Raw genomic sequence first — 110,165 nt, forward strand, 5'->3', positions numbered from 1 at the left:
GGAACAGGCGGTCGTTGCGCGCGTCCTTGACGTCGCGCGCGGCGGGCGCGGTCGGGGCGGCGGGTAGGGCGGTCGCGTTCATTGGCGGGTGTCGGTCCGGCGGGGCCACGCGTGGGATTGGGGTTGCTGGCGGGTGTTGCGGTGAAGCGTTGTGCCGTCATCCCCGCGAAGGCGGGGATCCAAAGCCTTCAGCGTTTTGCTTCCTGCCTGGAAGCCGTATCGCGATATAGCCCTGGATCCCCGCTTTCGCGGGGATGACGCACCGGCCCGCGCTCGCCTTGCGCGCGCGGGCCGGCGCGTCACTTGAACTCCGCGCCCCAGTACGCCTCGATCTGCTTGACCAGTTCCGCCGGCAGCGGCACGTAGTCCAGCGACTGCGCCTGGGCCTGGCCGTTCTCGAACGCCCACTTGAAGAAGGCGCGGGTGTCGGCGCTGCGCTTGGCGTCCTTGGGCTGCTTGTGCATCAGGATGAAATTGGTCGCGGTGATCGGCCAGGACTTCTCGCCGGCGGCGTTGGTGATCACCAGGTTGAAGTCCTTGGCGTTGGCCCAGTCCGCGGTCGCGGCGGCGGCCTGGAAGGCCTCGGCGCTGGGCTGGACGAACTGGCCGGCCGCGTTCTGCAGCTGGGTGTGGGCCATCTTGTTCTGCAGCGCGTAGGCCAGCTCGACATAGCCGATCGAACCCTTGATCTGCTTCACGTACGAGGCCACGCCCTCGTTGCCCTTGCCGCCGACGCCGCCCGGCCACTGCACCGAGGTGCCTTCCCCGACCTTGGTCTTCCACTCCGGGCTGACCTTGGACAGGTAGTTGGAGAAGTTGAAGGTGGTGCCCGAGCCGTCGGAGCGGTGGACGATGTTGATCTTCAGGTCGGGCAGGGCCACGCCCGGGTTGGCCGCGGCGATCTTGGCGTCGTTCCACTTCGCCACCGTGCCGAGGAAGATCTCGGCCAGCAGCGGACCGGTCAGGCGCAGCTGGCCCGGGGCGATGCCGTCGACGTTGACCACCGGCACCACGCCGCCGATCGCCGAGGGGAACTGGCCCAGGCCGGCCGCGGCGAGCTCGTCGCTGGCCAGCGGCTTGTCCGAGGAGCCGAAATCGACCGTGCCGGCCTTGATCTGGGCGATGCCGCCGCCGGAGCCGATCGACTGGTAGTTGACCTTGGCGCCGGTGGCCTTGTGGTAGTCGTCGGACCACTTGGACAGCAGCGGGTAGATGAAGGTGGCGCCGGCGCCGGTGATCTGGGCGGCGACCGGGTCGCCGGCCGGGGCGGCCGCCTCGGTCTTGGCGTCGCCGGCCGGGGCCGGGGACTGGTTGCCCGAGCACGCCGCGGCGGCGAGCGCGATGGCGAGGGAGAGGACGGCGATACGGGCCGGCGATTTCATGGCTGCTCCAGGAGGGGGCCGGCGTGGGCGCCGGCTGGGTGGCGCCATTTGATGATCTTTTTGTTACACCGCTATGACATGGATCGGTAACGAATCTGTAGCGAAGCGCCGTTCCGGGTGCCGCAGGTCGCGGTTTGGCGGGGTTGGGCTGCTGTCTGGCGGTCACAAAGCGCCCGGTTGGGGCTTTGGGGCGTGATCCGGTGCCGGCCGGGATGCGACCTGCGGCGGTGCGCAGGCGCCCGGGCCGAACCGCTTGGCCCGGCGGTCCGCGCGGCCCGGCTTCCGTGCTGGGACCGAGGGGACCGAGCGCGCTTGACTGCCTGCGCCCCCTGGCACCGCGGCTCTGCGGCTCCAATCGCAGCCTCGGCCCCGGCTCGGGCCCCGGCTCGGGCCTTGGCCCCGGGCCCAAGTCCCGACCCCCGCCCCCCGAATCCCGAGTCCCGAGGCCCGAGGCCCGAGTCCCGAATCGAAAACAACAACGGGCCCGAAGGCCCGTCGCGCGATCTGTTTCCCCTGGCGGCGACCGATAACCCCCGGTCCGGTCGCCTGCGGACCGATCAGTAGTTCATGTTCGCCGACCAGTAGGTCTCGATCTGCTTGACCAGCGCGTCCGGCAGCGGCACGTAGTCCAGCGACTTGGCCTGGGCGTCGCCGTTGGCGTAGACCCAGCGGAAGAACTCCTTGGCGTTCTTGGCGCCGGCGGCGTTCTTGGGCTGCTTGTACATCAGGATGAAGTTGGTCGCGGTGATCGGCCAGGAGTTCTCGCCCGGCGCGTTGGTCATGACCAGGTAGAAGTCCTTGGCGTCGGCCCACTTGGCGCTGGCCGCGGCGGCGGAGAAGGTCTCGTCGGTCGGCAGCACGTACTTGCCGTCGGCGTTCTTCAGGCGCGAATAGGCCATCTTGTTCTGCAGCGCGTAGGACAGCTCGACGTAGCCGATGCCGCCCTGGATCTGCTTGACGTAGGCGGCCACGCCTTCGTTGCCCTTGCCGCCGATGCCGGTCGGCCACTTCACCGCGGTGCCTTCGCCGACCGAGCTCTTCCACTCGCCGCTGACCTTGGACAGGTAGTTGACGAAGTTGAAGGTGGTGCCCGAGCCGTCGGAGCGGTGGACGACGGTGATCTTCTTCGCCGGCAGCTTGAGGCCGCCGTTGAGGGCGACGATCGCCGGGTCGTTCCACATCGTGACCTTGCCGAGGAAGATGTTGGCCAGGGTCTCGCCGTCGAGCTTCATCGCGCCGGAGGCCACGCCCGGGACGTTGACCACCGGCACCACGCCGCCGATCACCGACGGGAACTGGGCCAGGCCGAACTTGGCCAGTTCCTCGGGCTTGAGCGGGGCGTCGGAAGAGCCGAAATCGACCGTCGCGGCCTTGATCTGGGCGATGCCGCCGCCGGAGCCGATCGACTGGTAGTTGACCTTCTTGCCGGTGGTCTTGGCGTAGTCGGCCGACCACTTCGACATCACGGGATAGACGAAGGAAGCGCCGGCGCCGGTGACGTCGGCGGCCTGCGCGGTGACGGCGAGCGCGCTGGCCATGGCGATGGCGCTCAGGCGGAAGGACAGGGACTTGAACACGGAGGGCTCCTGAAAAGAGACGGCTGGCACGTAACCGTTGCCGCGCATTTCATAACGGTCCGATGACCGCTGCGAGGCAATTATGTGACAGCCGGATGACACGGCACGGGCCGTGCGCGGGAAAAATAAGGGCGCGGCAGCGCCGCGCCCGTAACGACCGTCGCCGATCGGAGGGGGAGAGATGATCGGAACCGCTTACCAGTAGAACTGGACGCGCGCGGTGATGATGTTCGGGCTGTCGTCGACCACGCGGTTGAAGGTGCGGTTGTTGTTGCGCGGGTCTTGCGAATAGGTCGCGCTGGTGCGGCCGATGTACTTGGAGCTGTCGACCATCGAGTAGTCGAGCATGAACTTGAAGTTCGAGCGCCAGTACCAGTTCACGCCGACGGTCCAGGCGTCCATCTCGCCGCCGAGCACGCCGGCGACGATCGGCGCAGCGGTCGGGGTCGCGCCGGGGCGCAGCGAGCCGTCGTTGAGGTCGATCTTGTCGTAGCGCACGCCGACCTGCCACATGCCGCTGGCGGGTTCGTCGGGCAGCGGGGTGGTCGGCACGCCGGCCTTGTAGCCCCAGGTTTCGCCGGTGATGTTCCACACGCCGCTGACGTACCAGCTGTCGCCGGTGAACTTCTTGCCCGGCTGGGTGCTGGCGCGGGTCGCGTAGCGGTCGAATTCCGAACGCATGTACTCGGCCTGCAGCTTGAACGGACCGCGCACCCACATCGCCTCGGCGCCGATGGTGTTCTGGCGGTCGACGTTGAGCAGGTTGCCGGTGTCGACCAGGCGGCCGGCGGCCAGGTCGGCCTGCGGACGGGTGCGGATGCGGGCGGTGTCGGCGTCGGTGTCGAGGTCGACGTAGGACAGGCCGAAGTGCAGCAGGTTGCCCTTCTCGTTGATCGGGGCGAAGGTGCCGCGCAGGCCGAAGCCGGCGCCGTGCGCCAGGTTGCGGGTCAGCTCGCGGCCGAAGTAGCTGGCGGTGATGCTCCAGTCGTTGCTGCCGTAGCTGTAGGCGGCGCCGAGGCGGCGGGCGACGCCGAAGGTGTTGGTGACCATCGCCTTGGAGACGAAGTCGTTGTTCTTGGTCGAGGACAGCTCTTCCAGGCTGTTGGGCTGCTTGAACTGGCCGACCTGGATGTAGTGGTTGCTGTCGCCGCCGAGCTTGTACTTGAGGTTGACGTCGAGGAACTTGTCGGCCTTGGCGTCGTAGCCGGCGACCCACTCGATGTTGCCCGGACCCTTGCCCTTCAGGACCAGCTCGGCGCGGCGCAGCTCGTTGTCGCTGTCCTTGCCGTCCGGCAGGTCGGCGTTGAGGTTCAGGACGTCGCTGTTGAAATCGTTGTAATCCGCCTGCAGCAGGCCTTCGAAGGAGACTTCGGAGTCGCCGATGACGTCCAGCGCGACTTCGGCATGCGCGGCGGGAGCGGCCAGCGCGGCGAGCAACGCTACGGCGAGGGTGTTACGCGAGAGTTTCATGGTCTAGCCCTGAGGCGTGGAGTGATGGCGCGCAGGCTAGGGTGTGAAAGTTGCGTAAATGTGACAGATCTGACTTATTTCTCCGGGATGACCGCGCGATGACGCCGGCGCAACCGTCCGGCGTCGAACCGGATTTCCTTGCGAATCAGACGGCTACGGGCTCCGGCTCGCCCGGCGTCTTGTCGGTAAAGCGGCACAGATCGCGGATCGCGCAATGCGGGCAATCGGGCTTGCGCGCCTTGCAGACGTAACGTCCGTGCAAGATCAGCCAGTGGTGGGCGTCCTGCAGGTAGGCCGGCGGCACCGCCTGCAGCAGCGCGTCCTCGACCGCGCGCACGTCCTTGCCCGGGGCCAGGCCGGTGCGGTTGGCGACCCGGAAGATATGCGTGTCGACCGCCATGGTCGGCTCGCCGAACGCGGTGTTGAGGACCACGTTGGCGGTCTTGCGGCCGACGCCGGGCAGGGCCTCGAGCGCGGCGCGGTCGCGCGGCACTTCGCCGCCATGACGCTCCAGCAACTGTTGCGACAGCGCCACCACGTTCGCCGCCTTGGTGTTGAACAGGCCGATGGTGGCGATGTACGGCTTGAGCCCCTCGACGCCCAGCGCGGCGATCGCCTGCGCGGTGTTGGCGACCGGGAACAGCTTGCGCGTGGCCTTGTTGACGCCGACGTCGGTGGCCTGCGCGGACAGCGCGACCGCGACCAGCAATTCGAACGGCGTGGCGTATTCCAGTTCGGTGGTCGGGTGCGGATTGAGCGCGCGCAGGCGCGAGAACATCTCCTCGGCTTCGGCCGGGCTCAAGCGCGGCGCGCGCTTGCCGGAGCGCGGCTTGGACGCGGGCGAGGACGACGCGGGCCGATGCGGCTTGGCCGCTGCGCGCGGCGTCGACGCAGTCTCTGTCGACGCCTTGGATCGCGACGGACGCGGTTTCGACGGCACCGGCTGGGCCGTGCCGGCTTTGGACTTCGCCTTTTTGGACGGTGGCGCTTTGGACGGCTCCGCTGTGGACGTCGCGGCCTTGGGCGCGGCGGTTGCGGCGGAGCGGGCGGCCTTCGGTCCGGAGGCGGCGGAGGGGCGTGCGGGGCGCTGGCGCGAGGCGGGCTTGGGCATGCGGACGATGCGGAGGCAGTAGGGCGGGTGAACGGTTCAGTCCGGCGGCCGGCCGGCGGCTTTCGCCTTGGCCCGGGCCAAGGCCGCGGCGGCGGCGGCGGGCAGCGCGGGACGCGGCGGCGCGGTCGCTGCGGCCGCAGGCGTCTGCGCCGCCGATGCCTGCGCGACTGCGACGGCCGTCGCCGCCACGCCGGCGCGTTGCGCCGCGCGCTCGGCGGCGCGGCGTTGCAGGCGCGCTTCGCGCGCCCGGTAGCGCTCGCGCGCGGCCAGCGCGCGCAGGCGCGCCTCGCGCGCCGCGCTCAGGCGCTCGCGGCAGTCCGGCGCGCAATGCGCGCAATCGGGCGCGACCGCGTCGGCCAGGCCCAGGTCCAGCGCGCGGTCGAGATCGTCCTCGGCCAGGGCCAGCACGATCGCGTGCGCGACGGCCGCATCGGCGGTGCAGCCGCAGCGGCAGGGCAGGGGCGCGGACGAGGCCATGGCGCGGTTCAGCGGCCGGCGAAAGCCGGCTTGCGCCGTTCCAGGAAGGCGCCGGTGCCTTCGCGCATGTCCTGGGTCGAGAACATCAGGCCGAACTGCGCGGTTTCGTATTCCAGGCCTTCTTCGATCCCGCATTCGCCGCCGACCGCGACGCAGTCGAGCACGCCGCGCAGGGCCAGCGGCGCCGAGGCGGCGAGCTGATCGGCCAGCTTGTAGGTTTCGCTCTCCAGCTCCGCCGCCGGCACCACCCGGTTGACGATGCCCAGTTGCTGGGCGCGGGCGGCGTCGATCGGCGCGCCGAGCAGGCACAGCTCCAGGGTCGCCGCGCGCCCGGCCAGGCGCAGCAGGCGCTGGGTGCCGCCGAAGCCGGGAATCAGGCCGAGGTTCACTTCCGGCTGGCCGATCTTGGCGTTGTCGCCGGCGATGCGCAGGTGGCAGCCCATCGCCAGTTCCAGGCCGCCGCCGAGGGCGAAGCCGTTGATCATGCCGATGACCGGCTTGGGCATTTTCTCGATCCGGCGCATCAGCTTCTGCCCGCGCAGGGAGAAATCGCGGCCCTGGACCGGGGTCAGACCGTTCATTTCGGCGATGTCGGCGCCGGCGACGAAGGCCTTGGGGCCGGCGCCGGTCAGGATCACCGCGCGCACCGCCGGGTCGGCCGCGGCGGCCTCGAAGGCGGCCAGCAGGGCGTCCAGGGTCGCGGCGTTGAGCGCGTTCAGCTTGTCGGGGCGATTGACGGTGATCTGGCGCACGGCGCCGCGATCGGCGATCAGCAGGGGCGATTCGGTCATGTGATGGCCGTTGGGTTTCGGGAAAGGGAGGCGGACGCGTCCGCCGCGGAACTCTGCGCCCGCGGCGCGGTCGTAGCGGGACGGCGTCAGTGGCGGTTAAGCGCTGCCGCCGGTATCCTAACCCGTCCTGTCGGCCGCTTACGACCGAGCCAGGGCTTTCAAATCGGGACAGGTTGACGATGTCCCCAGCCGATCGGGGCGGCGCAGGTCGCCCCGTGCCATTAGCGGAGATTCCACCGAATGAAGTTGCGTCTGATTGCTGCCGCCGTTGCGGCCCTGGCTCTGACCGCCGGCAACGCCGTCGCGCAGGACACTTCTACCGAGAAGGGCAAGCTGAGCTATGCGCTCGGTTACGACCTCGGCCGCAATGCCGTGGAAAGCGGCGAACAGGTCGACGTGAACACCATCGTCAAGGGCTTGCAGGACGGTTACTCCAAGAAGCAGCCGTCGGTGCCGGTCGACCAACTGCGCACTGCGGTGCAGAACATGCAGAAGCGCCAGCAGGACAAGGCCAAGGCCGAGTGGGACAAGGCCGCGTCCGAGAACAAGACCAAGAGCGACGCCTTCATCAACGCCAACAAGTCCAAGGCGGGCGTAAAGGCGCTGCCGAGCGGCGTGCAGTACCGGGTGATCGAGAACGGCACCGGCGCCAAGCCGACCCAGGCCAGCACCGTGGCCCTGGAAGTGGCCGGCCCGTACCCGTTCGGCGAGCGTCCGGCGCAGGCGCGTCCGGCCAACTCGATCCCGGCGATCAAGGTCAGCGAGATCGAAATGGCGGCGATGCGCGAAGTGCTGCTGCAGATGCCGACCGGCTCGAAGTGGGAAGTGACCCTGCCGTCGGACAAGGCCTACGGCGCCGACCCGCGCACCCCGTTCCCGCCGAACGTCGCGGTGCAGTTCGAGATCAAGCTGGTCAGCGTCAAGTAAGACCCGCTTCGCAACACCCACTTGCGCCGGCTCGTCCGGCGCAAGTCGTTTCTGCGGCCGGCGCCGTCCGGCCGCCGCATTCGCCGTGCGCGCGCCGGCTGCGGTCGGCCGCCGCGCGAGGCACAATGGCCGCATGGCCAGGTTGGACGACATGACGACTTTCCGCGCGGTGCTGAGCCCCTGCATCGGCATCTGCCAACTCGGCGACGACGGCCTGTGCCAGGGCTGCTTGCGCACCACGGCCGAGATCGCGCGCTGGTCGCAGATGAACGACGACGAGCGCCTGCGGCTGATGGAACAGGTGCTGCCGCTGCGCGAAACGGGCCGATGAGCCGGGCCGCGTTCGCCGAGGGCTTCGGCGCCGAATTCCTCGCCGCCGATTCGCCCGCGCGGATCCGCCTGCTGGCCGCGCTGCATCCGCTGGACGCCGCGCCGGAGAGCGACGGCTGGAACCTCGACGACCTCAGCGGCCTGCTGCCCGACGACGCTCTGCGCGCGCAGGCGGCGGTGCTGGTCGGGCTGGTGCCGCGCGCCGAGGGCGTGCAGGTGCTGCTGACCCGGCGCACCGACGGGCTGCGCCAGCACGGCGGCCAGGTCAGTTTTCCGGGCGGCCGGATCGAGCCCGACGACGTCGACGCGGTCGCCGCGGCGCTGCGCGAAACCCAGGAGGAAGTCGGCGTGCCGGGCGCGCTGATCGCGCCGCTGGGCTTCCTCGACCCCTTGGTCACCATCACCGGCTTCCGGGTGTTGCCGCTGGTGGCGACGATCGACCCGGGCTATGTCGCCCGGCCGGATCCGAACGAAGTGGCCGAAGTGTTCGAAGTGCCGCTGGCGTTCCTGCTCGACCCCGACAATCTCACCACCCGCGCGCTCGACTACAAGGGGCGGGCGCGCCACGTGCTCGAGTACCGCTGGCCGGACCAGCGCATCTGGGGCGCGACCGCTTCGATGCTGTTGAACCTGCGGCAACGACTGGAGACGATCCGATGATGCAGTGGACCACCCTGGTGTCGGCCGAAGACCTGGCCGCGGCGCTCGGCCGGCCGGACCTGATCGTGATCGACACGCGCACCTCGCTGACCGACCGCGCCGCCAGCGAGCGGGCCTACCGCGAGGCGCACATCCCCGGCGCGCGCTATGCCGACCTGGACCGCGACCTGTCCGACCATCGCAAGCGCGGCGGCGGACGCCATCCCTGGCCGGACGCGGCCGATTTCACCGCGCGCCTGGGCGAGTGGGGCGTCACCCCGCAGCACCAGGTCGTCGCCTACGACAGCGCCGACGGCGCGCTGGCTGCGGCGCGGTTGTGGTTCCTGCTGCGCGTGCTCGGCCACCGCCGCATAGCCGTGCTCGACGGCGGCTGGCAGCGCTGGAGCGCGCTCGGCCTGCCGACCGACGCCGAGCTGCCGGCGCCGCAGCCGGCGCGCTACGAGGCCGACTACGACCGTCGCCGGCTGCTCGACGCGCAGGACGTGCGGGCGCTGCTGGATTCCGGCGGCCTGTTGATCGACGCCCGCGCCGGCGAGCGTTTCCGCGGCGAAGTCGAGCCGCTGGACCGCGTCGCCGGACACGTGCCGGGCGCGCGCAACCGCGCCTTCGCCAGCAATCTGGCCGACGGCCGGTTCAAGTCGGGCGAGGCCTTGGCGCAGGAGTTCGCGCCCTTGCTCGGCGATCGCGCGCCGGGCGAAGTCGCGGCGATGTGCGGTTCCGGCGTCACCGCCTGCCATCACCTGTTGGCGATGGCGCACGCCGGTTTCGACGGCGCGGCGCTGTACACCGGTTCGTGGAGCGGCTGGATCGAAGACCCGCAGCGTCCGGTGGCGACCGGGCCGGAATGAGGATGTTGCGGTAGCGCGGCCGCGTACGCCGTACCGGTTGCTGTAGCAGCGGCGCCCCAAAGGGATTTCCTTCGGTCGCAAGCCGCGACGCCGTCCTGCCCGTCCGCCGTGTCTTGTCCTGGCCCCCTGTAGGAGCGGCGTCCCACAGGGATTTCCTCCGGTCATGAGCCGCGACCACGGGACGCGCAGAGAACCCAAGACCGTCGTCAGTGATCGAAGCTCGAAGCTATCGTCTGTAGGAGCGGCGTAAGCCGCGACCGCGTTGTTGCGGTCTCGCGCCGTTCGCCGTTCGAAGGCTACAAAAGCTTCAAAGCTTCAAAGCAAAGCTTCCGTCCGCAAGCGGCCGGGTCGCAACCGCAACGCATCGCAACGGTGGTCGTGGCCCCAGGGGAGGAGCGGCGCGAGCCGCGACCGCCATGTACGGTCTCGCTGCGTTCGCTTTGTGTGGCGATGTTGCACGCAGCGATTTGTTGCAGCCTGGCGAAATAAAGATATTCCGCTTCGTCATTAATGTGCTTCGCGTCGCGTAATCGCCGCGTCACAGGCCGTGCCCATTCTTGCGCGCACTCTTACAGGGGGAGTGCGCATCATGTTGCGCCCGGTTCTGAATTTCTTCGTCTCGATCCTGTTCTCGCTCGCGCTGTGCGCACAGGCGCACGCTCAGGACGCCGAGCGCGTGCGCATCCACGGCTCGCACACGCTGGCCTACGCGCTGACGCCGGCGCTGGCCGAGTCCTGGCTGCGGGATATCGGTTATGCCGGCATCCGCCACGTTCGTCCGCGCGCCGGGCTCACCGAAATCCATGCGCTGCGCGACGGGCTGCCGCTGGTGGTGGAGATCGAATCCAGCGATTCGGCGCGCGGCTTCGCCGATCTGGTCGAGGGCAATGCGCAGATCGCGATGATGACCCGGCGCCCGAACGCGGCCGAGCTCGATGCCGGCTGGCAGCTCGGCGATCTGGCTTCGCAGGATCAGGAATTCGCGGTCGCGCTGGACGGGGTCGCGGTGGTGGTCGCGCGCGGGCATCCATTGGTGCGCCTCGATATCGCGCAGCTGCGACGGCTGTTCTCGGGCCAGGCGCGCGACTGGCGCGAGTTCGGCGCGGCGGCGGGCGAAGTGCATCTGCATCTGATGCCGGGCGCAGGCGCGGTGCGCGACCTGATGGACGAGCGGGTCATGCGCGGCGCCGCGTTCGGCGAAGCGCAACTGCATGCCGATGCCGAGCAGTTGGTCGCCGCGGTCGCCGCCGACCGGCATGCGATCGGACTGATTCCGATCGGCGCGCACTACGGCGCCGGCACGCGCCCGCTGGCGATCGCCGACGGCGGCCGGGCGGTGGCGCCGACCCATACCGAGGTGCTGTCGGAGGACTATCCGCTGAGCCGGCGCTTGTACTTCTACGGCGGCCAGATGATGGGCGCCCTCAGCCGCAGCTTCGCCCTGTACGCGATGGCCCGCGCCGGCCAGCGCGCGGTCGCGCGCAGCGGCCACCTGGCGATGACCTTGATTCCGGGCCGGGCCCGCCGCGTCGTCCAGGGCCCCAGCGAGTACCGGCGACTGGTCGCCGATGCGGTGCGGCTGCCGCTGAGCCTGCGCTTCAATTTCGCCGGCGGCGGCGAAAGCGGGGTGGCGGCCAGCGTCTACGACAGCCGCACGGTGCGCGACCTCGACCGCCTGCGCCGTTTCATGCAATTGCCGCCGAATCGCGGCCGGCGTTTGCTGGTGATCGGTTTCGCCGACATCAGCGCCGGTTCGAGCATGGCGGCGATGATGATGAGCAACGACCGCGCCGACCTGGTCGCGCAGGAACTGATGGCGCGCGGCCTGCGGGTGGAGCAGGCGCGCGGCATGGGCACCGCGCTGGCGCTGGCCGCCGCCGGCGCTGCGGGCGCCCGCTATCGGAACGAGCGGGTGGAGATTTGGATGCTGTAACGCCAGTAGCGAGCGTAGAGGAAGCAGAAGCCAATGACAGCGCCGACGGAGCGACCCGCAAACGGCGCCATGGCCTTTGCGGGCTGTCCGCTCCTATTCGCTAACTGTTGGCCTGGTCACTTCCTCAACTTCGCCACCAGCGACTTCAACGCCGTTTGCGTATCGACCCCGTACCAGGCTTCGATGAAACGATCTAGTTCGATGTGCTCGGGGCGCAGCGCATCGACCAGGTCGGCGCGGGCGAGGGCGCGGGTGTGCAGCATCGCGCTGCGCGGCAGGCTCAACAGATGCTCCAGCCAGACCTTGCCGCGGGTGGCGACGTGTTCGATCTCGACCAACTCGTCGACCAGGCCGATGCGCAGCGCGGTTTCGGCGTCGACCAGTTCGCCGGCGACCAGCAGGCGCTCGGCGCGGTAGGTGCCGACCACGCGCCGCATCAGGCGCTGGATGCCTTCCGGCGCGACTAGGCCGACCTCGGTCTCGTTGAGGCCGATGCGGAACGGTCCGGATGCCATGATCCGGTAGTCGCAGCACAGCGCCAGCACGCAGCCGCCGGCCGGAGCGTGGCCGCCGATCGCCGCGACCACCGGCACCGGCGAGGAGGCCAGGCTGCGCGCCAGGCCGAAAAAGGCCTGCCAGGCCAGCAGCAGTTGATCCTTGCGCTCGCCCAGCGAGAGCAGGTACGGCACGTCGAGACCGGCCGAGAACACCTTCGGCCCGCCGCTGAGGACGATGCCGTGGGCGCCGTGGCTGACGGCGCTTTCCAGCGCCTCGCGGGTGGCGTTGCACAGTTGCGGATCGAGCGCGTTGACCGGCGCGCGGCTCAGGCGGATCTCGACGATGTCGCCGTGGGATTGGGTTTCTACGAAGCTCATGAGTTGAGGTCCTGGGGCCAGCGATAACGCACGGTGTGGGTCGGCCAGGCATGGCCTGCGGCGGCGATCGCCGGATCGACGCCGGCGTGGCGCGGGTCCGGGCGTTCGCCGGCCGATCGGACGACACGATCCCCCAATCGCTGCGGCGCGGCAAGGGTCGGGCGATGCGAACCGTGGCGGAGTGCGGTTTCGCGCTGCGGCGATGGCTGCGTAACTATTCGGTGGCGGCTTACCCGGTACGGTTGTCGGGAGCGGAGCGGAGAGCGAGAGAGCGGGGGCGCTCGCCACTCGTTCCTCTTCACTCGTTCCTCTCAACTCCCCTTCACCGCCCTCGGCGCTATCATGGGGTCATGAACGCATCTCGCATCGCAATGGGACTCCTGCTGGCGCTGGCGATCGCGGCGCCGTCCGCGGCGCTGGCCGCATCGGCGGCGCCGGCCAAGCGCTGCGCAGCGCAGGTCCGCGAAGGCTGGTTGCGCTTGCCGCCGATGCAGATGCCGATGATGGCCGGCTTCGGCCGGATCGAGAATCGTTGCGCGGCGCCGGTGGTCATCGTCGGCGCCAAGAGCGCGGCCTTCGGCGAGGTCAGCCTGCACGAGACCCGGGTGGTCGACGGGGTCAGCAAGATGCGGCCGGTGCCGGAGCTGCGGATCGCGCCCGACGGCGCGGCGGTGCTCAAGCCGGGCGGCCTGCACCTGATGCTGATGCAGCCGCACAAGCCGCTGAAGGCGGGCAGCCGGATCGCGGTGGAGTTCGCGCTGAAGGACGGCGGCACCCTGCTGGGCGAATTCGAAGTACGCAAGCCGACGCCCTGAGCGCGGCTGCCGATCTTCGCCCGGCGAATCCGCGTTTCCCCTGGAGGAGCGGCGTAAGCCGCGACTGCAAGGTGCGCAGAAGATGCGAGCGTCTCCGCGCCATTGGCAATCGCTTTGCCGCATCCTCGCGGCCGCCTGCATGCGGGTCAGCGCGGTTTGGTGCGGCGCTGCGAGATGGCGAAAGGCTAGAAGCTAGAAGCTAGAAGCTAGAAGCTAGAAGCTAGAAGCTAGAAGCAAATCCCCCCTGGCCCCCCTTTTTCAAAGGGGGGAATGGCAGTCGAGGGGGGAGGCTGCATTCAACGGGACGGCGAAGGCCCCGCGCAGGGCGCAAGCGCCGCGCAGGACGGTCGGTCGGATCAGGCCGGGCTGCAGGCCGTGCGCACGGCTTGCGGGAGGGCGGCGGCCTGGCCGGTTTCGCGATGGATCCAGACCACCACGACGTTGCCGTCGCAATACAGCGCGGAAGGATCGTTGGCGCCGACGATGCGGTGGCCGACGGTGACGCTGGTGGTGCCCAGGCGCTCGACGAACAGCTCGACGTCGATCTCGTTCGGCCACTCGATCGGGCGGCGGTAGTTGAGGTGGGCGGCGGCGACCACCGGCGCGACGTGGTCGTCCATGCCATGGCCGGGCAGGGTCACCATCCAGCGCAAACGCGCTTCCTCGAGGTAGCTGAGGTACTTTGAGTTGTTGACGTGATTGAAGGCGTCGAGGTCGCGCCAGCGCACCGACAGCGGCACCTTGATCAGCGCGATCGGCGCGGGCGCGACGGCGGGCGCGGGCGCGCTCGCCGGCGCAGCGGAGACCGCGGCGGTAGCGGCAAGCGCTGCCGGAACGACCGCGGCTTCGGCCGCCACCGCGGCAGGCGTCGCGGCTTCGACGGCGACGGCGGCCTCGGGTTTCTTGCGCGCGCGCGGGGCGCGCTTGCGCGGCGCCGGCTTTTTCTTGCCGGCGGCCGGCGTGGACGGGGTATCGGTCATGCAGCGGACTTCTTCTTGGCGCGCGTGGCGCTGGTGGCGGATTTGGCAGGTTTGGCCGCCGGCTTCTTGTGCGTATCGGCCGCGGGCAGGCCGAGCAGGGGGGCGAGGAAGCGGCCGGTATGCGAATGCGGCAGCGCGGCGATCTGCTCCGGCGTGCCGGTGGCGAGAATGGTGCCGCCGCGGTGGCCGCCTTCCGGGCCCAGGTCGACGACCCAGTCGGCGGTCTTGATCACGTCGAGGTTGTGCTCGATCACGACCACGGTGTTGCCATCGTCGCGCAGGCGGTGCAGCACCGCCAGCAGGTGCTCGATGTCGTGGAAATGCAGGCCGGTGGTCGGTTCGTCGAGGATGTACAGGGTGCGGCCGGTGTCGCGGCGCGACAGTTCCTTGGACAGCTTGACCCGTTGCGCCTCGCCGCCGGACAGGGTGGTCGCGCTCTGGCCCAGCTTGATGTAGCTCAGGCCCACGTCCATCAGCGTTTCCAGCTTGCGGGCGATGCTCGGCACGGCCTCGAACAGGCTCAGCGCGGCTTCGACCGTCATCTCCAGCACGTCGTTGATGTTGAAGCCCTTGTACAGGACTTCCAGGGTCTCGCGGTTGTAGCGCTTGCCGTGGCAGACGTCGCAGGGCACGTAGACGTCGGGCAGGAAGTGCATCTCGACCTTGATCAGGCCGTCGCCCTGGCAGGCCTCGCAGCGGCCGCCGCGCACGTTGAAGCTGAAGCGGCCCGGCGAGTAGCCGCGCGCGCGCGCTTCCGGCACCTGCGCGAACAGTTCGCGCAGCGGGGTGAACAGGCCGGTGTAGGTGGCCGGGTTCGAACGCGGCGTGCGCCCGATCGGCGACTGGTCGATATCGACCACCTTGTCGAACAGCTCGATGTTCTCCACCGACTTGTACGGCGCCGCGGTCTGCGAGGCGCCGTTGAGCTCGTTGGCGGCGATCACGTACAGGGTGTCGTTGATCAGGGTCGACTTGCCCGAGCCGGACACGCCGGTGACGCAGGTCAGCAGTCCTGCCGGGATGTCGAGGTCGACGTCCTTGAGGTTGTTGCCGGTCGCGCCGCGCAGGTGCAGCATCGACTTCGGGTTCGGCTTGTGGCGCTGCTTGGGGATGTCGATCTTGCGCTTGCCGCTGAGGTACTGGCCGGTCAGCGAGCGCGGCGCCTTGAGCACGTCCTGGAACGAACCGTGGGCGACCACTTCGCCCCCGTGCACGCCGGCGCCGGGGCCGATGTCGACGATGTGGTCGGCCAAGCGGATGGCGTCCTCGTCGTGCTCGACCACGATCACCGTGTTGCCCAGGTCGCGCAGCCGGGTCAGGGTGCCGAGCAGACGCTCGTTGTCGCGCTGGTGCAGGCCGATCGAGGGTTCGTCGAGCACGTACATGACGCCGACCAGGCCGGCGCCGATCTGGCTGGCCAGGCGGATGCGCTGGGCCTCGCCGCCGGACAGCGAGTCGGCCTTGCGTTCCAGGGTCAGGTAGTCCAGGCCGACGTCGACCAGGAAGCGCAGGCGGTCGACGATCTCCTTGACGATCTTGACCGCGATCTCGCCGCGCCAGCCCGGCAGTTCCAGGGCCTTGAAGAACGACAGCGCCTCATCGACCGGCAGCACCACCAGTTCCGGCAGCGGCCGCTCGGCGACGAACACGTTGCGCGCCGAACGGTTCAGGCGCGCGCCGGCGCACTCGGGGCAGGGGCGCTGGCTGATGTACTTGGCCAGTTCCTCGCGCACCGCCGCCGACTCGGTCTCGCGGTAGCGCCGCTCCAGGTTGGGCACGATGCCTTCGAAGCGATGCTTGCGCTGGCTGCGGCCGCCGTTTTCGGTGAGGTAGGTGAAGGTGATGGTCTCGTCGCCGCTGCCGTACAGCACCGCCTTCTGCACCGGCGCCGGCAGCGACTGCCAGGGCGCGTCGACGCTGAAGCGGTAGTGCTTGGCCAGCGACTGGATCAACTGGAAGTAGTAGGCGTTGCGGCGGTCCCAGCCGCGCACCGCGCCGGCGGCCAGCGACAGCTCGGGATGGGTGACCACCCGGCCGGGATCGAAGAACTCGGCCACGCCCAGGCCGTCGCAGGTCGGGCAGGCGCCGACCGGCGAGTTGAACGAGAACAGGCGCGGTTCCAGCTCCGGCAGCGAGTAGTCGCAGACCGGGCAGCTGTACTTGGACGAGAACAGCAGCGGCGCCGCGTCGGCCTTGTCCAGCGAGACGACCTGGGCCATGCCGTCGCCGAGCTTGAGCGCGGTTTCGAAGGACTCGGCCAGGCGCTGCTTGATGTCCTCGCGCGGGCGGAAGCGGTCGACCACCGCCTCGATGGTGTGCTTGACCCGCAGCGCCAGCGGCGGCACCGCGTCGATCTCGTACAGCTCGCCGTCCACGCGCACGCGCACGAAGCCCTGCGCGCGCAGCTGTTCGAACACTTGCGCGTGCTCGCCTTTGCGCTCGCGGATCACCGGCGCCAGCAGCATGTAGCGCTGCTCCGGGTCCAGGGCCAGGACCTGGTCGACCATCTGGCTGACGGTCTGCGCTTCCAGCGGGTAGTGGTGGTCGGGGCAGCGCGGCGAGCCGACCCGCGCGTACAGCAGGCGCAGGTAGTCGTAGACCTCGGTGATCGTGCCCACGGTCGAGCGCGGGTTGTGCGAGGTCGATTTCTGCTCGATCGAGATCGCCGGCGACAGGCCTTCGATGTGGTCGACGTCGGGCTTTTCCATCACCGACAGGAATTGCCGCGCATAGGCCGAGAGGGATTCGACGTAGCGGCGCTGGCCTTCGGCGTAGATCGTGTCGAAGGCCAGCGACGACTTGCCCGAACCGGACAAGCCGGTGATCACGATCAGCTTGTCGCGCGGCAGATCGAGATCGATGTTCTTGAGGTTGTGCGTCCGCGCGCCGCGGATGCGGATGTAGTCCAGCGCCATCGGGTGCCTGCAAGGGGAGGGTCGCCGGCGCAAAGGGCGACGGCGAACAGAAGAGCGTATCGAGTGGGGAAGATGGGGGCAAATCCGCGTAACGGAAGGTCCGCGGGCGTCGCCTTCGTTGTCATGCAGGGCCCGTGGCGGCGGGCTTTGCGCCGGCGCGGCGGCGCCGGGCAGGGGCTGCGGGGCCGTCGCGGCCGGGCGCGAATGCGCGAACGGGCAGGTCCGCGAGGGGCCTGCCCGCCGGTTTCGTTCAGTTTGAAGCCTGGCTCAGGGCACGGCCTGGAAGCGCAGCGGGGTGGCGGCGGCGCCGGGCTCGCCGCGGGTCTCCAGCGCGCCCGGGTTGGCGCCGGCGACGATCAACTGGACCTTGACCGCTTCGGCGCGTTGGCGCGACAGGCTCTCGTTGTCGGCCGGCTGGCCGGCGCCGCCGCCCGGGCCGACGATCCGGAAGCGGGCGTCCTTGGGTGCGGCCTGCAGGGCTTTGCCGGCGCGGCTGAGGATGTCGAGGCTGGACGCCTGGATCCGCGCGCTGCCTTCGTCGAAGCGCACCGACATTTGGTTGAGCGCCCGGGCCACCGCCGCGCCGTCGGCCTGGCCCGGTTGCAGCGCGGCCAGCGCCTGGGCGGCCGCGTCGGCGGACGCGGCGGCATCGCCGACGCCTTCGAACAGGCCGGCGTAGCGGTAATCGGGGAACAGCTTCCTGGCCTGCTCGAGCAGGCTCGCGCGGTCGGCGTCGGAGGCTTGGCCGCTGAGTTCGACGGTCTTGCCTTCGAAGCGCACCGCGGCGCCCGGCATGGTCAGGGCGGCGGCGAATTGCGGCAGCTTGTCCTGCCACGGCGCGGGCTTGGCGGCCTTGTCGACCTGCAGGTCGCCGCCGATCTGGCCGGCGTAGGCCTGGGCCAGGGCGATGCCGAGCGCCTTGCGGGTGGCCTCGCTGTCGACCACGCCGTCGTAGCGGATCGCGCCGTTGTTGTTGACCAGGCTGAGCTTGGCGTCGAAGCGGACCACCGGCGCGGCGACCGCCGGCCGGTCGGCGGCCGGTGCGGCGTCGCCGGCGCCCGGGGCGCGGCTGCAGCCGGAGAGCGCGGCGCCGAGCGCGACCAGCAACAGGCCGGCGCGGGCCGCGGAAATGGGGGCGAAAAGGGAGGCGGAACGGAAGGCGGGCGGGGTGGTGCGCATGAAGTCTCCGCGGGTTGTTGCGCGATTCGTCAGGACGGCGCGGGGCCGCAAAAACGAAGGACCCGGCGATCCGGGTCCTTCGCCTCGCCTAGGCGGCGATCACTTGCTGGAGTTGTACTGGATCTCGACCGGATCCGCGCATTCCTGGGTCTGGTTGTTGCAGATCTTGTAGCTCATGGTGCCGCTGCCGATGATCCGGAAGGTATCGGTGTTGGCGCCGGTGTTGCGCACGGTCTTGAGGATCGCGCCGTTGCGATAGATGTCGATGTTCTTCTTGCCCTTCTCCCACGACAGGTTGACCGAGGTGCGGTGGTTCGGCAGCGCGCTGGCCTTGGCGTCGAGCCGGCGCGGCCAATTCGCGTCGACGAAGCTGGGGTACAGCGAGATGCCGGCCGAGGCGCGGTAGCCCTTGACGTTGACGTACCAGATCCCGCCCTTCGGGGTCGGGAAGAAGCAGGTCTCGTTGTTGGAGGCGGTGAACGGACGGCAGTCGTAGGAGGTGCTGGTCGGCTCGGCGCCGTACTTGACGTAGATGTCCGAGTCGCCGGTGCCGCCGTACATCGCGAACAGCAGGTTCGACGCGCCGTTCGGCACCAGCAACTGGTACTTGACCGTACCGTTGGCCGCGACCTCGATGTTGGTCACGGTGATGCCGTTCTCCAGCTCGATCGGCGGCTCGGGTTCCGGCGCCTGCGGATCCGGCGGCAGCGGCTCGCTGCCGGCGGCGACGGCGACGGCGTGACGCGCGTCGACGATGCCCGAACCGCAGTACTTGTCCCAGCTGCAGGCGCCCGGCAGGCCGCCGACATGGGCGGTGTTGACCAGGATCTTCTCGATCTCGGCCGGGGTCTTCGGCGACGGCGCCGCCGACTGCATCAGTGCGACCACGCCGGCGACGTGCGGCGCCGCCATCGAGGTGCCGGCCATCCAGGCATAGCCTTCGCCGGCCTGGCCCTGGGTGCCCAGGTTGAGGGTGGACAGGATGTTGTCGGCGGCCGGAGTGGCGCCGGTACCGCCCGGAGCGGCCACGTCGACCTTGACGCCGAAGTTGGAGTAGCTGGCCAGCGCGCCGGTCGGGCCGACCGCGGACACGGCGACGATGTTGTTGCAGTTGGCCGGCGAGAAGCCGTCGACATCCGCGCCGGAGTTGCCGGCCGCGACCACCACGGTGGTGCCGCGCGCGCGCGCGCCGTCGAAGGCGGTCTGCCAGGCCACGCTGCAGGCGCCGCTGCCGCCGAGGCTGAGGTTGATCACCTCGGCCGGGGTCGGGTTGGCCGGCACGCCGTCGACGGTGCCGCCGGACGCCCAGGCCACGGCGTCGATGATGTCCGACGACCAGCCGCCGCACTTGCCGAGCACGCGCACCGGCTGGACCTTGGCGCCGTGCGCCACGCCGGCCACGCCGAGGCTGTTGTTGCTGACCGCGGCGATGGTGCCGGCGACGTGGGTGCCGTGCCAGCTGCTGTCTTCGGGGATGTTGAAAATGTTGCACTCGCCGTCGTGCCAGTCGCCCGGATCGTTCGGATCCGCGTCGCGGCCGTCGCCGTCGACCGCGGTGGCGTCGGTGCCGTCCGGGTCCAGGTCGATGAAGTCGTAGCCCGGCACGATGTTGGCGTTCAGATCGCTATGCGGGGTGATGCCGGTGTCGAGCACCGCGACCACGATGCCGTCGCCGTCGCTGAGGTCCCAGGCCGGCTCCAGGTTGAGGCCGCCGGGGCCGTTCTTGTAGTGCCATTGCTGGGCGTAGCCGGGGTCGTTGGGCACCGACAGGCGCTGCACGCGCACATCGGGTTCGACCGCGATCACGCTGGGGTCCTTCATCAGCTCGATCGCCAGGTCCTTGACCTGGGCGGTGCTGAGCTTGCTGTCGGTGCGGATCAGGCTGGCGCCGGTGGCCAGGGTGCGCAGCGGGCGGATCGCGATGCCGAGCTTGGTCGCGGCGTCGGCGTACTGCTGGTTCACCGCGGCGGCGCTGAGCTTGGCGTTCGCGCCGGGCGCGCGGGTGACGATGAAGCGGTTGTAGGTCTCGGCGGCGGCCTTCTTCACCGCCTTCTTCGAGGTCGTCGCGGCCGGGCCGTGGACCTTGTTGAAGGCCTGCAGCTTGCCGCCGGAATAGGCCACCGGTGCGATCACGACCGCGGTGGCGATGGCCAACGCAGTCCATTTCAACGAACGAGCTTTGCGAGTCATGACAAACATCCTTGATCTTCGTTGTGCATGATCCCCTTCGCATCCCCATCAGCGTCGGGCCTTGGACCGCGGCGGCGCTACCGACCCGCCGCCGCGGGCTTGCGTTGCGCAGCCGGCATCGCGGCTGCGAGGCATCGAGCGGCGCACGCGTACGTCGCCGCGCATCGCTGCGCGGAATCGTCACGTCGATTGCGTCGTCATGCGCGAAAACGTCGATTTCGCGGGCAGTTCGGGTTGGCGGTATGGCTGCCCGGCCACGTGCAGGAAGTCCCCGAGACAACGCGACCGCCGCACCGCCGCCCGGTCGTGCGGGCGCCACCGATGCCGCTGTTCCTTGTCGCGCGACCCCTTGCAAGTCGCTCGCGACCGAAGCTAAAGGAGCTTCTCGGTCGCATGCAAGTGTCATGCAAATCGTGTAACGCGCATGAATGCGACTGAGCGCACATCGCGACGTATCGCAGGCGCAACGGCGGGCTTTGCGCGCATCGATTGAACGGGAAAAAACAAGGGGTTTTCGTCTGCCCGCCGGGACGCTGCGCAGGCGCGAAGATTTTTCCGTAACGACCAAATTTCTTTCGGATCTGTGAACTGCGTCGTGCCATGTCGGTGCCGCCGGACGCGCTCGCTTCGGGCGATGCGCAATGGCGCCGACGAAGCGCGCCGATGACGCATGCGCGCGACCTGGGGAAAACCCTAGTGCGCGCCGCGCACCGTGCGTCGCGAGCGCGCGGCCGCAACAGATCGCATTGCGGATGCGCGCGCGGCCTCGGCGGCGCGCGCAGCCGCGCGGCGCGGCGATCGCCGCACGCGCGCTGCGCGAGTGCGCGGTGCGAACGAAACAGGGCGCCTTGCGGCGCCCTGTGGGTGTCGTCGATCGCGCCGCGGCATGGCGCCGAGCGCTCCGGTCCGGACGCGGTGGCGCGGATCAATCCAGCACGGTGAACTCCATCCGGCGATTGCGCGCCTTGCCGGCTTCGCTGGCGTTGTCGGCGATCGGACGATCCTGGCCATAGCCCTTGCCGACCAATTGCTCGCCGCTCACGCCCAGTTCGACCAACCTGGCGGCGACTGCGTTGGCGCGATCCAGCGACAGTTGCAGATTGGCCGCGGCGTCGCCGCTGGCGTCGGTGTGCCCGCCGACCTCGATGCGGGTGCCGGCCGGCGCTGCCTTGATCGCTTCGGCCGCCTTGCGCAGGGTCTCGTAGCTGTCGCGGGTGATCGTCGCCGAGCCGGTGTCGAAATGGATCGCCGACAAGTTCAGCGCCTTGACCAGGTCGTCGGCGCTGAAACCGGACTTGAGCGAAGCCAGCGCGGCCAGCGCCTGGTCCCACAAGCCGCTGATCTCGAACCCGCCGAAACCCTGGCGCAGTTTCTGCGACAGAGCGAAGCGCTCGGCCTCCGGCAGCGTCGAGGTGTCGATGTCGATCTTGTCGCCGTCGAAGCCGAGCTTGATTCCGCGCGCCTTCAACTCCGGCAGCAGGGCGATCAGGCGCTCGAGCCAGCCCGCCGGAGCGGTGCTGGCGTCGACCACCAGGTCGCCTTCGACGTTGCCGGCGCCGAAGACGGCCTTGATCGCGTCGAGCAGCTTGGTCTTCTCGGCTTCGCTGGCGACCTGGCCGGCGATGCGCGCCTTGCCTTCGGCGTTCTCGAAGCTGAAACGTGCATTGGCCTGCGCGGCTGGCTCGATCGCGGCCGGCGCGGTCGCCGCCGGCTCGGTGCCGAGCGGGGCAGGGGTGGAGACCGCTGCGTCGGCCGGCTCGCGTTGGCGCTGGCAGCCCTTGAACCAGGCCAGGGCGGCGAGCAGGGCCAGCAACAGGATCAGCCAGGGCAGCAACGCGGCCAGGCCGCGGCCGGTCTTGCGCGCCGCATCGGTCGCCGCATCGACGGTGGCGTCGGCGGCGTGGCCGACCGCGCGCGCGCCGCCGGCGACCGCGCCGCCGATCGCCGCAGCGCCGGCGGCCAGGGCGCCCCAGCCGAAGCGGCCGAGGTCGCCGAGCCAGTCGGCGATGCTGGCCACCCAGTAGCGCAGGGTTTCGGGGATGCCGGCCGGGGCCTGGCCGTCCTCGGTGAGCTCGTTGATCAGGCCGGGCAGCAGGGCGCCGATCGCGCCGGCGGTGGTCGGTACCGGGGCGCCGAGCTTGCCGGCGATGGCGCCGATCAGCGGCGCGCCGAAAGCCTGTTCGACCTGGGGCACGCTGATCGGCTGGTTCGGCCCGGTGCCGATCCAGGACTGCACCAGGCGGCCCAGGCCCTTGCTTTCGAACAGGTGGACGAAGCCGGTGAAGCCGCCGCGCTTTTCGTCGAAGACCAGGGCGATGAGGACGCCGGCGAGCTGGCGGGCCTGGTCGGTGCTCAGACCGAAGCGGTAGGCGACGTCGCCGATGAGGGAGTTCAGGAAGTCGATGCGCATAGTGCTTTCCATGGAATGGGATGCGCATCACGAAATCCCGATGCGCGCCGCCGATGTAGCACGGGGCCGGGGGCGCGCAGGGGGGCGTCGGGGGGTTTTTACCAAACGGTGGCGTAGGGCGGACGAACGGTCGAAAAAACGACGTAACTGTGCTTTTTTATTGGGGTTTTCCCCCGTCCAGTGTGTCGCGAAGGTCATCCGGTTTGACCCGGTGCGCGGATTTCCTCTAGAATTCCGCTTCTGTCCGCCCCGTTCGGGTCGGCAGGACCAAAATAACTACAGAGGAATCTGGTCATGTACGCAGTACTGGTCACCGGCGGTAAGCAATACCGCGTGATGAAAGGCGAGACGCTTCGCGTCGAGCTGCTGGACGTCGAAGCCGGCAGCGAAATCAAGTTCGACAGCGTCCTGATGCTGGGCGACGGCGAAGGCATCAAGATCGGCGACGCGCTCAAGGGCGCCAGCGTCACCGCCAAGGTCGTCGGCCACGGCCGCGCCGACAAGGTGCGCATCGTCAAGTTCCGTCGCCGCAAGCACCATCGCAAGCAGATGGGCCATCGTCAGCACTACACCGAAATCGAGATCACCGGCATCGCCGGTGGCGACAACAAGTAAGGAGCAGCAGCCATGGCACATAAAAAGGGCGTAGGTTCCACCCGCAACGGCCGCGACTCCAACCCGAAGTACCTGGGCGTGAAGATCTACGGCGGCCAGGCCATCGAAGCCGGCAACATCATCGTGCGCCAGCGCGGCACCCAGTTCCACGCCGGCACCGGCGTCGGCCTGGGCCGCGACCACACGCTGTTCGCGCTGATCGACGGCAAGGTCGAGTTCTCGACCAAGGGCCCGAAGAAGCGCCGCACCGTCAGCATCGTCGCTGCCGAGTAATTCCGGCGCGACGCGACGCGAGGAGCCCCGCTTCGGCGGGGTTTTTCGTTTCGGGACTCGGGACTCGGGACTCGCAAAAGCGGGTGCCGGTTTGCCGGGCTCGGCCTGAAGTCTTTCGCGTCTTTACAATGCCGCGGGCTTGTTATTTCCTCGAGTCCCGAGTCCCGAGTCCCGAGTCCCGAGTCCCGAGTCCCGAATCCAGAGTCCCCAATGAAACTCGTAGACGAAGCAGAAATCCAGGTCATCGCCGGCAACGGCGGCAACGGCTGCGTCGGCTTCCGTCGCGAGAAGTTCATCCCGCTCGGCGGGCCGGACGGCGGCGACGGCGGCGACGGCGGCAGCGTGTATCTGGTCGCCGACGAAAACCTCAATACCCTGGTCGATTTCCGCCACCAGAAGCAGTTCCGCGCCAAGCGCGGCGAGAACGGCATGGGCCGGCAGATGTACGGCAAGGGCGGCGACGATCTGGTCATCACCGTGCCGGTCGGCACCGTGGTCACCAACGTCGAAACCGACGAAGTGATCGGCGACCTGACCGCGCACGGCGACCGTCTGCTGGTGGCCCAGGGCGGCAAGGGCGGCCTGGGCAACATGCACTTCAAGAGTTCGGTCAACCGCACCCCGCGCAAGGCGCTGCCGGGCCTGCCGGGCGAGGAGCGGATGCTCAAGCTCGAGCTGAAGCTGCTGGCCGACGTCGGCCTGCTCGGCTTCCCGAACGCCGGCAAGAGCACCCTGATCCGCGCGGTCTCGGCGGCGACGCCGAAGGTCGCCGACTATCCGTTCACCACCTTGTATCCGAACCTGGGCGTGGTCAGCGTCGAGGCGCACCGCAGTTTCGTGATCGCCGACATTCCGGGCCTGATCGAGGGTGCGGCCGACGGCGCCGGCCTGGGCGCGCAGTTCCTGCGCCATCTGCAGCGCACTCGCTTGCTGCTGCACCTGGTCGACATCGCGCCGATGGAGGGCGGGGTCGAGGGCGTGTCGCCGGCCGAGCAGGTGCGGGCGATCGAGCGCGAGCTGCGCAAGCACGACCCCGAGCTGCTGGCCAAGCCGCGCTGGCTGGTCCTGAACAAGGCCGACCTGTTGCTGGAGGAGGAGCGGCAGGCGGCGGCGCAGGCGGTGATCGACGAACTCGGCTGGAAGGACAGCTGGTACCTGGTCTCGGCGATCGGCCGCGAAGGCACCTGGCCGATCATGAAGGACGTGATGGCGTTCTTCGACCGCCAGCGCGAAGAGGCTCTGGAAGCCGCGAACGCCGCCGGCGACCATGTGCCCTGAGCCCGGCGCGGCTCGGCATTCTTCTTCGCAATCTTCGCCGCGGCGCATCGCGCGTCGCGGCCTGGCCGCGCCCGCCGCCTCGCGGCGCGCCGTGGCCGGCTTCAATCCCGCTTCGCTCGGCGCGCCGATGCTGTGCGCGATGCGGGTGTCGGTGTCCCTTGGCGGCTGCTCTGCGGCTGGCGCGCTCGCGCCGGCGGCGACGGCTGTCGCCCGCGTGGTGGGCGAGGGTTCGCTCGCCGAGGCGCGGGCCGCGGCCGAATCGCGGGCAAACAAAAACCCGGCCATGGCCGGGTTTTTGCGTCGCGCTGCCCGGGTGGGCGGCGGATCAGGCGGCGGTGGCCAGCGCCTTGATGCGCGCGGCCAGGCGGCTCTTGTGGCGGGCGGCCTTGTTCTTGTGGATCAGGCCACGGGAGCTGAAACGGTCGAGGATCGGCTGGGCGACGTCGAACGCGGACTTGGCACCCGCGGCGTCGTTCTCGCCGAGGGCCTTCAGCACCTTCTTGACGGCGGTACGCAGCATCGAACGCTGGCTGGCGTTGCGGGCGTTACGCACGACAGTCTGCTTGGCGCGCTTCTTGGCGGACTTGATGTTTGCCACGGGTGGATTCCTGGAATTATTTGGTTGAAAGCAGTGATGAAACTGGACGAGGAACTACGGTTGAATTCGCAGTTGCGGAAAATCAGACCCAAAAGTATGGCCGATTCAGTGGGTTGCGTCAACTCCGCCGGAGGCCGCCGATGAGCCGGGGCGGGGGGCTGCTGCGCTCGTCGATCGTGTTCAGCGCGATGACCTTCATTTCCCGGGTTTCCGGCCTGGTCCGCGACCAGGTCTACGCCTGGCAGTTCGGCGCCAGCCCGGCGATGGACGCGTTCTTCGTCGCGTTCAGGATCCCGAACTTCATGCGCCGGCTGTCGGCCGAGGGCTCGTTCTCGATGGCCTTCGTGCCGGTCCTGGCCGAGTACAGGCAGCAGCACGACCAGGCCGCGGTCAAGGAACTGGTCGACCGGGTTACCGGCACCCTGGCGGCGGCCCTGCTGGTGCTGACCGCGGTGGTGATCCTGGCCGCGCCCTGGGTCATGGCGGTGTTCGCGCCCGGCTTCGAGCCCGGCGGCGAGCAGTACCGCCTGGCCACCCGGATGTTGCAGATCACCTTTCCCTACGCCTTGTTCATCTCCCTGGCCTCGCTGGTCGGCGGGGTGCTGAACAGTTACGAGAAGTTCGCCATCCCGGCCCTGTCGCCGGTGCTGCTGAACCTGTCGATGATCGCCGCCGCGGTCTGCGCCAGCACGGTCATGCCGCCGCTGGGGATCGAGCCGGTGCTGGCCCTGGCCTGGGGCGTGTTCGTCGCCGGCGTGCTGCAACTGGGCTTCCAGTTGCCCGCGCTGGCCAAGCTGGGGCTGCTGCCGCGGCCGCGCTGGGGCGGGGCGCATGCCGGGGTGCGCAAGATCATGCGGCTGATGGTGCCGACCCTGTTCGGCTCGTCGGTGGCCCAGCTCAACCTGCTGCTGAACACCGCGATGGCTTCGTTCCTGATCGCCGGCAGCGTGACCTGGCTGTACCTGACCGACCGCCTGCTGGAATTCCCGCTGGGCATGTTCGGGGTCGCGATCGGCACGGTGATCCTGCCGCATCTGTCCAAGCGCCATGCCGCGACCGACAGCGACGGCTATTCCAAGGGCCTGGACTGGGGTTTCCGCCTGTGCCTGCTGATCGGCGTGCCGGCCTGCCTGGGCCTGGTGCTGTGCGCGGAGGCGCTGATCGCGGCCTTGTTCCAGTACGGCCGGCTCAACGCCGACGACACCGCGATGATCCGGCTCAGCCTGATGGCGCAGTCGCTGGCGGTGCCGGCGTTCCTGCTGGTCAAGGTGCTGGCGCCGGCGTTCTATTCGCGCCAGGACACCAAGACCCCGGTCAAGGCCGCGGTGGTGTCGGTGGCGGTGAACCTGCTGAGCACGGTCGGCCTGCTGCTGGCGGCGGTGTATTGCACCGACGCCGGCCGCGCCGCGTTGGCGTCCGGGGCGAGCCTGACCCAGGCGCTGGGCCGGGTGCCCGGCGCGCACGCCGGCCTGGCCGCGGCGATCGCGATCGCCGGCTGGGTCAACGCGCTGCAGCTGGCCTGGTATCTGCGCCGCGCCCGGGTCTACCGGCGCCAGCCCGGCTGGGGCCGGTTCCTGCGCCAGATCGCGGTGGCCAGCCTGGCGCTGAGCGCGGTGGTGCTGGCCCTGCTGTGGGTGTGGACCGGCTGGACCGGTTGGCCGTGGTGGGAGCGGGCCTGGAAGCTGGCGGTGGTGGTCGGCGCCGGCGGCGCGGCCTACGCCGCCGCGCTGTGGCTGCAGGGCATCCGGCCGCGCGATCTGCGCGGGCATTGAGCCCGCGCGTGCCGCCGCAGTCCGTACCGTTGAGAGTCGCGGCCGGCGGCTATACTTCAGGGTTCATCCTTCGAGCTGAACCCGGCCGGTCCGGGTCCCCACGCCAGATCCAATGAGCAGGCTGTTTCGTGACGTCGAAGGCGGGCTGCGTTGCCCGCACGGCAGTGTGGTCTGCATCGGCGCCTTCGATGGCCTGCATCTCGGGCATCGCGCGCTGGTGCGCCACACGATCGCGCGCGCGCAGGCGCTGGGCCTGGAAGCGGTCGCGCTGAGCTTCGAGCCGCTGCCGCGCGAGTACTTCGCCCCGGCCGCGCCGCCGCCGCGGCTGTTGTTGCCGCGCGCCAAGGCCGAAGGGCTGTTGCGGCTCGGCGTCGACCAGGCCGGCCTGCTGCGCTTCGGCCGCGCGCTCAGCGGCCTGAGCGCCGAGGATTTCGTGCGCCGGGTGCTGGTCCAGCGCCTGGGCGCGCGCGAAGTCTGGGTCGGCCCGGAGTTCCGTTTCGGCAAGGCCCGCGGCGGCGACATCGCTTTGCTGCGGCGGATGGGCGAGGCGGGCGGTTTTGGCGCGCACGAGATCGAGCCGGTGCTGCTCGACGGCGAGCGCGTGTCCAGCACCCGCATCCGCGAAGCGCTGCTGGCCGGCGATTTCGCCGCCGCGGCGCGCTGGCTGGGCCGCCCGTACGCGATCGGCGGCAGGGTGGTGCGCGGCCAGCAGCTCGGCCGCACCCTGGGCTTTCCCACCGCCAACCTGCGCTTCGCCGGCAAGACGCCGGCCCTGTCGGGCATCTACGCGACCTGGGTGCACGGCGTCGGCGAGCGTCCGCGGGCCTCGGTGGCTAGCCTGGGCACCCGCCCGACCGTGGCCGGGGTCGAACCTTTGCTGGAAGCGCATCTGTTCGATTTCGACGGCGACCTGTACGGTCGCAGGATCGAGGTCGAATTCGTCGCCCATCTGCGGCCCGAACTGAAGTTCCCCGATCTGTCGTCCCTGACCGAGCAAATGCACCGCGACGCCGAACAGGCCCGCGCGCTGTTGCGACTGGACGCTCCGCGCGTCGGCGCGTCCGCGCCGGCCGCGCGCGCGGCCGCGACCCCTACTGCCTGAGACCCGCTGTGACCAACGATCCGAACCAATCCGCCCCCGCCAATGCGTACAAGGCGACCCTGCTGCTGCCGGCGACCGAGTTCCCGATGCGCGGCGACCTGCCCAAGCGCGAGCCGGAGACCCTGGCGCGCTGGGAGAGCGAGGGCCTGTACCAGCGGATTCGCGAGCAGGTCAAGGATCGCGAGCGCAGCTTCGTCCTGCACGACGGCCCGCCGTACGCCAACGGCGAGATCCACATCGGCCACGCAGTCAACAAGGTGCTCAAGGACATCGTGGTCAAGTCCAAGCTGCTGGCCGGCTTCGACGCGCCCTACGTGCCGGGCTGGGACTGCCACGGCCTGCCGATCGAGACCAAGGTCGAGAAGGAGTTCGGCAAGGTCGGCGACAAGCTCGACGCGGCCCAGTTCCGGGCCAAGTGCCGCGAGTACGCCGCCAGCCAGATCGAGCTGCAGCGCCGCGACTTCAAGCGCCTGGGCGTGATCGGCGACTGGGACAACCCCTACCGGACCATGGATTTCCGCTACGAGGCGGACATCGTGCGTTCGCTGGCCAAGATCGTCGAACGCGGCCACCTGGTGCGCGGCTCCAAGCCGGTGCACTGGTGCTTCGACTGCGGCTCGGCCCTGGCCGAGGCCGAGATCGAGTACCAGGACAAGGAATCGACCCAGATCTACGTGCGCTATCCGGTGCTCGACCGCAAGCGCGTGTTCGAGGTGTTCGGGCTGCAGGACGACGGCGCGCCGCTGTCGGTGCCGATCTGGACCACCACGCCGTGGACCCTGCCGGCCAGCCTGGCGGTGTCGATGGGGCCGCAGGTCGAGTACTCGCTGGTCCGGATCGAGCCCAGCGAAGCGGGCTTGTTCAAGGAGCCGGCGCAGCGTCCGGAGTACCTGCTGATCGCCAGCGAGCTGATCGGCGGCGTGCTCGCCGCGATCACCGCGCCGGAAGCGCTCAAGCAGGGCCACAGCGTCGAGACCCGCGACTGGTCCTCGCACAAGGGCGAGGCCTTCGACGGCCTGCGCCTGCAGCATCCGTTCTATGCCGATCGCGAGATCCCGGTGCTGCTCGGCGACCACGTCACCACCGACGCCGGCACCGGCGCGGTGCACACCGCGCCCGGCCACGGCCAGGAAGACTATGCGGTGTCGCTGAAGTACGGCCTGATCGAGCGCTACAGCGCGGCCCAGATCAATCCGGTCGACGGCCGCGGCAAGTACCTGCCGTCGACGCCGGGCGTCGGCGAGCACGTCCTCGCCGGCCAGCACATCTTCAAGAGCGATGCGCTGTTGCTGGAGATCCTGCGCGAGCGCGGCGCCCTGCTCGCCACCGGCCGGCTCAAGCACAGCTATCCGCATTGCTGGCGGCACAAGACGCCGGTCGTGTTCCGCGCCACCCCGCAATGGTTCATCTCGATGGAGCAGGCCGGCCTGCGCGGCGACGCGCTGGCGGCGATCCCGGGGGTGACCTGGATCCCGGGCTGGGGCGAGGCGCGCATCTACAACATGATCGAGGGCCGGCCGGACTGGACCATCTCGCGCCAGCGCTACTGGGGCGTGCCGATCGCGCTGTTCTTCCATCGCGAGAGCGGCCAGCCGCATCCGCGCACGGTCGAGATCATGCGCCAGGTCGCCGACGCGGTGGAGCGCGAAGGCGTCGACGCCTGGTATGCGATGACCGCCGAACAACTGCTCGGCGACGAGGCCGGCGACTACGAGAAGGTCACCGACATCCTCGACGTCTGGTTCGATTCGGGCACCAGCCACGAATGCGTGCTGGCGCAGCGGCCGCAGGACGGCCTGCGCAAGCCGGCCGACCTGTACCTGGAAGGCTCCGACCAGCACCGCGGCTGGTTCCACAGCGCGCTGCTCAGCGGCGTGGCGATGGACGGCGCGGCGCCGTACCGGCAGGTGCTGACCCACGGCTTCGCCGTCGACGAGCACGGCAAGAAGATGTCCAAGTCGCTGGGCAACGTGGTCGTGCCGCAGAAGGTGATCGACGCGATGGGCGCCGACGTGCTGCGCCTGTGGGTCGCGGCGACCGACTTCAGCGGCGAGATGTCGGTGTCGGACAAGATCCTCAAGCAGAACGGCGACGTCTACCGCCGGATCCGCAACACCGCGCGCTTCCTGCTCGGCAATCTCAACGGCTTCGACCCGGCGCGGGATCTGGTCGCGCTGGAGGACATGGTCGCGCTGGACCGCTACATCGTCCATCGCGCCGCCGAGCTGCAGGACCGCATCGCCTCGGCCTACGAGCGCTACGACTTCGCCGAGATCGTGCAGCTGCTGTCGAATTTCTGCAGCGTCGACCTGGGCTCGCTGTACCTGGACGTGACCAAGGACCGGCTGTACACGATGCGCGAGGACTCGCGCGGCCGACGCTCGGCGCAGAGCGCGATGTACCGCATCGCCGAGGCCTTCGTGCGCTGGATCGCGCCGATCCTGGCCTTCACCGCCGACGAGATGTGGCGCCACCTGCCGGCGACCACCGAGCGCGGCGCGCGCGCCGGCAACGTGCTGTTCGCGACCTGGTACGACGGCCTGGCCCTGCTGCCGGCCGACGCGCCCTTGTCGGCCGAGGATTTCGAGCGCCTGCTGGCGCTGCGCGAAGGCGTGGCCAAGGTGCTGGAGCCGATGCGCGCCGCCGGCGAGATCGGCGCCGCGCTCGAGGCCGAGATCTCGCTGCGTTGCGGCGTCGCCGACCAGAACTGGCTGGCGCCGCTGGCCGAGGAACTGCGCTTCCTGTTCATCAGCGGCGACGTCGAAGTGGTCGCCGACGACGGCATCAAGGACATCGCCGTGCTCGCCGCGCCGACCGCCAAGAGCAAGTGCGTGCGCTGCTGGCATTACCGCGCCGACGTCGGCGCCGACGCGGCGCATCCGGAGCTGTGCGGCCGCTGCGTCAGCAACGTGGCGGGCGAGGGCGAGGACCGTCGCTGGTTCTGACCCCGGCCCGCGCGCGCCCGGCGACGGGCGCCGCTGCCGTCGCCGCCGCCGCAGCAGCAGCAGCAGCAGCTTTTCACGCTCGCTTGCGAGTTCCACCCTTTCATTAGTTTTTTGCGGATTCCCGAACCGATGACCGACACCGCCCACCGACCCGACAAGAGCGCGCTGCCGTGGCTGATCGTCTCGATCGTGGTCATCGCCCTCGACCAGTGGAGCAAGGCCTGGGTGCTGGCTTCGCTGCCCGAGTACACCGCGGTGCCGGTGATCGACGGTTTCTGGAACTGGTACCGCAGCTACAACACCGGCGCGGCCTTCAGCTTCCTCAGCGACGCCGGCGGCTGGCAGAAGTACTTCTTCCTGGTCCTGGCGGTGGCGATCAGCGGCCTGCTCGGGTTCTGGCTGTCGCGCACCCGCCGCGGCGACTGGAAGACCGCGCTGCCGTACGCCCTGGTGATCGGCGGCGCGATCGGCAACGTGATCGACCGGCTGATGCACGGCCACGTGGTCGACTTCATCCAGTGGTACTGGCGCGACTACCACTGGCCCTCGTTCAACATCGCCGACTCGGCCATCGTCGCCGGCGCGATCGGGATCGCGGCTTACGGGTTGTTCAGCAAACCCACAAAGGCGAGTAACGAGTAAGCAGTAGCGAGGAACGAGTTTTTCCTCGTTTCTCATCGCCGATCCGCCCGCAGCCGCCAGTCCGGGACAGGAGTACAATCGCCCCCATGGACGTCATCCTCGCCAACCCCCGCGGCTTCTGCGCCGGCGTCGATCGCGCGATCGAAATCGTCAAGCGCGCCATCGAGACCCTGGGCGCGCCGATCTACGTGCGCCACGAAGTGGTGCACAACCGCTTCGTGGTCGACGATCTCAAGCACCGTGGCGCGATCTTCGTCGAAGAGCTCGACGAAGTGCCCGACGGCGCGACGGTGATCTTCAGCGCCCACGGCGTGTCCAAGGCGGTGCGCGCCGAGGCCGACCGGCGCGGGCTGAAGGTGTTCGACGCGACCTGCCCGCTGGTGACCAAGGTCCATCTGGAAGTCTCGCGCCATTGCCGCGCCGGCCGCGACGTGGTCCTGATCGGCCACGAAGGCCATCCGGAAGTCGAAGGCACGATGGGGCAGTGGCGGCGCGAGGCCGGCTCGGGCCGGATCTATCTGGTCGAGGACGCCGACGACGTCGCCCGGCTGGTGGTCGACCAGCCGGAGAACCTGGCCTACACCACCCAGACCACGCTGTCGGTCGACGACACCCGTAGCGTGATCGAGGCCCTGCGCGCCAAGTTCCCGGCGCTGCAGGGACCGAAGAAGGACGACATCTGCTACGCCACCCAGAACCGCCAGGACGCGGTGCGCGAGCTGGCCCAGCGCTGCGACCTGGTGCTGGTGGTCGGTTCGCCGAACAGCTCCAACTCCAACCGCCTGCGCGAGCTGGCCGAGCGCGACGGGGTCGAAGCGCATCTGATCGACGGCGCGATCGAGATCGATCCCAAGTGGGTCGAAGGCCGCCAGCGGATCGGCATCACCGCCGGCGCCTCGGCGCCGGAAGTGCTGGTGCGCGGAGTGATCGAGCGCCTGCACGAACTCGGCGCGGACCGGGTGACCGAGCTCGACGGCGAGCCGGAGAACATGGTGTTCGCCCTGCCCAAGGAATTGCGCCTGCAGTTGGTGGACTGAGGGCGGGGATCGGGGATTGGGGATCGGCAAAAGCCAGAGCCAAACGATCGCTTCCCCAGTCCCTATCGCCGGGCGGGTTTCCCCACGCAGCGGCTAGGCGGCAGAATGCCGCGATCGGCGCCGCACCGGCGGCGCGACCACGATGGCCCAGGGAGAGGACCGATGTTCGACGCGATGCGCCGGCCGATGGCGGCATTGTTGGCTGCGGCCGTGCCGTTGCTGCACGCCGCCGAGCGCCCCGCCGGCGCGGCGATTTCGCCGGTCTACGCCCTGGCCGAGAACACCCTGGTCGAAGCCGCCGGCGCGCAAGCGCATACGGCCAGCTTTTTCGCCTACGACGGCAGCGGCTGGAGCGCGTCGCGCGACGGCGATCGGATCGGGCCGTCGCGACCGCTGAAGTGGTATTCGCGCTCGGACGGCCGGTTCTGTACCCACGCCCCCGAGCGTTCGTACCGCGAGGCCGATTGCCGCGTCGTCGCGGTCGACGGCGACCGGGCGAACTGGACCGGCGAAGACGGGCGCGCCGGTACCGGGCAGGTGCTGGCCGGCGATGCCTGGCGCCTGGAACAGCGCTGGCTGCAGCGTCCGGTGCGCGCGCTCGCCGGCCGGGATGCGGTCGAAGCCCTGATCGATCGCACCTTCGTCGTAGCGGTGCTCGGCGACGACAGACCAAGCGGTACCGAATCCGGCGCCTACCGTTTCGAACCGCGCGGCCGCGGACAGATGCTGGTGCCGGACCCCGGCAATAGCACCGACCGCATCGCCGGCGCTTCGGTGCGCCCGTTCCGATGGACGTTCGACTCCGAGCGCGGCCTGTGCATCGGGGTGGAAGAACGCTCGCCCGAGCAGGGCGATTGCCGCAGCGTCCGGCTCGCCGGCGACCGCATGAGCTGGCGCATGAACGACGGCGGCGGCGTCTACGGCCGCGTGCTGGCCGACGACCCGCGGCGATTGTCGGCTCCGGCCCGCGAGGCCGCCCGGCGGCTGCGGGCGCGGCTGGTCGGCCACACCCTGGTCGTCCGACACCGTGACCGGCCGGAGCAGGAGCGCGGGATCCGCCTGTTGCCCGACGGCGACGGCCGCATCGCGCTGCGCGGCGCCGGCGCGGCCGGCACCGTGCGTCCGCTGCAGTGGCTGCTGCGCGACGACCGCGCGCTGCTGTGCCTGACCGATGTGCCCGCCAGCGTGCGGCGCCGGGAATTCACCGCGCACGAGTGCTTCGGCGTCGCCGTGGAGGGCGAGGCCCTGCGTCTGCAGCCGCCTTCCGGCAACGCCTTGGTCGGGCGCATCCTGACCGGGAACGCCTGGGATCTGTAGCGCGGACCGGCGACGGGCGAGGGTGGCCCGCAGATTCGCGACGCGGCGCCGCCGCCCACGACGCTCCGCCGTACGGGCGGTGCGCTGCAGCGCCGGCCCCGCCGGGTCCGCCGTAATGTCCGCTTCCCGGCCATTTGGCGCCTCTATTTGACAACGTTGTCTTTTGTGCGGGAGATTGCTTCGCTCGACCCAGCGCAACCGACCGGTCACCAACCAAAGGACGACACCATGGGGCTGCACCGCACTTTTCTCGCCAGCATCGTCGCGGCGTCGATCGCCGTCGCCGGTTGCGATTCGAACACCGGCGCTCCGGCCGAGCCGGCCTCCAAGCCGGCGGACACGGCCGCGGCCGCGCCCGCTGCGGCGCCGGCGGAAGCGGTGTTCTTCGACGATTTCAGCTACCCCGACCTCGCCGCGTTCCACGCCAACGGCTGGAAGGTGCGGACCGAAACCGGCCACCCGGGGATCAAGGGCGCGACCTGGTCGGCGCAGGGCCTGTCGTTCCACGCCGACATTCCCGATACCCAATCGGGCGCGGTCAGGATGAGCTCGGTCACCGACGGCAGCGGCGAGAAGACTCGCCACACCCAGTTCTGCCACGCGCGCAAATACCGCGAAGGCACCTACGCCGCGCGGATCTTCTTCCGCGATGCGCCGAGCTTCGGCCCGGACGGCGACGAAGTGATCCAGACCTTCTACGCCATCAGCCCGCTCAAGGCGCCGATGGACAAGGACTACAGCGAGACCGACTTCGAGTACCTGCCCAACGGCGGCTGGGGCGAAAACGCCATGCCGGCGATGTGGACCACGACCTGGGAAACCTTCCAGCTCGAGCCGTGGACCAAGGTGAACGAATTCACCCGCAAGCAGGGCAGCTACGCCGGCTGGCGCACCCTGGTGCTGACGATCGCCGGCGACAAGGTCCGCTATTTCGTCGACGGCCAGTTGTTCTCCGAGCACAGCAGCGCCGTGTACCCGGAAGACTTCATGTCGATCAACTTCAACCTGTGGTTCATGCCCAAGGGCGCGGACGGCTCGCTGGGGCCGGTCGATTCGCCGGAACTGCGCGAGTACCAGCAGGACATCGACTGGGTGTTCTTCCAGCAGGACGCGGCCCTGGCCAGCGCCGAGGTGGAGGCGAAAGTCGCCGCGCTGCGGGCCAGGAACGTGGCGCATATCGACGGGGTGAAAGAGCGCAGCCCGGCGCTGCCGTCGCCTTGCGGGTTGTGACCGTGGCGTAACGCGGGGCGTTCGTCCCCGACATCGACCGCTGCGTCCGAACGGGGCTACAGTGCCGGCAACGCGCGGGCCGCCCGCCCGCGCAGGATACCGATGCCATGGACGCCGCCAGCCACCGCCTGCTTTCCCGGTCGCGCCCTCGCGCGGCGTTTCGCCGCGTTCCTGCGATCGCGCTCGGCGCCGGCCTGCTGCTGGCCAGCTTGTCGGCCCTGGGCAGCGGCTGGATGCCGGGCCCGCCGATGGAGCCCCGACGCTTTCCCAGCTACGCCGCCTGCAAGGCCCATCTGCAGCAGCGAAACCGGGAGGATCGCGCGCAGGCCGACGCGCGACCGCGCCCGGTCGCGGCCGGCGGCACCGTGCAGACCGTGGTGACTACCGACGGAGTGGTCGAACCGGGCCGCCGCCATGCCCGCTACCAGGTCCAGATCGGCTGGGCCGGGCGCGGCAGCGAGCGCGACGCCATCGACGGCATGATCCAGACCCAGTACTCCTATGAAAACACCTTGCTGGAGTGCAAAGGCCGCACCCTGACCGGCGAGACCGCCCGCGGTTACCACTCGCCGGGGTTTGAGAGGATCGAACCGAAGGCCCCGCCGGCGCACCCGCAGCCGCCCGCCGAGCGTCCCGCAGGCGCTACCCCGGTGAACGGCGGCGCCCGGAGGTGAAGCGACCGGCCCGGCCCGCCAGGCGCGCATGCGCCCGGTTCCGCCGTCGCTCGAATTGACCGCCCAAGCCCCAGCCGCCTAGAATTACCGACTCCGCCGGAATAGCTCAGTTGGTAGAGCGGCGCATTCGTAATGCGTAGGTCGCAGGTTCGATTCCTGTTTCCGGCACCAGTGACACCGAGGGCTTGCAGAATCCGCCAGGACTGCAGGCCCTTTTTGTTTGGCCAGCACGAGGCCGGCGCCGATACGGCGGCGGACGCATGCCGATGCGGCCGACTCCGGCGCGCCTGCGACCGCACCGCTTGCAGCGGGGTTTTCTGCCGGGTCGGCGTGCGATGGCGATACGGCGCAGACGGCCGGCGCCGAACTCGGCAGCCCGGTCGAGTGCGACTTCACCGAGTACCCGTCCGATACCGGTACCGGCCAAGCGTCCGGCACGAATCCGACCTGCTGCCCAAGTCCGGCCGCTTGCGGGGCGCCGTTTGGCTGCATTGCATGAACATCGTTCGCTCGGGCGCGCAACGAGCGGGAAAGGCCGGGAGTTGCGGCGTCGGCCGCGATGCGGCGACCGCTCGCGATTCACGCCAGCGCTGCCGGAACGTTTGCGAGAGGAGATCTCGCGGATCGAAGTTTCGCGCCCGACGGTCCGGGTACGAATCCGAGTTCGCGTTCCGGCGTGCAGGAGCGTTGCGATGAACGGTTACGGCCGCGAACAGAATTACCGTGTCGGAAAATTCGAGCTGCAGCTGCATCCCTACGTCGCCGCACCCGAAAACGTGTTCGCGACCGGGGCCGCGGTCGAGTACGGCATCGACGGCAAGGTGGCGTACGCGCGTGCGGCGCTGCATTCCAGTGCGGTCGGTTTGATCCAGTTGGTCCAGTCGCCGCTGGCGCTGTTCGCGCATGCCCAGGCCGGGCGCTGGAGCGTGCACAAGCGCGAGCCGGAGCCCAGTGCCTCGTTGCTCGGCCGTTGCCTGTACGGCGAGGCGAATCTGTTCGTCGGCGAGCATTCGCCGCATTACGCCGGTCAGCCGGTGCGGCGCTTGGCGGCGACCGAGTGCTGGCTGATCGACACGGCGCGCGAGGTCGCCGACGCTCTGGCCGGCGGCGTGCTCGACAGTCCGGCCGCCACCCGCTTCGCCGAGTACGCGCTCGATACCGGCACCGGCAAGGTGGCCGGCGTGGGTATTACCTGGGGCTACAAGCTGGCGCAGAACCCCACCTATCTCAACCGCTTCGAACTGGTGGTGATCGCGCCGCGCGAAACCCGCTTGCGCGACCACCCGGAGCACCTGGACGCGCTCGCGGAGTTCCTCGACGTCGGCCGCGCCCGGGTCGAGAGCTGCATCGATTGAGGGGGCGGGCGCACGCCGCCGCGATGCGCTGCGGCGGCGTGCGCACCGTTAGGCATGCGGCGTCGGGCGGAGCGGGCCGCCCGGCGCGCTGCGCGCACGACCGGTCCGGCGGACGCGGCCGCTTGGCCGACGATTCGCCTGGCACCGGTTCATCGTCCGTTGCAGGTGCGAGACCGCGTTCGCGCGGCCTGCGCCGTCTCGGCCGGTGAGAGCCGCGCCGGTCACACTACGCTTCCGCCGGGCTTGTCACATGTCTGCATTGAATCGGAATCCATCATTCAGGCGGCTGCCTGGATTCACCAATTGGCCATTCCTTCTTCACTCCTTTTTATCGGGCGGATCGACACCATGCGCCGGCTTGCAACGCATACAGCAAAGGCACCGACAAAAATGCGCGTAGACGTATTCGTAGTGGGCGACGACGAAGGCTATGTGGTCGCACCGTCCGACAGCTGGCTGCCCCTGGACGAAATGAAGGCGCTCGGCGCGCTGCGTTTCGGCTGGACCATCGACACCCGCATGGCCATGCCCAAGCTGGACTGGCATGCGATCGCCAACGACATCGACGCGCGCGGCTACAGCATCGTCGCCTCCAACGACGTCAGCGGCCTGCTGGCGATGCCGCAGCAGCACCTGCAGGCGATCTATCCCGAGCAGCACCGGCCGAACCAGCCGATGGCGGCCTGACCCGCGCCGGTCCGCTCCCGGCGTGCGGCGTCGCCGGCGGCGGGTAGGACTTCGCCGCGTCCGCGGGTCCCGGTCTCGCACGCTGCGACCGGCAGCGGCTAAAGTGCGGCTTCGTCCGTATCTTCGCCGTCCGCCATGTCCAAGACCCCGCTCAAATCCGCCGCCGCCAAGGCCCGCACCGCCTATGTTTGCGGCGAATGCGGCGCCGACTACAGCAAGTGGCAGGGCCAATGCGGAGAGTGCGGGGCCTGGAACACGCTCAGCGAGTTCGTGGTCGAGCCGGCGGCCAAGGCCGGCGCCGCCGCCAGCGTCGCCGCCTCGCGCCGCGCCGGCTGGGCCGGCCGCGCCGACGCGCCGGCGGTGACCGCGCTGAAGGACGTGCGCCACAGCGAAGAGGAACGGGTCGGCACCGGCATCGGCGAGTTCGACCGGGTGCTCGGCGGCGGCCTGGTTCCCGGCGCGGTGGTGCTGGTCGGCGGCGACCCGGGCATCGGCAAGTCGACCCTGCTGCTGCAGGCGATCGTGCGCATGGCCCAGAGCATGCCCGGCCTGTACGTGACCGGCGAGGAATCGTTGTCGCAGGTGGCCGGGCGCGGCGCGCGCCTGGGCCTGCCGTTGGACGGCGTGCACGCGCTGGCCGAAACCTGCGTCGAGCGCATCCTCGAACACGCCGCGAGCATGAAGCCGGCGCTGATCGTCGCCGACTCGGTGCAGACCCTGTGGACCGAACAGCTCGGCGCCGCGCCGGGCTCGGTCAGCCAGGTGCGCGAGAGCGCGGCGCGGCTGGTGCGCTACGCCAAGGAAACCGGCACCTCGGTGTTCCTGGTCGGCCACGTGACCAAGGAAGGCGGCATCGCCGGCCCGCGCGTGCTCGAGCACATGGTCGACGCGGTGCTGTACTTCGAAGGCGAAAGCGGCAGCCGCTTCCGGGTGCTGCGTGCGTTCAAGAACCGCTTCGGCGCGGTCAACGAGCTGGGCGTGTTCGCTATGAGCGACAAGGGCCTGCGCGAAGTGCCCAACCCGTCGGCGATCTTCCTTTCCGGCAGCCGCGGGCCGCAGCCCGGCAGTTGCGTGATGGTGACCCGCGAAGGCACCCGGCCGTTGCTGGTCGAAGTGCAGGCGCTGGTCGATTCCTCGCCCTTGTCCAATCCGCGCCGGGTCGCGGTCGGCATGGAGCAGAACCGGCTGGCGATGTTGCTGGCGGTGCTGCACCGCCACGGCGGCATCGCGGTCGGCGACCAGGACGTGTTCGTCAACGTGGTCGGCGGCATCCGCGTGCAGGAGACCGCGGCCGACCTGCCGGTGCTGCTGGCGGTGCTGTCCTCGCTGCGCGACCAGCCGCTGGCCGAGCAGACCGTGGCCTTCGGCGAGGTCGGGCTGTCCGGCGAGATCCGGCCGGTGCCCAACGGCGAGGACCGGCTCAAGGAAGCGGCGACCCACGGCTTCAAGCGCGCGATCGTGCCCAAGGGCAACGCGCCGCGCGGCGGCCGCATCGGCGAGATGGAAGTGATCGCGGTCGAGCGGCTGTCCGAGGCCTTGGACGCGGCGTGAGCCCGGTGCCGGGTCCGCGCGAGGGCGACCGCGGGGAGACCGACGCCGGTGCGGCGTTCGCGCTGGCGCGTGCGGTGTCGGTGGCGTTGCACCCATTCGCGGTGTTCCTGACCCTGACCGTGCTGGGCGTGCGGGCGCTGGCGCCGCAGGCGTTCGCCGCGGCGATGGCCGGGGTCGGCGCGGCGGTGGCGGTGGTGTGGCTGTTCGTCTGGCAGCGCCATCGCAGCGGCCGCTGGAGCACGGTCGACGCTTCGCATCCGAGCGAGCGGCCGCTGCTGTATCTGATCCTGCTACCGGTGCTGGCGCTGGTCTGGTGGTGGATGCGCGAACGTGCGGCGCCGTTGGGGCAGGGGATACTCGCCGTCGCGGCGATGCTGGTCGCTGCCGCCCTGTTCAATCGCTGGATCAAGTTGTCGCTGCACATGGCAAGCCTGAGCTTCGCGGCGGTGGCGCTGTGGCCGCTGGCGCCGACGGCGGCGGCGATCGGGATGGCGCTGTTGCCGCTGCTGGGCTGGGCGCGGCTGCGCATGCGCCGGCACGGCGTGGCCGAGGTGATCGGCGGCGCGGTGCTGGGGGCGGGCTTCGCGATGGGCTTGCGCTGGTTGGCGTAAGCGGCGCGCCGGGCGCTACGCGCTCCGGTCCGGAATCCGTGCATCAGGGCAGCGGCGGCGACGATCGCATTGCGCCGACGCGCTGCGGGCCGCCTGGGATCCGCGGCGGCCCGCAGGGATGCGCCGGCTCAGGCCGCCGGCTTGGCGCCCTTGGCGTGTGCGGCCAGGATCTCGGCCAGCTTGGCCTCGTCGTAGCCGTGCAGGCTCTGGTTGCCGACGTAGATCACCGGCACGCTCTTGATCTTCAGCCCGTCGGCTTCCTTGCGCGCGGCCTCGTCCTTGTCGATCACCCGTTCGACGAAGCGGATGTTCTGCTTTTGCAGCAGTTCCTTGGCCTTGTGGCAGAACGGGCAGGTCGACAGCGAGTACAGCACCACCTCGCCGCCGGCCTGGGCATAGACCTGCGAGTAGTCGCCTTGTTCGACCATCGCGCCGCCGCCCTTGCCGCCGTCGCCGATCAGGCCGGTGCGTTTGACCAGGGTGCCGGCGCCCACGCCGAGCGCGAGCGCCACGACCACGATCGCGATGGTGCCGAGTATCGACTTGAAGCTCATTCCTTGTCCTCAAGAGTCGCCGGCGCAGCGCGCGGCGGTGGATGGAGTCAGGGGGCGGGAGCGCGGCGCCGTTGCGGGCGTCGCGGGGTCGGCATGCGGGACGGTGGATTCGAGATTGCGCGCACGATCCGTGGCGTCGGCGATCCATCCTGGCTCGAACATCGCTCCTGCTCCCTGTGCCCGTCGTCGGGCTTTGCGTTTATAGCATCGCCGTACCGAATCGCGACCGCTGCCAGGACGATCCGCGACGCAGTCGGCGATTGTCCGCGCCGCGGCGTCGGCGGCGCTCGCGCGAGGCCGTCGCCGAGCGCGGATTCGTTGCGCCGCAGCACGGCGCTGCGCGGCGGTGGGGAGGCGCGCGGCCTCCCGCACCGGGTCGGGCTCAGGGGATGTCGCAGCCGCAGGACAGGCCGCAATGGCGCCAGTTGGTCTGGCAGACGTAGGCCGGGCTGCCGGAGTCCATGCACTGGTCGAACTGGACCTGGCAATTGTCCCAGCAGGACTGGCAGCCGCCGGCGCCGAACGCGCTCATCGAAAACGCCGCGCCGAAACAGAATGCGCAGATGCCCAACAGCTTGCTTGCACGCTTCAACATCGCTGCTCTCCTTGATTGCCCGTCATGGGCGATGGGGCCGTGTGGCGGCCGGTTCCCGGACGCGGTCCGAACCATCGCGGCGCCGCGTCCCGGGCGCCGCGACGATGAAGCGGTGTCGGCCCGGCGAGCATCGGCCGGAGAAACCGGACTTGGCTACTGTCAGTTTCGATAGGTGCGGCGGCTCGGCAAACGAAGTATGGCGGCGCGCACGGTCAGGCTGCGCACTGCGCCGCAGGCGCGATCGCGTTCGTCGACCGGAACGATCCGATCATCGCGTCCGATCCGCCAGGGCGCGCGATTTGTGATCGGCGCTCAGGATCGTGAACGAGAGTTGGCGGACATTCGAGCCTTCGTCGTGACAAGGAGCGTGCGATGTCGTTGCGTATCCTGTTCCTGTGCACCGCGTACAACGGCCTGGCGCAACGCGCCTGGGCCGAGCTTGGCGATCTCGGCCATCAGGTCGTCGTGCAGGTCGCCGCCGATGCGGCGACGATGCGCGCGGCGGTGGCGCGGGAGCGGCCGCAGCTGATCGTCGCGCCGATGCTCAAGTCGGCGATTCCCGAAGACATCTGGCGTCGGCACGTGTGCTTGATCGTCCATCCCGGCATCGTCGGCGACCGCGGTCCGTCGTCGCTGGACTGGGCCATCCTCGAGCGCGAACCGGACTGGGGCGTGACGGTGCTGCAGGCGGCCGAGGATATGGACGCCGGCGACATCTGGGCCAGCGCCGGCTTCGCCATGCGCGCGGCGCCCAAGAGCCAGTTGTACCGGCACGAAGTCGCCGACGCGGCGATGCGCGCGCTGCTGCAGGCGGTGGAGCGGTTCGAGAACGGCGAGTTCCGCCCGCAACCGCTCGACTACGCCCGCGCCGACGTGCGCGGCCGGCTGCGTCCGGCGATCCGCGCCAGCGATCGCGAGATCGACTGGCATGGCGATACCGCGAGCCTGCACGACCGGATCCGCAGCGCCGACAGCGCGCCCGGCGCGCGGGTGGAGCTGGCCGGGATGCGTTGCCATGCTTACGGCGCGCACATCGAACCGAGCTTGCGCGGCCGCCCCGGCGAGTTGCTCGGCCGGCGCGAAGGCGCGGTCTGCGTCGGCACCGCAGACGGCGCGCTGTGGCTGAGCCATCTGCGCGCGAAGGACGGGATCAAGCTGCCGGCGACCCAGGTGCTCGGCGAACGCCGCCTGGCCGGCGTCGCCCAGCGCCCGCCGCGGCCGGCGACCTCGGTCGCCGCGCGCCGCGACCGCGCCTACCGCCAGATCCGCTATCGAGAGATCGGCGCGGTCGGCTACCTGCATTTCGATTTCTACAACGGCGCCATGTCGACCGGGCAATGCGACCGTCTGCGCACGGCGTTCCTGCAGGCGCGACAGCGGCCGACCCGGGCGATCGTGCTGATGGGGGGGCAGGACATCTGGTCCAACGGCATCCACCTCAACGCGATCGAGGCCGCGGCCGACCCGGCGCTGGAGTCCTGGCGCAACATCCTGGCGATGAACGCCCTGGTGCGCGAGATCGTGCTGACCGAATCGCACCTGGTGATCTCGGCGATGCAGGGCAACGCCGGCGCCGGCGGGGTGATCCTGGCCTTGGCCGCCGACCAGGTCTGGGCGCGCCGCGGCGCGGTGATGAACCCGCACTACAAAGGCATGGGCGGGCTGTACGGTTCGGAGTACTGGACTTACCTGCTGCCGCGTCGGGTCGGCCAGGCGATGGCCCAGGAGCTCACCGAGGAGTTGCGTCCGCTCGGCAGCGCCAAGGCCGAACGCATCGGCCTGATCGACGCCGCGTTCGGCGCCGGCGTCGCCGACTTCGCCGCGCATGTCGAGCAGCGCGCCGAACGCGCGGCCGACCCGGTCGCGTGGCGCAAGGCGGTGGCGCTCAAGCGCCGCCACCGCGCCGCCGACGAGCGCCGCAAGCCGCTGGAAAGCTACGGCGCCGAGGAACTGGCGCACATGTACCGCAACTTCTTCGGCCCCGACCGCAGCTATCACGAAGCGCGCCGCCGCTTCGTGCGCAAGCACGCGGCGGTGTGCGAGGCACCGGCGCCGGCGGCGGAGGCGATGGCTTGATGCGGGAGTCGGGAGTCGGGAGTAGGTTAGCGGGAATCGGGAATCGGCGCTGCAGGCGCCAGGGCGTCGGTTTCGGCGTGGCTTATGAGCCGTTGCCGCACTCGATCGGGACGGGACGAAAACGCAACCGGCCGGGCGATGCCCGGCCGGTTGCGGCGTTTGGGGAGAAAGGCGAGCCGATCAGTGGCCGCCCGCGGCTGCGCCGCCGCCGGCCTTGGCGGTGAACGGCGGTTTGGCGAACCAGACGAACGCGATCACCACCAGGAACAGGATGCCGAGCAGGTGGAAGATCTCGTTGAAGCCGATCTGCGCCGCCTGCTGCGAAATCATCTGGTTCAAGGACACCGCGCCGCGCTGCAGGTCGCCGCGGCCGAGCAGGTCCACGGTCTGGCGGATCGCCGGGTCGTAGGCGCCGATGTGCTCGGTCAGTTCGGCATGGTGGATGGTGCTGCGCTGGTTCCAGCCCCAGGTGGTCAGCGAGGCGGCGAAGCTGCCGCCCAGGGTGCGGACGAAGGTCGCCAGGCCGGAGCCGGCGGCGATCTCGTGCGGTTCCAGGTCCGACAGCAGGATGGTCAGCACCGGCATGAAGAACAGCGCCACGCCCAGGCCCTGCCACAGCTGCACCATCGCCACGTGCTGGAAGTCGACGTCTAGGTTGAAGCCCGAGCGCACGAAGCTGGTGAAGGCCATCGCCACGAAGGCCAGGCTGGCGACGATGCGCAGGTCGAAGCGGGTCGCGTACAGGCCGACGAAGGGCGTCAGCAGCACCGGCAGGATGCCGATCGGCGCGGTCGCCAGGCCGGCCCAGATCGGCGTGTAGCCCAGGTTGCGCTGCAGCCACAGCGGCACCAGCAGGCCGACCGCGAAGAACGCCGAGTAGGCCAGCACCATCGCCGCGGTGCCGCTGGCGAAGTTGCGGTGCCGGAACAGGCGCAGGTTGACGATCGGATCGCGCTCGGTCAGTTCCCAGATCACGAACACCGCCAGGGCGATGGCGGCGACGATGGCCAGGACCACGATCTTGCTCGAATTGAACCAGTCCTCGTCGTTGCCCAGGTCGAGCAGCACCTGCAGCGCGCCGACGCCGACCACCAGGGTGACCAGCCCCATGTAGTCCATCTTCGGGTTCTCCAGCTTCTCCGGCCGGCCGCGCAACTGATTGCCGACCACCAGGCTGGCGAAGATGCCGATCGGGACGTTGATGAAGAAGATCCATTCCCAACTGTAGTTGTCGGTGATCCAGCCGCCGAGAATGGGGCCGGCGATCGGCGCGACCACGGTCACCATCGCCAGCAGGGCGATGGCCTGGCCGCGTTTGTGCGGCGGGTAGATCGAGATCAGCAGCGCCTGGGTGACCGGGTACATCGGCCCGGCGACGAAGCCCTGCAGCGCGCGCGCGGCGACCAGCAGGCCCATGCTGTTGGCCAGGCCGCACAGCAGCGAGGCGATCACGAACAGCATGGTCGCCCACATGAACAATTTGCGTTCGCCGAACTTGCGGGTGAAGAAGCCGGTCAGCGGCAGGGCGATGGCGTTGCTGACCGCGAACGAGGTGATGACCCAGGTCGCCTGGCTGCTGCTGCCGCCGAGGTTGCCGGCGATGGTCGGCAGGGAGACGTTGGCGATGGTGATGTCGAGCACCTGCATGAACGAGGCCAGGGCCAGGCCCAGCGTGGTCAGCGCGATGTTCGGCGGCCGGAAGCCGGCTTGCGGCGCCGGTGCGGCGGCGGGTCCGGCGTTGGCGGTGGTGGCGGACATGGATCGGCCTGTGCAGTCGGTGGGGACGCGGACGGCTGCGCTAGCGCGGCGCCGCGGTCCTTAGTCCGCCGTTCCGGCGCGGGGCCGGAACGGCGGCTTCGGAGTTCGCGCCCGGTCGCGGGGGGAGGCGAGGCCGGCGGGGGAGGAGGCCGGATCGCCGGACGACGGCGCGAACAGCGGACGAGGCACGACGAGGGGGGAGGGGCGTCGTCCGCGGGGGAGGGGTCAGCCGTGCTGGGCGCCGTTGGGCAGGTTCTCGCGCACGATCTTGTCGATCATCGAATCGGCGTCGTGCAGTTGCCTGGCGTAGGCATCGGTGGCCAGCACCGGCTTGGCCGGCGGCGCGCTGGCGAGCACCGCGCCGGCCTGGTCGCGGATGCTGACGTCGACGTGCATGCTCAGGCCCAGGCGCAGCGGATGCTCGGCCAGTTGCTTGGGATCCAGTTCGATCCGCACCGGCACGCGCTGGATGATCTTGATCCAGTTGCCGCTGGCGTTCTGCGCCGGCAGCAGCGAGAACGCGCTGCCGGTGCCCAGGCCGAGGCTGGTCAGCTTGCCCTGGTAGACCACGTCGCTGCCGTACAGGTCGGCATGCACTTCCACCGGCTGGCCGATGCGCATGTCGGCGAGCTGGGTTTCCTTGAAGTTGGCTTCGACCCAGACCTGCTCCAGCGGAATCACCGTCATCAACGCGGTGCCGGGCTGGACCCGCTGGCCCAGCTGCACGCTGCGCTTGGCGACGTAGCCGTCGACCGGGGCGACGATCGCCGAACGCTGCAGGTTCAGATAGGCCTGACGCAGTTGCGCGGCGGCGGCGGCGACCTGCGGCTGCTTGGCGACCGTGGTCGCATCGACCAGGGCGCGGTTGCGCGCCAGGGTGCCGCGCGAGGACGACAGCGCCGCTTCGGCCGCGGCCAGTTCGTCGCGGGCGTGGGCCAGCTCTTCGGCCGAGACCGCGCCGCCGGCGACCAGGCCTTCGCGGCGCTTGACGTCGGCGCGGGCCTTCTGCACCGCGACCTGGCGCGCCGACAGATCGGCCTGGCCGGCATCGACCGCGCTGTACAGGCCGCGCACCTGGCGCACGGTATTGGCCAAGTTGGCCACCGCCTGGTCGTAGGCGACCTGGGCGTCGTTGGGGTCGAGCTGCACCAGCACCTGGCCGGCGCGCACCTTCATGCCGTCGTCGGCGCCGATGCTGACCACCGTGCCCAGGGTCTGCGGGGTGATGTTGACCACGTTGCCCTGGACGTAGGCGTCGTCGGTGTCCTGGTGCCAGCGCAGCACCAGCAGGTAGTACGCGGTCCAGGCGACAGCGGCGATCACCACCACGGTGAGCAGGATCAGCAGCGCCTTGCGACGCTTGCCGTTGGCCGGCGCGGCGGCGGCCGCGGTCGCGGCTTGCGGGTTGATTTCGGAGGTCATGGCGTGGGGGCCTTGGCGATGGCGTGGATCGAAGAAGGAGCGGCGCGTTCGGACAAAGGCGCGACCGGGTCGGGCGCCTGCAGCGGCAGGCCGCCGCCGAGCGCGCGGTCGAGCTCGATGCTCGCCGCCAGGCGCTGCGCGCGCAGGCCGGCGAGCTGTTGGTCGAGCTGCAGCAGGGGACGCTGCGCGGCGAGCACGTCGAGCTGGGTGCCCAGGCCGGCGCGGTAGCGGGTGCTGGCGATCTGCCAGGCCTGCTGCGCGGCGTCGCGCGCCTGCTGCGCGGAAGCCAACTGGCCGTCGAGCGAACGCGCCGCCTGCAGCGCGTCGGCGACTTCGCGCAGCGCGCCGACCAGGCTCTGGTTGTAGTTGGCGACGGCGAGGTCGTAGTCGGCGTCGCGCCCGGCCAACTGGTTGCGCAGCCGGCCGCCGTCGAAGATCGGCAGGCTGATCGCCGGGCCGCCCTGGACCAGCAGCGCGTCGCGGCTGAACAGGTCGGACAGCCCACCCGAGGCCAGGCCGACGAGCGCACTGAGATTGACGCTCGGATAGAACTCGGCCTTGGCCGCTTCGATGCCGTGCGAGGCGGCTTCGACTCGCCAGCGCGCGGCGACCACGTCGGGACGATGGCCGAGCAATTGGCTCGGCAACACTGCCGGCACGGCCGGGGCCTGCGCGGCCAGCGCGGCGGGACGGGCGATGGCCAGGCCACGGTCCGGGCCCTGGCCGAGCAGGGCGGCCAGGGCATTGCGCAGCGCGTCGATCTGCTGCTGGGCGGACTGGATCTGCTGGTCGGCGGCGGCGCTGGCGCTTTCGGCGTTGCGGATCTGCAGTTGGTTGTCTAGGCCGGCCTTGACCCGCTGGCGACCGAGCGCGAGCAGGTTCTGCGCGCGTTGCCGCTCGGCCTTGGCCACGTCCTGGGCCTGGAAGGCCTGGGCCAGCGCGACATAGTTGCGGGCGAGGTTGGACGACAGGGTCAGGCGCGCGGCCTGGGCCTCGACTTCGGCGGCGCGGGCCTGGCCCAGCGCGGCCTGCCAGCGCGCGCGCTGGCCGCCCCACAGGTCGGGGCTGTACTTGAAGCTCAGCGACAGCACTTCCACGCCGCTGTACTTGCCGCCGAGCGGTTCGGGGGCGACGGTCTCGGGCAGTTGCAGGCCCGAGTACTGGGCGCTGGCGCCGAGGGTCGGCTTGCGCGCCGCGTCGGCGAGGCCGGCCTGGGCGACCGCCTGGCGCACGCGCGCGTCGGCGGCGTCCAGGCTCGGGTTGCCGGCCAGGGCCTCCTCGATCAGCGCGTTCAATTGCGCATCGCCGAACCCGGTCCACCAGTCGGCGCGCGGGAACGCGGCGTCGGACAAGGCGGCGTCGGCGAAGCTGCGCTGCGCGACCAGCGTGTCGGCGTCGAGCGCGCGGCCTTCCGGAGCGAGGCCGCGGCTGCTCGCGCAACCGGCCAGGATCAGCGCCGCGACGAGCGGCGCCAGCACGAATGGCAGCCCGCGGCGCGGGCGAGGGGCGTGGCGGGTCATGGGCTCAGGAACCGGTAAGGGTGAGGTTGTCGCGCACCTGTTCGAGCAAGCGGTGCAACTGGTCGCGGTCGGCGTCGCTGAGGCCGGTCATGGCGCGCTCGCGCACGCGCCGGCCGCAGGCGTCGATGTCGGCCCAGATCGCGGCGCCGGTTTCGGTCAGGTGGATGTTGAGCGCGCGGCGGTCGTCGGGATCGGCGACGCGAGCGACCAGGCCGCGGGTTTCCAGCTTGTCGAGCAGGCGGGTCATGGCGCCGGGGTTGAGCTGGGCGGCGCGCGCCAGCTCGGTGACCCCGGCGGTGCCGATGGCCAGTTCCTTGAGGGTGATGAACTGGCTGAAGGTCAGGTCGTGGCCGGCCTGGGCCAGCTCGCGTTCCATTTGCGCCCACATCGCATCGCGGACCTGGCGGAACAGCAGGCCGAGGTTGGAAGTCGAGCAGACGGGGTTCGGGGGCAGGGTGGTCATGGCGCGGGATGATCTGCGCCTGCGCAATAGTTGTCAATGCAAATATTGTTCTTGCAAAAGACATGTTCAGCAAACATCGAACGAGCGTGCGGAAACGCCGTCGCTTTGCGACTTCGCGATAAATATTTGATTTATGGATTTAAATTCTGGCTTTGCCGGGGGCGGGCGGCCCCCGGGTCTGAGCCGGGGGATGCGGACTTTCCCGTGCTACTCGCCAAAACAGGCAAGGCGCCGAAGGGCGAAGGGCAGGCGATCCGGTCCGCCGGGCTCAGGCGGCGCCCAGGGCCCAGGCGTCGAGCACCACATGCGCCAGCACCAGCGGCCATAGCCGGCCGGTGACTGCATACAGCCAGGCATAGCCCAGGCCCATCGGCACGATCGCGATCACGCCGACCTCGCCCTGGTAAAGGTGATAGGCCAGGCGGATCGCCGTGCTCAGGTGGATCGCGGTCCACATCCCGCGCTTGCCGCGCATCGCCGAGATCAGATAGCCGCAAACCAGGGCCTCTTCGTAGAAGCCGTTCACGACCGAGGCCGTCAGCACCAGCGGCCAATTCATCCCGGTCTGGACCGGCACGGCTTCTTCGACCGCGCGGGTCGCCAGGCCGACGCTCGCCGCCACCGTCTGCATCAGCCAGAACACCAGGGCGGTGGCCAGGGCCAACGACAAGCCGGGCAGGACGTCGCGCCACGACGGCGGCGGCCCCAGCCGCGCCCAGGTCCAGCCGCGTTCGCGCAGGAACAGCCCGATCATCGCCAGGATCGGCAGTTCCATCCACAGCACGCCGATCAGCCAGTTGGGGTCGATCGGCTGCGGCGCTTGCGGCGGGGCGAGCAGCAGGCTCAGATTGGCGTAGATCGTCCAGCCGAACGCCAGCGTCAGCACGCCGACGAACTCGCTGCGGTCCGGCAGCGCCCTGATCCATCCCCCCATGCGACGCCATCCTTAGGTCGGGCCTCGCCGACCGTTACGGTCAGACCCGCTGCAGCACCAGTTCCAGGACGAATTTGCTGCCGAAGAACGCCAGCACCAGCAGGATCATCGCCGCCAGGGTCCAGCGCACCGCGACCGCGCCGCGCCAGCCGTAGCGCCAGCGGCCCAGCAGCAGCCCGCCGAAGGCCAGCCAGGACAGCACGCTGAGCACGGTCTTGTGCACCAGGTGCTGGGCGAACAGGTTCTCGACGAACAGCACCCCGGTCAGCAGGGTCGCGGTGAGCAGGGCGAAACCGACCCCGATGGTGCGGAACAACAGGCTTTCCAGTTCCACCAGCGGCGGCAGCGCGCGCAGCCAGCGGTGGAACTCGCGCCGGCGCAGGGCGCGTTCCTGCGCCCACAGCATCAGCGCGAACAGGGCCGCGACGGCGAGGGTGGCGTAAGCCAGCAGGGCCAGCCAGGCGTGCAACTGCAGGCGCCAGTCCAGCGGCTCGGGGTGCTGGACATGGCCGTAGGCCTGATAGCCCAGCAGCGTCAGCGCCGCCAGCGGGAACACCACCACGCCGAGCGCGGCCATGCGCCCGGAGGCGCCGACGATCGCGGTCAGCACCGCCATGCCCAGCCCGACCAGGGACAGCGCGGCGAAGAAATGCAGGTCGGCGCCGCCGGCGCTGCGCCAGGCCAGCAGGTGCGCCAGGCCATGGCCGAGCACGGCCAGATTGGCCGGCAGCAGCCACCAGCGAGCGCTGCGGCCGTCGCCGTTGCGCACCGCCGCGACCAGTTGGCCGGTCGCGACCAGGTAGAGGGCGACCGCGATGAGAACGATTGTCATCGCCGCAGTGTGGCATAAGGCAGGAGCGAGCGGAGAGGAGCGAGGAGTGAGCGGCGGGGCTTTCGCTCGTTCCTCGCTTCTCGCTCCTCTGCGCTCACTTCCCGCCCCCGCTATACTTCCCGCCCCGTCGTTCGCCCCAGCCCCTCATGTTCGAATCCCTGACCCAACGCCTGTCCGGCACCATCGAGCGCCTGCGCGGCCGCGGCCGTCTGACCGAAGAGAACATCCGCGAGTCGCTGCGCGAAGTGCGCATCGCCCTGCTCGAAGCCGACGTCGCCCTGCCGGTGGTGCAGGCGCTGATCGAGCGGATCAAGGTGCGCGCGGTCGGCCAGGAAGTGCTGAAGTCGCTGACCCCGGGCCAGGCCCTGATCAAGGTCGTGCGCGACGAGCTGACCGCGGTCATGGGCTCGCAGGCCGCCGACCTCAACCTCAACGTGCCGGCGCCGGCGGTGATCCTGATGGCCGGCCTGCAGGGCGCGGGCAAGACCACCACGGTCGGCAAGCTGGCCAAGCACCTGCGCGAGCGGCGCAAGAAGAAGGTGATGGTGGTCTCGGCCGACGTCTATCGGCCGGCCGCGATCGAGCAGCTGCGCCAGCTCGCCGAGCAGGTCGAGGTGCTGTTCTTCCCGTCCAGCGCGTCGCAGAAGCCCGAAGAGATCGTGCGCGCGGCGATCGCCGACGCCAAGAAGTCGTTCGTCGACGTGCTGCTGGTCGATACCGCCGGCCGCCTCGCCATCGACGAGGCGATGATGGCCGAGATCAAGGCGCTGCACGCCGCGGTCGCCCCGGTCGAGACCCTGTTCGTGGTCGACTCGATGACCGGCCAGGACGCGGCGACCACCGCCAAGGCCTTCGCCGAGGCGCTGCCGCTGACCGGCGTGGTGCTGACCAAGACCGACGGCGACGCCCGCGGCGGCGCCGCGCTGTCGGTGCGCTACGTCACCGGGCGGCCGATCAAGTTCATCGGCGTCGGCGAGAAGCCCGACGGCCTGGACGTGTTCCACCCCGACCGCGTCGCCAGCCGCATCCTCGACATGGGCGACGTGCTGTCGCTGGTCGAGCAGGTCGAGCAGCAGGTCGACAAGGACAAGGCGCAGAAGCTCGCCGAGAAGGTCGCCAAGGGCAAGAAGTTCGACCTCAACGACATGAAGGACCAGCTCGAGCAGATGCAGAACATGGGCGGCCTGCACGGGCTCATGGACAAGCTGCCGGGGATGGGCCAGATCCCGGATGCGGTCAAGAACCAGATCACCGGCAAGGAAGTGCCGCGGATGGTCGCGATCATCAACTCGATGACCAAGAAGGAGCGGCGCAATCCGACCCTGCTCAACGGCTCGCGCCGGGCGCGCATCGCCAAGGGCGCCGGCCTGACCCCGGCCGACGTCAACAAGCTGATGAAGCAGTATCAGCAGATGGAGAAGATGATGAGCAAACTCTCCGGCGGCGGCATGAAGGGCTTGATGCGCGGCATGCGCGGGATGATGGGCGGCCGCGGCGGGATGCCGTTCCGCTGAGCGGCCGCGCCGCGAACCCGGCGCACATCGTTACAAAAACGCGACGGCGGCCTTCGGGTCGCCGTTTTTGTTTGTGCCGATCGGCCGCGCATCACGTTCGGCCGGCGTCGCAACGCTTGTGCGGCGGCGTGCGCTGCGCACACTTGCTGCGCGCCGCGGCGGCGCGCCGGTTTCGTCTTCGCTCGGGACGCAGGGCCGCCGCCGACGGCGCGTTCTGTTCCGGTTCGTTTTTCATCGTTCGCGAAGCATCGCGACGAATCAACAAGGATATCCAACGCATGATGCAGTCGTTCCCCATTCGCGGCGCGCTCGCGCTCGGCGTCGCCGCCAGCGGCCTGTACGGCGCGCCGCAGACGGCCATGGCCGCTTCCAGCTTCGCCTATGTCAGCGAGGCCGGCGATCCGGTCGGCGGCGGACAGCGCGCAAGCCATACCGACGCCAATGCGCAGTTCCGGTTGTACGGTACGGCCGAAGCCGCCACGCTCGAGGTCTCGACCGGCGACAAGCTCTGGCGCGTGCGTCTGGCGCCGCCGCCGGGCGAACGCCTGCGCCAGGGGCGCTATTACCTGGCCGAGCACGTCGATACGCGCACCGGGCGCGCAGCGGGGGTTTCCGTGTCCAGCGCCGGCAGCGGCTGCACCTACGCCTGGGGCACGGTGCAGATCCAGCAGATCGCATTCGACGATATCGGCACGATCAAAGGGCTGGAGGCGGTGGTCCAGCAACGCTGCGATCACGACGACATGCCGCTGTTGACGGTGGCGATGCGCCACGGCGTGCCGCCGCTGTCGTTCAAGATCAAGGCGACGTCGGGCTCGCCGAATTGGCCCGGCTTCGACCTGGGCTACGCCGGAGACATGTCGGTGTTCTCGCTGGGCGGCACCGACACCTTGATCAGCTACACGGTCGCCGGGCGCCAGAACCGCTGGCAGTTGCAACTCGCGCCGCCGACCGGCAAACGCCTGGTCAAGGGGACGTATGCGCTCGCGCCCAGGGCCAGCGCCAATGCCCTGGGGCTGGAGATGACATCGCGCCAGTACGGCATCGGCGCTTGCGAGGGATTGTCCGGCACCTTGCAGATCAACGACGTGCGCTACACCGGCGGCGCAGCGACCGCGTTGTGGGCGCAGTTCGAGTACCGCTGCTCGGACAACGACGTGGTACGCGGCGTCATCCGCCACAAACTCTGACCGGCCCTGGCTCTCGGTCGAAGGCCGGCGCGGATGCGCCGGCCTTTTTTTGTGCCCGATCGAAAGCGGCGCGCGAGTTGCGACCGCGCTTCGCATCGAAGCCGGCGGTCGCCGACGAGCGGGTGCGCGGTTCTCGGCCAGCGAGACCCGCGCTGCCGATCCTATGCCTGCACGACGCGGATCACCGGCCTTCGCGCCCATCGCAGGCAAGGCCGCGCCTCTTCCCGCCGTCGTCGCGCAGCCGCATGCACTCGCCGCCACCGCGCGGCGCACACACACGGAGGTCGTACGCATGGCTTTGAAGCAGCGCAGTTCCCGCAATTCCCGCAATTCCCGTCTGGCCGGCGCGTTCGCGCTGGCCCTGATCGGCGTCGCCGCCGCGCCGGTCGCCGCCGCCGATGCCTTGTACTCCTACGTCAGCCAGGCCGGCGATTACATCGGCGCCGGCCAGTCCAAGGTCTACACCGACGCCGATTCGACCATCACCGTGTCCGGCAACGCCCAGGCCTTGTCGATGAACGTGCGCTCCGGAGTCGACAACTGGCGCATCGACCTGGCCGCGCCGCAGGGGCAGAAGTTCCAGCGCGGCCGCTACTACTACGCCGAGCGCTCGGCGTTCCGCACCGGCCTGTCGCCGGGCATCGACATCGGCGGCAACGGCCGCGGCTGCAACGAGACCTGGGGCTCGGTGTACATCCAGCAGATCGAGTTCGACGCCAACGGCGCGGTGACCGCGCTGGAGGCCACCGCGCTGCAGCGCTGCGAGCGCGAGAGCGCGCCGTTGCTGGCGGGCGTGCTGCGCTACAACGTGCAACCGCTGGCGCTGAGCCTGGACAGCGACGTCGGCGACTACATCGGCGGCGGGATCAAGAAGAGCTACGCCGGCGACACCAGCATCTTCCTGCTGCAGGGCAACAACCGCTATTTCAGCTATGCCGCTTCGGGCCAGCGCGACGACTGGATGGCCTTCGTGCAGGCGCCGACCGGCAAGACCCTGGCGCCGGGCACGTACCCGATCGCGCGGTTCGCCGACACCACCCGGATGGGCTTCGACTTCGGCGGCAACGGCCGCGGCTGCAACCGGATTTCCGGCACCGCGACGATCAAGCAGATCCAGTCCGACCCGGTCACCGGCCTGGTGACCCGGCTGCTGATGGATTTCGAACAGCATTGCGAGGCCGGCACCACCGCCCTGCGCGGCACCATCCGCTACAAGGCCTGAGCCGGCGCCCGCGAGGGGGCGGGCGACGGGGCGCCGGTTCCCTCCGGGGGGAGGGGGCGGCGCAAGGGCGGGGCAGCAGACCCGCCCGGCCGGCATCGAGGGAGCGAGCCGGCCGCGAGACCCGGCAGGCGGGCGCCAGGGACGGCGATCGCGGCCGGGCGCGGATCGGGGAGGCCGGGCAGGGACGCCCGGCGCTCCGGGCGCTGTGGGGCTTGCGGGGCGGGGTGTCCGGGAGGAGCCGATGGCGCCGAGACCCGGGCAGGTTTGCTCAAGCCCTCGAATCGGTTAAACTTTCCGGCTTACCCCGTCATTCCGACGGCTGGGCAACACAGGAAAGCAACCCTCATGGTCAAGATCCGACTGACCCGCGGCGGCGCCAAGAAGCGTCCGTTCTACCACATCATCGTCACCGACAGCCGCAGCGCCCGCGACGGCCGCAATATCGAGCGCGTCGGTTTCTACAACCCGGTGGCCGCCGGCAACGAAAAGCGCGTCGAGCTCGACCTCGAGCGCGTCAAGCACTGGGTCTCCAAGGGCGCCCAGCTGACCGACAAGGTCGCCGACCTGTACAAGCAGGCCGCCAAGGCCGCTCCGGCCGCCTGATCCGGCGGGCCGCGCACCGTTCTTCGGCACGCGCGGCCCGACCTTCGCATCATGAGCGATACGACGCGCCGCATCCTGTTGGGCAGGGTGCTCGGCGCTTTCGGCATTCGCGGCGAAGTCAAGCTCGAGTCCTGGACCGAGCCGCGCGCCGCGATCTTCCGTTATCAGCCCTGGACCGTACGCGACCCGCAAGGGCGCGAAAGCGAGTTGTCCGGGGTGCGCGGGCGCGAAAGCGGCAAGTACCTGATCGCCACCTTCCCCGACGTGACCGACCGCAACGCGGTCGAGGCCATGCGCGGGACCGAAATCTACGTGCCGCGCTCGGCCCTGCCGCCGCCCAAGCCGGGCGAGTACTACTGGGTCGACCTGGAAGGCCTGCGCGTGGTCACCACCGAGGGCGTGTCGCTGGGCACCGTCTCGCATCTGTTCGCGACCGGCGCCAACGACGTGCTGGTCGGGCGCGACGACGAGCGCGAGCGCATGATCCCGTTCGTGATCCCGCAGTACGTGCTGTCGGTCGATTTCGAGGCCAATCTGGTCACGGTCGATTGGGATCCGGATTTTTGAGCGGTCGGCGGATAGGCCAGGCGCTGGCCAACGCCAAGCTCCGCTCTGCTGTCCGCTGACTCCCGACTCCTATTCGCCAGTTCCTAGCCCATGCGCATCGACCTGATCAGCCTGTTCCCCGAATTCGTCGCCCAGTGCGCCGCGTTCGGCGTGGTCGGGCGGGCCGGCGAGCGCGGTCTGTTGGCGCTGCACGGCTGGAATCCGCGCGACTACGCCGAGGGCAACTACCGCCGGGTCGACGACCGTCCGTTCGGCGGCGGCCCGGGCATGGTGATGCTGATCGAACCGCTGCGGGCGGCGATCCGCGCCGCGCGCGCCGCCGATCCGGCGCCGGCGCGGGTGATCTATCTGAGCCCGCAGGGCGCGCGCCTGGACCAGGCCAAGGTGCGCGAACTGGCCGGGCACGAACGGCTGATCCTGCTGTGCGGCCGCTACGAGGGCGTCGACGAGCGGCTGATCCAGGCCGAGGTCGACGAGGAATTGTCGATCGGCGACTACGTCCTGTCCGGCGGCGAGCTGGCCGCGGCGGTAGTGGTCGACGCGGTCGCGCGGCTGCAGGATGGCGCACTCAACGACGCCGAGTCCGCGGTCCAGGACAGCTTCGAGGAGGGCCTGCTGGACTGCCCGCACTACACCCGCCCGGTCGAGCACGAACTGGGCTCGGTGCCGGCGGTGCTGATGTCGGGCAATCACGCCCAGATCGCCAAGTGGCGGCGCCAGCAGGCGTTGGGCCGGACCTGGCAGCGCCGCCCGGACCTGCTCGACGAGGCCGCGCTGTCCAAGGCCGACCGCCAGTTGCTCGCCGCCTACCGGGCCGAACTGGCCGCCCAAGCCGCCGCCGGGGCGGCCGAAACCGTTTCCACGCCCGATCCGGCCGTCGCGGCCGGCGGCGAGACCGGCCGGGATTCGGGCGCCAGCGCCTGAGCCCTAGCCATCCGGAAAAAAACGCCGCTATAATTAGCCGCTTAGCTGTACCCATGCCATGACGCGGGTCCACGTGCACTCGCGCAACAACTAATCCAACAGGCCGCACCCATGAACAAGCCGTCGATCCACACCCTGCTGCAGAATTTCGAAGCCGAACAGGTCCAGCGCCAGCTGCCCGACTTCAGCCCCGGCGACACCGTCGTCGTCAACGTGAAGGTCAAGGAAGGCAACCGCGAGCGCGTCCAGGCCTACGAAGGCGTGGTCATCGCCAAGAAGAACGCCGGCCTGAACTCCTCGTTCACCGTGCGCAAGATCTCGCACGGCTTCGGCGTCGAGCGCGTGTTCCAAACCCACAGCGCCGTGATCGATTCGGTCAACGTCAAGCGCCGCGGCAAGGTCCGTTCGGGCAAGCTGTACTACCTGCGCGGCCTGGAAGGCAAGAAGGCGCGCATCAAGGAAGATCTGGCCGCCTACGCGCGCGCCAAGAACGCTCCGACCGCCGAGTAATCGTCGTCGTCGAGCTTGCGCCGCGCGCATCGCGCGACGCCCGCAACGGCCGCCTTCGGGCGGCCGTTTGCGTTTGTGGCCGCGGGCCGGGGCCTTCCCCGCCAACGGCCGCCGCGCGGCGCTGTGCGCGGAGCGCGGTTCGCGCTAGATTCCCGACGCGGCCTGTGCGCCCGCACCGTTGTCCATCACGCCGCCCCCGCGGCAGGAGCGCATCGTGAATCCGGGTCTGTCCGAAGGCGACATCTGCACCTATCTGCGCAGCGACGGCGTGTGGGGGTTTTTCTGGGTGCAGCGCATCGACGCGCTGGCCGACGGCCGCGACGCCCTGTCGCTGCGCAAGTTCGCCGTGCACGCCCGCGACGAGGTGCTGCGCGAGCACCTGGACGACGTGCGCGAACTCAAGAGCAAGCCGCTGCAAGGCCACTTCCCGATCGTCGGCACGCGCGTGGCCGAAGTGGAACCGCGGGTGATCGGCTCGATGCCGGTAAGCGAGGCCGACCTGGAGGGCTATCGGATCTGGCGCGCCGCCTACGAGCAGGGCGAGGCCGGGGTGTTCACCGTGGCGCTGGAAGATATCTGAGTCCGCGCCGGCTGCGCTCGGTTCCGGCGCGACCGGGCGGCCTGCGTCGTCAGTCGGCCTTGGCCGGCGCGGCGACGGGTTCGGCCTGGTCGGGACAGGCGTCGGCGACCGGCGCCGGAGGCTGTGCCGGCACCTCCGCAGGCGCGGCGATGGTCTGCGCGGCGACCGGTGCGGCGATGCGTTCGGGCGCGGCCATCATCCGCGCCTTGCGCCAGCCGCCCCAGCGGTAATAGGCGATCGACATCAGCATCGAGCACAGCGCGCTGACCGGGAAGCTCCACCACAGCGCGTCGGTGCCGAGTGCCGGTTGCAGCCAGGTCGCGAACGGCACCCGGATGCCCCACAGGGCGAAGCCGAGGATCAGCAGCGGCGGAATCACCGCTCCGGTAGCGCGGACCACGCCGGAGATCACGAAGCTGACGCCGAAGAACAGGAACGACCACACCGAGATATGGTTGAGGTGGCGGGCGATCTCGAACGAGGCGCTGCCCTCGGGCAGGAACAGCGCCAGGGTGTAGCGGTCGAGCAGGATCAGCGGCGCGATCAGCGCGCCGGTCATCAGGAAATTGAACATCGTGCCGGTGCGCGCCGCCGCGCCGACCCGGTCCCAGCGTCCGGCGCCGACGCTCTGCGCGGCGATCGACGAGCAGGCCGCGCCGATCGCCATCGCCGGCATCTGCACATAGGTCCACAGTTGCAGCGCGGCGCCGTAGCCGGCGGCGGTGGCGGTGCCGTGGGCGTTGACCAGCGAGATCATCGCGATCATCGCCAGCGAGATCAGCATCATCTGCAGGCCCATCGGCACGCCCTTGACGATCAGCGCGCGCAGCACCTCGGCGTCGATCTTGAGCAGGTGCGCGTCCTGCCGGCCCAGCCACAGCGCGTGGCGCTTGCGCCGCAGGTGCAGCAGCATCGCCGCCAGGCTCACGCCCTGGGCGAAGAAGGTCGAGGCCGCCGAGCCGGCGATGCCCAGCGCCGGCACCGGTCCCCAGCCGAAGATCAGCAAGGGGTTGAGGACGATGTCCAGCACTACCGACAACAGCAGGAAGCGGAACGGCGTGCGCGAATCGCCGGCGCCGCGCAAGGCGGCGGAGATGAAGGCGAAGGCGTACAGGAACGGCATCGACAGGAAGATCACCCGCAGGTACTGCTCGGCCAGCGGCAACGCCGCGGCCGGCGTGCCCATCGCGCGCAGCACCGGGTCGGCGAGGAACCAGCCGGCGGCGGCGATCAGCGCCGACAGGCCGATGAAAAAACTGGCGCTGGTGCCCATGATCCGGCGCGCGCGGGCGAGGTCGCGCGCGCCGGTGGCCTGGCCGATCAGGATCGTCGCGGCCATGCCGATGCCGAAGATCGAGCCGATCAGGAAGAACATGATGTTGTTGGCGTTCGCGGTCGCGGTCAGCGCGGCCTCGCCGAGGTAACGCCCGACCCAGATCGAGTTGACCGAGCCGTTGAGCGATTGCGCCGCGTTGCCGGCCATGATCGGCAGCGCGAACGAGATCATGGTGCGGCCAATCGGGCCTTCGGTCAGCAGATGGCTGCCGCGGGCGGGGCTGGTGGACATGAGGCGGTCCGGACGGGGATGCGGAAGTATGCCGCCATCGCGGTGAGCGGACCGTGGCCGCAGGCGCGGCTGCGGGATATCCCGCGCCTTCGCGTTTCCATTGTCGTCGGTGGCCGTCCGCGCGCGGCGCGGACGGGATCCGCAGGCGCGAGCGGGCGCGGAAGGAGGCCGCCGCTGCGCTTGCCGGTCGTCCGCCGCTGCGCGCCTGCGGTCGCGTTTCCGCTGTCCGGGAACGGTCGCGGTGGTATCGTTCGCGACGATGAGCGACCAGCACGATTCCAAAGGCGCGCCGCAGGCGTCGGTCCGTCTGGACCTGTGGCTGTGGGCGGCGCGTTTCTTCAAGACCCGCAGTCTTGCGCGGCAGGCGGTGGAGACCGGCAAGGTCGACGTCGGCGGCCAGCGCGCCAAGGCCTCGCGCGCGGTGCGCGTCGGCGATGCGATGCGGGTGGCGCGCGGCGAAGAAGTCTTCGAGATCGTCGTGCTCGGCCTCAGCGACACCCGCGGCCCGGCCAGCATCGCGCAGACGCTGTACTCCGAAAGCGAGGCGTCGCGCCTGGCCCGCGAGGAGGCGCGCGCGCTGCGCGCGGCCGAACGCACCGGCTATCGCGCGCCGGAGACCAAACCGGACAAGCGCGCGCGGCGATTGATCCGCGCGTTGGGCGATATCGATGCGACCTGAGGCCTGATTCGCCGCGCCTGCCGTTCGCCTGCGCGCTCCCCAGACGCCATGCCCGCGAAGGCGGGCATCCAGAGACTTCAGAGTCTCCTCGCGATGACGCCCTGGGTATTCGGCTACGCCGGAGTGAAGCGGAGCCCGTCTTCGCGGGAACGACGGCAGGGGGGCGACGGAATCCGCGCCTCGGGTTTGCCTGCGGACCTCCCAGCCGTCATCCCCGCGAAAGCGGGGATCCAGAGCCGTCAGCGGCATGCCTGGATCGGCTGCGATGGCGTCCGGCCCACGCAGCCCCGAACGCGCGAACGGCCGCGCGAGGCGGCCGTTCGGCTGACGCCGGCGCGGGCGCCGGAGCAGGGGAACTCAGCGCTTCCCGCCGAGCAGGCTGCCGCCGATCTTGAGCAGGTCGCCGAGGCCGAGCTGGCCGTCGCCGTCCTGATCGAGCACCGCGCCGAGCAGGCCGCCGGTGGCGTCCTGCTGCTGGATGCGTTGATGTTCCTGGCCCAGCACCTGGCCCAGTTGCTGCGGCGAGGCCGCGGCCTGGTTGCCGCCGGAGAGCATGCGCTGGGCCAGGTAGGACAGCACGATCGGGGCGAGAATCTTCAGCAGGGCATTGGCCTGGCTGCCGCCGAGCCCGGTGCTCTGGCCCAGGCCCTGCGCGGCGGCTTCTTCGCGGCCGCCGAAGATGTGGCCGAGGATGCCGGCGCCGTCGGTCTGGCGGCTGCTGGCGCCGCCGAGCACCGCACCGAGCACGTTGCCCAGATCCAGCCCGCCGGCGCCGGCGTGATCGCGCTGCAAGGCGCCGAACAGGGCTTCCGCGCCCTGCGGCTGGCTGGCGTTGCGGCCGAGCGCGCCGAGCAACAGCGGCAGCGCCGCGCCGACCGCGTTCTGGGTCTGCGGCCCCGACAGGCCGAGCTGGCTGCTCAGCTGCGCGAGCGGCTGGCCCTGGAGTTGGTTGAGTAGATCGTCGGTCAGCGAAGCGCTCATCGGGGTCGTCCGTTGCGAGGAATCCAGATGCTAGCGTCGGCCGGTGAGCTTGAGGTGAGATTCGCGGGTTTTTTTCCCAGGCACATTAGCCCGCCGATGGACGGCATTCGACGACGATGGATGGCGTTCGCGTCGGCGCAAAAAAACGCCGCCCGGCCGGAGCCGGGCGGCGGAGGTCGCGGGCACGGCCCCGCGACGGGGACGCGTTGCGGGCGCGGCAGTCACGCCCGCTGCGGTGCGGCCCGGTCAGGCCAGTTCGAAACGATCGGCGTTCATCACCTTGTGCCAGGCCGCGGCGAAGTCGTGCACGAACTTCTCCTTGGCGTCGCTGCTGGCGTACACCTCGGCCAGGGCGCGCAACTGCGAGTGCGAGCCGAACACCAGGTCGACCCGGGTCGCGGTCCACTTCAGCTCGCCGCTCTTGCGGTCGCGTCCTTCGAAGCTGTCCTTGGCCTCGGAGGTCGCCTTCCACACCGTGCCCATGTCGAGCAGGTTGACGAAGAAGTCGTTGCTCAGGGTGTCGGCGCGATGGGTGAACACGCCGTGCCGGCTCTGCCCCGCGTTGGCGCCGAGCACGCGCAGGCCGCCGACCAGCACGGTCATTTCCGGCGCGCTGAGGTTGAGCAGCTGCGCCTTGTCGATCAGCAAGGACTCGGCGCTGGCGCCGTACTTGCCGCCGAGATAGTTGCGGAAGCCGTCGGCGATCGGTTCGAGCACGGCGAAGGAATCGACGTCGGTCTGCTCCTGCGAGGCGTCGGTGCGGCCCGGGGTGAACGGCAGCTTGACCGCGACGCCGGCGTTCTTGGCCGCCTGCTCGACCCCGGCGACGCCGGCCAGCACGATCAGGTCGGCCAGCGAGACCTTCTTGCCGCCGTTTTGCCCGGCGTTGAAGTCGCGCTGGATGCCTTCCAACGCCGCCAGCACCTTGGCTAATTGCGCCGGCTGGTTGACCTCCCAGTCCTTCTGCGGCGCCAGGCGGATGCGCGCGCCATTGGCGCCGCCGCGCTTGTCCGAGCCGCGGAAGGTCGAGGCCGACGCCCAGGCAGCGGAGACCAGGTGCGAGACCGGCAGGCCAGAGGCGAGGATCTTGTCCTTCAGCGCGGCGACGTCCTGTTCGTCGATCAGCGCATGGTCGACGGCCGGCACCGGGTCCTGCCAGATCAGTTCCTCGGCCGGCACCTCCGGGCCGAGGTAGCGCGCGCGCGGGCCCATGTCGCGGTGGGTCAGCTTGAACCAGGCGCGGGCGAAGGCGTCGGCGAACTGGTCGGGGTTCTCGAAGAAACGGCGCGAGATCTTTTCGTAGGCCGGGTCGAACCGCAGCGACAGGTCGGTGGTCAGCATGGTCGGCGCCAGGCGCCGGTTGGGATCGTGCGCATGCGGAATGGTGCCGGCGCCGGCGCCGTCCTTGGCCACCCACTGGTGGGCGCCGGCCGGGCTCTTGCTGAGTTCCCACTCGTAGCCGAACAGATTGGCGAAGAAACCGTTGCTCCACTGGGTCGGGGTGCTGGTCCAGGTCACTTCCAGGCCGCTGGTGATGGCGTCGCCGCCGAGGCCGCTGCCGTAGCTGCTGGCCCAGCCCAGGCCTTGCTGTTCGAGTTCGCCGCCTTCCGGCTCGCGGCCGACGTGCGATTCGGGGCCGGCGCCGTGGGTCTTGCCGAAGGTATGGCCGCCGGCGATCAGGGCCACGGTTTCCTCGTCGTCCATCGCCATGCGGGCGAAGGTCTCGCGGATGTCGCGCGCGGCGGCGATCGGGTCGGGGTTGCCGTTGGGGCCCTGCGGATTGACGTAGATCAGGCCCATCTGCACCGCGCCGAGCGGGTTTTCCAGGACCCGGTCGCCGCTGTAGCGCTTGTCGCCGAGCCAGGTGGTTTCGGCGCCCCAGTAGACGTGCTCTTCGGGCTCCCACACGTCGGCGCGGCCGCCGGCGAAGCCGAAGGTCTTGAAGCCCATCGACTCCAGGGCGACGTTGCCGGCCAGGATCATCAGGTCGGCCCAGGAGATCTTGTTGCCGTACTTCTGCTTGATCGGCCACAGCAGGCGGCGCGCCTTGTCCAGGTTGCCGTTGTCCGGCCAGCTGTTGAGCGGGGCGAAACGCTGCTGGCCGGCGCCGGCGCCGCCGCGGCCGTCGGAGATGCGGTAGGTGCCGGCGCTATGCCAGGCCATGCGGATGAACAACGGGCCGTAGTGGCCGAAGTCGGCCGGCCACCACTCCTGCGAGTCGGTCATCAACGCGTGCAGGTCCTGCTTCACCGCGGCCAGGTCCAGGCTCTTGAACGCGGCGGCGTAGTCGAACTCCTCGCCCATCGGATCGGACTGCGGACCCTGCTGGTGCAGCATCTTGAGGTTGAGTTGGTTCGGCCACCAGTCGCGGTTGGAGGTGCCGCCGCCGGCGGCGTGGTTGAACGGGCATTTGCTTTCGGTCGACATGGTGTAGGCCTTTGACGGTGAAGGGACGACGGTGGGAATCGTTGCGGCGGACGCCGGCGAGCGGGCGGCACGCCGCGCTCGCGATCGTTCTAGGAGGGGGGAGGGAGGACATCGACAGGCGCGGCGGCGCTGCGTTTCGCTGCGGCGCAGCACGCAGCGACGGCGACAGCCGCGTTCGGGGCAAACACACGTTGTGCGTCCTGCTGGCTCATCGCTGGCGGTCCGTGTCTTGGGGACAACGGGACGATAGGGCGGCGCGATCTCGATGTGAAATCGATCCTTTCGACGTATCCGATAGGGCTGGGCTATGACAGGGCGCGCCTGCCGGATGGCGCCGTCGGGCGATGATGCGAGCGTCGCGTTTGCGGCGATGTGACCGTGCGCGGGAATCGCGTCGCCGCGCCGTCGTCGCAGGCCGCGCAGTCGGTCGCGGATCGCGGTGCGGCGGGTGCCGATACTGGCGCGGGCGCCAGCCGGCGTCCGACCCTGTCTAAGGAGAGATGAGGAATGAAGCGTATCGATGCGACCCGCGCGGCGTTCGTCGCGCTGGTGTTCGGGCTGGGCTTCGGCGCCACCGCGTTGGCCTACGACCCCTATTGCTACAGCACCTGCCAGGAACTGTTGAACGATTGCCGCGCGCAGGTGCCGCCGGGCGGCAGCACCGCCCATTGCAGCCGCGCCTATCGGGAATGCCTGGCCGGTTGCGAAGCCGGCTGATGCACCGGCGCGGCGGACGTATGCGCCCGCCGCGCCGTCGGCGCCGCGCCGCCGGCGCGGCTCAACCGCTCTGGATCACGTCGAACTCGCCGCCGAGCACGCGGTCGAGGCGGCCGCTGCGCCAGCCGCGCACGCCGTCGCGGACCAGCGGCGAGGGCGCGTGGCGGTAGCGGCGGACGATGCGCCGTTCTCCGTCGCCGGCCGGTTGCGGCGCGCGCGCGCGGCCGGGCAGGTCGGGCGTTACCTGCACCGACAGCGAGACCCGCTGGGTCGCGCCTTCGTCCTGCTCTTCGTAGACGTGCAGGCCGGATTCGTCCTGCAACAGGTCGTAGGCGCCGAAGCCGCTGACCGCCAGCCAGGCGCGGCAGCGCTCGGGATCCTGGCGCAGCACTTCGACCCGCATGTTGCGCCGTTGCGCCCAGGCCAGGTACATGCCGAGCAGGCGCTGCCACCACAGCCGCAGATCGGCGCCGTGGCGTTGTTGCGCGGTCGCGTCGGCGTCGATCTCCAGCAGCGCGTCCTGCGGCCCGTGCGCGCGCAGCGCGGCGACCGCCGGGTCGAGCAGGAACAGCAACTGGGCCAGGCGGCCGGCGAACTCGTCGTTGCCGCCGTCCTGCTCCAGGCGCCGGTGCAGGCGGCGTGCGCTGTCCAGCGCGCTCTCGATGCGGTCGCGGCGCTCGATCCGGTCGAGCACGCCGTGGCGGTCCGGCGCCGACCAGAACTCGGCCTGGGCCATGCGCGCGTAGTCGGCGTCGCGGGCGGCGCTCCAGTCGCCGCCGTCGACTTCGCTTTCCAGGTTGCGCAGATGCGCGTCCAGCCGCGCTGCGGCCTCGGCGCTCGCCGCCGGCGCGTACACCAGGTCGCGCAGATCGCCGACCGCTGTATCCGCCCCGGCGTCGCGCGCGGCCTCGACGGCCGGCGCGGACGCGTCGGGGTCGATGAACTGCACCTCCAGGCGGTCGCCGGCGCTGCGCACGAACAGGAACTGATCGCCCTGCGGCGCGCGGTGCTCGACGATGCTGCGCGCCAGCGGCGCCAGCAGGTAGTGCTCGATCGCCCGGCGCAGAGGACGCGCGCCCAGGTCCGGAGTGAAGCCGCGGTCGAGCAGGAACTCGATCGCCGAAGGCTCCCATTCCACCGCCCAGTCGCGGTTGCGCAGGCCGCGCCGGGTCAGCACGCGCTTGAGTTCCTTGTGCAGGATCTCGCGCATCAGGCTGCGGTCGAGCGGGTTGAACAGCACCACCCGGTCGAGGCGGTTGATGAACTCGCGGCGGAAGGTGTCGAACAGCGCCTTCTCGACCGCGTCGCGCGAGTAGCCGCCGCGCACCGCGGTGAAGCCCGGGCCGGCGCTGCGCGAGATGGTCGAGCCGACGTTGCTGGTCAGGATGATGATGCTGTGGCGGAAGTCGGCGCTGTGACCGCTGCGGTCGCTGAGGCGGGCATCGTCGAACACCTGCAGGAACAGGTCCCAGACCTTGGGGTGGGCCTTCTCGAATTCGTCCAGCAGCACCACCGAGAACGGCTGCTCGCGGATCCGCGCGGTCAGCGAGCGCACCCCGCCGCTGCCGCCGCCATCGTCGGCGGTCAGCCGCCAGGCCGAGTCCTCGGACTGGAACTCGCTCATGTCCAGGCGCAGCAGGCGCTCGTCGCTGCCGAACAGCAACTCGCCCAGGGCTTTGGCCAGCTCGGTCTTGCCGGTGCCGGTGGGGCCGGCGAACAGGAACACGCCGATCGGCCGCGCGCTGTCGATCAAACCGGCCTTGAGCAGGGCGATGCGGTCGAGCAGGGCGTCGACGGCTTCGTCCTGGCCGAGCACGCGCTGGCGGAAGAACCCGCGCAAACGCTCCAGGTCCAGGCTCTGGCGGTCGTCGACGATGTCCAAGGGCAGGCCGCTGCGTTCGGCGACCGTCGCCAGCAGGCGTTCGCCGTCCAGCGGCAGCGCCGGCGGCTGTTGGCTCAGCGCGCCCTGCAGGGCGTCGCCGAGCAAGCGCAGCAGGCGGCCGGGTTCCTGCTGCTCGGGGAAATACTGCGCGGCCATGCGCCCGGCTTCGGCCAGCAGCCGCTCGTCGGCGACCTGGCGGCCCAGGCGCTCGCTTTCCAGCCGCGCCCATTCGCCGGCGATCGGCGCCAGCGCGGCCGGGTCCAGCGGCGCCAGTTGCAGCAACTCGAAGTGATGCTTGAGCACCGGGCGCGCGACCAGCAGTTCGGCCAGTTGGCGCGGCGTCAGTTCGCCGATCATCCGCAGCTGGCCGCGCTCGATCGCCGGCAACACCAGGTCGAGCAAGCCGCGCGGATCGCGCGAGTGAGCGCCCTTGGCCAGCAGGTCGAAGAATTCCGGCGCGCGCCACAGCGCGCGGCGGCGGTCGAGCACGGCGAGCATCTCGCGCACGCGGCCTTCGAGCTCGCCGATGTAGCTCTGCCCGGACAGCACTTCCGCCGCCGAGGCCTCGAACACCAGCCAGCCGTCGCTTTGCAGGCTTTCCACCAGCAGGTCGACCAGCACGGTCTTGCCGACGCCGTGCTCGCCGACCACCAGCACCGAGCCGCCGCCGTCGCCGTCGCCGTCGCCGTCGAAGGATTCGCGCAGGCGCTGCAACTGTTGCGCCAGCGCTTCGTGGACGATGCGCAGGCCCGGCTTGGGGCTGGGGCCGACCCGGCCGAAGGCGCCGAGCACGCGGCTCTCGCGGCGCGCGCCGGCGATGCGGTCGAGCCGGTCCAGCATCGGCTGCAGCAGCGGCGACTGGAAACGCTGCAGCAGTTCGCGCAATTGCCCGGCCTGCTGTTCGTCGAGTTCGTCCAGGCTCTCTGGCGCCGGCGCCGGCGGGAACGCGCCGGCCCATTGCAGGTAGTCACGCAGTTGCTGGCGGGTCGGGGCGAAATCCCACCACCAGGCCTGGGCCTGCCGCATCAGCCGCGGCAACAGTTGGGCGTCGGCTTGCTGGCGCAGGTGTTCGAGCAGGAAGTGCAGCGGGTAGCCGCCGAACTGGCCGGCGTGGTCGATCGCCGCCTCCAGCGCTACGTCGGGGCGGTGCGGCAAGGCCTTGGCGACCATCGACTGCAGCACGTAGCCGCTGCCGTTGAGATGGCGCAGCAGTTCCTCGGCGCTGAAGGCGTCGCTGGCGAGCAACTCGGCGCCCTGGTGGAATTCGGGCAGGGCGATCAGGTCCTGCGGCCGCTGGATGCGCTCGTCGACCGCGTCGATGCGGCGGATCAGGGCGAACAGCCGTTCCTGCGCGGTGTCCTCGCCGGCCTGGGCGGGCGGCGCGGCGGGCTCGTCGTCCTGGTCTGCGCCGGTGTCGGCGACGGCGACGGCGACGGTCTGACCGGCGGCGCGCGCGCCGTCGCCCGTCAGCGTTTGCGTTTGCGCAGGTGAAGTCGCCGCCGGCCGATAGAGGCGGGCGAGAATCAGGCCGGCGACCACGCCGACCACGAATAGCAAGGCTTCCACGAGCGCTCCGGTGTCCGTTCCGGGCCACAGTGTAGCGGCGGCCGCGCAGGGGCGACTGCGAAACGCTGCGGCGAAACCGCGCCCGGGCCGAGGCCGGGCGCGGCGCGCGCGGGCTCAGCTCAGCGCCTTGATCCGGTACAGCGCTTCCAGCGCCTGCTTCGGGGTCAGCTCGTCCGGGTCGATCGCGGCCAGCGCGTCGAGCGCCGCCGAGGACGGCGCGAACAGGCCGAACTGCTGCGGCGCGTCGAGCGCGGCCTGGGCGAAGGACGGCTTGGGCGCATCGCGGCCCTGCTGCTCCAGTTCGGCCAGGCGTCCGCGCGCCTGCTTGACCACCGCCTTGGGCAGGCCGGCCAGCGCCGCGACCTGCAGGCCGAAGCTGCGGTCGGCCGGGCCGTCCTTGACCGCGTGCATGAACACCAGTTGCTCGCCGCCGTTCTTGTCGTGATGTTCGACCGCGTCGAGGTGGACGTTGGCGATGCCGTTGCCCGGCTCGGCCAAGGCGGTCAGCTCGAAGTAGTGGGTGGCGAACAGGGTGTAGGCGCGGTTGTGGTGGGCGAGGTGGCGCGCGCAGGCCTCGGCCAGGGCCAGGCCATCGTAGGTCGAAGTGCCGCGGCCGATTTCGTCCATCAGCACCAGCGAACAGTCGGTGGCGTGGTGGAGGATGTAGCTGGTCTCGCTCATCTCGACCATGAAGGTCGACTGGCCGCGGGCGAGGTCGTCGCCGGCGCCGATGCGGGTCAGGATGCGGTCGATCGGGCCGATCGTCGCCCGCGCCGCCGGGACGAAGCTGCCGATGTGGGCCAGCAGCACGATCAGCGCGTTCTGGCGCATGTAGGTCGACTTGCCGCCCATGTTCGGGCCGGTGATGACCAGCATGCGGCGGCCGTTGGCCTCGTCGAGGATCAGATCGTTGGGTTCGAACGGCTCCTTGCGCACCGCCTCGACCACCGGGTGGCGGCCGCGCTCGATGCGCAGACCCGGCTGCTCGCTGAGTTCGGGCTGCGACCAGTCCAGGCTGGTCGCGCGCTCGGCGAAGCCGCACAGCACGTCCAGTTCGGCCAGCGCCGCGGCGCAGCGCTTGAGCGGCTCCAGGCGTTCGTTGAGCGCGTCCAGCAACTGTTCGTACAACAGCCGCTCGCGCGACAGCGCGCGTTCGCGCGCCGACAGCACCTTGTCCTCGAACTGCTTGAGCTCTTCGGTGATGTAGCGCTCGGCGTTGCTCAGGGTCTGGCGGCGGGTGTAGTGGGTCGGCGCCTTGTCGGCCTGGGCCTTGCTGACTTCCAGGTAATAGCCGTGGACGCGGTTGTAGCCGACCTTCAGGGTCGGGATGCCGCTGCTGGCGCGCTCGCGCGCTTCCAGGTCGACCAGGAACTGGTCGGCGTTGGTCGACAGGGTGCGCAGCTCGTCGAGCTCGGCGTCGTAGCCGGGCGCGAACACGCCGCCGTCGCGCGCCAGCACCGGCGGCTGGGCCACGATCGCCTGCGCCAGCAGGTGCGCATGTTCGTCGTGCTCGCCCAGTTCGGCGCACAGCGCGGCCACGCGCGGCGCGTCCAGCGGCGCCAGCAGGCCGCGCACGTCCGGCAGCAGGCCCAGGCCGTCGCGCAGGGTCGACAGGTCGCGCGGGCGCGCGCTGCGCAGGGCGATGCGCGAGAGGATCCGTTCCAGGTCGCCGAGCGCGCGGAAGCGTTCGCGGATATCGTCGCCGGCGCGCGATTCGATCAGCGTCGCCACCGCCTGGTGGCGATGGCGCAGCGCGTCGCGGTCGCGCAGCGGTCGGTGCAGCCAGCGCCGCAGCAGGCGCCCGCCCATCGGCGTGACCGTGCTGTCGAGCACGCCGAGCAGGGTGGTGCGGCTGTCGCCGTCGATCCGGCTGTCCAGCTCCAGATGGCGCCGGGTGGCGGCGTTCATCGCGATCGCGCCGTCGCCGGACTCGATCGCGATCGAGGTCAGGTGCGGCAGGCGCTGCTTCTGGGTTTCCTCGACATAGCCCAGCAGGGCCGCGGCCGCGGCGATCGCCAGCGGCTTGTCTTCCAGGCCGAAACCGGACAGGTCGTGCAGGCCGAAGAACCGCAGCAGCTGGCGCCGGCCGCTGTCGGCGTCGAACAGCCACGGCGGCCGCCGGCGCAGGCCCGGGCGCTCGGCCACGAACGGCGCCCAGCCGTCTTCGTCGGCGATCAGCAGCTCGGCCGGCTCCAGCCGCGCCAGCTCGGCCTCCAGCGCATCCTCGCTGGCGACTTCGTTGACCAGGAACCGGCCCGCGGCCAGGTCGGCCCAGGCCACGCCGTAACCGTGCTTGCCGCGCGCGACCGCCAGCAGCAGAGTGTCGCGGCGCTCGTTGAGCAGGGCCTCGTCGGTGACCGTGCCCGGAGTGATGACCCGCACCACCTTGCGCTCGACGATGCCCTTGGCCAGCGCCGGGTCGCCGATCTGCTCGCAGATCGCCACCGATTCGCCGAGCGCGACCAGGCGCGCCAGATAGCCCTCGGCCGAATGGTGCGGCACCCCCGCCATCGGAATCGGCTGCCCGGCCGAAGCGCCGCGCTGGGTCAGGGTGATGTCGAGCAAGCGCGCCGCCTTGCGCGCGTCGTCGTAGAACAGCTCGTAGAAATCGCCCATGCGGAAAAACAGCAGCACGTCCGGGTGCTCTGCCTTGGCGGCGAAGAACTGGCGCATCAGCGGGGTGTGCTCTTCGGACCCCTTGCCCGGGCCGGCTTTCTGGCTTTTTTGCATTTGATTCAAGGTTTTAGGGTTCTTCAGTTCAGCGCAATGCGGCAAGTATGAACAACTAGGGACGGCCAGGCACGCCGCCGTGTGGCGCCGGTGCCGAGGCAACGCTGGGACGGCGGCAGGGACTCGGAAGCAAAAAGGGAAAGCAAACGGTCCCGCAAGTCGGCGCTTACGGCCGCCACAGGAGCGGGATCGTCAATTTTGCCCCGAATAGAGGTCGAAAGCCTGTCCCCGTTGGCCACCAACGGGGGGCTTCGGACCTGGCTTGGACGCAGGCGCCCTGTTGCAAGGCCCTTTGCTTCCACCGCTGCCTCGGTCCGAGCAACGAGGCGCTGGAACAGCGCTGGGCGCCATGAGCCTGCTCCGGCGCAAAGACGGTTACGGCCAATCGCCAACCTTGGGCCAGGAGCCGCTCGCCGACAGCGGTTCGAGCGGCAGCGCGACGAGGTTCGAGCCGAGAGCCGGCGGTGGCGGCGGACGCTCAGCGACCGGCCTGGGCGATGGCCGTCGCCAGTTGCGACCGCAACCGGGCGAGAGGGGCGGCGAGGTCGTGGTAACGCTCGATTCCGGCCGACAGCTCGTGCAGAACGGTGGCGATGGCGGCGATAGTCGTCGCGGTTCCGTGGTCGCCGGCCGCGTCGGCGACGGCGATGCCGTCGAACCGGCGCAGCAGTTCGCGGTAGGTGCCGGGCAGGCGCATGAGCCTGTCGTAGGCCGGTTTCACCGCGGCGCGGTCGTCGAAGTGGAATGCGGCGTCGAGCGCTTGGGTGCCGGCTTCCAGTTCGGACAGCAGCGCGCTCAGTTCGCGTGGTGAGGGTTCGCCTGGAGATGCATCGTGGTCGATCATCGGCTGGCGCCCGCGAGAGGTTCGGTGTCGGCGCCCAGCTTCGGGGCGGCGAGGCTGCGGCGCAAGCCGCGCCGAGCGTGGCGAGCTGCGGATCGGTTCGGGCTTGCCCGGCGCCGCGGGAAGGGCGGCTCGCGCAGCGCGCGCCCCAACCGCGAGGACAACACGGGTGGCGCTTGCGTGAGGTCGCTCGCCGCGCCGACAGCGCGGGCGCGAAAACGTGATGCCGCCCGCCGCGCCTGTTGCAGCGCACATTGCGCCGGGTCGGAACCGTACGCTAGCGTCCGGGGGCGATGACAGGGGGAGAAACGCCCCGGGTTCCGGGGCCTCCTCGTCGTGATTCGGGTTTCGCGTTTTCTCATCGGGCGCCGGCCGGCGCCCCTGGCGCATTCCATCTCGAAGGGGAGTTAAGGATGAAGACTCTGTTCCGCAACAGGGCGGGGCGGTGGTTGTCGGCTGCGGCTTTGCTCGCGCTGTCGGCTCCGTCGCTGGCCAATACCTTGAACCAGAACGTGTCCTGGACCATCGACCGGGCCGGGACCAGCAGCAAGTACCGGGTGGTGGCCTACGGCGATTCGATCTTCGCCGGCTACAACGGTTCGATCAGCAATGCGGCGCGCTATTCGGCGCCGACCGTGGACGGCGAGTATCTGTCGGCGCGCTGGAACGCCGATATCGAGAGCGTGCGCCGGGCCAAGTCGGGCGCGGTGGCGCGCGACGTCTACGAGAACAAGATCGTCGCCGAGCGCTCCTACATGCAGGCCGCCTCGACCCGGGTGGTGAGCTTCGAGATGTGCGGCAACGACGGCCTGCAGGCGCGCTCGGCGTTCAAGTCGCAGAGCGGCACCTGCGACTACAGCGGGCTGGATGCGGCGATCAACTCCTGCAAGACCTACGTCGCCGCGGCGATGGACTACATCAACGCCAACGCGCACGCCAATACCCGGCTGAAGGTCATTTCCAACCTGTACTACCCGGGCTACAACGCCGACAACGTGCAGAGCTCGTGCCGCGACGCCGGCACCGGGCAGACGGTGAACCTGCGCGACCGGTTCCTGCCGGCGATCGCCAAGATGAACTACTGGATGTGCGAATACGCGCGCCAGAAGGGCTTCAAGTGCGTGGACAGCTTCGCCCAGTACATGGGCGCGGACTACGACAGCAACGGCGACGGCCAGGTCGACGCCGACGCGCTGCGCTACGTGTCCGGCGAGAGCGAGGCCAGCTACATCAACCGCACCGCGGTGACCCTGCGCTCGACCCTGCGCGACGCCAACACCAAGTTCGTCTCCTCGTCCAGCTCGTTCGACTACATCCAGTCCGACGACACCCACCCGACCTACACCGGCGGCACCGTGTCGGCCGGCCTGTGGGGCGGCAGCACCGGCAGCGGCGCACCGCGCTACTCCAGCTACAACAACGGCCGCAGCCCGATCTGGAACCAGTACGGGCACGAGCGCATGGGCTGGGCGCTGTCGGTGTATCAGCCGGCCAATCCCTGATCGGCGCGACCGGCGGAGCACCGAACCGTGGCCGAGCGCCGCCCGCCGCATGCCCCGCCGTCCCGCGCGGATGGCGAGGGCATGCGCGTGATCGACAAGGCGCCCGTCGCCCGCGGCGGCACGCTGCGGTGGGTGGCGGCCGCCGTCGCGGTGGTGCTGGCGCTGGCGGGATGGTGGTCGATGCGCGAACCGGCTTCGGGCGCCGCCGGCGCCGTCGCCCAGGCGGATGCGCCGGGCGATGCGGCGAACGGCGCCAGCGACGAGCGGCTCGCTTCAGCGCCTCGCGCGCCGCGCGACGCGACGCAGGGGAGGCAGGCCATGCCGAACCAAGACCCCGACGATCTGGCCGCTTACTTCCAGCCCGGCGATCCCGAACCTAGCGGCGCGCAGGTCATCCAGGCGCTGCAGCAGGCGGGCATCCGCACCGGCCTGGGCGCGTTCAATCCGCCCGGCACCAGCCCGCCGCTGGTCGGGCTGGCGGTGCCGGAGGATTTCGCGCTGCCGCCGGGCTATGTGCGCCACCACCAGGTGACCGACGAGGGCGTGGCGATCGAACCGATCCTGATGTTCTCGCCCGATTTCGCCCTGCACGATGCGCAGGGCCGGCCGATCGCGATGCCGGCCGACCGGGTCGTGCCGCCGGCGCTGGCGCCGCCCGGCCTGCCGTTGCGGCAGATCCAGATCCCCCCGCGCTAAGACCGCGACACGGAGTTCTTCGACTTGACCACGGAGCGGCTGTCCCAGCCCCGCTGGCGTAGCTACGCCGGCATCCTCGCCACCGCCGTGTTGCTCGGCCTGTACGCTCGCGGCGGCCCCGCCTGGGGGCTGGGCTTCGTCGCCCTGGTGCCGTGGCTGCTGGCCTTGAACCGCATCGGCACCGCGCCGGGCGCGTTGGCCAACGCGGCGTTGATGAGCGTGGCCTTCGTCGCCGCGGTGTTGCATTGGTTCGGCGCGGCGATCGGCGCCTACACCGGCATGGGCGCGGCGACGGCGACCGCGCTGCTGCTGGCGCTGGCGCCGCTGATGCAGCCGCAGTTCCTGGCCTATGCGCTGGTCCGGCACTGGGTCGGACGCCGTTATGGCGCGCTGTTGCGCGCGCTGGCTGCGGCTTGCGCCTGGGTGGCCTGCGAATGGCTGGCGCCCAAGCTGCTGGGCGACACCTTGGGCCACGGCCTGTTTCCGTCCGCGACGCTGCGCCAGGTCGCCGACCTCGGCGGCGCAGCGGGCCTGACCCTGCTGTTGTTGCTGGTCAACGAGGCGCTGGCGGCCGCGATCGGGCGCCGCGGCCTCGGCGCGCGCGCGCTGCTGAAGCCGCTATGGCTGGGCGCCGGGATCGTGGCCTGCATGGCCGGTTACGGCGCGGTACGGCGCGACGGCCTGCAGGCGCCGCCGGCCGCCGACGCGCCGACGCTGCGCGTGGCCATGGTCCAGGCCAGCATCACCGATTACGAACGCCTGCGTAAGCAGATCGGCGCCTATGCGGTAGTGCGCAAGGTGCTGGACACGCATTACGCGCTGTCGTGGTCGGCGATCCGCGACCACGGCGCCGACGTGCTGCTGTGGTCGGAAACCGTATATCCCACCAGCTACGGCAACCCGCGCAGCGAGGACGGCGCGGCGCTGGATCGCGAGATCCAGGGCTTCGTCGACGAGTCGGGCGTGCCGCTGGTGTTCGGCACTTACGACCGCGACGGGCAGGGCGAGTACAACGCCGCGGCGTTCCTTGAGCCCGGCCGGGGGCTGCTCGGCATGTATCGCAAGACCTATCCGTTCCCGCTGACCGAGCATGTGCCGGATTGGCTGGACGGGCCGCGGCTGCGCCGCTGGTTGCCGTGGACCGGCGGCTGGCGCCCGGGCGACGGCGCGCGGGTGCTGCCGTTGCGCAGCGCCGACGGGCGCGAGGTCAACGTGGTGCCGCTGATCTGCCTGGACGACGTGGAGACCGGCCTGGCCATCGACGGCGCCCGGCTCGGCGCGCAGGCCATCGTCGGCCTGTCGAACGATTCCTGGTTCACCGATTATCCGGTCGGCGCGCGCCTGCACCTGGCGGTGGCGGCTTTCCGCAGCATCGAAACCCGCCTGCCGCAGGTGCGCGTCACCACCAACGGGCTCAGCGCGATCATCGACGACACCGGCGAGGTGTTGGCCAGCACCTCGACCGGCGACCAGGCGGTGTTGACCGCGTTCGTCAGCGCCCGCGATCCGGCGCCGACCCTGATGGTGCGCTGGGGCGATTGGGTCGGGCGTGCCGCGGCGGTTTTCCTGCTCGGCCTGGCGGCGTTCACGCTGTGGCGGACCGCGCGCGGCCGCACCGCTGCCGCCGACGCGCAGCCAGCGACGCTCGAGGTCGTCGTACTGACGCCGTTGTGGCGCGCGACGAGCGGCGCGCTGCGGCTGTGCGCGGGCGCGGGCTTGCTGTGGCTGGCCGCCGACATGCTGCTGCGCACCGGGCTGCAGATCCAGTCCTTGTCGCAGCTGATGCTGTTCGCCGTGCTGGTGGTCGCGCCGCTCGTGGCCGCCTGGGCGATCGAGCGCAGCTTCGCCGCTCAGGCGCGCGTCGAAGCGACGTTGCTGGTGCTGGACCGGCGCCGGCAACGGATCGAGCTTCCGCTGGCGTCGATCGCCGCGCTGCGGCCCTGGTACGTCCCGCTGCCGCGCGGCGGCGCCGATCTGCGCCTGGCCGAAGGCCCGCTGTGGTCGCGCGGCCTGGCGCGGGCGAACCCGCGCGCGTTGCAGCGCATGACCGCGGCGGCGGGCGCGCCGTGGCGCCTGGAAGGCCGTTTCGCCGCCGGCCTGGCCGAATTGGCGCAAAGCCGCGCCGACGCGCGCCGGCCGCGGCTCGACCATGCCTTGTTGAAGTTCGGCCTGTTTCCGCTGCTGCTGGCGCTGGTCGCGTTCCGCCTGCACCAGATCATCGCCTTCGGCGGTGCGTTCGGCGAGTACTACAGCTATGGGCTGGTCGCCTACCTGACCGGCCTGGCGATCTGGTGGGCGTCGTGGTCGATCGGCCTGATGCTGTTCGCCGCCGCGCTGCGGATCGCGATCGAGGCGGTCGCGGCGCTGGCGGTCGCGTTGCGCAGCGCGCACGCGGCGGCGTTGCGCGACGCGCTGGAGTGGCTGGGGCGGGCGGCGTTCTACCTCGGCGTTCCGGCGTGGCTGGCGATGCGCCTGTTGGCCGTGTGACGGCGAACCGGCGCCTGGTCGGCGGGCCGCGCCCGCCGGGACGGCGGGCGACGGCCGGATCGGCGGCTTACTTCAGCACTTGCTGCAGGTCGACGATCTCCACGCCCTGCATCTGCCCCAGCAGCGAGTCGAACCAGGGCTTGTGCTGGCTGCCGACGATCGCCAGCACGCGCGCGCCGGGGCGCTCGCGGAAGCTGGCGCGGATGTTGGCGACCATGCGCAGGTTGCGGGTTTCCCAGCCGGCGACGTAGACCTGGGCCAGGCGCTGCGGCGAGGCCTCGCGCATCGCTGCGCCGAAGTCGCCGTCGGCGACTACGCCGAGCACGTCCGGGCGATTGATGTAACGGTACAGGGCCAGCATGTCCTGGCCGCGGCGCAGCGCATCGTCGCGTTCGCGCACCGTCTTGGAGGCCTCCTTGGCCGAGGCCCAGGCGGCCATGATCGCCTGGCCGTAGGCCTGCGGGTCGGAGACGTCGACGGCGTCGCCGGTGTGGTCGTCGGTCGGGTGGACCCGCTGCAAGCCGGCGCGCACCGCCAGCGGCGCGGCGATCAGTTCGTTCTCGCTGCGGCCGGCGCGCGCTTTTTCCAGTCGGGCGACGAGCTTGGCGTCGAGACCGTCGCCGGCGCGGCGTTCGGCGGCCGGCAGATACAGCCACTGCACCAGGGCCGAGGTCGAATCGCCGGCGGCCAGGAACACCGCGGCCAGACGCCGGCGTTGCGCCGCGCTGGGCTGGGCCGGCCACTGCTTGAGGGTCCGGTTGGCTTCGGCGATCGCCGCCGGCACGTCCAGGCCGGTCGCCGCGCGCGCGTCCGAAGTGTCGCGGCAATAGGGTTTGAAGTCGTCCGCGCTGTAGACGGCCGGGTGGCGCGCGACCAGGTCGCAGCTTTCGCCGGAGATCGACTCGATGGTGATGATCTCGGGCTCGAACCCGGCGACCCGGTCGAGCAGCGGCGCCAGCGCCTTGGCGTCGAAAGTCTTCGGCATGTCGGAAAGATGCACGGTGCCGAGCACCAGCACCTGCGCCGGGCGGCCATGCATGTGCTTGTCCAGCGCCGACAGATCGACTTGCTGCGCCTGCGCCGTTCCGGCCGCCAGCGCCCATCCCAGAGCCCACACCGCCCACTGCCTGCTCATGCGTCGCACCGTGTAGATAAAGTCCGGCGACGGTAGGGCGGCGGGCGCGGGACGCGACAGTGCCAAGTGTCAGTAGCGGCCGCTACGGGCACTCGGGATCAGAGGCTCGGGGTTGGGCAGCAACTACCGGGACGACGGGTCAGGGGCGCCGGTGCGGCGCAGGATGCGCTGGCCGTTTTCGTCGATCACGCGCCAGCGGCCGTCGTGCGACAGGGCGAGGGTGCGGCGCGGGCTGGCGCCGTCGGCGCCGAGCGCAGGCAACTGTTCGGCCAGGCCGGCCGCGGCCGGTGCGGCGCCGGCGCGCAGCGGTTCGCCAGGATCGTCGCCGACCTCGCGGATGTGCGAAGGCAAAGGCCGGGTGTCTTCGCGCACGGTGCGGCAGTCGGACGACAGCCACAGTTGCTGGCGCAGCGGGCCGACGCCGTCGGAATGCATATAACGGGCGACCGCGGCGCCGTCGGCATCGGCGCCGAACCAGCGGCTGAGATCGCCGGCCTCGCTGCGGCACGCGCGCTGGCCGTCGCGCCAACGCTCGGCGCGGTCGGCGATCAGCCACAGGTCGCCGTCGGCGGCGAAGCCCAGGTCGGCCACCGGCGACTCGGCGAGATGGTCGCTGCGCTGGCCGCTGTCGAGGTCGAGCGTGTGCCAGCGGTTGCCGTCGGCCCAGGCCAGCAGCGCGCGCTGCGGATGGAAGGCGACCGCGCCGGTGCCCGTCAGCGATTGCGAATCGACGATCGCCGCAGCGCTGGCGGTGGCCGGCGGCGGCCCGGCCAGGCAGGCGCACAAGGCCAGCGGCAAGACCAGGCTCAGCGCGCCGGCGGCGATGCGGGCCCAGCGGCGCCGCGCCGCGGGTCTCGCAGCGCGGCATCGGTCGATCGTGGCGAGACGTTCGGCGTTCATGGCCCAGGCAGTCTAGCGCGCGGATGCGCGGCGGTTCTGCGGATCAAGGCTGCTGGCCGATGCCCATCCGGTCCCAGACCGCTTCCAGCCCGCCTTGGCGATGGCTCTGCTGCATGTGGCGCGCATCGCCGGCGTCGAAGCCGGGGTGGTATTCGACATGCGGACGGTCGACCAAGCCTTGCCAGTTGCCGCCCCATTCCAGGCCCTGCGACACCGCGATCTGGCCGTAGCGGTCCCAGTTGTTGGTTTCGGCCCAGCTCGGCCGGCCGTTGGCGTCGTTGAACACCACGTCGACCGCGACCCCGTAGTTGTGCCAGGACTGGCCGCCGCGCGCGTTGGTGACCCGGTTGCCGGGCGCGGTGCGGCCCTGCGCGTACAGCGCGTCCTGCTCGGGGAAGCTGCGGTAGGCGGTGTCCACGCGCATGTTCATGCCTTCGCGCCGCGCCTGCTCGATCACCGCGGTGACCCGGTTGGCCACCTCTTGGTTGAGGTTGGGGTTGTCCAGGCGGCCGCGCGGATCGGCCGCGTGCAGGTCGAGCACGTTGCGCATCTGGGTGCCGTCGAGTTCTTGCAGCTGCACCCGGGTGGAGATGTTGTCGTAGACGCTGCGCGGCGCGGTCTCGACCGCCAATTGCAGGCTGCCGTCGTTGCGGATGGTGCCGACCGTCCGGCCCTGGGCATCGAGCAGGCGCCCTTGTTCGATGCCGTAAGTGACGCCGTCGAGGGTCAGGGTGCCGGCGTCGGGGGTCAGGCCGCTCGGTGTGGCCTGCGGATTCAGGCTGAGTTCGGCGGCGCCTTGCAGATAGCTCGCGGTGGCGGCGTTGGGTGCGGCGGCGAAGGAATTCAGCGACTCGACTTTCTGCTCGTCGGTCAGTTGGGCGAAATTCCGGTCGGCGACCAGACGGTCCAGCGCAGCCACCGCCTGCGGATTTTCGCGCAACGTTTCGCGCAGCTCGTCTTCGCGCAGCTCGCTCGCGGTCGGTGTGGCCTGGGCCGGGTCGCTGGCGTTGGCGGACTGGGTTTCGTTGCTGCGCGATGCGCCGTTGACGCTGTCCATGAGCGGTCCCTCGTCGTAATTGCGCCCCTGTAGGCGCATTGCACAACGCGGCCTGGGCCGGCGCTACCTGGGAACGACCCTAGCCCGGGGCCGATCCGGGCGCCGAACTGCGAGCGGGTTCGCAATTCGGCGCTTGTCTCAGGACTCGGCCGCGGCCGGGCGCAGGCGCAGCACCGGCGAGCGGATCGCCGCATAGACCAGCCAGGTCGCGGCCATCGCCAGCGCGGTGGCGAAGAACAACTGGGCGAAGCCGGAGCGGAACAGCTCGCGGGTCGGCGCCGACAGGGACTGCGCGGCGAATTCGCTCAAGCGCGCGCCGGCGAACTCGCCGCCGCCCCGGCGCACGTGCAGCAGGATCAGCGCCGAGCCGGCCGCGGTGACGACCGCCGCGCCGAGGGTGCGGGCGAACGCCATCGCCCCGGTGACTGCGCCGAGTTGCTCGGCCGGCGCGGCGTTCTGGGCGATCACGTTGACCAGCGCGCTGCACGGGCCGGTGCCCAGGCCGACCGCGGCGAACAGCAAGGCCGTCGCGAGCGGGCTCAGCGCCTGGGCCCACAGTCCCATCGCCAGCGCCGCCAGCATCGCCACCGGCAACGCCAGCAACACCGGCCGCCGGTAGTCGCCGTTGCGTGCGGCGTAGCGCCCGGCGCCCAGCGCGCCGATCGCGCCGGCCACCAGCGCCGGCACCAACAGCAGGCCGGCGCGCGAAGCGGGCAGGCCGTGGCCGATCTGGAAATAGGCCGGTATCAGCACCGCCACCGCGATGTAGAAGCCGTACATCAGCAGGCAGACCAGCAAGGCCGGGCCGATCACCGCATCGCGCAACAAGGCCGGCGCCAGCATCGGCTCGGCGCTGCGGCCTTGCTGGCGGGCGAAGACCAGCGCGCCGAGCGCGGCCGCGGCGAAGCCGCCGAGCACCGGCGCCGACAGCCAGGGGTAGCGGCCGCCGCCCCACGACAGCGCGGTCAGCAGGGCGCAGGTGGCGAGCACGAACAGCGTCGTGCCGGCCAGGTCGATGCGCCCGCCAGGCCGGCCCATGCCGAGCCGGCGCAGCGCCGGCGCGCCGGCCCACAGCGCCAGCGCGCCCAAGGGCAGATTGATCCAGAACACCGCGCGCCAACCCAGCGCGTCGGTCAGCAGGCCGCCGAGCACCGGCCCGATCAGCCCGGCCAGCGCCCACACCATCGCGAACAAGCCGGTGTAGCGGCTGCGCTCGCGCGGCCCGGCAATCTCGGCCACCGCCGCCTGCGCGATCACGATCAACCCGGCGCCGCCGACGCCTTGCAGGGCGCGCGCGGCGATCAGCGCCGGCATGCTCGGCGCCAGCGCGCAGGCCAGCGAACCCAGCCCGAACAAGCCGATGCAGGCGTGCATCAGCCGGCGCCGGCCGTGCAGGTCGCCGAGCTTGGCGATCACCGGCGTGGCCGCGGCGGTGGCCAGCAGATACACCGAGATCGTCCAGCCGAGCAGGTCGATGCGCTGCAGCTCGCGCACGATCGCCGGCAGCGCGGTCGCGACCACGGTCTGCTCCAGCGCGCCCAGGAACACCGCCAGCATCAGCCCGCCGACCGCGCGGCGGTCCGTCGCCGCGGCCGCGCTCATGCGCCGACCGCCCGCGCCGCGGCCAGTTGCGGAAAGCCCTGCGGTGCGGCCGCACCGGGCGCGGCGGGACCGACCGGCACGATCAGATGGGTCGGCGGCGGCGCGGTCTGGTCGATGCTGGCGGTGAAGTCCTTGCCGTCGTCCTTGCAGATGAAGTGCATGACGTGGCGACCGGCGGCGGCGGCGCGGATCAGCCCGCCGGTGGTCGCCCACACCCCGGAGATGTAGAAGTTCGACAGGCCTTGCATCACCGGGCCGTGCTCCTTGATCGCTTCCTCCAGGGTCTCGCCGCTTTCCACGAACGGCTGCCAGCCGAGCACGGTGCCGTCGAAATTGCCGGTGTAGCGCACCTGGGTCAGCGGGCTGGACACGTCGCGCACGCTGATCGAATCCTTCAGCCCGGGGTAGCGCTTTTCCAGGAACCGGATCATCGCGTTGCTGACCCGGCGCTTGGCCGCGTGGTACTCGTGCCCGCGCCGCACCGGCAGGGTGTGCAGCTCCTCGCCCTTGCGCACCCGGCTGACCTGCTCTGGGCCTTCGTTGAGCGCGCGCCACGGCGCGATGTCGCAGAAGTAGGTGGCGTAGACGATGCTGGTGCCGTCCGGCGCCAGCTCGGGGTAGTGCCGGCTGCGGAACTGGACGTTGATGCTGGGGTGGCGGATGCCGATCATCTCCTCGGCTTCCTCCGGTTCCAGCAGGTAGGTGGTGCAGGGCTCGCCTTCCGGGAAGGGCTTGTCCAGGCCGAGGAAGGCGATGAAGTAGCCCGGGAACACCATGTGCGGTTGGTTGATGGTTTCGGTGTAGAGCTTGCGGAAGGTATCGTTGAGGTAGCGGCCCTTGAGGAAGCGCATCATCGTGGTGTAGCCGTCGGCGGCCGAGACCACGATGTCGGCGCGGACCTCGCGGCCGTCGCTGAGGCGCACGCCGACCGCGCGATCGTCCTCGACCAGGATCTCCTCGACCTTGGCGTTGTAGTGCACCTGGCCGCCGAGCCGGCGGTAGCGGGCCTCGATCGACTTGGCCAGGCCCAGCGAGCCGCCCTCGGGCACGCCGGCGGACAGGTTGGCGTGCGAGGCGAGCTGGAAGTAGAACGGCAGCACCGGGAAGTTCTGGTGCTTTTCGTAGAGGATGAAGTTGAACGCCTCGCGCAGGAACGGGTCCTTGAACTTGGCCGAGTAGTCGGTCATCAGCACCGTGATCGACTTGCGGATGGCGTTGAAGTAGGGGACGAAGGAGGCCAGCATCTTCCAGCGCTCCCAGCGCCCCATCAGCCCGACCGGCTTGAGGAAGGGGTACACCGCCAGGGCCTTGCGGAACTTGCGCAGGCCGCCGACGAAGTCGCGGATCAGCTTGGCGTCGGCCGGCGAGATTTCGAGCAGGTGCGCTTCCAGCCGGTCCGGGTCGGAGTAGAAGTACACCACCTGGCCGTTGCGGCCGCGGACGATGTTGAACACGTCGAAGTGGCGCATCTGCTTGCCCTGCAGCGCGCCCAGTTCCATCCAGATCTGGTGCATCTCGTTGCCCGGGCCGTTGCCGAGCAGCCAGCTGATGCAGCAGTCGAAGGTGAAGTCGCCGCGCTCCCAGGCGGTGCAGCAGCCGCCGGGGATTTCGTGCATCTCGAAGATCTGGGTCTTGTAGCCGTTCATCTGCGCGTAGCAGCCGGTGGACAGGCCGCCCAGCCCCGCGCCGATGATGATCATGCTTTCTCTGTTGCCCAACGTATGCGACATGTCCTGGCTTCCTTGGCGGTCAGGCGACGGGCGCCGGTGCGGTCGGGGCGGCGGCGTCCGCCGCGCGCAGCTTCGGTGTGCTGCGCTCCAGCGGCGGCCCCTTGTCCAGTTGCGGGAAATGGCCGAGCTGCTCGATCCGCCACGGCGCGGCGTTGCCGCTTTCCCAGGCCTTGAACGGCAGGCCCAGTTCCCGGCACAGGAACTGGATGACGAAGCGGCCGGTCGAGGCGGAGCGGATCAGGCCGCCGCCGCCGACCCAGTGTCCGGCCATCGAGAACCCGCCCAGGCCTTGCAGGCGCATGCGGTCCTTCTTGACCAGGTCGGCCATCAGGTCGTCGGCCTCGGGCGACTTCCAGGCCAGGATCGCGCCCTTGTAGTTGCCGGTGTAGCGCTCGGTCGAGGCCGGCGTGCCGACGTCGACCAGGCGGATCCGCGCGCCCAAGCCCGGATGGCGGCGTTCGAGGAACTCGCGCACGAACTCGGCGACCTGGCGCTTGAGCGCCCAGTACTGCTTGCGGTCGCTGCTGCGCAGGCGCTTCCAGTAGTCGTAGTCGCTGAAGTAGGTACAGTGCAGGATCGAGTGGCCGGGCGGGGCGAAACCCTCGCAATAGCGCGAGCGCAGCTGCACTACCAGGCTGCCCTGGACCGCGCCCGGCAAGGCGTCGGCGTCCTGCGCCGAGAGCAGGTAGGTGGTGCTGTGCGGCGTGTCCGCGGGCAGGTCGCCCTCGAAGCCGACGAAGGCCGAGACCACGCCGGGATAGCGCTCGCCGGGGCGGTCGAGCACCTGGTCGTAGAGCTTGTCCACGCGCGGGTTGCCGTACTTGCCGTCGAGCAGGCTGCGCAAGGCGGTCAGGCCGTCGCAGGCGGCGATCACGTGGTCGGCGTAGTGGCGCTCGCCGTTCTTGAGCTCGATTCCGATTGCGCGCCCGTTCTCGACCAGGATCCGGCTGACCCGGGCGCGGTAGTCGATGCGCCCGCCCAGTTCGAGGTAGCGCGCCTCGATCGAGCGCGACAGCCCGAGCGAGCCGCCCTGCGGGAAGCCGACGTTGCCGTTGTGCGCCTCGGCGATGTTGTACAGGTAGGGCACCAGGGAGAAATTGCCCGGGTCCTGGAAAAAGATGTTGCGCAAACCGCGGCGCAGCAAAGGGTCCTGGAAGCGGTCGGCGAAATCGTTCATCTGGGTCGCGCCGTTGCGCCAGAACAGCCGGAACGCCGGCAGCACCTGGCGCAGGGTGGCGTACTTCTCGCGCCAGCTCTCCAGCGGCGGCGGGGTCAGGAACGGATGCAGCGCCATCCGGGTGAAGCGGCGCAGGTCGTCGCAGAACTGCCGTATCAGCGGCGCGTCGATCGGCGACAGGTCGATCAGGTGGCGCTCGAGCCGGTCGGGATCGTTGTAGAAGGTGACCGAGCGGCCGTGCTCGTCGCTGACCGTGTTGAAGCTGTCGAACAGGCGGATCGACTTGCCGTCCAGCGCGCCCAGTTCGCGCCAGACCCGGTTGGCGTCGTTGCCGGCCGCGGTGCCGTTGAGCCACTCGATGCAGTAATCGAAGATGTAGCCCTGGCGCGACCAGGCGGTGCAGCAGCCGCCGGGCAGCACGTGCTTCTCGAAGATGCGCGTCTCCATGCCGCTCATCTGGCCGTAGCAGCCCGAGGCCAGGCCGGCCACGCCGGCGCCGATCACGATCACCCGCGGCTTGTCGCCGGGGCCGCGGGCGCGCGCCTCCCAGCGCGGCCCGTCGGCGGACTTGCCGCCGGCGCGCGCCGGCGGCTCGAGACGGTATCCGGAATCAGCCGGCATCGCTGACCTCCCCGACCAGGATGCCGCGCGCCAGCGCGGCGTTGAGGGCGATGTAGTCCTGGTCGAGCATGTCGGCGTGCTTGCCGAAACCCTTGAACACCTCGGTGCGGGTGGTCGAGCTGCCGTGCCAGGTGCCGCGGTGGCCGGTGCCGTAGAACACCACCTTGTCCTCGTCGGAGATCACGCTGACCGGGGCCGAGACCATCCCCGTGTTCGGGGTCTGGCTGCAGAAGCGGATGTAGTCCTTGGCCTGCTGCAGGGTCTCCTCGGCGACGATCTCCGAGCCGGTGTGCTTGCGCAGGTGCTCGCTGAGCTCGCGCTCGAACGCCTCGAAGTGCTCGTTGCCGAGCTCGAACGACTCCGGAATCCGGTACGAGTCCATGATCACCACGTTCGGCACCTCGCGGCCGCGGCGTTCCAGCTCCTTGGCCACTTCGAAGGCGAGGTTGCCGCCGAGCGAGTAGCCGAACAGGGTGCAATGGCCGTCGGCGTGGATGCTCTCGATCAAGTCGGCGTAGCTGGCGACCTTCTCGTCGCCGAGGATGTAGTTGAACGAAACGAACTCGTACTCGGGCAGGTGCACCGCGAGCTGGCGGTAGACCAGGCCGTGGCCGCCGGCCGGCGGGAAGCAGAAGATGGTCGGGCCGTGGCCGACGTTGAAGCGCAGATAGGGCTGGGCGCCGGCGATGCGGCCGGTACTGATCGCCTCCACCGTCTTGGCCATGCCGTGCAGGGTGGTGACTTTGAACAACTGGCTGACCGCGATGGCGATGTTGAACTCGGTCTGCAGGTTGTAGATCAGTTCGATCAGCTTGATCGAGCTGCCGCCGACCTCGAAGAAGTCGTCCTGCAGGCCGACCTGCTCCAGCCCGAGCAGGCGCTGCCAGTGCTCGGCCATGCGCAGCTCGAACAGGGTGGTCGGCGGTTCGAACTGCGCCGCGCCGGCGTTCGCGTCCGGCGCGGGCAGCGCGGCCAGGTCGACCTTGCCGTTGGCCGACAGCGGCAGGGCGTCGAGCTGGACGAAGCGCGCCGGGATCATGAAGGTCGGCAGGTAGCTGGCCAGGTGCTCGCGCAGCGCGCGCCAGTTCAGCCGTTCGCCGGCGTCGGCCGGCACGCAGTAGGCGCACAGCGAGGCTTCGCCGCGGCCGTCGTCGCGCACGGTCAGCACCGCCTCGCGGATCGCCGGCCAGGCGGCGAGCTGGGATTCGATCTCGCCGATCTCGACCCGGTGCCCGCGCACCTTGACCTGGCTGTCGACGCGGCCGATCAGCTGCACTTCGCCGGACGCGCTCCAGCGCGCCAGGTCGCCGCTGCGATACAGCCGGCGCAGGCGGCCGTCGCCGAGCTCGAGCTCGACGAAGCGCTGCTCGGTCTGGGCGTCGTCGCCGACGTAGCCGGCGCTGACCCCGCCGCCGCCGATCCACAGCTCGCCCGGGACTCCGGCCGGCACCGGCTGGCGGTGCGCGTCGAGGATGTACAGCTCGCTGTTCGGGAACGGACGGCCGATCGGCACCATCCGGCTGGGGTCGAGGTCGTCGGTCGGACCCTCGAAGTAGGTGCTGTCGATGGTCGCTTCGCTGAGGCCGTAGGAATTCACCACCCGGCTGGACGGCCCGGCCAGGGCGCGCAGGCGCCGGTACTCCTCGACCTTCCACACGTCCGAACCGACTGCGAGCAGGCGCATGAAGTCCAGGCGCCGGCCTTCGCGCTCGCAGTAGTCCATCACCGAGCGCACCACCGCCGGCACGAACTCGGCCGCATCGATTTGTTCGTCGAGCATGGTCCGGTACAGGCGCTCGGTATTGAACAGCAGCTCGCGCGGCACCAGCACCAGCTTGGCGCCGGAGCACAGCGCCCGCACCAGGTCGCCGGCGAACACGTCGAAGGAGAAGCTGGCCATCTGCAGATGGGCGCCGGTCTCGCTCAGGCGGTACTCGCGCTCCCAGCCCGCGTAGGCCGACGCCAGGTTGGCGTGGGTGACCCGCACCGCCTTGGGCTTGCCGGTCGAGCCGGAGGTGTAGATCACGTAGGCGGCGGACGACAGCGGCACCGCCAGGTCCAGCGCGGAGGCATCGGTGTCGGCGTCGGCGATCAGGTGCAGGTCGTCCGGGGTCAGCACGTCGCCGTCCCAGCCGGCCAGGCGCGCGCGGCGGCTTTCCTCGACCACCGCGAACCGGGCCTGGGCGTGGCTGGCCATGTAGGCCAAGCGCTCGGCCGGATAGTCCGGATCCAGCGGCAGGTAGGCGCCGCCGGCCTTGAGCACCGCGAGCAGGGTCACGATCAGTTCCGGCGACTTGTCCAGGCACAGCGCCACCACCGTGCCTGCGCCGACGCCGAGCTCGATCAGCTTGCGCGCCAGGCGGTTGGAGCGTCGCTCCAGTTCGCCGTAGCTGAGCTGCTGCACCGCGCCGGATTCGCTAGGCGCCGATACCGCGACCGCATCCGGCCGGGCGCGGGCGACTTCGCCGATCAGTTCGTGCACCGGGCGCGCGGCATCGACCGTGTCGGCCGCGCCGCTCCACTGCTCCAGCACCGTGCGGCGTTCGTCGTCGCCGAGCAGGCGCAGCCGGGCGATCGAGGTCGAGGCCGCGGCGCGGGTCAGTTCCTCGAGCAGGTTGACGTAATGCCCGGCCAGCCGCTGCATGGTCTGCGGCAGGAACAGGTCGGTGTTGTACTTGAACACGCAGTGGAAGCGCTGGTCGGCCTCGTCCTCGTAGGCCGACAGGGTCAGGTCGAACTGGCCTTCCTCTTCCGGCAGTTCGATGTACTCCAGGCGATAGCCGTACTTCTCGGTGGCGACCTTGTGCGCGAGCAGGATGAACATCGCCTGGAACACCGCCGAGCGGCTCGGGTCGTGCTGCAGGCCGAGCTTCTCGACCAGCAGCACGAACGGGTATTCCTGGTTGTCCAGGCCGTTGAGGACGATGCGCTGCACCTGCTCCAGCAGTTCGGCGACGCTGGGCTGCGAAGCCAGGTTGACGTGCAGCGGCAGCGGGTTGACGAAGTAGCCGTAGACCTGGGCGAACTCCTCCTGGGTGCGGCCCATGACCGGGCTGCCGACGATCACGTCGTCCTGGCCGGTGTAGCGGTGCAGCAGCAGGTAGTAGGCGCTCAGCAGCACCATGAACACGGTGACTCCGTTGTCGCGCGCCAGTTGGTGGATGCGCGCGCTCAGCTCGGGGTCGAGGGCGAAGAACTCCGACGCGCCGTTATGGGTCTGCACGATCGGGCGCGGCTTGTCGGTGGGCAGGTTGAGGATCGGCACCTGCGCCGGCAGATGGTCCTGCCAGTAGTCCAGCATCTTGGCCGCGTCGCGGGTGGCGAGGAAGCGGTTCTGCCAGTTGAGGAAATCCAGGTAGCGCGCGCGCACCGGCGCCAGCTGGACCTGTTCGCCGCGGCGCAAGCCCTCGTAGATCGACAGCAGTTCCTCGATGAAGGTGAAGGTGGAGATCGCGTCCGAGATGATGTGGTGGACGGCCTTCATGATCACCCAGCGGTCCGTGCCGCGCTTGAACAGGCGGAAGCGCACCAGCGGATCGTGCTCGAGGTCGTAGGGCTTGCGGTACTCGCGGATGATCTGCTGGTAGACCTCGTCCCAGGGCTTGTCCTGGACGTCGAACAGGGCCAGGTCGTGCTTGCCCTCGGCCGAGATCTTCTGCACCGCCTGGCCCTGGTCGAGCATGAAGTTGGCGCGCAGGCTGGGATGGCGGGCGATCAATCGGCGCACCGCTTCGAACATCAGCTCCGGCTCCAGCTCGGTGCGCACCTCGACCGCGCCGCCGATGTTGTAGGCGAAGCCGTCGGGGTTGAGCTGCTTGAGGAACCACAGCGCGTTCTGGTTCTGGGTCAGCGGATAGCGGGTTTCGTCGCTGTGGGCGACGAAGCCCGAGGCGTCGCTGTCGCCGCCGTCGCCGGCGACCAGTTCGGCCAGGCCGGCGTAGAGCTGGTCGCCGAGGGTGCCGATCGAGCTGCTGCTGAGCAGGGTGACCACCGGCAGGGCGACCTTGAGCTCGGTGTGGATGCGCGCGCGCAGTTCCATCGCCAGCAGCGAGTCCAGGCCCAGCGCGTTGAGGCTGGCGTCGGTGTCGATCTGCTCGCTCTTGATCCGCATCACCTGGGCGATCAGGGCATGGAAGCGCTCGTCGAGCAGGCGCCGGCGGGTGTCGCCGTCGGCGGCGCGGAAGGTTTCGACGAAACTGCCGCGCTCGCCGCTGTCGGCGCCGGCGCCGTGCTTGGCCAGCTCGCTCACCAGCGGCGGCGGCGAGGCGTACCAGGCCAGGAAGATCGGCCAGTCGACCACGGTCGCGACCAGCAACTGGGCGCGGTCCTGGCCGATCACGCGTTCCAGCACGTCCATGCCGGCGTCGGGCGAGAGCGAGCTCATGCCGCGGCTGTTGCGGTAATGGTCGATCAGGCCGAGCTCTTCGATCATGCCGGTGGCCCACGGGCCCCAGTCCAGGCTCAGCGCCGGCAGGCCGAGCGCGCGGCGGTGATGGGCGAGGGCGTCGAGGAAGGCGTTGCCGGCGGCGTAGTTGGTCTGGCCGGCGGTGGTCACCAGCGAGGCGATCGAGGCGAACAGGACGAAGTGCTCCAGCGGCTGGTCGATCAGGTGCCGGTGCAGCAGCCAGCCGCCGATCACCTTGGGGTCGTAGACCGGATCGAAGGCGTCGCGGGTCATTTCGCCGAGCAAGGTGTCGCGGACCTGGCCGGCGAGGTGGAAGGCGCCGCGGATCGGCGGCAGGTCGCGCTGCTTGTAGTCCTGCAGCCAAGCCGCGAGCGCGCCTTCGTCGGTGATGTCGAGCTGGGCCAGGATCGGCTCGGCGCCGAGCAGCTCTAACTGCTTGATGAAGCGCACGTTGCGGCCGACTGCGCTGGCCGGATCGGTGTCGCTCCATTGCGCGCGCGGCGGCAGCTTGCTGCGGCCGACCAGGATCAGCTTACGCGCACCGCGCTTGACCAGGGTGCGGCAGAGCAGCCGGCCGAGCGCGCCGAACGCGCCGGTGACCAGGTAGGCGCCGTCGGCGCGCAGGCGCAGCGGCAGCGGCCGGGTCAGCGCGTCGGCCGGCTGCAACCGGCTGGTGTAGCGCTTGCCGTCGCGCAGGGCGATCTCGTCTTCGTCCTGCTGCAGCATTTCGGCCAGCAGCACGTCGGCCTCGGCGCGGCGCGCCGCGTCGGCGGCTGCGCCGGTTGCTTCGCCGGCGGCCTGCAGGTCGATCAGCTTGCCGCGCTGGGCGACCAGTTCCTGGTACCACAGCACTCGGCCGATGCCCCAGGCCGGCGCGCCCAGCGGCTCGACGTCGTCGCGGTCGGCCACCGCCTGCGTGGCGCGGGTGACGATGTGCAGGCGCGCGTCGGGCTGCGAAGCCAGCAGCGCCTGGCTCAACGCGATCAGCGAATAGGCGCCGCGGGCGTTGCCGGCCTTGAGTTCGGTCGCATCGACCTGTTCCAGGTGCGGCTGGTCGAGATTCCACAGGTGGACGACGCGGGCGAACTCGCCGGCGCCGGCCTTGGCCAGATCGGCGAACAGTCGCTGCAGGTCCTTGAATGCGCCCGGCACCACCGTCGATTCGCGCAGGTCCTTTTCCAGCTTGTAGCGCTTGCCCGGACGGACCAGGTGCACGCGCTCGCCGCGCGCCTGCGCCAACGCGGCCAGTTCGTCGCCGACCCCCTGGGCATCGGCGAGGATCAGCCAGCTCGGCGCCGCGGCATCGCTCTGCGCCGGCGCCACTGCGGCGCTATCGTCGGCCGCCTCGGCCGCCGCGATCGGCGCCAGCTCGACCCAGCGGGTTTCGGCCAGCCAGTTGTCGATCGTCGCCAGGTTCACCTTGGCGCTGGCGTTCTCGACGTTGGCGGCGCGGAAGCCGGCGACATAGCCGAGCGGAGCGCCGTGCTCGTCGTAGACCGCGATGTCGCCGATCAGTTCGTCGCCGCCGTCGTGGCGCACGCGGGCGTGCACCCACAGGGCGCGGTCGCCGATCGCGTCGGTGCGCACCTCCTCGATCGACAGCGGCAGGCGGATGCCGCTGTCGGCGGGGCCGTCCTCGGCCTGCTGCAGGATCTGCGGCGTCAGCAGGGTCTGGAAGCAGGCGTCGAGCATGGCCGGGTGGAAGTGGTGGTCGGCCGCGCCGCCTTGCAGGCGTTCGGTCGGCACGATCCGGGCCAGGGCTTCGCCGCGGCCGACCCAGACTTCCTCGATGCCCTGGAACGCCGGGCCGTAGTGGTAGCCCATCCGCGCCAGCGCGTCGTAGCAGGCCGAGCGCGCCAGGAACAGCGGGCTGCGCTCGCGCACCGCGCGCACGTCCAGCGCCGCGCCGCCGCGCCGGCCCTGGCTGGCGCGCACGCTGCCGCTGGCGTGGACGGTGCGGTCCTGGCCGTCGGCGGACAGGCTGGAGACGTGGAAGCTGGCGCCGTCGGAGGCGAACGACAGCTGCACGGTCGCGGCTTCGGCATCGGGCAGGAACAGCGCCTTGCGCAGTTCGATGTCGGCGATCGCGGCCCCGTTGCCGCCGGTCAGCGCGCGCACGGCCTGGGTCGCCATTTCGATGTAGCCGGCGGCGGGGAACAGCACGTTGCCCTGGATGCGGTGGTCTTCCAGGTAGGGCATGCGTTCGGCATCGAGCTTGGCTTCCCAGGTCGGTTCGGCCACCGCCATGCGCCGGCCGAGCAGGGCGTGATCGAGCTGGCCGAGGCGGACCTGTTCGACCGGACGCGGTTCGACCCAGTAGCGGTCGCGCTTGAACGGATAGCGCGGCAACGGCAGCGGGCGGCCCTGCGCATGCAGCGTGTTCCAGTCGATGCTCGCGCCGAGGTTGTGCAGGCCGGCCAGCGAGGCGGCGAAGCGCGCGGCCTCGTCTTCCTGGCGACGGATCGAGGGCAGGCTGCGCGCGCTGGCGCCGCGCGCGGCGAAGCATTCGTTGATCGAGTGGCCGAGCACCGGGTGCGGACCGATTTCCAGGAACAGGTCGTAGCCGTCGTGGGCCATCTGGTCGATCGCGGCGCGGAAGCCGACGCTGTTGCGTACGTTCTCCCACCAGTAGCCGGCGTCGAGTTCGTGGCCGGCGGCGATGCCGGGCTTGGCGGTCATGTACAGCGGCACCTGCGCCGGATGCGGCGCCAGGCCGTCCAGCGACTCCAGCAATTCGTCCTTGATCAGGTCCATCTTGGCGCTGTGGTAGGGCACGCGCACGCTCAGGAACTTGGCGAACAACTGCTCGGCCTGCAGCTTCTCGGCCAGTTCGGCCAGCGCGTCCTGGTCGCCGGCCAGGGTGATCGCGGTCGGGCTGTTGACCGCGGCGACCGAGACCCGGTCGCCGTAGGGGCGCACCCGGCGCAGGGCTTCGGCTTCGGTCAGGCTGACCGCGAGCATGGTGCCGGTGTCGACCAGCTTCTGCTGCAGGCGGCTGCGGTGCACGACCACCCGCACCGCCTGCTCCAGGGTGTAGACGCCGGCCTCGTAGAAGGCCGCGACTTCGCCGGTGCTGTGGCCGACGATGGCATCCGGGCGCACGCCCTTGGCCCGCCACATCGCCGCCAGGGCGATCTGCACGGCGAAGTTGGCCGGCTGCGCCAGCCAGGTCTCGCTCATCTTCGATTCGGCTTCGGCGGCGTTCATCTCGGCGATCAGCGACCAGTCGACATGCTTGGCCAGTTCGCGATCGCAACGTTCGATGACCTCGCGGTAGACCGGCTCGTTGTCGAACAACTGCCGGCCCATCGCCCACCATTGCGGGCCCATGCCGGTGAACACCCAGGCCAGCTTCGGCGGCGTCGCGCGGCGTTCGTCGGCGACCAGGTGCGGATGCGCTTCGCCGGCGGCGAACGCGGCCAGGCGCTCGCGCAGCGATTCGCGGCTGTCGTAGACGACGCCCAGGCGCGACTCCAAGTGCTGGCGGCGATGGGCGAGGGTGTAGCCCAGGTCGCGCAGATCGACGGCCTCGTCGCCTTCGCGCTCCAGTTCGCGTGCGATGCCCGCGGCCAGGGCCGGCAGCACCGAGGCGTCGCGCGCGCTCAGCGGCAGCACGTTGTAGCCGCCGGCGGCGCGGCCGGCGTTGTCGCCGGCGGCGACGGCCAGCGGCGCCAGCGGCGGCGCTTCCTCCAGCAGCACGTGCGCATTGGTGCCGCCGAAGCCGAACGAGTTGACCCCGGCGCGGGCCGGGCCCTCATGCGCCGGCCAAGGCGTGACCTGGGTCGGAATCTTGTACGGCATCGAGGCCAAGTCGATGTCCGGGTTGACCGTCTGCAGGTTGATGTGCGGCGGGATGGTCTTGTGCTTGAGCGCGAGCGCGGTCTTGATCAGGCCGGCGACGCCGGCGGCGGCCTCGGTGTGGCCGATGTTGGTCTTGACCGAGCCGACGTAGCACTCGTCGCCGGGTTTGCGCCCGACCGCCAGCGCGCGGCCCAGCGCCTTGGCCTCGATCGGGTCGCCGACCGGGGTCGAGGTGCCGTGGGCTTCCATGTACTGCAGGCTGCCCGGCACGATCCCGGCTTCGCGGCAGACGCGCTCGATCAGCGCGACCTGGGCGTCGGGATTGGGCACGGTGATGCCGTTGCTGTGGCCGTCCTGGTTGACCCCGGTGCCGACGATCACCGCATAGATCGGGTCGCCGTCGCGCAGCGCGTCGTCCAGGCGCTTGAGCGCGACCAGGCCGACGCCCTCGGCGCGCACGTAGCCGTTGGCGGCGGCGTCGAAGGTGCGCGACTTGCCTTCCGGCGACAGGAAACCGCCCTTGGTTTCGGCGATGGTGTACTGCGGGGTCATGTGCAGCAGAGTGCCGCCGGCCAGGGCCAGGCTGGTCTCGCGCCGGCGCAGGCTCTGGCAGGCCAGGTGCACCGCGACCAGCGAGGAACTGCAGGCGGTGTCGATCGACAGGCTGGGGCCGCGGAAGTCGAAGCAGTACGAGATCCGGTTCGACGCCATCGTCATCATCGTGCCGGTCGCGGTGTGCGCGGCCAGGGTCTCGAAGCTGAGATCGGCGAACTGGACGATCTTGTAGTCCAGGGTGAAGGCGCCGACGAACACGCCGATGTCGCGGCCGGCCAGTTCGGCAGGCTTTTGGCCGCCGTCCTCCAGCGCCTCCCAGGCGACTTCCAGCAACTTGCGCTGCTGCGGATCCATGTAGTCGGCCTCGCGCGGGCTGATGCCGAAGAACGCCGGATCGAATTCGTCGAAGCCCTCGATGTAGCCGCCGCGGCCGCCGACCAGGCGGCCGGGCTTGCTCTTGTCGCGGCTGCCCAGGGTGGCCACGTCGTAGCGGTTGAGCGGCGTATCGGTCAGGCAGTCCTTGCCTTCGATCAGGTTCTGCCAGAAGCCGCGATGGTCGCAGGCGCCGCCGGGCAGGCGGCAACCGATGCCGACGATGGCGATGCGTTCGAGCGGCTCGTGCGCCTGGCCGGCCGCGGCCTGCGCGGCGGCATCGGCGGCTGCGGGCGCGGCGCCGTCGGCGTGGTCGCGGAGGGAGGCGTTCTTGCTGGGGTCCGTCATGATCGAGTCCTTGTTCTTTACGTCGGGCGACGCCGGGGAGGTGAGGGACGGGCGATGAAAGTCGTGGCGCTACCGCGCGCCATTCGGCAACGCAGCGTTCACGGCGCGCGCTTGGCGCGCGGCCGCAGCGGATGGATCAGGGTCGAGAACACCGCGCCGGTGCGCGGAAACGAACCGGGATCGAACAGGCCGATCCCGCGCGGCCGCCGATCCGGCCGCCAGGTGTAGCTGCCGAACAGCCGGTCCCAGATCGACAGGTCCGAGCCGAAATGACCGGCTTCGCTGCGGTCGCAGCTGTGGTGCATGCGGTGCAGCTCGGGGCTGGCGAGCAGTTGGTTGAGCCAGCCCAGGCGCACGTCGATGTTGGCGTGGACGAAGTAGCCCTGGGCGATGACGAAGATGCCGACCGCGTACAGCGACGGCGCCGAGAAGCCGGCCAGGGCCAGCGGCAGCTGCACCGCGAACTGCGACAGCACCACGTCGAACACGTGGTTGACGCCGTTGTTGGCGACGTTGACCTTGTCCGGCACGTGATGCACGCCGTGCAGGCGCCACAGCAGCGGGATGTCGTGGCCGGCGCGATGGATCGCGTAGCTGGCCAGCGAGCTGAGCAACAGCGCGAGCGGGATCTCGGCCCACAGCGGCAGCGCCGGATCCAGCGGCGACAGCGCCGCCACCGCCGCCGCGACCGGCAGCTGAGCGAACGCGCCGGCGCTCACGGTGAGCACGAAATAGACCGCGTACAGGCCCCATTCGCGTCCGCTGGGCTGCCATGCGCGCTGGTACGGAATAATAAATTCGAGAATCGCCAGATAGAAAATAGTGGCGAACACGAACCCGAAACTGGCCGGACCCGGGTCCCAGTCCAGAATCAGGCCGGCGCCCGCATAAGTAACTACCGCCAGCATCAGCAAAGGATGGGCGATATAACGCAGCAGCCGGCGCCGCCGCCGCGCCGGCGCGACTGGCGCCGTCTTTGCGGAGGCGGCGTGAAAAGGAGGTGAAATGGAAACTTCTAGTTTCTGATCACAATTTTCTACCGCGACGCCAATCACCATTCGTTCGGAATCAGTAGGCGCGCTCATGACGGTATTTCCGCAATATTCTGGAATATACGCGGCGAATCCGGCGCTGCGCGCGATAAACGGCGCGGATATGCGACGTGTCCTGCGCAAATTGTTGATTTGTCGAGATTTGTGCCTGACTGCCGAACGTCCATGCGAGCCTCAGGGTGACCAAGGGCGTCAGCTGACGCACGCGGTCAGGGCGTGGTCGCTGTTTGCGGGGAAGGGGATTTGCCGCGAATTCCGATTTTCTCGGGCGGCTAATAATCGACGCTAGCCCGAGCCGCAGTCAAAGGCGCAGTCCCGCTGGGCGAGTGACGCTGATCATTCTTTGGAACATTGATTCCCAAGTGGGAAATATTATGTGCTGGTATTGGTGGGCCGAATCGCCGCCGGCGCCGATGCGAGCCGCCCGCGCTGGCACCCAATAATGACGCCCGCACGTCAGCCGCGTGACGAATATCGCCACGCGCGGGTGCGGCCGGGAATTTTCATAACAAGGAGTCAGGACGATGCAGTTGGCGACAGAGCGCGTTATCGAGGTCAAGCACTGGAACGACAGCCTTTTCAGCTTCCGCACCACCCGCGACCCCGGCTTCCGCTTCGACAGCGGCCACTTCGTCATGGTCGGCCTGGAGGTCGAGGGCCGGCCGCTGATGCGCGCCTACTCGATCGCCAGCGCGCACTACGAAGACCATCTGGAGTTCTTCAGCATCAAGGTGCCCGACGGTCCCTTGACTTCGCGCCTGCAACACATCAACAACGGCGATTCGATCCTGGTCAGCCGCCGGCCCACCGGCACCCTGGTGCTCAACGATCTCAACCCGGGTAAGCGCCTGTATCTGCTCGGCACCGGCACCGGCCTGGCGCCGTTCCTGAGCATCGTCCGCGACCCCGCCACCTACGAGCGATTCGAAACCGTGGTCCTGGCGCACGGCGTGCGCCACGTCAGCGACCTGGCCTACGCCGATTTCCTCGAGCGCGAACTGCCGGCGCACGAGTTCCTCGGCGAGGCGGTGCGCCGCCAGCTCAAGTACTACCCGAGCGTGACCCGCGAGCCGTTCCGCAACCGCGGCCGGATCACCGACGCGATCGCCGACGGTCTGATGGCGAAGACCCTGGGGTTGCCGCCGCTGAACCCGGCCGAAGACCGGGTGATGCTGTGCGGCAGCCCGCAGATGCTCGAAGACACTTCGACACTGCTGGAAGGGCGCGGCTTCAAGCCCTCGCCGCGCACCCGCGAGCCGGGCGACTTCGTGATCGAGCGCGCCTTCGTGGAGAAGTGACCCGGCCGCGCGCTGCCCGCCGCTTCCTTTCATCCGCGCCACCGCCGTCGCCGCCGCTGCAGGCGGCGCGGCGCTGCGCCCCTGCCTGAGGATTCGCACCATGAGTCGCACTGCCACCCCGGTCAGTCTGATCGGCGCGCCCACCGACGTCGGCGCCGGCGCGCGCGGCGCGCGCCTGGGACCGGAAGCCCTGCGCATCGCCGGACTGACCGAGGCCCTGCGCGGCCTGGGCCTGGACGTCGCCGACCGCGGCAACCTCGACGGCCCGCCCAACCCCTGGTCGTCGCCGGTCGGCGGCTACCGCCATCTCGACGAGGTGGTGGCCTGGAACCGCAACGTGATGGACGCGGTCGCCGCCGAACTGCGCGAGGATCGGGTGCCGATCCTGCTCGGCGGCGACCACTGTCTCGGCCTGGGCTCGATCACCGCGGTCGCCCGCCATTGCCGCGAACGGCGCAAGAAGCTGCGCGTGCTGTGGCTGGATGCGCACGCCGACTTCAACACCCACGAGATCACTCCGACCGGCAACATGCACGGCATGCCGGTGGCCTGCCTGATCGGCATGGGGCCGCCGTGCCTGACCCGGCTCGGCGGCGAAGCGCCGGCGATGCAGGTCGGCGAGATGCGCCAGATCGGCACGCGTTCGGTCGATCCCGGCGAGAAGCAGCTGATCAAGCAGCTCGGTCTGCCGGTGTACGACATGCGCCGGATCGGCGACATCGGCATCAAGCGGGTGATGGAGGAGGCGCTGGACGGCATCGACGCCGACACCCATCTGCACGTCAGCTTCGACGTCGACTTCCTCGATCCCAGCATCGCCCCCGGCGTCGGCACTGTGGTCGCCGGCGGGCCGAACTACCGCGAGGCGCAACTGGCGATGGAGATGATCGCCGAGAGCGGCTGCATCGGCTCGCTGGACATCGTCGAGCTCAACCCGATCCTGGACCGCGACAACCACACCGCCCTGATCGCGATCGATCTGGTCGAGAGCCTGTTCGGCAAGTCGACGTTGGCGAGGGCTTGAGGGCGGGGTTCGCGATTCGGGATTTGGGACTCGGGACTCGGGACTCGGGACTCGCGGCGGGCGCCCTGGGCGACGCGCAGCGGCGCTTGCTGCGCGAGACCGCTGCGGCGCGCGCCTGCAGTTGTCCGACTCCGGTCCCGAGCGAACGTTCGTACGAATAGGCGCTTATACCCCTGAGGACCGCGTTCCGCGCGACGCGAGTGTTGCGCCGCGGCACGCTGGTTGTGATCGTCGTGCTAGTTTCGGCGGCACGGCCGCACGCACGCTCCGGCACGGCGGCCGCCATCGCTTCCGAATTACGTAACGATCTGTGATGCGAGCCGCTCCGGATGCCACGACGCCGCGCGTCGCGGCCGCGGTCCGCGTCGCCGAACTCGAAATCGTCGTTCGCCATCAAGGGGAAAACTCAATGATCGCTCGCCCGCCGGCCCGTAAGTCCCTGTCTTTGGCCATCGCCCTGAGCATGGCCGCGCTCGCCGCGAACGTGCAGGCGCAACAGGCGCCGGCCGCCGCGGAAGATACCGAGGCCAAGACCCTGGCCGGACTGACGGTCACCGCGCAGAAGCGCGAGGAGGCGATGCAGGACGTGCCGATCGCGATCACCGCCTTGCCCGAACAATTGCTGCAGGACAGCGGCGTGCGCGACATCAAGGATGCGCAGATGCTGGTGCCGGGCCTGACCGTGACCAGCACCCAGAGCGAGGTGCAGACGGTGGCGCGCATCCGCGGCATCGGCACGGTCGGCGACAACGCCGGCCTGGAGTCCTCGGTCGGGGTGGTCGTCGACGGCGTGTACCGGCCGCGCAACGGCGTCGGCTTCGGCGACCTCGGCGAGATCGAGCGGATCGAGGTGCTGAAGGGCCCGCAGGGCACGGTGTTCGGCAAGAACACCTCGGCCGGGGTGATCAACGTCATCACCCGCCGACCCAGCTACGACACCACGCTGGAAGGCGAGCTGACCGTCGGCAACTACGGCGCGCTCGGCGCCGCCGCCTCGTTCAATACCGCGATCGGCGAAAACGCCGCATTCCGCATCTACGGCGCCAAGCGCAAGCGCGACGGCTTCACCGACGTCGAGATCGGCCGCGGCCCGCGCCGCGAGCGCGAGGACGGCGACCAGAACTTCCACACCGTCCGCGCCCAGTTGCTGCTCGAGCCGACCGAGAACCTGGACATCAACCTGATCGCCGACTACACCGGCCGCGAGGAGAACTGTTGCGTCGGCCTGACCACGGTGCGCGGCCCGACCGCGGCGATCATCAACGCCCTGGTCGGCGGGGTCGGCGTGGCGCCAGTGGCCGACCCGTTCGCGCGGGTGGCCTGGAGCAACCGGCCGACCACCCAGGACATCAAGGACAAGGGCGTGTCGGCCCAGGTCGACTGGATCACGCCCTGGTTCGGCGGCGCGACCCTGACCTCGATCACCGCCTCGCGCGACTGGCAGGCGATCAACGGCCTGGACTTCGATTTCACCGCGGCCGACATGATCTACCGCAACCCCGACCCGGACGAGTCTTTCACCGGCTTCAAGCAGTTCAGCCAGGAGTTCCGCCTGACCGGCGCCACCGACAAGCTGGACTGGATGGTCGGCCTGTTCTATTCCGACGAAGACCTCAAGCGCCACGATTCCTACAGCCTGGGCGCGCACTACGAGCCCTACCTGTCGACCGCGGTGCTGAGCCAGATCGCCGCGCGCTTCCCGGCCGGGGTGGTCAACACCGCCAACGCCGCGACCTTCCTGTCGCAGGCCAGCGGGCGGCCGTTCGGCAGCAATTTCGGCGGCCTGGGCGCGCTCGACCGCTACGACCAGAACAGCAAGAGCGTGGCCTTGTTCACCAACAACACCTGGCACGCGACCGACGCGCTCGACATCACCTTGGGCCTGCGCTACACCAAGGAGAACAAGGAACTGGATTCGGTCTACAGCAATCCCAACGGCGGCCTGGGCTGCGGCGCGGCGATGGCCAACCCGGCCCGGGTCGGCGCGGCCCTGGCCGCGCGCGGCGTGCCCGCGGCGGCGCGCGCGGCGCTGGTCCCGCAAGTGATCGGCTTCATGTGCCTGCCCTGGGCCAATACCTTGCACAACGGCCGCACCACCAACCAGGAGCGCGACGAGAAGGAATGGTCGGGCACGCTCAAGGCGGCCTACCGCTGGAACGAGCACGTCATGGGCTACGCCTCGGCCGCGCGCGGCTACAAGGCCGGCGGCTTCAACCTGGACCGGGTGCAGTCTTCCAACGGCCTGTCCTCGGGCACGGCCGGCATCGCCCCGGTCGACGACACCTCGTTCCCGGGCGAGTTCGTCGACAGCTACGAGCTCGGCGCCAAGACCACCTGGGCCGGCGGCAACCTGCTGCTCAACGCGACCTTGTTCCACCAGACCTACAGCGACTTCCAGCTCAACAGCTTCCTCGGCACCAGCTTCGTGGTGCGCTCGATTCCGGAAGTGGTGTCGCAGGGCATCGACACCGAGATCCTGTGGCAGACCGGGCTCAAGGGGCTGATGCTGCAGGGCGGGTTGATGTACGCCGACACCCGCTACGGCGACGACCCGCTGCCCGACGCCGACCTGGCCAAGTTGCCCGGCTCGCGCGCCAGCTTCGCGCCGCTGTGGTCGGCCTCGGCCTCGGCGACCTACCAGTGGGACTTCGGCCCCGACCTGGTCGGCCGCGCCCACCTCGGCGCCAAGTTCTCCTCCGACTACAACACCGGCTCCGACCTCGACCCGGAAAAGGGCCAGGACGCCTACACCGTGGTCAACGCCCGGCTCGGCATCGGCGCCAAGAACCGGCGCTGGATGGTCGAGGCCTGGGCGATCAACCTGACCGACGAGGAATACAAGCAGGTCGGCTTCGACGCGCCGCTGCAGACCGGCTCCTGGAACGCCTTCCTCGGCGCCCCGCGCACCTACGGCGTCACCCTGCGGGTCATGTACTGACCGCAGCGCGGCGCGACCGGACCCCGATCGCGCCGCTTCCCCCTGTAGGAGCGGCGTCCCACAGGGATCGCCTTCGGTCGCCAGCCGCGACCGCGCCCGCTAACCGCGTGCTTGTCCAGCGCCCCTTGTAGGAGCGGCGTAAGCCGCGACCGCGGGACGCGCAGACGACCCAAGGCCGACGCCATCGATCGAAGCCCAAGGCCGTCGCCTGTAGGAGCGGCGCCCCACAGGGATTTCCCTTCGGTCACAAGCCGCGACCGCGCGGTCGCGGTCGCGCGCCGTCTGCCGGGCAGGGCGCGGTTACTGCGCTCAGGCCCGGCGCGCCCGACGACCCGGCCAGCCGCCCCACCCAGCAAAGCCCACCGCGCCGCGCCGGCTATAGTGGCGGCCATGACGCCCGAGACCTCCGACCCCGCCCTGCAGACGCTCGCCGCCGGCATCGGCGAAGCCGCCCGCCTCAACCACCACATGCTGGTCACCGCCGAAAGCTGCACCGGCGGCTGGATCGCCAAGACCCTGACCGACATCGCCGGCTCCTCGGCCTGGTTCGAATGCGGCATCGTCGCCTATAGCTACGAAGCCAAGCAGGCCCTGCTGAGCGTGCGTCCGCAGACTCTGGAACAGTTCGGCGCGGTCAGCCGCGAGACGGTGATCGAAATGGTCTCCGGCGCCCTGGCCAACACCGGCGCCACCGTCGCGGTCGCGGTCACCGGCATCGCCGGCCCCGGCGGGGGCACCGAGGACAAGCCGGTCGGCACGGTGTGGCTGGCCTGGAAGCGCCGCGGCGGCTACCCGCGCGCCGAAGCCTTCCATTTCGACGGCGACCGCGAAGCGGTGCGGCGCCAGACCGTCGCCGCGGCGCTGCGCGGACTGGAAGCGCTGACGGTCTGAGCCGGGCAGGGCAGGCATCGTCGAGGCGCTGCGGCGAGACTGCGCGGCGTGCCCGGCGAGCCGCGCCCGATCGCAGCGCGGCTGCCGACCGACGGACTCGGCCGAATCCGATCGCGGTGTCCGGCCCGAGGCCGCACCCCGATGCCGCCGCCGGCACCGATGCGGCCGATACGCCTCGGCGATGCGCGATTCCCGTCAATCCAGCGCGCGCTCCCACACCTGCCCGACCAGGTCGTGGCCGAAACTGCGGTGCGGGTTCTCTTCGACCAAGGCGAAGCCGCAGGCCTGGTAGAGGCGCCGCGCCGCGACCAGGACATCGTTGGTCCACAGCCGCATCCGCGCATAGCCAGCCTCGCGGGCGAAGTCGAGGCAGGTATCGACCAGGCGCCGGCCCACGCCCAGGCCGCGCGCGCGCGGGTCCACCAGCAGACAGCGCAACTGGGCCACGGTCGGGTCGTCGGCGTGGGCGACCAGGAACACGCAGCCGACCCGTTCGCCGTCGATCTCGGCGATCCAGCAATGCTCGCGGGCCGGGTCGTGGCGCGCGGCGAACTGAGCGAACAACTGCGCCACCAGCGCCTCGAACTCGTGGTTCCAGCCGTACTCCTGCGCGTACAGGCGGCCGTGACGCTCGATCGCCCAACCGATGTCGCCGACCGCGTGCGCGCGGATGCGCAACCGCTGCGGCGCCGGCAAGGCGTGCGGGGTCAGCGCGCGCTCGGCTTCGGCGATGGCGCGCAGCAGGCGGTCGCGATCCAGCGGCGACAGCGTCGCCAGCATCGCCGCGGTGGCGGCATGCGAACTGCGGTCGAGCTCGGCGAAGGCGTTGCGGCCCGGGCCGGTCAGGCGCAGCGCGAAGCTGCGCGCGTCGCGTTCGCTGCGCTGCTTCTCGACCAGCCCGGCGTCGACAAAGGCCTGCACGATCCGGCTCAGATAGCCCGGATCCAGCCCCAGCGTTTCGCCGATTTCGCGCGCCGCCACCGGTTCGCGCTGGGCCAGTTCGAACAACACCCGCGCCTGGGTCAGGGTGTAGGGGCTGTCGAGCAGGTCCTCGCGCAGCACGTCGATGCGGCGGGTATAGAAGCGGTTGAAGGCACGGACGGCATCGACCTGGGCGGGGGCGATTTCAGCGCTCATGGCGGCGGCTCGCGAGGAGGGCGGGGCGCGGTCAAATTGCGCGAACTATTTGACTTAGTCAATTAGTTCGCGGACGAGCGGCCTTGCTCGCTTAGTGAGTTAGTAGTATTACTACTAACCATGAGCCTGACCGACACCCAGCAAGCCATCCTGGCCCTGATCGCCGAGCGCATCGACGCCGAAGGCCTGCCGCCGTCGCAGACCGAGATCGCCAAGGCCTTCGGTTTCAAGGGCGTGCGCGCCGCGCAGTATCACCTCGACGCGCTCGAGGCGGCCGGCGCGATCGAACGCGTGCCCGGCCGCGCCCGCGCCATCCGCGTTCTGCAACCGCCGCCGCAGGCCCAGCGCGAACTCGGCCTGGCCCCGGCCAACGAAGAAGCCCTGCGCCTGCCGGTGCTGGGGCGGGTTGCGGCCGGCGCGCCGATCGGCGCCGGCGCCGGGGTCGAACCCGACGATTACGTCCTGCTCGACCGCAACATGTTCTTCCCGTCGCCCGACTACCTGCTCAAGGTCAAGGGCGATTCGATGCGCGAGGAGGGCATCTTCGACGGCGACCTGATCGGCGTGCACCGCACTCGCGACGCGCGTTCCGGCCAGATCGTGGTCGCGCGCATCGACGACGAAATCACCGTCAAGCTGCTCAAGATCGGCAAGGACCGCATCCGCCTGCTGCCGCGCAACCCCGACTACGCGCCGATCGAAGTCCAGCCCGACCAGGACTTCGCGATCGAAGGCCTGTACTGCGGGCTGGTGCGGCCGAACCGTTGAGCTGGGAGCGGGCGATGGAAATGATCCGGATTTCCTCTTCGGCGATCGCGGCGGTCGGCTACGACCCGCTGACCCAAAGGCTTAAAATCCGCTTCGTACAGGGGCACGCCTACGATTATTTCGGGGTGCCGCAACATGTCCACACCGGTCTGATGCAAGCCCATTCGATCGGAAATTACTACAACGACCACATTCGGGACCGGTATCAGGGCTGATCGCAGGCGGCGGTTTCGCTCACCCGAAGATGCGGCAAAACCCCACGCGGGGATCGGCAGCCGACCGGCTGCCGAGCCTGGATCGGTCGAATAATTTAGCTCTGGGCGCCACGATCTCAGCCTCTGCGATGCGAGCCCTCTAACGTACCCCCACCACGACAAGACTCAGCAAGGACACCACGATGGACGAGAACAAGAAGCGCGCGCTTGCGGCGGCCCTGGGCCAGATCGAGAAGCAGTTCGGCAAGGGCTCGGTGATGCGCATGGGCGACCGCGCGGTCGAGGCCGCCGAGGTCGTCGGCACCGGCTCGCTGATGCTCGACATCGCCCTGGGCATCGGCGGCCTGCCCAAGGGCCGCGTGGTCGAGATCTACGGTCCGGAGTCCTCGGGCAAGACCACCCTGACCCTGCAGGCCATCGCCGAATGCCAGAAGAACGGCGGCACCGCCGCCTTCATCGACGCCGAGCACGCGCTCGACCCGATCTACGCCGCCAAGCTCGGGGTCAACATCGACGACCTGCTGGTCTCGCAGCCCGACACCGGCGAGCAGGCGCTGGAGATCGCCGACATGCTGGTGCGCTCGGCCGCGGTCGACATGGTCGTGGTCGACTCGGTCGCCGCGCTGACCCCGAAGGCCGAAATCGAAGGCGAAATGGGCGACCAGCTGCCCGGCCTGCAGGCCCGCCTGATGAGCCAGGCGCTGCGCAAGCTGACCGGCAACATCAAGCGCTCCAACGTGCTGGTGATCTTCATCAACCAGCTGCGCATGAAGATCGGCGTGATGATGCCGGGCCAGAGCCCGGAAACCACCACCGGCGGCAACGCGCTGAAGTTCTACGCCTCGGTGCGCCTGGACATCCGCCGCATCGGTTCGATCAAGAAGGGCGACGAGATCATCGGCAACCAGACCAAGATCAAAGTGGTCAAGAACAAGCTGGCGCCGCCGTTCAAGCAGATCGTCACCGAAATCCTCTACGGCGAGGGCATCTCGCGCGAGGGCGAGCTGATCGACATGGGCGTGGACGCCAAGCTGGTCGAGAAGTCCGGCGCCTGGTACAGCTGCGACGGCGAGCGCATCGGCCAGGGCAAGGAAAACGCCCGCCAGTACCTCAAGGAAAACCCCGAGATGGCCGCGCGCCTGGAGGCGGCGCTACGCGAGAAGTTCGTCCCCGGCGAAGCTTCGCGCGGCGAAGAAGTCGAGGACTGAGCGGTCTAACCGGCGACAGCGATGGCGGCGGATCGTCATTCCCCCGGCGGCGGCCGTGGCCGCCGCGGCGACGTGCAGGCGGGGCAGGGCGAACTTCCGCCGGGCGCCGGCGCGGCCGCGGCCCGGCTGCGCGATGATTTGCGCGCTCGGATCCGCGCGATCGAAGCCGGGCGCTCCGCTCGGGCCGCGTTAGGTGAGCACGCCAGCACACGTCCGGTGGCGTCTTCCGACGAGTTCGTGGCCGATGGGCTTGTAGCCGGCGAACTCGTCGCCGGGCAGCTCGTCGCCGACGAGTCCGCCCGGTCTGCCGACGCCGCCTCCGCCCCCGGCGACGCGGTCGGGCCCTCGGCGGCCCGGGCCCATCGTCCGGCACCGCGCACGGCGCAGTCGGCGCCACCTCGTGCGGGCGCCGCGGGCCGGGACGCCGGCGTGCCGGTTCGCCCCCGGCCGCAGCCGTCCCCGTTCGCCGATCCGGAGCCGGCGCGGTTCGATGACGACGCATGCGGCGGCCTGCGTTCCGCGGCCGGCCCCTCCGGCTTGGATTCCGCAGCGGACGGCAAGCCGGATCCGGGCTCCGATCTGTCCGCTGGCGACGCGTCCTTCGTCGGCCTGTTCGACGACCCGCCGCCGCAGCGCGAGCGTCGTCGCGGCGGCCGCGAACAGAGCCCGACCCAGCGCGCCCTGGGCTTGCTGACCCGGCGCGAACATTCGCGCAAGGAACTGACCCGCAAGCTCAAATCCCGCGGCCTTGACGCGGGCGAAGTGGATGAGGCGGTCGATCGCCTCGCCGAAGCCGGCTGGCAGAACGACGAGCGCTTCGCCGAAAGCCTGGTCCGCAGTCGCGCCGGCAACGGATACGGACCCCTGCACATCCGTGCCGAACTGGCCACCCACGGCCTGCCCGCCGAAGCCATCGCCGCGGCCCTGGCCGCCTACGAGGGCGACTGGCTCGAGAACGCCCGCGACCTGGTCCGGCGCCGCTTCGGCGAGGCGCATTGGGCCGATCCCCGGCTGCGGCGCAAGGCCGCCGACCTGCTGCTGCGGCGGGGCTTCGATGGCGAAACCGCGCGTAATGCGAATCGTTCCCGGGACCCGGACTGAACGCCCGGACACTTTTGTGTCGAACCCTTGCGCATTACGGCCCGCAGCCTGCTAGGCTTACCGGCTTTCGGGTCCCCGGGTTGCCTGTTCCAGTCGATGCCTCCATAGACGGTGGCATGGGTTCGGTCGAGCGCCGCGCTCCCGACCAGGCGATTATCCCAGGCATGAAGACGACCACCGAAATCCGCAGCGATTTCCTCGAGTTCTTTCGAGGCAAGGGCCACACCATCGTGCCGTCGGCGCCGCTCGTGCCGGCCAACGACCCGACCTTGCTGTTCACCAACTCGGGCATGGTCCAGTTCAAGAACGTGTTCCTCGGCAGCGAGAAGCCGGGCTACGTGCGCGCGGCCGACGTGCAGCGCTGCCTGCGCGCCGGCGGCAAGCACAACGACCTCGACCAGGTCGGCTATACCGCGCGCCACCACACCTTCTTCGAGATGCTCGGCAACTGGTCGTTCGGCGACTACTTCAAGGAAGACGCGATCGTCTGGGCCTGGGAGCTGCTGACCGGGGTGTGGAAGCTGCCGGCCGAACGCCTGCTGGTCACGATCTACCAGACCGACGACGAAGCCTTCGAGATCTGGAACAAGAAGATCGGCGTGCCGGCCGAACGCATCGTCCGGATCGGCGACAACAAAGGCGCGCCGTTCGCCTCCGACAATTTCTGGCAGATGGCCGACACCGGCCCCTGCGGCCCGTGCACCGAGATCTTCTACGACCACGGCGCGCACATCGCCGGCGGCCCCCCGGGCTCGCCGGACGAGGACGGCGACCGCTACATCGAGATCTGGAACCTGGTGTTCATGCAGTTCGACCGCCAGCCCGACGGCAGCCTGGTGCCGCTGCCGGCGCCGTGCGTCGACACCGGCATGGGCCTGGAGCGCCTGGCGGCGGTGCTGCAGGGCGTGCACGGCAACTACGAGATCGACCTGTTCCGCCGTCTGATCGCGGCCGCGGCCCAGGCCACCGGCACCGCCGATCTGGAGAACAAGTCGCTGCGGGTGATCGCCGATCACATCCGCGCCTGCTCCTTCCTGATCGTCGACGGCGTGCTGCCGTCCAACGAAGGCCGCGGCTACGTGCTGCGCCGGATCATCCGCCGCGCCCTGCGCCACGGCTGGATGCTCGGCCAGAAGGGCGTGTTCTTCCACAAGCTGGTGCCGGCCCTGGTCGAGGTGATGGGCGAGGCCTATCCCGAGCTGGCCGCCAAGGCCGACTTCGTCGCCGCCGCGCTGGCCGCCGAGGAGGAGCGCTTCGCCGCGACCCTCGACTCGGGCATGCGCATCTTCGACGAGATCGCCGCGCGCTCGCAGGGCGTCATCGCCGGCGCCGACGCATTCAAGCTTTACGACACCTACGGCTTCCCGGCCGACCTCACCGGCGACATCGCGCGCGAGCGCGGCCTGTCGGTGGACATGGCCGGTTTCGAAGCCGAAATGGAGAAGCAGCGCGAGATCGCGCGCCAATCCGGCAAGTTCGGCAACAAGACCGCGATGCCGGCCGAAGTCGCCGCGCGCCTGGCGCCGACCGAGTTCCTCGGCTACGACCGCCTGACCGAGGGCGGCCTGCAGGTCGTGGCGCTGATCCGCGACGGCGTCGCCGTCGACGAACTGCGCATCGGCGACGAAGGCGCGGTGATCCTCGACCGCACCCCGTTCTACGCCGAAAGCGGCGGCCAGGTCGGCGACACCGGCGAGCTGGACGAAGCCGGCACCCGCTTCGCGGTCGAAGACACGCTGAAGTTCGCCGGCCAGTTCCACGGCCACGTCGGCCGCCTGACCGCCGGCAGCCTCAAGGTCGGCGATCGCGTCCTCGGCGCGGTCGACCCGGCGCGCCGCGCCGCGACCGTGCTCAACCATTCGGCGACCCATCTGCTGCACGCGGCGCTGCGCCGCCTGCTCGGCGAACACGTGACCCAGAAGGGCTCGCTGGTCGCTCCGGACCGCCTGCGCTTCGACTTCTCGCACTTCAATCCGCTCAGCGATGCCGAACTGGCCGAGCTGGAGCGCCAGGTCAACGCCGACGTGCGCCGCAACTACGCCGCCGAAGTGCACCAGATGGGCATGCAGGAAGCGCTGGACTTCGGCGCCATGGCGCTGTTCGGCGAAAAGTACGGCGACCGGGTGCGGGTGCTGCGCATGGGCGAGGCCTCGACCGAACTGTGCGGCGGCACCCACGTGTCGCGCACCGGCGACATCGGTCTGTTCAAGATCGTCTCCGAAGGCGGCGTCCAGGCCGGCGTGCGCCGGATCGAGGCGGTGACCGGGCAGGGCGCGCTGGACTACGTGGCCGAGGAAGAGCGTCGCCTGGAGCAGGCTGCGCGCTTGCTCGGCGGCAATGCCGCCGACGTGGCCGACAAGCTGCGCGCGCTGCTCGACCGACAGAAGAAACTCGAGCGCGAACTCGAAGCGATCAAGGCCAAGGCCGCCTCCGGCGCCGCCGCGGACCTGGCCGCTTCGGCGACCGAGGTCGGCGGGGTCCGGGTCGTGGCGACCCGCCTGGAAGGTTTCGACGCCAAGGCGTTGCGCGAGGCGGTCGATCGCCTCAAGCAGCAGCTTGGCGACGCGGTGATCGTGCTGGCGGGAGCCAGCGACGGTAAGGCGGCTTTGGTCGCCGGTGTGAACGGAAGCGCGTCTGGCAAGGTCAAGGCGGGGGAACTCCTCTCGCACGTGGCCAGTCAGATCAACGGTAAAGGCGGCGGACGCCCCGACATGGCGCAGGGCGGCGGCGACGACGGCCCGGCTTTGTCGACGGCTCTTGCGGGTGTCGCCCATTGGGTTGAGAGTAGGCTTGTCTGAACGGCGAACAGTGATCCCTATCGCTTGCGACCATGTTTGGCCGGTCGCTAAGATGGTTCACGTTTGTGTACAAATTGAAGCATTCGTCCTAGTGGAAAAGAATGCCAACGCCGGCACCGCGGTGCCGGCTCGAGGAGGTTTTCAATGCTGATCCTGACGCGTCGCGTCGGCGAAACCTTGATGATCGGCGACTCGGTGACGGTCACCGTGCTCGGCGTCAAGGGTAACCAGGTGCGCATCGGTATTACCGCACCCAAAGATGTCGCGGTCCATCGCGAGGAAATCTATCAGCGCATTCAGCGCGGCGAGGACGCGTCGGACGATTCGGGCAAAAACAGCGGCGGTTAAAAAAAATCGCCGCAAGACGTTGCCGTGGACTGGGTGAGCCGTTATGCTTCCCGCCCGCATTGCTTCATCGATGCGGAGAGTTGCCCGAGAGGCTGAAGGGGCTCCCCTGCTAAGGGAGTATAGGGTCAAAAGCTCTATCGAGGGTTCGAATCCCTCACTCTCCGCCAGTTGTACCGAAAGCCGCCTTCGGCGGCTTTTATTTGCCGGCCCGTCCAGCGCGACACGGTCGGGTCGGCAAGAAGTTCGAAGAGTGTTGACGGAAAGCGGTTCGTCCGTCATAATTTTTCAACTAAGCGCCCGTAGCTCAGCTGGATAGAGCACCAGGCTACGAACTTGGGGGTCGGAGGTTCGAATCCTTCCGGGCGCGCCATTATCAGGAAAGCCGGCAATCGCGAGATTGCCGGCTTTTTTTTTACTCCGATTCTGTTTCCGATTCCGGATTCCCGAATCGGCCAGCGGGTTTATCCGGCCTGGGGATTCGCCGAGCCCGGTTCGGCTCGGTCCGATGCGACTCGTCCGATTCGATTCGCCGCCGCGGTTATCGATCCGTCGCCCTTTCCCCTGTAGGAGCGGCGTCAGCCGCGACCACCGCAGCCACGCACGACAGCGCAACTCATTAAGCCCGGCAGGCTGGGCGCTGAGGGGCGCGCGCCACAGGCCCGGGCTTGCGGTCGGACGCTCGCGTACGCCGCCACGGTGGTCGAGGCTCGTGACCGGAGGACATCCCGAGCGACGCCGCTCCGACAAGAAGGGTGCTGCGACTGCGTGCGGCAACAAGGCCCGATGCCCGAGGCGCTCGTGCGCGCGCCATGCTCCCCGACTCGGCGAGGCCGACCGTGCGCATCCTGGCGTTGCGCGGGGCGCGGGCGCGAGTTCGCGAACAGCGCTTCCCGTCGCGCGAATTCCGCGGCATAATTGCCCGCCTTAGGGCGCCCGTAGCTCAGCTGGATAGAGCACCAGGCTACGAACTTGGGGGTCGGAGGTTCGAATCCTTCCGGGCGCGCCATTTTTCGAACCCGGCCATCGCGAGATGGCCGGGTTTTTCTTTGCGCCGTCGCACCGACGCAGGGTATCGCCGCGCCAGCCGGCGCGGCCTCGTGCGGCAACGCCTGCCGATCCCGGTACACCCGCGAACCCCTTATGAACGCCATCGTCGCCATCCACCCTTACCAAGCCCACGGCATGGGGGTGTTCGACGACGCCGCGGCCGGCCTGACGCAGGAGCCGTTCGTGTCCGGCGCCGACGACATCATCGACCGCATGGTCGCAAGCATCGAAGGCGCGCGGGACGGCTTCACCCTGTTGTTCTCGGCGCAGCCGTTTCCCGGCTTCCAGCTCGAACTGGAGTGGATGCGCGCCGACCTCAGCGGCAACTGGTACCGCAGCGAGTCGATCGGCATGGAAGGCTGGCTGTGCCCGGCGCTGCTGCGTTATTTCGAGGCGCCGCCGCCGAAGCTGTATGCCCAGTTCCGCGCGAAGCGCGGCTGAGCGCGCGCAAGCCGCTTGCCGTAGCAGCGGTGTTCCACGGGAGCCTTCGGCCATAAGCGGCGACCCACCGCAGCGGCGTCGGCAAGCGTGGCCGCCGAAGGCCGGACAACCGGTTGATCCTGGAAATCCATCCGGCCATCCGGGCTGCGGGCGCATGCGCTTGCGTCCACCGCTGCGGCTGTCGCGGCTCACGCCGCTCCTACGTGGGGACAAGACCGCTGCGCCGGTTGATCCTGGAAATCCATCCGGCCATCCGGGCTGCGGGCGCATGCGCTTGCGTCCACCGCTGCGGCTGTCGCG

82 protein-coding genes, 4 tRNA genes and 1 pseudogene (1 of these 87 cut by a window edge) are annotated in these 110,165 nt (G+C 70.0%); 50 read left to right on the forward strand and 37 right to left on the reverse strand.

Annotated elements, in window-relative coordinates:
- From pstC to nth, 5 genes are all read right to left on the reverse strand, one after another.
- Positions 1 to 82, reverse strand: the 5' end (the start) of a protein-coding gene (gene pstC / locus AC3A57_RS19000) for a phosphate ABC transporter permease subunit PstC (RefSeq protein WP_487580348.1). 893 nt of this gene lie to the left of the window's left edge; only the first 82 of its 975 coding nucleotides appear in the window; its start codon is at positions 80 to 82; the stop codon falls past the left edge of the window.
- A 217-nt stretch (positions 83 to 299) separates the two neighbouring features.
- Positions 300 to 1,382 (reverse strand): phosphate ABC transporter substrate-binding protein PstS, encoded by a 1,083-nt coding sequence (gene pstS / locus AC3A57_RS19005; RefSeq protein ID WP_487580349.1) that lies wholly within the window; start codon positions 1,380 to 1,382, stop codon positions 300 to 302.
- Between the two features lie 557 nt (positions 1,383 to 1,939).
- A complete protein-coding gene (gene pstS, locus AC3A57_RS19010; RefSeq protein WP_487580438.1) occupies positions 1,940 to 2,920 on the reverse strand; it encodes a phosphate ABC transporter substrate-binding protein PstS in 981 nt (326 codons plus the stop codon).
- Between the two features lie 234 nt (positions 2,921 to 3,154).
- The gene (locus AC3A57_RS19015; protein WP_487580350.1) at positions 3,155 to 4,429 is read right to left on the reverse strand and encodes an OprO/OprP family phosphate-selective porin; all 1,275 of its coding nucleotides are present in this window, start codon (positions 4,427 to 4,429) and stop codon (positions 3,155 to 3,157) included.
- 145 nt (positions 4,430 to 4,574) lie between these two features.
- Complete coding sequence (gene nth, locus AC3A57_RS19020) at positions 4,575 to 5,207, reverse strand: endonuclease III (protein ID WP_487580439.1); 633 nt, start codon at positions 5,205 to 5,207, stop codon at positions 4,575 to 4,577.
- 52 nt (positions 5,208 to 5,259) lie between these two features.
- Here nth and AC3A57_RS19025 point away from each other — a divergent pair, with 52 nt between their 5' ends.
- A complete protein-coding gene (locus AC3A57_RS19025; protein ID WP_487580351.1) occupies positions 5,260 to 5,562 on the forward strand; it encodes a hypothetical protein in 303 nt (100 codons plus the stop codon).
- 14 nt (positions 5,563 to 5,576) lie between these two features.
- Here the strand turns inward: AC3A57_RS19025 and AC3A57_RS19030 are convergent, their stop codons facing one another.
- Both AC3A57_RS19030 and AC3A57_RS19035 read right to left on the reverse strand, forming a co-directional pair.
- A complete protein-coding gene (locus tag AC3A57_RS19030; RefSeq protein ID WP_487580352.1) occupies positions 5,577 to 6,017 on the reverse strand; it encodes a hypothetical protein in 441 nt (146 codons plus the stop codon).
- A gap of 8 nt (positions 6,018 to 6,025) precedes the next feature.
- Positions 6,026 to 6,808 carry an enoyl-CoA hydratase/isomerase family protein gene (locus tag AC3A57_RS19035; protein WP_487580353.1) on the reverse strand — a complete coding sequence of 261 codons (783 nt, stop codon included), beginning with the start codon at positions 6,806 to 6,808 and terminating at the stop codon, positions 6,026 to 6,028.
- Positions 6,809 to 7,048: 240 nt separating this feature from the next.
- Here AC3A57_RS19035 and AC3A57_RS19040 point away from each other — a divergent pair, with 240 nt between their 5' ends.
- The 4 genes and pseudogenes from AC3A57_RS19040 to AC3A57_RS19055 all read left to right on the forward strand — a co-directional run bounded on the left by AC3A57_RS19040 (position 7,049) and on the right by AC3A57_RS19055 (position 11,506).
- Positions 7,049 to 7,735: an FKBP-type peptidyl-prolyl cis-trans isomerase N-terminal domain-containing protein gene (locus tag AC3A57_RS19040; RefSeq protein ID WP_221673203.1), complete on the forward strand. Its 687-nt coding sequence runs from the start codon at positions 7,049 to 7,051 to the stop codon at positions 7,733 to 7,735.
- Positions 7,736 to 7,886: 151 nt separating this feature from the next.
- Positions 7,887 to 8,725: pseudogene (locus tag AC3A57_RS19045) on the forward strand (NUDIX hydrolase).
- Positions 8,722 to 9,573, forward strand: a complete 852-nt coding sequence (locus tag AC3A57_RS19050) for a sulfurtransferase (RefSeq protein ID WP_487580354.1) — start codon at positions 8,722 to 8,724, stop codon at positions 9,571 to 9,573. The pseudogene AC3A57_RS19045 and the gene AC3A57_RS19050 overlap by 4 nt, the downstream one beginning before the upstream one ends.
- A gap of 589 nt (positions 9,574 to 10,162) precedes the next feature.
- Positions 10,163 to 11,506, forward strand: a complete 1,344-nt coding sequence (locus AC3A57_RS19055) for a substrate-binding domain-containing protein (protein WP_487580355.1) — start codon at positions 10,163 to 10,165, stop codon at positions 11,504 to 11,506.
- Positions 11,507 to 11,622: 116 nt separating this feature from the next.
- Here the strand turns inward: AC3A57_RS19055 and AC3A57_RS19060 are convergent, their stop codons facing one another.
- Positions 11,623 to 12,381 (reverse strand): enoyl-CoA hydratase/isomerase family protein, encoded by a 759-nt coding sequence (locus AC3A57_RS19060; RefSeq protein WP_487580356.1) that lies wholly within the window; start codon positions 12,379 to 12,381, stop codon positions 11,623 to 11,625.
- 371 nt (positions 12,382 to 12,752) lie between these two features.
- Here AC3A57_RS19060 and AC3A57_RS19065 point away from each other — a divergent pair, with 371 nt between their 5' ends.
- Positions 12,753 to 13,196 carry a copper chaperone PCu(A)C gene (locus AC3A57_RS19065; RefSeq protein ID WP_487580357.1) on the forward strand — a complete coding sequence of 148 codons (444 nt, stop codon included), beginning with the start codon at positions 12,753 to 12,755 and terminating at the stop codon, positions 13,194 to 13,196.
- A 356-nt stretch (positions 13,197 to 13,552) separates the two neighbouring features.
- Here the strand turns inward: AC3A57_RS19065 and AC3A57_RS19070 are convergent, their stop codons facing one another.
- The 5 genes from AC3A57_RS19070 to AC3A57_RS19090 form a co-directional block, all read right to left on the reverse strand.
- Complete coding sequence (locus tag AC3A57_RS19070; protein ID WP_487580440.1) at positions 13,553 to 13,951, reverse strand: acyl-CoA thioesterase; 399 nt, start codon at positions 13,949 to 13,951, stop codon at positions 13,553 to 13,555.
- A 221-nt stretch (positions 13,952 to 14,172) separates the two neighbouring features.
- Entirely contained in the window at positions 14,173 to 17,091 is a 2,919-nt protein-coding gene (uvrA, locus tag AC3A57_RS19075) for an excinuclease ABC subunit UvrA (RefSeq protein ID WP_487580358.1), read from the reverse strand.
- A gap of 267 nt (positions 17,092 to 17,358) precedes the next feature.
- Positions 17,359 to 18,270 carry an OmpA family protein gene (locus AC3A57_RS19080; protein ID WP_487580359.1) on the reverse strand — a complete coding sequence of 304 codons (912 nt, stop codon included), beginning with the start codon at positions 18,268 to 18,270 and terminating at the stop codon, positions 17,359 to 17,361.
- A gap of 99 nt (positions 18,271 to 18,369) precedes the next feature.
- Positions 18,370 to 20,460 carry a S8 family peptidase gene (locus tag AC3A57_RS19085; protein WP_487580360.1) on the reverse strand — a complete coding sequence of 697 codons (2,091 nt, stop codon included), beginning with the start codon at positions 20,458 to 20,460 and terminating at the stop codon, positions 18,370 to 18,372.
- Between the two features lie 925 nt (positions 20,461 to 21,385).
- Positions 21,386 to 22,882, reverse strand: a complete 1,497-nt coding sequence (locus tag AC3A57_RS19090) for an OmpA family protein (RefSeq protein ID WP_487580361.1) — start codon at positions 22,880 to 22,882, stop codon at positions 21,386 to 21,388.
- Positions 22,883 to 23,164: 282 nt separating this feature from the next.
- Between AC3A57_RS19090 and rplU the strand changes: the two genes are divergently transcribed.
- The 3 genes from rplU (at position 23,165) to cgtA (ending at position 25,036) form a co-directional block, all read left to right on the forward strand.
- Positions 23,165 to 23,485, forward strand: coding sequence for a 50S ribosomal protein L21 (gene rplU, locus AC3A57_RS19095; RefSeq protein ID WP_064750124.1), 321 nt, complete (start codon positions 23,165 to 23,167; stop codon positions 23,483 to 23,485).
- A 12-nt stretch (positions 23,486 to 23,497) separates the two neighbouring features.
- Positions 23,498 to 23,758 (forward strand): 50S ribosomal protein L27, encoded by a 261-nt coding sequence (rpmA, locus tag AC3A57_RS19100; protein ID WP_221673192.1) that lies wholly within the window; start codon positions 23,498 to 23,500, stop codon positions 23,756 to 23,758.
- A gap of 210 nt (positions 23,759 to 23,968) precedes the next feature.
- Complete coding sequence (cgtA, locus tag AC3A57_RS19105; RefSeq protein ID WP_487580362.1) at positions 23,969 to 25,036, forward strand: Obg family GTPase CgtA; 1,068 nt, start codon at positions 23,969 to 23,971, stop codon at positions 25,034 to 25,036.
- Positions 25,037 to 25,361: 325 nt separating this feature from the next.
- On the opposite strand, the gene rpsT is transcribed toward cgtA, so the two are convergent.
- On the reverse strand, positions 25,362 to 25,634 hold the full coding sequence (gene rpsT, locus AC3A57_RS19110) for a 30S ribosomal protein S20 (RefSeq protein WP_221673190.1): 273 nt from the start codon (positions 25,632 to 25,634) through the stop codon (positions 25,362 to 25,364).
- Between the two features lie 140 nt (positions 25,635 to 25,774).
- Here rpsT and murJ point away from each other — a divergent pair, with 140 nt between their 5' ends.
- The 13 genes from murJ (at position 25,775) to AC3A57_RS19175 (ending at position 40,557) form a co-directional block, all read left to right on the forward strand.
- Entirely contained in the window at positions 25,775 to 27,406 is a 1,632-nt protein-coding gene (gene murJ / locus AC3A57_RS19115; protein ID WP_487580363.1) for a murein biosynthesis integral membrane protein MurJ, read from the forward strand.
- A gap of 112 nt (positions 27,407 to 27,518) precedes the next feature.
- Positions 27,519 to 28,508, forward strand: coding sequence for a bifunctional riboflavin kinase/FAD synthetase (locus AC3A57_RS19120; protein WP_487580364.1), 990 nt, complete (start codon positions 27,519 to 27,521; stop codon positions 28,506 to 28,508).
- Between the two features lie 86 nt (positions 28,509 to 28,594).
- The gene (ileS, locus tag AC3A57_RS19125; RefSeq protein ID WP_487580441.1) at positions 28,595 to 31,453 is read left to right on the forward strand and encodes an isoleucine--tRNA ligase; all 2,859 of its coding nucleotides are present in this window, start codon (positions 28,595 to 28,597) and stop codon (positions 31,451 to 31,453) included.
- A 129-nt stretch (positions 31,454 to 31,582) separates the two neighbouring features.
- A complete protein-coding gene (gene lspA, locus AC3A57_RS19130; protein ID WP_487580365.1) occupies positions 31,583 to 32,095 on the forward strand; it encodes a signal peptidase II in 513 nt (170 codons plus the stop codon).
- Positions 32,096 to 32,181: 86 nt separating this feature from the next.
- Positions 32,182 to 33,132, forward strand: a complete 951-nt coding sequence (gene ispH / locus AC3A57_RS19135; RefSeq protein ID WP_487580366.1) for a 4-hydroxy-3-methylbut-2-enyl diphosphate reductase — start codon at positions 32,182 to 32,184, stop codon at positions 33,130 to 33,132.
- A 162-nt stretch (positions 33,133 to 33,294) separates the two neighbouring features.
- Positions 33,295 to 34,449: a hypothetical protein gene (locus AC3A57_RS19140; protein ID WP_487580367.1), complete on the forward strand. Its 1,155-nt coding sequence runs from the start codon at positions 33,295 to 33,297 to the stop codon at positions 34,447 to 34,449.
- 228 nt (positions 34,450 to 34,677) lie between these two features.
- Positions 34,678 to 35,679, forward strand: a complete 1,002-nt coding sequence (locus tag AC3A57_RS19145) for a glycoside hydrolase family 16 protein (protein WP_487580368.1) — start codon at positions 34,678 to 34,680, stop codon at positions 35,677 to 35,679.
- A gap of 107 nt (positions 35,680 to 35,786) precedes the next feature.
- On the forward strand, positions 35,787 to 36,353 hold the full coding sequence (locus AC3A57_RS19150; RefSeq protein ID WP_487580369.1) for a hypothetical protein: 567 nt from the start codon (positions 35,787 to 35,789) through the stop codon (positions 36,351 to 36,353).
- A gap of 95 nt (positions 36,354 to 36,448) precedes the next feature.
- A tRNA-Thr gene (locus AC3A57_RS19155) sits at positions 36,449 to 36,524 on the forward strand.
- A gap of 521 nt (positions 36,525 to 37,045) precedes the next feature.
- The gene (locus AC3A57_RS19160) at positions 37,046 to 37,708 is read left to right on the forward strand and encodes a hypothetical protein (protein ID WP_487580370.1); all 663 of its coding nucleotides are present in this window, start codon (positions 37,046 to 37,048) and stop codon (positions 37,706 to 37,708) included.
- A 390-nt stretch (positions 37,709 to 38,098) separates the two neighbouring features.
- Positions 38,099 to 38,395 (forward strand): hypothetical protein, encoded by a 297-nt coding sequence (locus AC3A57_RS19165; RefSeq protein ID WP_141233643.1) that lies wholly within the window; start codon positions 38,099 to 38,101, stop codon positions 38,393 to 38,395.
- Between the two features lie 135 nt (positions 38,396 to 38,530).
- Positions 38,531 to 39,946: a DNA repair protein RadA gene (gene radA / locus AC3A57_RS19170; protein ID WP_221673180.1), complete on the forward strand. Its 1,416-nt coding sequence runs from the start codon at positions 38,531 to 38,533 to the stop codon at positions 39,944 to 39,946.
- Positions 39,943 to 40,557 (forward strand): hypothetical protein, encoded by a 615-nt coding sequence (locus tag AC3A57_RS19175; protein ID WP_487580371.1) that lies wholly within the window; start codon positions 39,943 to 39,945, stop codon positions 40,555 to 40,557. The genes radA and AC3A57_RS19175 overlap by 4 nt, the downstream gene beginning before the upstream one ends.
- Before the next feature lie 128 nt (positions 40,558 to 40,685).
- Here the strand turns inward: AC3A57_RS19175 and AC3A57_RS19180 are convergent, their stop codons facing one another.
- Positions 40,686 to 41,111, reverse strand: a complete 426-nt coding sequence (locus AC3A57_RS19180) for a glutaredoxin family protein (RefSeq protein WP_221673178.1) — start codon at positions 41,109 to 41,111, stop codon at positions 40,686 to 40,688.
- 382 nt (positions 41,112 to 41,493) lie between these two features.
- Positions 41,494 to 41,706 carry a hypothetical protein gene (locus AC3A57_RS19185; RefSeq protein WP_064750140.1) on the reverse strand — a complete coding sequence of 71 codons (213 nt, stop codon included), beginning with the start codon at positions 41,704 to 41,706 and terminating at the stop codon, positions 41,494 to 41,496.
- Between the two features lie 372 nt (positions 41,707 to 42,078).
- Between AC3A57_RS19185 and AC3A57_RS19190 the strand changes: the two genes are divergently transcribed.
- The gene (locus tag AC3A57_RS19190) at positions 42,079 to 43,782 is read left to right on the forward strand and encodes a hydrogenase maturation protein (RefSeq protein ID WP_487580372.1); all 1,704 of its coding nucleotides are present in this window, start codon (positions 42,079 to 42,081) and stop codon (positions 43,780 to 43,782) included.
- 180 nt (positions 43,783 to 43,962) lie between these two features.
- Here the strand turns inward: AC3A57_RS19190 and AC3A57_RS19195 are convergent, their stop codons facing one another.
- From AC3A57_RS19195 to AC3A57_RS19220, 6 genes are all read right to left on the reverse strand, one after another.
- Positions 43,963 to 45,540 (reverse strand): DHA2 family efflux MFS transporter permease subunit, encoded by a 1,578-nt coding sequence (locus AC3A57_RS19195; protein WP_487580373.1) that lies wholly within the window; start codon positions 45,538 to 45,540, stop codon positions 43,963 to 43,965.
- 225 nt (positions 45,541 to 45,765) lie between these two features.
- Positions 45,766 to 46,962 (reverse strand): EmrA/EmrK family multidrug efflux transporter periplasmic adaptor subunit, encoded by a 1,197-nt coding sequence (locus AC3A57_RS19200; protein ID WP_487580374.1) that lies wholly within the window; start codon positions 46,960 to 46,962, stop codon positions 45,766 to 45,768.
- Entirely contained in the window at positions 46,959 to 48,482 is a 1,524-nt protein-coding gene (locus tag AC3A57_RS19205; RefSeq protein ID WP_487580375.1) for an efflux transporter outer membrane subunit, read from the reverse strand. Before AC3A57_RS19205 ends, AC3A57_RS19200 begins: the two co-directional genes overlap by 4 nt.
- A 4-nt stretch (positions 48,483 to 48,486) precedes the next feature.
- Positions 48,487 to 48,945 carry a MarR family winged helix-turn-helix transcriptional regulator gene (locus AC3A57_RS19210; RefSeq protein WP_255595380.1) on the reverse strand — a complete coding sequence of 153 codons (459 nt, stop codon included), beginning with the start codon at positions 48,943 to 48,945 and terminating at the stop codon, positions 48,487 to 48,489.
- Between the two features lie 268 nt (positions 48,946 to 49,213).
- On the reverse strand, positions 49,214 to 49,879 hold the full coding sequence (locus AC3A57_RS19215; RefSeq protein WP_487580376.1) for a CPBP family intramembrane glutamic endopeptidase: 666 nt from the start codon (positions 49,877 to 49,879) through the stop codon (positions 49,214 to 49,216).
- 40 nt (positions 49,880 to 49,919) lie between these two features.
- The gene (locus AC3A57_RS19220) at positions 49,920 to 50,711 is read right to left on the reverse strand and encodes a cytochrome C assembly family protein (protein ID WP_487580377.1); all 792 of its coding nucleotides are present in this window, start codon (positions 50,709 to 50,711) and stop codon (positions 49,920 to 49,922) included.
- A gap of 146 nt (positions 50,712 to 50,857) precedes the next feature.
- Between AC3A57_RS19220 and ffh the strand changes: the two genes are divergently transcribed.
- From ffh to AC3A57_RS19260, 8 genes are all read left to right on the forward strand, one after another.
- Positions 50,858 to 52,225 (forward strand): signal recognition particle protein, encoded by a 1,368-nt coding sequence (ffh, locus tag AC3A57_RS19225; protein ID WP_487580378.1) that lies wholly within the window; start codon positions 50,858 to 50,860, stop codon positions 52,223 to 52,225.
- A gap of 143 nt (positions 52,226 to 52,368) precedes the next feature.
- Entirely contained in the window at positions 52,369 to 53,415 is a 1,047-nt protein-coding gene (locus AC3A57_RS19230; RefSeq protein WP_487580379.1) for a hypothetical protein, read from the forward strand.
- A gap of 292 nt (positions 53,416 to 53,707) precedes the next feature.
- Positions 53,708 to 54,637: an META domain-containing protein gene (locus AC3A57_RS19235; protein ID WP_487580380.1), complete on the forward strand. Its 930-nt coding sequence runs from the start codon at positions 53,708 to 53,710 to the stop codon at positions 54,635 to 54,637.
- Between the two features lie 345 nt (positions 54,638 to 54,982).
- Positions 54,983 to 55,240, forward strand: coding sequence for a 30S ribosomal protein S16 (gene rpsP, locus AC3A57_RS19240; RefSeq protein WP_064750149.1), 258 nt, complete (start codon positions 54,983 to 54,985; stop codon positions 55,238 to 55,240).
- Between the two features lie 51 nt (positions 55,241 to 55,291).
- Complete coding sequence (gene rimM, locus AC3A57_RS19245; RefSeq protein ID WP_487580381.1) at positions 55,292 to 55,807, forward strand: ribosome maturation factor RimM; 516 nt, start codon at positions 55,292 to 55,294, stop codon at positions 55,805 to 55,807.
- 90 nt (positions 55,808 to 55,897) lie between these two features.
- The gene (gene trmD, locus AC3A57_RS19250; RefSeq protein ID WP_487580382.1) at positions 55,898 to 56,731 is read left to right on the forward strand and encodes a tRNA (guanosine(37)-N1)-methyltransferase TrmD; all 834 of its coding nucleotides are present in this window, start codon (positions 55,898 to 55,900) and stop codon (positions 56,729 to 56,731) included.
- Between the two features lie 111 nt (positions 56,732 to 56,842).
- On the forward strand, positions 56,843 to 57,241 hold the full coding sequence (gene rplS, locus AC3A57_RS19255; RefSeq protein WP_487580383.1) for a 50S ribosomal protein L19: 399 nt from the start codon (positions 56,843 to 56,845) through the stop codon (positions 57,239 to 57,241).
- A 214-nt stretch (positions 57,242 to 57,455) separates the two neighbouring features.
- The gene (locus AC3A57_RS19260; RefSeq protein WP_487580384.1) at positions 57,456 to 57,821 is read left to right on the forward strand and encodes a hypothetical protein; all 366 of its coding nucleotides are present in this window, start codon (positions 57,456 to 57,458) and stop codon (positions 57,819 to 57,821) included.
- 49 nt (positions 57,822 to 57,870) lie between these two features.
- On the opposite strand, the gene AC3A57_RS19265 is transcribed toward AC3A57_RS19260, so the two are convergent.
- The gene (locus AC3A57_RS19265; protein WP_487580385.1) at positions 57,871 to 59,388 is read right to left on the reverse strand and encodes an MATE family efflux transporter; all 1,518 of its coding nucleotides are present in this window, start codon (positions 59,386 to 59,388) and stop codon (positions 57,871 to 57,873) included.
- A gap of 259 nt (positions 59,389 to 59,647) precedes the next feature.
- On the opposite strand from AC3A57_RS19265, the gene AC3A57_RS19270 reads away from it, so the two are divergent.
- Positions 59,648 to 60,067, forward strand: a complete 420-nt coding sequence (locus tag AC3A57_RS19270; RefSeq protein WP_487580386.1) for an RNA-binding S4 domain-containing protein — start codon at positions 59,648 to 59,650, stop codon at positions 60,065 to 60,067.
- Between the two features lie 357 nt (positions 60,068 to 60,424).
- On the opposite strand, the gene AC3A57_RS19275 is transcribed toward AC3A57_RS19270, so the two are convergent.
- Positions 60,425 to 61,048 (reverse strand): DUF937 domain-containing protein, encoded by a 624-nt coding sequence (locus tag AC3A57_RS19275; protein ID WP_487580387.1) that lies wholly within the window; start codon positions 61,046 to 61,048, stop codon positions 60,425 to 60,427.
- Between the two features lie 246 nt (positions 61,049 to 61,294).
- Complete coding sequence (gene katG / locus AC3A57_RS19280; protein WP_487580388.1) at positions 61,295 to 63,475, reverse strand: catalase/peroxidase HPI; 2,181 nt, start codon at positions 63,473 to 63,475, stop codon at positions 61,295 to 61,297.
- 507 nt (positions 63,476 to 63,982) lie between these two features.
- On the opposite strand from katG, the gene AC3A57_RS19285 reads away from it, so the two are divergent.
- Positions 63,983 to 64,192 (forward strand): hypothetical protein, encoded by a 210-nt coding sequence (locus AC3A57_RS19285; RefSeq protein WP_487580389.1) that lies wholly within the window; start codon positions 63,983 to 63,985, stop codon positions 64,190 to 64,192.
- A gap of 61 nt (positions 64,193 to 64,253) precedes the next feature.
- On the opposite strand, the gene AC3A57_RS19290 is transcribed toward AC3A57_RS19285, so the two are convergent.
- From AC3A57_RS19290 to AC3A57_RS19300, 3 genes are all read right to left on the reverse strand, one after another.
- Positions 64,254 to 67,640 carry an AAA family ATPase gene (locus AC3A57_RS19290; RefSeq protein WP_487580390.1) on the reverse strand — a complete coding sequence of 1,129 codons (3,387 nt, stop codon included), beginning with the start codon at positions 67,638 to 67,640 and terminating at the stop codon, positions 64,254 to 64,256.
- A gap of 114 nt (positions 67,641 to 67,754) precedes the next feature.
- Positions 67,755 to 70,370 (reverse strand): DNA mismatch repair protein MutS, encoded by a 2,616-nt coding sequence (gene mutS, locus AC3A57_RS19295; protein ID WP_487580442.1) that lies wholly within the window; start codon positions 70,368 to 70,370, stop codon positions 67,755 to 67,757.
- A 478-nt stretch (positions 70,371 to 70,848) separates the two neighbouring features.
- Entirely contained in the window at positions 70,849 to 71,214 is a 366-nt protein-coding gene (locus AC3A57_RS19300; RefSeq protein WP_487580391.1) for a hypothetical protein, read from the reverse strand.
- 410 nt (positions 71,215 to 71,624) lie between these two features.
- Here AC3A57_RS19300 and AC3A57_RS19305 point away from each other — a divergent pair, with 410 nt between their 5' ends.
- The 3 genes from AC3A57_RS19305 to lnt all read left to right on the forward strand — a co-directional run bounded on the left by AC3A57_RS19305 (position 71,625) and on the right by lnt (position 75,896).
- Positions 71,625 to 72,713: an SGNH/GDSL hydrolase family protein gene (locus AC3A57_RS19305; RefSeq protein ID WP_487580392.1), complete on the forward strand. Its 1,089-nt coding sequence runs from the start codon at positions 71,625 to 71,627 to the stop codon at positions 72,711 to 72,713.
- Between the two features lie 81 nt (positions 72,714 to 72,794).
- On the forward strand, positions 72,795 to 73,409 hold the full coding sequence (locus AC3A57_RS19310; RefSeq protein WP_487580393.1) for a hypothetical protein: 615 nt from the start codon (positions 72,795 to 72,797) through the stop codon (positions 73,407 to 73,409).
- A 24-nt stretch (positions 73,410 to 73,433) separates the two neighbouring features.
- Positions 73,434 to 75,896, forward strand: coding sequence for an apolipoprotein N-acyltransferase (gene lnt, locus AC3A57_RS19315; RefSeq protein ID WP_487580394.1), 2,463 nt, complete (start codon positions 73,434 to 73,436; stop codon positions 75,894 to 75,896).
- 67 nt (positions 75,897 to 75,963) lie between these two features.
- Here the strand turns inward: lnt and AC3A57_RS19320 are convergent, their stop codons facing one another.
- The 8 genes from AC3A57_RS19320 to AC3A57_RS19355 form a co-directional block, all read right to left on the reverse strand.
- Positions 75,964 to 77,031 (reverse strand): DUF5694 domain-containing protein, encoded by a 1,068-nt coding sequence (locus tag AC3A57_RS19320; RefSeq protein WP_487580395.1) that lies wholly within the window; start codon positions 77,029 to 77,031, stop codon positions 75,964 to 75,966.
- 123 nt (positions 77,032 to 77,154) lie between these two features.
- Positions 77,155 to 77,931 carry a hypothetical protein gene (locus AC3A57_RS19325; protein ID WP_487580396.1) on the reverse strand — a complete coding sequence of 259 codons (777 nt, stop codon included), beginning with the start codon at positions 77,929 to 77,931 and terminating at the stop codon, positions 77,155 to 77,157.
- Positions 77,932 to 77,974: 43 nt separating this feature from the next.
- Positions 77,975 to 78,988 (reverse strand): M15 family metallopeptidase, encoded by a 1,014-nt coding sequence (locus AC3A57_RS19330; protein ID WP_487580397.1) that lies wholly within the window; start codon positions 78,986 to 78,988, stop codon positions 77,975 to 77,977.
- A 138-nt stretch (positions 78,989 to 79,126) separates the two neighbouring features.
- Positions 79,127 to 80,590: an MFS transporter gene (locus AC3A57_RS19335; RefSeq protein WP_487580398.1), complete on the reverse strand. Its 1,464-nt coding sequence runs from the start codon at positions 80,588 to 80,590 to the stop codon at positions 79,127 to 79,129.
- Positions 80,587 to 82,320, reverse strand: a complete 1,734-nt coding sequence (locus tag AC3A57_RS19340; protein WP_487580399.1) for a phytoene desaturase family protein — start codon at positions 82,318 to 82,320, stop codon at positions 80,587 to 80,589. The genes AC3A57_RS19335 and AC3A57_RS19340 overlap by 4 nt, the downstream gene beginning before the upstream one ends.
- Before the next feature lie 19 nt (positions 82,321 to 82,339).
- Positions 82,340 to 84,118, reverse strand: a complete 1,779-nt coding sequence (locus tag AC3A57_RS19345; RefSeq protein ID WP_487580400.1) for a phytoene desaturase family protein — start codon at positions 84,116 to 84,118, stop codon at positions 82,340 to 82,342.
- Positions 84,108 to 93,599, reverse strand: coding sequence for an HSAF biosynthetic non-ribosomal peptide synthetase/polyketide synthase (locus AC3A57_RS19350; RefSeq protein ID WP_487580401.1), 9,492 nt, complete (start codon positions 93,597 to 93,599; stop codon positions 84,108 to 84,110). The genes AC3A57_RS19345 and AC3A57_RS19350 overlap by 11 nt, the downstream gene beginning before the upstream one ends.
- Before the next feature lie 98 nt (positions 93,600 to 93,697).
- Positions 93,698 to 94,507: a sterol desaturase family protein gene (locus AC3A57_RS19355; RefSeq protein WP_487580402.1), complete on the reverse strand. Its 810-nt coding sequence runs from the start codon at positions 94,505 to 94,507 to the stop codon at positions 93,698 to 93,700.
- 668 nt (positions 94,508 to 95,175) lie between these two features.
- Between AC3A57_RS19355 and AC3A57_RS19360 the strand changes: the two genes are divergently transcribed.
- From AC3A57_RS19360 to AC3A57_RS19375, 4 genes are all read left to right on the forward strand, one after another.
- Complete coding sequence (locus AC3A57_RS19360) at positions 95,176 to 95,949, forward strand: ferredoxin--NADP reductase (protein WP_487580403.1); 774 nt, start codon at positions 95,176 to 95,178, stop codon at positions 95,947 to 95,949.
- Between the two features lie 100 nt (positions 95,950 to 96,049).
- Positions 96,050 to 96,973 carry an arginase gene (gene rocF / locus AC3A57_RS19365; RefSeq protein ID WP_221673142.1) on the forward strand — a complete coding sequence of 308 codons (924 nt, stop codon included), beginning with the start codon at positions 96,050 to 96,052 and terminating at the stop codon, positions 96,971 to 96,973.
- Positions 96,974 to 97,382: 409 nt separating this feature from the next.
- Positions 97,383 to 99,911, forward strand: a complete 2,529-nt coding sequence (locus AC3A57_RS19370) for a TonB-dependent receptor (RefSeq protein ID WP_487580404.1) — start codon at positions 97,383 to 97,385, stop codon at positions 99,909 to 99,911.
- A 390-nt stretch (positions 99,912 to 100,301) separates the two neighbouring features.
- Positions 100,302 to 100,802 carry a CinA family protein gene (locus tag AC3A57_RS19375; protein WP_487580405.1) on the forward strand — a complete coding sequence of 167 codons (501 nt, stop codon included), beginning with the start codon at positions 100,302 to 100,304 and terminating at the stop codon, positions 100,800 to 100,802.
- 195 nt (positions 100,803 to 100,997) lie between these two features.
- Here AC3A57_RS19375 and AC3A57_RS19380 read toward each other — a convergent pair whose 3' ends face one another.
- On the reverse strand, positions 100,998 to 101,939 hold the full coding sequence (locus AC3A57_RS19380) for a bifunctional helix-turn-helix transcriptional regulator/GNAT family N-acetyltransferase (protein ID WP_487580406.1): 942 nt from the start codon (positions 101,937 to 101,939) through the stop codon (positions 100,998 to 101,000).
- A gap of 120 nt (positions 101,940 to 102,059) precedes the next feature.
- On the opposite strand from AC3A57_RS19380, the gene lexA reads away from it, so the two are divergent.
- The 10 genes from lexA to AC3A57_RS19430 all read left to right on the forward strand — a co-directional run bounded on the left by lexA (position 102,060) and on the right by AC3A57_RS19430 (position 109,865).
- Positions 102,060 to 102,707: a transcriptional repressor LexA gene (gene lexA / locus AC3A57_RS19385; RefSeq protein ID WP_487580407.1), complete on the forward strand. Its 648-nt coding sequence runs from the start codon at positions 102,060 to 102,062 to the stop codon at positions 102,705 to 102,707.
- A 14-nt stretch (positions 102,708 to 102,721) separates the two neighbouring features.
- Entirely contained in the window at positions 102,722 to 102,922 is a 201-nt protein-coding gene (locus AC3A57_RS19390; protein WP_487580408.1) for a KTSC domain-containing protein, read from the forward strand.
- 182 nt (positions 102,923 to 103,104) lie between these two features.
- Positions 103,105 to 104,130 (forward strand): recombinase RecA, encoded by a 1,026-nt coding sequence (gene recA / locus AC3A57_RS19395; protein WP_487580409.1) that lies wholly within the window; start codon positions 103,105 to 103,107, stop codon positions 104,128 to 104,130.
- Between the two features lie 609 nt (positions 104,131 to 104,739).
- Positions 104,740 to 105,231 carry a recombination regulator RecX gene (gene recX, locus AC3A57_RS19400; protein ID WP_487580443.1) on the forward strand — a complete coding sequence of 164 codons (492 nt, stop codon included), beginning with the start codon at positions 104,740 to 104,742 and terminating at the stop codon, positions 105,229 to 105,231.
- Between the two features lie 164 nt (positions 105,232 to 105,395).
- The gene (gene alaS, locus AC3A57_RS19405) at positions 105,396 to 108,029 is read left to right on the forward strand and encodes an alanine--tRNA ligase (protein ID WP_487580410.1); all 2,634 of its coding nucleotides are present in this window, start codon (positions 105,396 to 105,398) and stop codon (positions 108,027 to 108,029) included.
- 144 nt (positions 108,030 to 108,173) lie between these two features.
- The gene (gene csrA / locus AC3A57_RS19410) at positions 108,174 to 108,377 is read left to right on the forward strand and encodes a carbon storage regulator CsrA (RefSeq protein ID WP_064748080.1); all 204 of its coding nucleotides are present in this window, start codon (positions 108,174 to 108,176) and stop codon (positions 108,375 to 108,377) included.
- A 74-nt stretch (positions 108,378 to 108,451) separates the two neighbouring features.
- Positions 108,452 to 108,544, forward strand: a tRNA-Ser gene (locus tag AC3A57_RS19415).
- Between the two features lie 126 nt (positions 108,545 to 108,670).
- A tRNA-Arg gene (locus AC3A57_RS19420) sits at positions 108,671 to 108,747 on the forward strand.
- A 559-nt stretch (positions 108,748 to 109,306) separates the two neighbouring features.
- Positions 109,307 to 109,383 (forward strand) — tRNA-Arg (locus AC3A57_RS19425).
- A 134-nt stretch (positions 109,384 to 109,517) separates the two neighbouring features.
- Complete coding sequence (locus AC3A57_RS19430) at positions 109,518 to 109,865, forward strand: DUF6717 family protein (RefSeq protein WP_487580411.1); 348 nt, start codon at positions 109,518 to 109,520, stop codon at positions 109,863 to 109,865.
- Positions 109,866 to 110,165 lie beyond the last annotated feature (300 nt).

It is taken from the genome of Lysobacter sp. Soil_C_15 (assembly GCF_057657315.1).

Coding starts and splice junctions, on each gene's coding strand:
- pstS (WP_487580349.1), bottom strand. CDS start 1,382: ATGAAATCGCCGGCCCGTATCGCCGTCCTCTCCCTCGCCATCGCGCTC.
- pstS (WP_487580438.1), bottom strand. CDS start 2,920: ATGGCCAGCGCGCTCGCCGTCACCGCGCAGGCCGCCGACGTCACCGGC.
- AC3A57_RS19015 (WP_487580350.1), bottom strand. CDS start 4,429: ATGAAACTCTCGCGTAACACCCTCGCCGTAGCGTTGCTCGCCGCGCTG.
- nth (WP_487580439.1), bottom strand. CDS start 5,207: ATGTTCTCGCGCCTGCGCGCGCTCAATCCGCACCCGACCACCGAACTG.
- AC3A57_RS19030 (WP_487580352.1), bottom strand. CDS start 6,017: ATGGCCTCGTCCGCGCCCCTGCCCTGCCGCTGCGGCTGCACCGCCGAT.
- AC3A57_RS19035 (WP_487580353.1), bottom strand. CDS start 6,808: ATGACCGAATCGCCCCTGCTGATCGCCGATCGCGGCGCCGTGCGCCAG.
- AC3A57_RS19040 (WP_221673203.1), top strand. CDS start 7,049: ATGAAGTTGCGTCTGATTGCTGCCGCCGTTGCGGCCCTGGCTCTGACC.
- AC3A57_RS19050 (WP_487580354.1), top strand. CDS start 8,722: ATGATGCAGTGGACCACCCTGGTGTCGGCCGAAGACCTGGCCGCGGCG.
- AC3A57_RS19055 (WP_487580355.1), top strand. CDS start 10,163: ATGTTGCGCCCGGTTCTGAATTTCTTCGTCTCGATCCTGTTCTCGCTC.
- AC3A57_RS19060 (WP_487580356.1), bottom strand. CDS start 12,381: ATGAGCTTCGTAGAAACCCAATCCCACGGCGACATCGTCGAGATCCGC.
- AC3A57_RS19065 (WP_487580357.1), top strand. CDS start 12,753: ATGGGACTCCTGCTGGCGCTGGCGATCGCGGCGCCGTCCGCGGCGCTG.
- uvrA (WP_487580358.1), bottom strand. CDS start 17,091: ATGGCGCTGGACTACATCCGCATCCGCGGCGCGCGGACGCACAACCTC.
- AC3A57_RS19080 (WP_487580359.1), bottom strand. CDS start 18,270: ATGCGCACCACCCCGCCCGCCTTCCGTTCCGCCTCCCTTTTCGCCCCC.
- AC3A57_RS19085 (WP_487580360.1), bottom strand. CDS start 20,460: ATGACTCGCAAAGCTCGTTCGTTGAAATGGACTGCGTTGGCCATCGCC.
- AC3A57_RS19090 (WP_487580361.1), bottom strand. CDS start 22,882: ATGGAAAGCACTATGCGCATCGACTTCCTGAACTCCCTCATCGGCGAC.
- rplU (WP_064750124.1), top strand. CDS start 23,165: ATGTACGCAGTACTGGTCACCGGCGGTAAGCAATACCGCGTGATGAAA.
- rpmA (WP_221673192.1), top strand. CDS start 23,498: ATGGCACATAAAAAGGGCGTAGGTTCCACCCGCAACGGCCGCGACTCC.
- cgtA (WP_487580362.1), top strand. CDS start 23,969: ATGAAACTCGTAGACGAAGCAGAAATCCAGGTCATCGCCGGCAACGGC.
- murJ (WP_487580363.1), top strand. CDS start 25,775: ATGAGCCGGGGCGGGGGGCTGCTGCGCTCGTCGATCGTGTTCAGCGCG.
- AC3A57_RS19120 (WP_487580364.1), top strand. CDS start 27,519: ATGAGCAGGCTGTTTCGTGACGTCGAAGGCGGGCTGCGTTGCCCGCAC.
- ileS (WP_487580441.1), top strand. CDS start 28,595: ATGCGCGGCGACCTGCCCAAGCGCGAGCCGGAGACCCTGGCGCGCTGG.
- lspA (WP_487580365.1), top strand. CDS start 31,583: ATGACCGACACCGCCCACCGACCCGACAAGAGCGCGCTGCCGTGGCTG.
- ispH (WP_487580366.1), top strand. CDS start 32,182: ATGGACGTCATCCTCGCCAACCCCCGCGGCTTCTGCGCCGGCGTCGAT.
- AC3A57_RS19140 (WP_487580367.1), top strand. CDS start 33,295: ATGTTCGACGCGATGCGCCGGCCGATGGCGGCATTGTTGGCTGCGGCC.
- AC3A57_RS19145 (WP_487580368.1), top strand. CDS start 34,678: ATGGGGCTGCACCGCACTTTTCTCGCCAGCATCGTCGCGGCGTCGATC.
- AC3A57_RS19150 (WP_487580369.1), top strand. CDS start 35,787: ATGGACGCCGCCAGCCACCGCCTGCTTTCCCGGTCGCGCCCTCGCGCG.
- AC3A57_RS19160 (WP_487580370.1), top strand. CDS start 37,046: ATGAACGGTTACGGCCGCGAACAGAATTACCGTGTCGGAAAATTCGAG.
- AC3A57_RS19165 (WP_141233643.1), top strand. CDS start 38,099: ATGCGCGTAGACGTATTCGTAGTGGGCGACGACGAAGGCTATGTGGTC.
- radA (WP_221673180.1), top strand. CDS start 38,531: ATGTCCAAGACCCCGCTCAAATCCGCCGCCGCCAAGGCCCGCACCGCC.
- AC3A57_RS19180 (WP_221673178.1), bottom strand. CDS start 41,111: ATGAGCTTCAAGTCGATACTCGGCACCATCGCGATCGTGGTCGTGGCG.
- AC3A57_RS19185 (WP_064750140.1), bottom strand. CDS start 41,706: ATGTTGAAGCGTGCAAGCAAGCTGTTGGGCATCTGCGCATTCTGTTTC.
- AC3A57_RS19190 (WP_487580372.1), top strand. CDS start 42,079: ATGTCGTTGCGTATCCTGTTCCTGTGCACCGCGTACAACGGCCTGGCG.
- AC3A57_RS19195 (WP_487580373.1), bottom strand. CDS start 45,540: ATGTCCGCCACCACCGCCAACGCCGGACCCGCCGCCGCACCGGCGCCG.
- AC3A57_RS19200 (WP_487580374.1), bottom strand. CDS start 46,962: ATGACCTCCGAAATCAACCCGCAAGCCGCGACCGCGGCCGCCGCCGCG.
- AC3A57_RS19205 (WP_487580375.1), bottom strand. CDS start 48,482: ATGACCCGCCACGCCCCTCGCCCGCGCCGCGGGCTGCCATTCGTGCTG.
- AC3A57_RS19210 (WP_255595380.1), bottom strand. CDS start 48,945: ATGACCACCCTGCCCCCGAACCCCGTCTGCTCGACTTCCAACCTCGGC.
- AC3A57_RS19215 (WP_487580376.1), bottom strand. CDS start 49,879: ATGGGGGGATGGATCAGGGCGCTGCCGGACCGCAGCGAGTTCGTCGGC.
- AC3A57_RS19220 (WP_487580377.1), bottom strand. CDS start 50,711: ATGACAATCGTTCTCATCGCGGTCGCCCTCTACCTGGTCGCGACCGGC.
- ffh (WP_487580378.1), top strand. CDS start 50,858: ATGTTCGAATCCCTGACCCAACGCCTGTCCGGCACCATCGAGCGCCTG.
- AC3A57_RS19235 (WP_487580380.1), top strand. CDS start 53,708: ATGGCTTTGAAGCAGCGCAGTTCCCGCAATTCCCGCAATTCCCGTCTG.
- rpsP (WP_064750149.1), top strand. CDS start 54,983: ATGGTCAAGATCCGACTGACCCGCGGCGGCGCCAAGAAGCGTCCGTTC.
- rimM (WP_487580381.1), top strand. CDS start 55,292: ATGAGCGATACGACGCGCCGCATCCTGTTGGGCAGGGTGCTCGGCGCT.
- trmD (WP_487580382.1), top strand. CDS start 55,898: ATGCGCATCGACCTGATCAGCCTGTTCCCCGAATTCGTCGCCCAGTGC.
- rplS (WP_487580383.1), top strand. CDS start 56,843: ATGAACAAGCCGTCGATCCACACCCTGCTGCAGAATTTCGAAGCCGAA.
- AC3A57_RS19265 (WP_487580385.1), bottom strand. CDS start 59,388: ATGTCCACCAGCCCCGCCCGCGGCAGCCATCTGCTGACCGAAGGCCCG.
- AC3A57_RS19270 (WP_487580386.1), top strand. CDS start 59,648: ATGAGCGACCAGCACGATTCCAAAGGCGCGCCGCAGGCGTCGGTCCGT.
- AC3A57_RS19275 (WP_487580387.1), bottom strand. CDS start 61,048: ATGAGCGCTTCGCTGACCGACGATCTACTCAACCAACTCCAGGGCCAG.
- katG (WP_487580388.1), bottom strand. CDS start 63,475: ATGTCGACCGAAAGCAAATGCCCGTTCAACCACGCCGCCGGCGGCGGC.
- AC3A57_RS19285 (WP_487580389.1), top strand. CDS start 63,983: ATGAAGCGTATCGATGCGACCCGCGCGGCGTTCGTCGCGCTGGTGTTC.
- mutS (WP_487580442.1), bottom strand. CDS start 70,370: ATGCAAAAAAGCCAGAAAGCCGGCCCGGGCAAGGGGTCCGAAGAGCAC.
- AC3A57_RS19300 (WP_487580391.1), bottom strand. CDS start 71,214: ATGATCGACCACGATGCATCTCCAGGCGAACCCTCACCACGCGAACTG.
- AC3A57_RS19305 (WP_487580392.1), top strand. CDS start 71,625: ATGAAGACTCTGTTCCGCAACAGGGCGGGGCGGTGGTTGTCGGCTGCG.
- AC3A57_RS19310 (WP_487580393.1), top strand. CDS start 72,795: ATGCGCGTGATCGACAAGGCGCCCGTCGCCCGCGGCGGCACGCTGCGG.
- AC3A57_RS19320 (WP_487580395.1), bottom strand. CDS start 77,031: ATGAGCAGGCAGTGGGCGGTGTGGGCTCTGGGATGGGCGCTGGCGGCC.
- AC3A57_RS19325 (WP_487580396.1), bottom strand. CDS start 77,931: ATGAACGCCGAACGTCTCGCCACGATCGACCGATGCCGCGCTGCGAGA.
- AC3A57_RS19330 (WP_487580397.1), bottom strand. CDS start 78,988: ATGGACAGCGTCAACGGCGCATCGCGCAGCAACGAAACCCAGTCCGCC.
- AC3A57_RS19335 (WP_487580398.1), bottom strand. CDS start 80,590: ATGAGCGCGGCCGCGGCGACGGACCGCCGCGCGGTCGGCGGGCTGATG.
- AC3A57_RS19340 (WP_487580399.1), bottom strand. CDS start 82,320: ATGTCGCATACGTTGGGCAACAGAGAAAGCATGATCATCATCGGCGCG.
- AC3A57_RS19345 (WP_487580400.1), bottom strand. CDS start 84,118: ATGCCGGCTGATTCCGGATACCGTCTCGAGCCGCCGGCGCGCGCCGGC.
- AC3A57_RS19350 (WP_487580401.1), bottom strand. CDS start 93,599: ATGACGGACCCCAGCAAGAACGCCTCCCTCCGCGACCACGCCGACGGC.
- AC3A57_RS19355 (WP_487580402.1), bottom strand. CDS start 94,507: ATGCTGGCGGTAGTTACTTATGCGGGCGCCGGCCTGATTCTGGACTGG.
- AC3A57_RS19360 (WP_487580403.1), top strand. CDS start 95,176: ATGCAGTTGGCGACAGAGCGCGTTATCGAGGTCAAGCACTGGAACGAC.
- rocF (WP_221673142.1), top strand. CDS start 96,050: ATGAGTCGCACTGCCACCCCGGTCAGTCTGATCGGCGCGCCCACCGAC.
- AC3A57_RS19370 (WP_487580404.1), top strand. CDS start 97,383: ATGATCGCTCGCCCGCCGGCCCGTAAGTCCCTGTCTTTGGCCATCGCC.
- AC3A57_RS19375 (WP_487580405.1), top strand. CDS start 100,302: ATGACGCCCGAGACCTCCGACCCCGCCCTGCAGACGCTCGCCGCCGGC.
- AC3A57_RS19380 (WP_487580406.1), bottom strand. CDS start 101,939: ATGAGCGCTGAAATCGCCCCCGCCCAGGTCGATGCCGTCCGTGCCTTC.
- lexA (WP_487580407.1), top strand. CDS start 102,060: ATGAGCCTGACCGACACCCAGCAAGCCATCCTGGCCCTGATCGCCGAG.
- AC3A57_RS19390 (WP_487580408.1), top strand. CDS start 102,722: ATGGAAATGATCCGGATTTCCTCTTCGGCGATCGCGGCGGTCGGCTAC.
- recA (WP_487580409.1), top strand. CDS start 103,105: ATGGACGAGAACAAGAAGCGCGCGCTTGCGGCGGCCCTGGGCCAGATC.
- alaS (WP_487580410.1), top strand. CDS start 105,396: ATGAAGACGACCACCGAAATCCGCAGCGATTTCCTCGAGTTCTTTCGA.
- csrA (WP_064748080.1), top strand. CDS start 108,174: ATGCTGATCCTGACGCGTCGCGTCGGCGAAACCTTGATGATCGGCGAC.
- AC3A57_RS19430 (WP_487580411.1), top strand. CDS start 109,518: ATGAACGCCATCGTCGCCATCCACCCTTACCAAGCCCACGGCATGGGG.